The sequence below is a fragment of the Pseudomonas sp. LF-5 genome (assembly GCF_037626295.1).
GTDB lineage: Bacteria > Pseudomonadota > Gammaproteobacteria > Pseudomonadales > Pseudomonadaceae > Aquipseudomonas > Aquipseudomonas monsensis.
Genome location: NZ_JARKMT010000001.1, coordinates 1,251,157 through 1,366,499 on the forward strand (window position 1 = coordinate 1,251,157; position 115,343 = coordinate 1,366,499).

At 57.2% G+C, this 115,343-nt stretch carries 101 protein-coding genes and 2 pseudogenes (2 of these 103 only partly in view); 33 read left to right on the plus strand and 70 right to left on the minus strand.

Annotated elements, in window-relative coordinates:
* The 3 genes in view from PseuLF5_RS05565 to PseuLF5_RS05575 are tightly spaced (at most 8 nt apart) and all read left to right on the plus strand, a layout consistent with a single transcriptional unit that may run on beyond the window.
* On the plus strand, window positions 1-229 hold the end of the coding sequence (locus PseuLF5_RS05565) for an ABC transporter substrate-binding protein (protein ID WP_186748653.1). 785 nt of this gene lie to the left of the window's left edge; the window shows 229 of its 1,014 coding nt (coding positions 786-1,014); the start codon falls outside the window, past its left edge; it ends in the stop codon at window positions 227-229.
* An 8-nt stretch (window positions 230-237) separates the two neighbouring features.
* Entirely contained in the window at window positions 238-1,242 is a 1,005-nt protein-coding gene (locus PseuLF5_RS05570) for a FecCD family ABC transporter permease (protein WP_340133278.1), read from the plus strand.
* Window positions 1,239-2,003, plus strand: a complete 765-nt coding sequence (locus PseuLF5_RS05575) for an ABC transporter ATP-binding protein (protein WP_340133121.1) — start codon at window positions 1,239-1,241, stop codon at window positions 2,001-2,003. The genes PseuLF5_RS05570 and PseuLF5_RS05575 overlap by 4 nt, the downstream gene beginning before the upstream one ends.
* Before the next feature lie 45 nt (window positions 2,004-2,048).
* Here PseuLF5_RS05575 and metE read toward each other — a convergent pair whose 3' ends face one another.
* Window positions 2,049-4,337, minus strand: coding sequence for a 5-methyltetrahydropteroyltriglutamate--homocysteine S-methyltransferase (gene metE, locus PseuLF5_RS05580; protein WP_336348127.1), 2,289 nt, complete (start codon window positions 4,335-4,337; stop codon window positions 2,049-2,051).
* A 244-nt stretch (window positions 4,338-4,581) separates the two neighbouring features.
* On the opposite strand from metE, the gene PseuLF5_RS05585 reads away from it, so the two are divergent.
* Together PseuLF5_RS05585 and PseuLF5_RS05590 are read left to right on the plus strand one after the other, a co-directional pair.
* Window positions 4,582-5,958: a pyridoxal-phosphate dependent enzyme gene (locus tag PseuLF5_RS05585; RefSeq protein WP_340133122.1), complete on the plus strand. Its 1,377-nt coding sequence runs from the start codon at window positions 4,582-4,584 to the stop codon at window positions 5,956-5,958.
* Window positions 5,955-7,127: a cystathionine gamma-synthase gene (locus tag PseuLF5_RS05590; RefSeq protein WP_340133123.1), complete on the plus strand. Its 1,173-nt coding sequence runs from the start codon at window positions 5,955-5,957 to the stop codon at window positions 7,125-7,127. The genes PseuLF5_RS05585 and PseuLF5_RS05590 overlap by 4 nt, the downstream gene beginning before the upstream one ends.
* A 538-nt stretch (window positions 7,128-7,665) precedes the next feature.
* Here the strand turns inward: PseuLF5_RS05590 and PseuLF5_RS05595 are convergent.
* The 6 genes from PseuLF5_RS05595 to PseuLF5_RS05620 form a co-directional block, all read right to left on the minus strand.
* Entirely contained in the window at window positions 7,666-7,830 is a 165-nt protein-coding gene (locus tag PseuLF5_RS05595) for a rubredoxin (RefSeq protein ID WP_123467951.1), read from the minus strand.
* 17 nt (window positions 7,831-7,847) lie between these two features.
* A complete protein-coding gene (locus tag PseuLF5_RS05600) occupies window positions 7,848-8,186 on the minus strand; it encodes a hypothetical protein (RefSeq protein WP_123469155.1) in 339 nt (112 codons plus the stop codon).
* 14 nt (window positions 8,187-8,200) lie between these two features.
* On the minus strand, window positions 8,201-8,914 hold the full coding sequence (locus tag PseuLF5_RS05605; protein ID WP_322374361.1) for a hypothetical protein: 714 nt from the start codon (window positions 8,912-8,914) through the stop codon (window positions 8,201-8,203).
* 27 nt (window positions 8,915-8,941) lie between these two features.
* Window positions 8,942-9,664 carry a hypothetical protein gene (locus PseuLF5_RS05610; protein ID WP_123467947.1) on the minus strand — a complete coding sequence of 241 codons (723 nt, stop codon included), beginning with the start codon at window positions 9,662-9,664 and terminating at the stop codon, window positions 8,942-8,944.
* 40 nt (window positions 9,665-9,704) lie between these two features.
* The gene (locus tag PseuLF5_RS05615) at window positions 9,705-11,042 is read right to left on the minus strand and encodes a saccharopine dehydrogenase C-terminal domain-containing protein (RefSeq protein ID WP_340133124.1); all 1,338 of its coding nucleotides are present in this window, start codon (window positions 11,040-11,042) and stop codon (window positions 9,705-9,707) included.
* A gap of 447 nt (window positions 11,043-11,489) precedes the next feature.
* Window positions 11,490-12,488, minus strand: coding sequence for a bile acid:sodium symporter family protein (locus PseuLF5_RS05620; RefSeq protein WP_340133125.1), 999 nt, complete (start codon window positions 12,486-12,488; stop codon window positions 11,490-11,492).
* 84 nt (window positions 12,489-12,572) lie between these two features.
* On the opposite strand from PseuLF5_RS05620, the gene PseuLF5_RS05625 reads away from it, so the two are divergent.
* On the plus strand, window positions 12,573-13,361 hold the full coding sequence (locus tag PseuLF5_RS05625; protein ID WP_322374359.1) for an AraC family transcriptional regulator: 789 nt from the start codon (window positions 12,573-12,575) through the stop codon (window positions 13,359-13,361).
* On the opposite strand, the pseudogene PseuLF5_RS05630 reads toward PseuLF5_RS05625, so the two are convergent.
* Window positions 13,362-13,786: pseudogene (locus PseuLF5_RS05630) on the minus strand (Dyp-type peroxidase); the annotation flags it as partial.
* A gap of 120 nt (window positions 13,787-13,906) precedes the next feature.
* Here PseuLF5_RS05630 and PseuLF5_RS05635 point away from each other — a divergent pair.
* Window positions 13,907-14,881, plus strand: a complete 975-nt coding sequence (locus PseuLF5_RS05635) for a TerC family protein (protein ID WP_340133126.1) — start codon at window positions 13,907-13,909, stop codon at window positions 14,879-14,881.
* Window positions 14,882-15,007: 126 nt separating this feature from the next.
* Here PseuLF5_RS05635 and PseuLF5_RS05645 read toward each other — a convergent pair whose 3' ends face one another.
* Window positions 15,008-16,108, minus strand: coding sequence for a polyamine ABC transporter substrate-binding protein (locus tag PseuLF5_RS05645; RefSeq protein ID WP_340133127.1), 1,101 nt, complete (start codon window positions 16,106-16,108; stop codon window positions 15,008-15,010).
* A 247-nt stretch (window positions 16,109-16,355) separates the two neighbouring features.
* A complete protein-coding gene (locus PseuLF5_RS05650) occupies window positions 16,356-17,762 on the minus strand; it encodes a purine-cytosine permease family protein (RefSeq protein ID WP_340133128.1) in 1,407 nt (468 codons plus the stop codon).
* Window positions 17,763-18,086: 324 nt separating this feature from the next.
* Here PseuLF5_RS05650 and PseuLF5_RS05655 point away from each other — a divergent pair, with 324 nt between their 5' ends.
* The gene (locus tag PseuLF5_RS05655) at window positions 18,087-18,572 is read left to right on the plus strand and encodes a flavin reductase family protein (RefSeq protein ID WP_003225754.1); all 486 of its coding nucleotides are present in this window, start codon (window positions 18,087-18,089) and stop codon (window positions 18,570-18,572) included.
* 147 nt (window positions 18,573-18,719) lie between these two features.
* Window positions 18,720-19,763 carry an LLM class flavin-dependent oxidoreductase gene (locus PseuLF5_RS05660; RefSeq protein ID WP_340133129.1) on the plus strand — a complete coding sequence of 348 codons (1,044 nt, stop codon included), beginning with the start codon at window positions 18,720-18,722 and terminating at the stop codon, window positions 19,761-19,763.
* Window positions 19,764-19,876: 113 nt separating this feature from the next.
* Here the strand turns inward: PseuLF5_RS05660 and PseuLF5_RS05665 are convergent, their stop codons facing one another.
* The 36 genes from PseuLF5_RS05665 to PseuLF5_RS05835 all read right to left on the minus strand — a co-directional run bounded on the left by PseuLF5_RS05665 (window position 19,877) and on the right by PseuLF5_RS05835 (window position 60,041).
* Complete coding sequence (locus PseuLF5_RS05665; protein WP_340133130.1) at window positions 19,877-20,368, minus strand: hypothetical protein; 492 nt, start codon at window positions 20,366-20,368, stop codon at window positions 19,877-19,879.
* Window positions 20,369-20,533: 165 nt separating this feature from the next.
* Complete coding sequence (locus PseuLF5_RS05670) at window positions 20,534-20,944, minus strand: hypothetical protein (RefSeq protein ID WP_340133131.1); 411 nt, start codon at window positions 20,942-20,944, stop codon at window positions 20,534-20,536.
* 115 nt (window positions 20,945-21,059) lie between these two features.
* Window positions 21,060-21,455, minus strand: a complete 396-nt coding sequence (locus PseuLF5_RS05675; RefSeq protein WP_340133132.1) for a contact-dependent growth inhibition system immunity protein — start codon at window positions 21,453-21,455, stop codon at window positions 21,060-21,062.
* Between the two features lie 132 nt (window positions 21,456-21,587).
* Window positions 21,588-21,851 (minus strand): hypothetical protein, encoded by a 264-nt coding sequence (locus PseuLF5_RS05680; RefSeq protein ID WP_340133133.1) that lies wholly within the window; start codon window positions 21,849-21,851, stop codon window positions 21,588-21,590.
* Window positions 21,852-21,865: 14 nt separating this feature from the next.
* Window positions 21,866-22,171: a hypothetical protein gene (locus PseuLF5_RS05685; protein WP_322374353.1), complete on the minus strand. Its 306-nt coding sequence runs from the start codon at window positions 22,169-22,171 to the stop codon at window positions 21,866-21,868.
* The gene (locus PseuLF5_RS05690; protein WP_340133134.1) at window positions 22,153-22,425 is read right to left on the minus strand and encodes a hypothetical protein; all 273 of its coding nucleotides are present in this window, start codon (window positions 22,423-22,425) and stop codon (window positions 22,153-22,155) included. The genes PseuLF5_RS05685 and PseuLF5_RS05690 overlap by 19 nt, the downstream gene beginning before the upstream one ends.
* A gap of 145 nt (window positions 22,426-22,570) precedes the next feature.
* On the minus strand, window positions 22,571-22,780 hold the full coding sequence (locus tag PseuLF5_RS05695; RefSeq protein ID WP_222833115.1) for a hypothetical protein: 210 nt from the start codon (window positions 22,778-22,780) through the stop codon (window positions 22,571-22,573).
* Window positions 22,781-23,195: 415 nt separating this feature from the next.
* Window positions 23,196-23,513 carry a hypothetical protein gene (locus PseuLF5_RS05700; protein ID WP_340133135.1) on the minus strand — a complete coding sequence of 106 codons (318 nt, stop codon included), beginning with the start codon at window positions 23,511-23,513 and terminating at the stop codon, window positions 23,196-23,198.
* Between the two features lie 4 nt (window positions 23,514-23,517).
* Window positions 23,518-23,760 carry a colicin E5-related ribonuclease gene (locus PseuLF5_RS28135; RefSeq protein ID WP_445262408.1) on the minus strand — a complete coding sequence of 81 codons (243 nt, stop codon included), beginning with the start codon at window positions 23,758-23,760 and terminating at the stop codon, window positions 23,518-23,520.
* Window positions 23,750-24,160: a hypothetical protein gene (locus PseuLF5_RS05705; protein WP_322374355.1), complete on the minus strand. Its 411-nt coding sequence runs from the start codon at window positions 24,158-24,160 to the stop codon at window positions 23,750-23,752. Before PseuLF5_RS05705 ends, PseuLF5_RS28135 begins: the two co-directional genes overlap by 11 nt.
* A 126-nt stretch (window positions 24,161-24,286) precedes the next feature.
* Window positions 24,287-24,814, minus strand: a complete 528-nt coding sequence (locus PseuLF5_RS05710) for a hypothetical protein (protein WP_340133136.1) — start codon at window positions 24,812-24,814, stop codon at window positions 24,287-24,289.
* Window positions 24,815-25,160: 346 nt separating this feature from the next.
* Window positions 25,161-25,358: a hypothetical protein gene (locus tag PseuLF5_RS05715; RefSeq protein ID WP_123467925.1), complete on the minus strand. Its 198-nt coding sequence runs from the start codon at window positions 25,356-25,358 to the stop codon at window positions 25,161-25,163.
* A gap of 150 nt (window positions 25,359-25,508) precedes the next feature.
* Entirely contained in the window at window positions 25,509-25,904 is a 396-nt protein-coding gene (locus tag PseuLF5_RS05720; protein ID WP_340133137.1) for a contact-dependent growth inhibition system immunity protein, read from the minus strand.
* Between the two features lie 112 nt (window positions 25,905-26,016).
* Window positions 26,017-26,424, minus strand: coding sequence for an Imm63 family immunity protein (locus PseuLF5_RS05725; protein WP_340133138.1), 408 nt, complete (start codon window positions 26,422-26,424; stop codon window positions 26,017-26,019).
* Between the two features lie 155 nt (window positions 26,425-26,579).
* Complete coding sequence (locus tag PseuLF5_RS05730; protein ID WP_340133139.1) at window positions 26,580-26,936, minus strand: hypothetical protein; 357 nt, start codon at window positions 26,934-26,936, stop codon at window positions 26,580-26,582.
* A 303-nt stretch (window positions 26,937-27,239) separates the two neighbouring features.
* Window positions 27,240-27,773, minus strand: coding sequence for a hypothetical protein (locus tag PseuLF5_RS05735; RefSeq protein ID WP_340133140.1), 534 nt, complete (start codon window positions 27,771-27,773; stop codon window positions 27,240-27,242).
* Window positions 27,774-27,883: 110 nt separating this feature from the next.
* On the minus strand, window positions 27,884-28,576 hold the full coding sequence (locus tag PseuLF5_RS05740) for a transposase (protein ID WP_340133141.1): 693 nt from the start codon (window positions 28,574-28,576) through the stop codon (window positions 27,884-27,886).
* Between the two features lie 157 nt (window positions 28,577-28,733).
* Window positions 28,734-29,189, minus strand: a complete 456-nt coding sequence (locus PseuLF5_RS05745) for an Imm42 family immunity protein (protein WP_128615622.1) — start codon at window positions 29,187-29,189, stop codon at window positions 28,734-28,736.
* A gap of 556 nt (window positions 29,190-29,745) precedes the next feature.
* Complete coding sequence (locus PseuLF5_RS05750) at window positions 29,746-30,378, minus strand: SMI1/KNR4 family protein (protein WP_340133142.1); 633 nt, start codon at window positions 30,376-30,378, stop codon at window positions 29,746-29,748.
* A 3-nt stretch (window positions 30,379-30,381) separates the two neighbouring features.
* Window positions 30,382-30,519: a hypothetical protein gene (locus tag PseuLF5_RS28140; protein WP_445262414.1), complete on the minus strand. Its 138-nt coding sequence runs from the start codon at window positions 30,517-30,519 to the stop codon at window positions 30,382-30,384.
* Between the two features lie 231 nt (window positions 30,520-30,750).
* Entirely contained in the window at window positions 30,751-31,125 is a 375-nt protein-coding gene (locus tag PseuLF5_RS05760; protein WP_057006049.1) for a hypothetical protein, read from the minus strand.
* Window positions 31,122-31,454, minus strand: a complete 333-nt coding sequence (locus PseuLF5_RS05765; protein WP_340133144.1) for a hypothetical protein — start codon at window positions 31,452-31,454, stop codon at window positions 31,122-31,124. Before PseuLF5_RS05765 ends, PseuLF5_RS05760 begins: the two co-directional genes overlap by 4 nt.
* An 846-nt stretch (window positions 31,455-32,300) precedes the next feature.
* The gene (locus tag PseuLF5_RS05770) at window positions 32,301-32,675 is read right to left on the minus strand and encodes a barstar family protein (protein WP_322374350.1); all 375 of its coding nucleotides are present in this window, start codon (window positions 32,673-32,675) and stop codon (window positions 32,301-32,303) included.
* A gap of 12 nt (window positions 32,676-32,687) precedes the next feature.
* A complete protein-coding gene (locus tag PseuLF5_RS05775; RefSeq protein ID WP_340133279.1) occupies window positions 32,688-33,494 on the minus strand; it encodes a polymorphic toxin-type HINT domain-containing protein in 807 nt (268 codons plus the stop codon).
* Window positions 33,495-33,717: 223 nt separating this feature from the next.
* Window positions 33,718-34,350: an SMI1/KNR4 family protein gene (locus tag PseuLF5_RS05780; RefSeq protein ID WP_340133145.1), complete on the minus strand. Its 633-nt coding sequence runs from the start codon at window positions 34,348-34,350 to the stop codon at window positions 33,718-33,720.
* A gap of 3 nt (window positions 34,351-34,353) precedes the next feature.
* On the minus strand, window positions 34,354-35,037 hold the full coding sequence (locus PseuLF5_RS05785; protein WP_340133146.1) for a NucA/NucB deoxyribonuclease domain-containing protein: 684 nt from the start codon (window positions 35,035-35,037) through the stop codon (window positions 34,354-34,356).
* A gap of 55 nt (window positions 35,038-35,092) precedes the next feature.
* Window positions 35,093-35,398, minus strand: coding sequence for a hypothetical protein (locus PseuLF5_RS05790; RefSeq protein WP_340133147.1), 306 nt, complete (start codon window positions 35,396-35,398; stop codon window positions 35,093-35,095).
* A 432-nt stretch (window positions 35,399-35,830) separates the two neighbouring features.
* Window positions 35,831-36,364, minus strand: coding sequence for a hypothetical protein (locus PseuLF5_RS05795; protein WP_340133148.1), 534 nt, complete (start codon window positions 36,362-36,364; stop codon window positions 35,831-35,833).
* On the minus strand, window positions 36,361-36,753 hold the full coding sequence (locus PseuLF5_RS05800; protein ID WP_340133149.1) for a hypothetical protein: 393 nt from the start codon (window positions 36,751-36,753) through the stop codon (window positions 36,361-36,363). The genes PseuLF5_RS05795 and PseuLF5_RS05800 overlap by 4 nt, the downstream gene beginning before the upstream one ends.
* 172 nt (window positions 36,754-36,925) lie before the next feature.
* On the minus strand, window positions 36,926-37,459 hold the full coding sequence (locus PseuLF5_RS05805; protein WP_340133150.1) for a hypothetical protein: 534 nt from the start codon (window positions 37,457-37,459) through the stop codon (window positions 36,926-36,928).
* A 325-nt stretch (window positions 37,460-37,784) separates the two neighbouring features.
* Entirely contained in the window at window positions 37,785-38,264 is a 480-nt protein-coding gene (locus tag PseuLF5_RS05810) for a pentapeptide repeat-containing protein (RefSeq protein WP_340133151.1), read from the minus strand.
* Between the two features lie 343 nt (window positions 38,265-38,607).
* Window positions 38,608-38,970 carry a hypothetical protein gene (locus PseuLF5_RS05815; protein WP_259194385.1) on the minus strand — a complete coding sequence of 121 codons (363 nt, stop codon included), beginning with the start codon at window positions 38,968-38,970 and terminating at the stop codon, window positions 38,608-38,610.
* A complete protein-coding gene (locus tag PseuLF5_RS05820) occupies window positions 38,967-47,081 on the minus strand; it encodes a two-partner secretion domain-containing protein (RefSeq protein WP_340133152.1) in 8,115 nt (2,704 codons plus the stop codon). Before PseuLF5_RS05820 ends, PseuLF5_RS05815 begins: the two co-directional genes overlap by 4 nt.
* Window positions 47,082-47,579: 498 nt before the next feature.
* Window positions 47,580-47,858, minus strand: coding sequence for a hypothetical protein (locus PseuLF5_RS05825; RefSeq protein WP_222833117.1), 279 nt, complete (start codon window positions 47,856-47,858; stop codon window positions 47,580-47,582).
* Window positions 47,859-47,861: 3 nt separating this feature from the next.
* Complete coding sequence (locus PseuLF5_RS05830) at window positions 47,862-58,310, minus strand: two-partner secretion domain-containing protein (protein WP_445262409.1); 10,449 nt, start codon at window positions 58,308-58,310, stop codon at window positions 47,862-47,864.
* 24 nt (window positions 58,311-58,334) lie between these two features.
* On the minus strand, window positions 58,335-60,041 hold the full coding sequence (locus PseuLF5_RS05835; RefSeq protein ID WP_340133154.1) for a ShlB/FhaC/HecB family hemolysin secretion/activation protein: 1,707 nt from the start codon (window positions 60,039-60,041) through the stop codon (window positions 58,335-58,337).
* A 506-nt stretch (window positions 60,042-60,547) separates the two neighbouring features.
* Between PseuLF5_RS05835 and PseuLF5_RS05840 the strand changes: the two genes are divergently transcribed.
* Window positions 60,548-61,366, plus strand: a complete 819-nt coding sequence (locus PseuLF5_RS05840; protein ID WP_123467908.1) for an alpha/beta fold hydrolase — start codon at window positions 60,548-60,550, stop codon at window positions 61,364-61,366.
* 120 nt (window positions 61,367-61,486) lie between these two features.
* Here PseuLF5_RS05840 and PseuLF5_RS05845 read toward each other — a convergent pair whose 3' ends face one another.
* A complete protein-coding gene (locus PseuLF5_RS05845; RefSeq protein ID WP_340133155.1) occupies window positions 61,487-67,432 on the minus strand; it encodes a peroxidase family protein in 5,946 nt (1,981 codons plus the stop codon).
* 73 nt (window positions 67,433-67,505) lie between these two features.
* Between PseuLF5_RS05845 and PseuLF5_RS05850 the strand changes: the two genes are divergently transcribed.
* The gene (locus PseuLF5_RS05850) at window positions 67,506-68,984 is read left to right on the plus strand and encodes a sensor histidine kinase (RefSeq protein ID WP_340133156.1); all 1,479 of its coding nucleotides are present in this window, start codon (window positions 67,506-67,508) and stop codon (window positions 68,982-68,984) included.
* Here PseuLF5_RS05850 and PseuLF5_RS05855 read toward each other — a convergent pair whose 3' ends face one another.
* Window positions 68,985-69,683, minus strand: a complete 699-nt coding sequence (locus PseuLF5_RS05855) for a response regulator (RefSeq protein ID WP_128615413.1) — start codon at window positions 69,681-69,683, stop codon at window positions 68,985-68,987.
* A gap of 315 nt (window positions 69,684-69,998) precedes the next feature.
* Between PseuLF5_RS05855 and PseuLF5_RS05860 the strand changes: the two genes are divergently transcribed.
* From PseuLF5_RS05860 to argE, 7 genes are all read left to right on the plus strand, one after another.
* The gene (locus tag PseuLF5_RS05860; protein ID WP_267795297.1) at window positions 69,999-71,735 is read left to right on the plus strand and encodes a type I secretion system permease/ATPase; all 1,737 of its coding nucleotides are present in this window, start codon (window positions 69,999-70,001) and stop codon (window positions 71,733-71,735) included.
* Entirely contained in the window at window positions 71,736-73,082 is a 1,347-nt protein-coding gene (locus PseuLF5_RS05865; RefSeq protein WP_128615415.1) for an HlyD family type I secretion periplasmic adaptor subunit, read from the plus strand.
* 10 nt (window positions 73,083-73,092) lie between these two features.
* Window positions 73,093-74,427, plus strand: coding sequence for a TolC family outer membrane protein (locus PseuLF5_RS05870; RefSeq protein ID WP_340133280.1), 1,335 nt, complete (start codon window positions 73,093-73,095; stop codon window positions 74,425-74,427).
* Between the two features lie 186 nt (window positions 74,428-74,613).
* Window positions 74,614-75,933 (plus strand): flavin-containing monooxygenase, encoded by a 1,320-nt coding sequence (locus tag PseuLF5_RS05875; protein ID WP_340133157.1) that lies wholly within the window; start codon window positions 74,614-74,616, stop codon window positions 75,931-75,933.
* Window positions 75,934-75,988: 55 nt separating this feature from the next.
* A complete protein-coding gene (locus tag PseuLF5_RS05880) occupies window positions 75,989-76,405 on the plus strand; it encodes a RidA family protein (protein ID WP_123467902.1) in 417 nt (138 codons plus the stop codon).
* A gap of 154 nt (window positions 76,406-76,559) precedes the next feature.
* Window positions 76,560-77,237 carry a DUF1028 domain-containing protein gene (locus PseuLF5_RS05885; RefSeq protein ID WP_340133158.1) on the plus strand — a complete coding sequence of 226 codons (678 nt, stop codon included), beginning with the start codon at window positions 76,560-76,562 and terminating at the stop codon, window positions 77,235-77,237.
* Window positions 77,234-78,382: an acetylornithine deacetylase gene (gene argE / locus PseuLF5_RS05890; protein ID WP_340133159.1), complete on the plus strand. Its 1,149-nt coding sequence runs from the start codon at window positions 77,234-77,236 to the stop codon at window positions 78,380-78,382. Before PseuLF5_RS05885 ends, argE begins: the two co-directional genes overlap by 4 nt.
* Before the next feature lie 18 nt (window positions 78,383-78,400).
* On the opposite strand, the gene PseuLF5_RS05895 is transcribed toward argE, so the two are convergent.
* The gene (locus PseuLF5_RS05895) at window positions 78,401-79,312 is read right to left on the minus strand and encodes a LysR family transcriptional regulator (protein WP_222833126.1); all 912 of its coding nucleotides are present in this window, start codon (window positions 79,310-79,312) and stop codon (window positions 78,401-78,403) included.
* Between the two features lie 352 nt (window positions 79,313-79,664).
* Here PseuLF5_RS05895 and PseuLF5_RS05900 point away from each other — a divergent pair, with 352 nt between their 5' ends.
* On the plus strand, window positions 79,665-81,080 hold the full coding sequence (locus tag PseuLF5_RS05900; RefSeq protein ID WP_123467893.1) for a purine-cytosine permease family protein: 1,416 nt from the start codon (window positions 79,665-79,667) through the stop codon (window positions 81,078-81,080).
* Window positions 81,081-81,181: 101 nt separating this feature from the next.
* Entirely contained in the window at window positions 81,182-81,805 is a 624-nt protein-coding gene (locus tag PseuLF5_RS05905; RefSeq protein ID WP_340133160.1) for a glutathione S-transferase family protein, read from the plus strand.
* A 13-nt stretch (window positions 81,806-81,818) separates the two neighbouring features.
* Here the strand turns inward: PseuLF5_RS05905 and ptrR are convergent, their stop codons facing one another.
* A complete protein-coding gene (ptrR, locus tag PseuLF5_RS05910) occupies window positions 81,819-82,697 on the minus strand; it encodes a putrescine utilization regulator PtrR (protein WP_128614320.1) in 879 nt (292 codons plus the stop codon).
* A 103-nt stretch (window positions 82,698-82,800) separates the two neighbouring features.
* Here ptrR and PseuLF5_RS05915 point away from each other — a divergent pair, with 103 nt between their 5' ends.
* From PseuLF5_RS05915 to PseuLF5_RS05925, 3 genes are all read left to right on the plus strand, one after another.
* A complete protein-coding gene (locus PseuLF5_RS05915) occupies window positions 82,801-84,192 on the plus strand; it encodes an aldehyde dehydrogenase family protein (protein WP_340133161.1) in 1,392 nt (463 codons plus the stop codon).
* 410 nt (window positions 84,193-84,602) lie between these two features.
* Window positions 84,603-85,199 carry a paraquat-inducible protein A gene (locus PseuLF5_RS05920; protein WP_123467881.1) on the plus strand — a complete coding sequence of 199 codons (597 nt, stop codon included), beginning with the start codon at window positions 84,603-84,605 and terminating at the stop codon, window positions 85,197-85,199.
* Window positions 85,196-85,885: a paraquat-inducible protein A gene (locus PseuLF5_RS05925; RefSeq protein WP_123467879.1), complete on the plus strand. Its 690-nt coding sequence runs from the start codon at window positions 85,196-85,198 to the stop codon at window positions 85,883-85,885. The genes PseuLF5_RS05920 and PseuLF5_RS05925 overlap by 4 nt, the downstream gene beginning before the upstream one ends.
* Here PseuLF5_RS05925 and ydiJ read toward each other — a convergent pair.
* On the minus strand, window positions 85,818-88,844 hold the full coding sequence (ydiJ, locus tag PseuLF5_RS05930; protein WP_340133162.1) for a D-2-hydroxyglutarate dehydrogenase YdiJ: 3,027 nt from the start codon (window positions 88,842-88,844) through the stop codon (window positions 85,818-85,820). The two genes, PseuLF5_RS05925 and ydiJ, sit on opposite strands and share 68 nt — an antisense overlap.
* 158 nt (window positions 88,845-89,002) lie before the next feature.
* Between ydiJ and PseuLF5_RS05935 the strand changes: the two genes are divergently transcribed.
* Complete coding sequence (locus PseuLF5_RS05935; RefSeq protein ID WP_123467875.1) at window positions 89,003-89,887, plus strand: LysR substrate-binding domain-containing protein; 885 nt, start codon at window positions 89,003-89,005, stop codon at window positions 89,885-89,887.
* A gap of 141 nt (window positions 89,888-90,028) precedes the next feature.
* On the opposite strand, the gene PseuLF5_RS05940 is transcribed toward PseuLF5_RS05935, so the two are convergent.
* The 6 genes from PseuLF5_RS05940 to PseuLF5_RS05965 form a co-directional block, all read right to left on the minus strand.
* Entirely contained in the window at window positions 90,029-90,634 is a 606-nt protein-coding gene (locus tag PseuLF5_RS05940; protein ID WP_336348071.1) for a DUF6338 family protein, read from the minus strand.
* A 113-nt stretch (window positions 90,635-90,747) separates the two neighbouring features.
* Complete coding sequence (locus PseuLF5_RS05945) at window positions 90,748-92,367, minus strand: GMC family oxidoreductase (protein WP_340133163.1); 1,620 nt, start codon at window positions 92,365-92,367, stop codon at window positions 90,748-90,750.
* 154 nt (window positions 92,368-92,521) lie between these two features.
* Window positions 92,522-93,739 (minus strand): mandelate racemase/muconate lactonizing enzyme family protein, encoded by a 1,218-nt coding sequence (locus PseuLF5_RS05950; protein ID WP_340133164.1) that lies wholly within the window; start codon window positions 93,737-93,739, stop codon window positions 92,522-92,524.
* A 1-nt stretch (window position 93,740) separates the two neighbouring features.
* Window positions 93,741-95,060 (minus strand): MFS transporter, encoded by a 1,320-nt coding sequence (locus tag PseuLF5_RS05955; protein ID WP_267795327.1) that lies wholly within the window; start codon window positions 95,058-95,060, stop codon window positions 93,741-93,743.
* Window positions 95,061-95,216: 156 nt separating this feature from the next.
* Window positions 95,217-96,641, minus strand: coding sequence for an aldehyde dehydrogenase (aldA, locus tag PseuLF5_RS05960; protein ID WP_340133281.1), 1,425 nt, complete (start codon window positions 96,639-96,641; stop codon window positions 95,217-95,219).
* Window positions 96,642-96,804: 163 nt separating this feature from the next.
* Complete coding sequence (locus tag PseuLF5_RS05965; RefSeq protein WP_123467863.1) at window positions 96,805-97,737, minus strand: LysR substrate-binding domain-containing protein; 933 nt, start codon at window positions 97,735-97,737, stop codon at window positions 96,805-96,807.
* A gap of 186 nt (window positions 97,738-97,923) precedes the next feature.
* On the opposite strand from PseuLF5_RS05965, the gene PseuLF5_RS05970 reads away from it, so the two are divergent.
* Window positions 97,924-99,102 (plus strand): hypothetical protein, encoded by a 1,179-nt coding sequence (locus PseuLF5_RS05970; protein ID WP_186747209.1) that lies wholly within the window; start codon window positions 97,924-97,926, stop codon window positions 99,100-99,102.
* A 213-nt stretch (window positions 99,103-99,315) separates the two neighbouring features.
* Window positions 99,316-100,191 carry a LysR substrate-binding domain-containing protein gene (locus PseuLF5_RS05975; RefSeq protein ID WP_340133165.1) on the plus strand — a complete coding sequence of 292 codons (876 nt, stop codon included), beginning with the start codon at window positions 99,316-99,318 and terminating at the stop codon, window positions 100,189-100,191.
* Window positions 100,192-100,232: 41 nt separating this feature from the next.
* Here PseuLF5_RS05975 and PseuLF5_RS05980 read toward each other — a convergent pair whose 3' ends face one another.
* From PseuLF5_RS05980 to PseuLF5_RS06005, 6 genes are all read right to left on the minus strand, one after another.
* Window positions 100,233-101,774: a hypothetical protein gene (locus PseuLF5_RS05980; RefSeq protein WP_340133166.1), complete on the minus strand. Its 1,542-nt coding sequence runs from the start codon at window positions 101,772-101,774 to the stop codon at window positions 100,233-100,235.
* 256 nt (window positions 101,775-102,030) lie between these two features.
* A complete protein-coding gene (locus PseuLF5_RS05985; RefSeq protein ID WP_322374337.1) occupies window positions 102,031-103,395 on the minus strand; it encodes an MFS transporter in 1,365 nt (454 codons plus the stop codon).
* Window positions 103,396-103,537: 142 nt separating this feature from the next.
* Complete coding sequence (locus PseuLF5_RS05990; protein WP_340133167.1) at window positions 103,538-104,971, minus strand: NAD-dependent succinate-semialdehyde dehydrogenase; 1,434 nt, start codon at window positions 104,969-104,971, stop codon at window positions 103,538-103,540.
* Window positions 104,968-106,002 (minus strand): aldo/keto reductase, encoded by a 1,035-nt coding sequence (locus tag PseuLF5_RS05995; protein WP_128615807.1) that lies wholly within the window; start codon window positions 106,000-106,002, stop codon window positions 104,968-104,970. The genes PseuLF5_RS05990 and PseuLF5_RS05995 overlap by 4 nt, the downstream gene beginning before the upstream one ends.
* Window positions 106,003-106,012: 10 nt before the next feature.
* Window positions 106,013-106,525 carry a formaldehyde-activating enzyme gene (fae, locus tag PseuLF5_RS06000; RefSeq protein WP_340133168.1) on the minus strand — a complete coding sequence of 171 codons (513 nt, stop codon included), beginning with the start codon at window positions 106,523-106,525 and terminating at the stop codon, window positions 106,013-106,015.
* A gap of 305 nt (window positions 106,526-106,830) precedes the next feature.
* Window positions 106,831-107,166 carry a hypothetical protein gene (locus tag PseuLF5_RS06005; RefSeq protein ID WP_336348072.1) on the minus strand — a complete coding sequence of 112 codons (336 nt, stop codon included), beginning with the start codon at window positions 107,164-107,166 and terminating at the stop codon, window positions 106,831-106,833.
* A 184-nt stretch (window positions 107,167-107,350) separates the two neighbouring features.
* Here PseuLF5_RS06005 and PseuLF5_RS06010 point away from each other — a divergent pair, with 184 nt between their 5' ends.
* Window positions 107,351-107,590, plus strand: coding sequence for a hypothetical protein (locus tag PseuLF5_RS06010; protein WP_123467847.1), 240 nt, complete (start codon window positions 107,351-107,353; stop codon window positions 107,588-107,590).
* 64 nt (window positions 107,591-107,654) lie between these two features.
* Here the strand turns inward: PseuLF5_RS06010 and PseuLF5_RS06015 are convergent, their stop codons facing one another.
* Complete coding sequence (locus PseuLF5_RS06015; RefSeq protein WP_186747220.1) at window positions 107,655-107,852, minus strand: DUF2188 domain-containing protein; 198 nt, start codon at window positions 107,850-107,852, stop codon at window positions 107,655-107,657.
* A gap of 224 nt (window positions 107,853-108,076) precedes the next feature.
* Between PseuLF5_RS06015 and PseuLF5_RS06020 the strand changes: the two genes are divergently transcribed.
* Entirely contained in the window at window positions 108,077-108,439 is a 363-nt protein-coding gene (locus PseuLF5_RS06020; RefSeq protein ID WP_340133169.1) for an NUDIX hydrolase, read from the plus strand.
* A gap of 4 nt (window positions 108,440-108,443) precedes the next feature.
* On the opposite strand, the gene PseuLF5_RS06025 is transcribed toward PseuLF5_RS06020, so the two are convergent.
* Together PseuLF5_RS06025 and PseuLF5_RS06030 are read right to left on the minus strand one after the other, a co-directional pair.
* A complete protein-coding gene (locus PseuLF5_RS06025; protein WP_123467841.1) occupies window positions 108,444-108,686 on the minus strand; it encodes a DUF1652 domain-containing protein in 243 nt (80 codons plus the stop codon).
* 185 nt (window positions 108,687-108,871) lie between these two features.
* Window positions 108,872-109,819 carry an ABC transporter substrate-binding protein gene (locus tag PseuLF5_RS06030; RefSeq protein WP_128615803.1) on the minus strand — a complete coding sequence of 316 codons (948 nt, stop codon included), beginning with the start codon at window positions 109,817-109,819 and terminating at the stop codon, window positions 108,872-108,874.
* Window positions 109,820-110,114: 295 nt separating this feature from the next.
* On the opposite strand from PseuLF5_RS06030, the pseudogene PseuLF5_RS06035 reads away from it, so the two are divergent.
* The 4 genes and pseudogenes from PseuLF5_RS06035 (at window position 110,115) to PseuLF5_RS06050 (ending at window position 113,278) form a co-directional block, all read left to right on the plus strand.
* A pseudogene (locus tag PseuLF5_RS06035) lies at window positions 110,115-111,098 on the plus strand (aliphatic sulfonate ABC transporter substrate-binding protein).
* A gap of 60 nt (window positions 111,099-111,158) precedes the next feature.
* On the plus strand, window positions 111,159-112,001 hold the full coding sequence (locus PseuLF5_RS06040) for an ABC transporter permease (RefSeq protein ID WP_123467835.1): 843 nt from the start codon (window positions 111,159-111,161) through the stop codon (window positions 111,999-112,001).
* Window positions 112,002-112,048: 47 nt separating this feature from the next.
* Window positions 112,049-112,729 (plus strand): SOS response-associated peptidase family protein, encoded by a 681-nt coding sequence (locus PseuLF5_RS06045; RefSeq protein ID WP_340133170.1) that lies wholly within the window; start codon window positions 112,049-112,051, stop codon window positions 112,727-112,729.
* Window positions 112,730-113,005: 276 nt separating this feature from the next.
* Window positions 113,006-113,278: a hypothetical protein gene (locus PseuLF5_RS06050; protein WP_340133171.1), complete on the plus strand. Its 273-nt coding sequence runs from the start codon at window positions 113,006-113,008 to the stop codon at window positions 113,276-113,278.
* 55 nt (window positions 113,279-113,333) lie between these two features.
* Here PseuLF5_RS06050 and PseuLF5_RS06055 read toward each other — a convergent pair whose 3' ends face one another.
* From PseuLF5_RS06055 to PseuLF5_RS06065, 3 genes are all read right to left on the minus strand, one after another.
* On the minus strand, window positions 113,334-113,480 hold the full coding sequence (locus PseuLF5_RS06055; RefSeq protein ID WP_177490660.1) for a hypothetical protein: 147 nt from the start codon (window positions 113,478-113,480) through the stop codon (window positions 113,334-113,336).
* 63 nt (window positions 113,481-113,543) lie between these two features.
* Window positions 113,544-113,855 carry an AzlD domain-containing protein gene (locus PseuLF5_RS06060; protein WP_177490661.1) on the minus strand — a complete coding sequence of 104 codons (312 nt, stop codon included), beginning with the start codon at window positions 113,853-113,855 and terminating at the stop codon, window positions 113,544-113,546.
* On the minus strand, window positions 113,855-114,553 hold the full coding sequence (locus PseuLF5_RS06065) for an AzlC family ABC transporter permease (RefSeq protein ID WP_128615799.1): 699 nt from the start codon (window positions 114,551-114,553) through the stop codon (window positions 113,855-113,857). Before PseuLF5_RS06065 ends, PseuLF5_RS06060 begins: the two co-directional genes overlap by 1 nt.
* Before the next feature lie 141 nt (window positions 114,554-114,694).
* Here PseuLF5_RS06065 and PseuLF5_RS06070 point away from each other — a divergent pair, with 141 nt between their 5' ends.
* Window positions 114,695-115,081, plus strand: a complete 387-nt coding sequence (locus PseuLF5_RS06070; RefSeq protein ID WP_340133172.1) for a DUF2784 domain-containing protein — start codon at window positions 114,695-114,697, stop codon at window positions 115,079-115,081.
* On the opposite strand, the gene PseuLF5_RS06075 is transcribed toward PseuLF5_RS06070, so the two are convergent.
* A protein-coding gene (locus PseuLF5_RS06075; protein WP_340133173.1) for a DUF3087 family protein crosses the window boundary here: on the minus strand, window positions 115,078-115,343 show its 3' portion. The gene runs 262 nt beyond the window's last position; the window shows 266 of its 528 coding nt (coding positions 263-528); its start codon lies off the right edge, out of view — the gene reads right to left on this strand; the stop codon is at window positions 115,078-115,080. The two genes, PseuLF5_RS06070 and PseuLF5_RS06075, sit on opposite strands and share 4 nt — an antisense overlap.

The window sequence follows — 115,343 nt, forward strand, 5'->3', positions numbered from 1 at the left end:
CCCGACCTTCATCGTCATCGCACGCATGGATCGCCGGCGCTTCCCCGCTGACGACTATCAGAAGAAACTCGCCTTCCTGCGCAGCGACCCGGTGACCCGCAACATGGACGCGGTGAAAAACAACCGCATCATCATTCTCGACGCCCTGGCCATGCAGGCCAGCCTGCGCACGTTCGATGGCATCGAGCAACTGGCCACGGCCCTCAACGGCTATGACCTGTCGCAATGAATAAAAGCCTGATCCGCGCACTACTGGCCCTGACGACACTGTTGATCGCCGTGCTCGCGGGGGTCGCCATCGGAGAGACCTCGATTGCTCCGGACGTGGTGCTAAAAGTGCTGGCCAACAAGCTGTGGACCGCCGGGCATGCGCTCGATCCGATCGACGAAGGCATTGTCTGGAACTACCGCCTGACCCGCGCCCTGGTCGCCGCCGCGTGCGGTGCCGGTCTGGCGACGTGCGGGGTGATTTTGCAGTCGCTGCTGCGCAATTCGCTGGCCGATCCCTATTTGCTCGGCATCTCCGCCGGGGCCTCGACCGGCGCGGTGATGGTGGCGCTGCTCGGGATTGGGGCCGGGGCGATTTCGCTGTCCGCCGGGGCTTTTGTCGGCGCGGTAACGGCGTTCGTGTTGGTCATTCTGCTGGCCCGTGTCAGCGGTTCGGCCAACGGCACCGGGCAGATCATTCTCGCGGGAATCGCCGGCTCGCAGCTGTTCAATGCGCTCACCGCGTTTCTGATTACCCGTTCGGCGAGTTCCGAGCAGGCGCGCGGCATCATGTTCTGGCTGCTCGGTAATCTCGGCGGCGTGCGCTGGCCGTCGGTGTGGCTGGCGGTGCCGGTGGCCCTGTTCGGCTTGCTGGTGTGCCTGTGGCATCGGCGCGCGCTGGATGCATTTACCTTTGGCGCGGATTCGGCGGCGTCCCTCGGCATACCGGTGCGGCGGGTGCAGATTGTGCTGATCGGTTGCGCGGCGCTGGTAACGGCGGTGATGGTGTCGATTGTCGGTTCGATCGGTTTTGTCGGCCTGGTGATTCCCCATGCGGCGCGTCTGTTGCTCGGCACCGGGCATGCCCGTCTGCTGCCGGCCAGCGCATTGGGGGGCGCGGTGTTTCTGATTGCCGCCGACGTGCTGTCGCGCACCCTGATCAAGGGTCAGGTGATTCCGGTCGGTGTGATTACCGCGCTGGTCGGCGCGCCGGTGTTTGCGCTCATCCTGGTTGGCCGGAGATCGGCTCGATGAACCCGGTGTTGAGTTGTTCCGGGCTGACGTTCAAGGTGCGCGGTGCCGAGTTGCTTAACGGTGTCTGCCTGGAGGTCCAGCGCAGCGAGACCCTCGGCATCGTCGGGCCCAATGGCTCGGGCAAATCCACTCTGTTGAAACTGCTTGCCGGATTGCGCGAGCCGAGCGTTGGCGAGGTTCTGCTCGAAGGCCAGCCCCTCGGGAAAATGCCCCGGCGCAGCATTGCGCAAAAACTGGCGGTGGTCGAACAACAGGCCGACACCGACGACGGCATCCGCGTATTCGACGCCGTTGCACTGGGGCGCACACCGTGGCTGTCAGCGCTGCAGCCGTGGTCGCAGGTGGACGACGCCATCGTTGAACAGGCGTTGATCGACGTCGATGCGCTGCACCTGCGCACGCGTGTCTGGCGTCACTTGTCAGGCGGTGAACGCCAGCGCGTGCACATTGCCCGAGCGTTGGCCCAGCGCCCGCAAATCCTGCTGCTGGACGAACCGGCCAACCACCTCGACATCCAGCATCAATTGACGATCCTCAACGTGGTGCAGGCGTTGCCGGTGACCACACTGATTGCATTGCATGACCTCAATCAGGCGTTGAAATGCGATCGGCTGGCGGTGCTGGAGCGCGGCCGGCTGGTGGCTCTGGGCAAGCCGCTGGAAGTGCTGACGCCGCAGCGGCTACAGGAAACGTTCGGAGTCAAGGCGCACTACCTGACAGACCCGTTCGATGGTGCGCAGATCCTGCGATTTCATTCATAAAACACAGCCCGCTCCACAACGGCTGTGTTTCATGCGGACCAAGCGTTACGCCAGCTCTTTGCGCAACTGCCGCGCCGCCGCGACCATGTGCACCAGCGCCGCTTCGGTCTCCGGCCAGCCGCGGGTTTTCAGGCCGCAGTCCGGGTTGACCCACAGGCGCTCGGCCGGGATGCGACGGGCCGCCTTGCGCAGCAGACCGGCCATTTCCGCGACCTGCGGAATCCGTGGCGAGTGGATATCGTAGACGCCCGGGCCGATGTCGTTCGGGTAGGCGAAGGCTTCGAAGGCGTCGAGCAGTTCCATGTCCGAACGTGACGTCTCGATGGTGATCACATCCGCATCCATCGCCGCGATGGACTCGATCACATCGTTGAACTCGCTGTAGCACATGTGCGTGTGAATCTGGGTTTCGTCGTGCACCCCGCCAGCGCACAGGCGGAACACCTCGCTCGCCCAGTCCAGATACTGCTGCCACTGTGCCTGACGCAACGGCAAGCCTTCGCGGAATGCCGCTTCGTCGATCTGCACGATCCTGATCCCGGCCGCTTGCAGATCGACCACTTCGTCACGGATCGCCAGCGCCAGTTGCCGGGCCTGCACTTCGCGGCTGACATCTTCACGAGGGAACGACCACATCAACATAGTCACAGGCCCGGTCAGCATGCCCTTCATCACTTTGTCGGTCAGACCCTGCGCATAGCGGATCCATTCGACAGTCATGGCGTGCGGACGGCTGAGGTCACCGAAGATCACCGCCGGCTTCACGCAACGCGAGCCGTAACTCTGCACCCAGCCAAAACGGGTGAATACGTAGCCATCCAGTTGCTCGGCAAAGTACTCGACCATGTCATTGCGCTCGGCTTCACCGTGTACCAGCACGTCAAGGCCCAGCCGTTCCTGGATGTCCACTGCATGGCGGATTTCGCTGTGCATGGCTTCGGTGTATTCGGCCGCGCTCAGCTTGCCTTGCTTGAACGACTGCCGCGCCAGACGGATCGACGCAGTCTGCGGGAACGAACCGATGGTGGTAGTCGGGAACAGCGGCAGGTCCAGCCGGGCACGTTGCTTGGCGATACGCTGGGCGAACGGCGACTGACGCTGGCTGTCCTTGGCGGTGATCGCCGCCACCCGGGCCTGCACGGCCGGTTTGTGAATGCGCGGAGACGCGGCGCGACTGGTCTGCACCGAACGGCTTTGCGTCAATGCGCGCAGCACTTTTGGTGCTTCCGGCGCCTTGACCGCGTGCGCCAGTACCGCGACTTCTTCGCACTTTTGCACCGCGAATGCCAGCCAGCTCTTCAGCTCGGCATCAAGACTGTCTTCGCGGCTCAGATCCACCGGGCTGTGCAGCAGCGAGCAGGACGGCGCGACCCATAGACGTTCACCCAGGCGCTCATGGGCGTGTTGCAGGGTCGCCAGGGCGTTTTCCAGATCGCAGCGCCAGACATTGCGGCCATTGACCATCCCCAGCGACAGCACTTTGTAGGCCGGCAGGCGATCGAGAATGGTCGGGTACTGTTCCGGCGCGCGCACCAGGTCAATATGCAGTCCATCGACCGGCAGGTTGGCGGCCAGACCGAGGTTTTCTTCCAGCCCACCGAAATAGGTAGCAACCAGCTTTTTCAGGGGATCGCGCTGAATCTGGTTGTAGGCACGCTCGAACGCGTTCTTCCACGCTTGCGGCAAGTCGAGCACCAGAATCGGTTCGTCGATCTGCACCCATTCGACGCCGAGCGCGGCGAGCCGCGCGAAGATCTGTCCGTACAGCGGAAGCAGGCGATCAAGCAGTTCAAGCTTGTCGAACTCGCTACCCTTGGCCTTGCCCAGCCACAGGTACGTCAACGGGCCGATCACCACAGGCTTGACGTTGTGCCCCAGCGCGCGGGCTTCTTCGACTTCTTCGAACAACTGCTCCCAGCCCAGCTGGAATTGCTGATCGACACTGAATTCCGGGACCAGGTAGTGGTAATTGGTGTCGAACCATTTGGTCATTTCCTCGGCGTGAGCCCCGCCGCAGCACGCGTCGCTGACGCCACGGGCCATGCCGAACAGGGTTTGCAACGTTGCCTTGCCGTCGTGCGGGCGGAAACGCTCAGGGATCACACCGAACATCAACGAGTGAGTCAGGACCTGGTCGTACCAGGCGAAATCGCCGACCGGCAGCAGCTCGATGCCGGCGTTCTTCTGAATCTCCCAATGCGCCTTGCGCAGCTCACGACCAACGTCGCGCAGGCCCGTCTCGTCCAGCTCTCCTTTCCAGAACGCCTCTTGTGCTTTCTTCAGTTCACGGTCGCGGCCGATGCGCGGAAATCCAAGGGAATGGGCCAGTGCCATAACAAACAACTCCAGAATCGTGTCAATGGCGGCTATTGTCGAGGTCAGGCCTTGGTGAGACAAACTCATTCTAATCGTGATCATCACAAGTTTTACTCATGCAGCTGCGGCAGCGTTTACAGGGAAATGTCGTGCGGATCGCGGATTTTTTGGGTTGCGAGCGTGGGCATCCGGGCCTATGTTGCTTGCGAGATGAGCTGTTTGCCTGCGCATGAAGCGCGATGACTCACCGAAGGAATACGAGATGTCAAAAGACTCCCGCCCTGCCGTGCTGGGGCTGATCGGCAATACCCCTCTGGTGCGCGTGACCCGCTTTGATACCGGGCCGTGCACGCTGTTTCTCAAACTCGAATCGCAGAACCCCGGTGGCTCGATCAAGGACCGTATCGGTCTGGCAATGATTGATGCGGCTGAACGTGATGGCCGCCTGCAACCGGGTGGCACCATCGTCGAAGCCACCGCCGGCAACACTGGCCTGGGCCTGGCGCTGGTCGGCCGCGCCAAGGGTTATCGGGTGGTGCTGGTGGTACCCGACAAGATGTCCACCGAGAAAGTCCTGCACTTGAAGGCCATGGGCGCCGAGGTGCACATCACCCGCTCCGATGTCGGCAAGGGCCATCCCGAGTATTACCAGGACGTGGCGGCACGTTTGGCGAAAGACATCCCCGGCGCGTTCTTCGCCGACCAGTTCAACAACCCGGCCAACCCGCTGGCCCACGAATGCAGTACCGCACCGGAGATCTGGGCGCAAACCGAACATGATCTGGACGCCATCGTGGTCGGCGTCGGCTCGGCCGGCACGCTCACCGGGCTGAGCCGCTTTTTCAAGCGTGTGCAGCCGGATCTGGAAATGATCCTCGCCGACCCGGTGGGTTCGGTGATGGCTCAATACAGCCGCGATGGCACCCTGCCGAAGCCCGGTTCCTGGGCGGTGGAAGGCATCGGTGAAGACTTCATCCCGTCGATCACCGACCTCTCCAGCGTGCGCCACGCCTATTCAATCAGCGATGAAGAAAGCTTCGATCACGCCCGCCAGTTGCTCAAGGCCGAAGGCATTCTCGGAGGTTCCTCGACCGGCACCCTCTTCGCGGCCGCATTGCATTATTGCCGCGAACAGACTGAGCCCAAACGCGTGGTCAGTTTCGTCTGCGACACCGGCACGCGCTACCTGTCGAAGGTCTACAACGACCAGTGGATGACCGATCAGGGCCTGTTGCAGCGCAAGGGTTATGGCGACCTGCGCGATCTGATCGCACGGCGTTTCGAGGACGGCCGCGTGATCAGCGTCGGCCCCGGCGACACGCTGCTGACCGCGTTTCAGCGCATGCGTCTGGCGGACGTCTCGCAACTGCCGGTGCTGGTGGAGGGCAAGCAACTGGTCGGCGTCATCGACGAATCGGACATTTTGCTCGGCGTGCACGAAGACGCTGCACGCTTCAGCCAGTCGGTCTCCAGCGTGATGACCGACAAACTGCAAACCCTCGCTCCCGGCGCCACCCTGGCCGAGCTGGAAGCGGTGCTCAGCCGTGGCCTCGTCGCGATCATCGCCGACGCCTCAGGCTTCCACGGCCTGATCACCCGCACCGACATGCTCAACCAATTACGGAGATCCCTCGCATGAGTCAGCACGACGACAAATCCCAAGGCTTCGCGACCCGGGTGATTCACGCCGGGCAGGCGCCGGACCCGACCACCGGCGCGTTGATGCCGCCGATCTACGCCAACTCCACGTACCTGCAAGACAGCCCTGGCGTGCACAAGGGGTTTGACTACGGGCGCTCGCACAACCCGACACGCTTTGCCCTTGAGCGCTGTGTCGCGGATCTGGAGGGTGGCACCCGGGCGTTTGCCTTCGCGTCTGGGCTGGCAACGATTTCCACGGTGCTGGAATTGCTGGAGGCCGGTTCGCACATCATTTCCGGCAATGACTTGTATGGCGGCACCTTCCGTCTGTTCGACAAGGTGCGCCAGCGCAGCGCCGGGCATCGTTTCAGCTATGTCGATCTGGCCGATCTGTCGGCGTTCGAAGCCGCACTGCAGGACGACACCCGCATGGTCATGGTCGAGACCCCGACCAATCCGCTGCTGAGCCTGTCGGACCTGACCGCCATTGCCCGTATCTGCCGCGCACGCGGGATCATCTGCGTGGCCGACAACACCTTTGCCAGCCCGTATATCCAGCGGCCGCTGGAGCTGGGGTTCGACATCGTGCTGCACTCGACCACCAAGTACCTCAATGGTCACTCGGACGTGATCGGGGGCATTGCGGTGGTTGGGCAGAATGCCGAACTTGCGGAAAAACTCGGCTTTCTGCAGAACGCCGTGGGCGCGATTGCCGGGCCATTCGACGCGTTCCTGACCCTGCGCGGGGTAAAGACCCTGGCGTTGCGCATGGAACGCCATTGCAGCAATGCCTTGGCGTTGGCGCAGTGGCTGGAGCAGCAGCCGCAGGTCAAACGTGTCTACTACCCGGGGCTGGCTTCGCACCCGCAGCATGAACTGGCCAAGCGACAGATGCGCGGTTTCGGCGGGATGATTTCCGTGGATCTGAACAGCGATCTGGCCGGTGCGCGGCGCTTCCTCGAGAACGTAAAGATCTTCGCTCTGGCCGAGAGCCTGGGCGGCGTCGAGAGCCTGATCGAGCATCCGGCGATCATGACCCACGCAACCATTCCACCTGAAACCCGGGCCAGACTCGGCATCGGCGATGGACTGGTGCGTTTGTCGGTGGGCGTCGAAGACCTTGAAGACCTGCGCGCCGACCTGGCGTACGCCCTGACGAAAATCTAGTCCTGCCACAACGACAAAGCCCGCGCGATGCGGGCTTTGGTGTTCGAGTAGGTGGCCAGTGCTGGTCTCTGGCTTACAAGGTTTATCGGGCCTCTCACAGTACAAAAGCAACCATGGAAAAAGAGCGGTGCTTTGCTGCCTCACACGGCGTAAGGGCTGGATCTCAGCGCGGAGATCTTTCTAACCGTGTACCCTTCGGAACGCGCCCCACGTCCCCTTGCTATCCGATTGCGCATCAGTCTGCGTCTTCACCTACACCTTTGAGCCTAGCAAAGGCCAGACGCGCCTTCCGGGTGTTTTTAGACTGATTTCAACCTTGCCGAAGCTGCACAGAAAGCGAAACGCCTAACGCCCGTCGAGCGCCCCGCCGCACCAGCTCTGGATGGCGATCCCTGCCAAACCCGGTCGATCCTGCGCAGCCTTGTTGGGCAAGCCCGCTGCCACAGGCTGTCGAGGCCTTCACCAAAACTGCGCCGGACTCATAACCCTCCAACTGTGCCTGAAAAGACTCCCGCGACCTTCGGCGCGCCTTACCGTGTCACTCAAAATCCGTCTTTGGCATCTGGCAGTCCGGGCACAGCCAATCGTCATGAACGTCTTGCCAGGCAGTTCCGGGGGCAATTCCGTTTTCCGGATCACCGATCGCCGGATCATATTCATAACCGCATACCGTGCAGGTTTTGGTCTGCTCTTGAGTCAACATCAACAATCTCCTTTTGCTTAAAGTGCCACGGTTGAAATCAATCCGGCGGCGCCGAGGATGAAGCCGATCAATGCGCCACGCTCCGGCAACTCGCGAAGCATGGCGTAGATCACAATGGGTTCCAGCACCAGCAGCAGGGTCAACGAGGCGACGGTCACCACCCAGATATTCCCGGTCCCCTGATAACCCAGCCAATACGCCATTACCAGGCTGATACCGGCGATGCAGATCAAGAACATCGGCTTGATAAACATGCCGGGGGTCTCCATGACCCTGCCCGGCAGTTTCGAGGCATAGACCTCACTGTAAATGGTCAGAATCTCGCCAAAGACCATCAGCAAAAGAGCCACGACTATGTAATGTTCTTTTTTCACAAAGACCTCTTTTGCAAGATTGAAAGAATTTCGTCAATGACGACGCTGCCCACTTCGTCACTGTCCAGCTGAAAATGCGGGCCGTCGTGATCGAACAGAAACGTGTTCTTGTATTCCCCTCCTTCAAAACCACCGATCCGGCGCAACACGCTTTGCGCCTGATCGAGTTTATCGGCGTGAAAGGTCTTCAGAATTTTCACGGCATTGCCAAAGTGAATGGCTTCATCGGCAATCAGGTTCTTGATCCACACATTGAAACCAGGATGGCCAAAGTCCTGATAGAACGTGTCTTTCTTGTAGGTTTTCACCGAAACGTACTCGTCATAGGCAAACAACAGCAGAAGATTGAACTCGCAGGAGAGAATGTCTTCCAGGCCTGAAAAATCGCCAACGCGGTCCTTCAGGTCATTGATGAGGTCACTTTCGGGCGCGCCAAAAACCAGGCGGTTCAGCTCAAAGAATCCGTCGGCATGGTTACGCTCGTCGGCGTACCAGAAATCCAGGTACTGAACAAAATAAGGGGAGAACTCTTTGCGCCTGGCGTACAGAAAATTATAAAGATTGACCGAATCGTACTCAGACACGAGGTCGGCCATAAAGAACGCTTTAAAGGAAGGATCAATGCCTGGATTGGTCCATCCACTGGCCGCGATATCCTCAAAAATCGCCCTGGAACTCCAATTACGCTTTTTTAAGAAAGCCGCTTCCATGCCATTTTCCTCCCTGTCTCACGGTATTCATTCACTGAATTTTTTTATGATTGCCGGAATAATCATGTCCTTGATTTCCTGTTTGGAAATCGGAAAATCCGGTGCGTTGTGATCCAGAACAAATGTTCCTGTGTAACTGGGCTTCTCGAAGTCCACACGGAAAATGTCCTCCAGTATCCCCGGCACCTCCTGCAGTCTATGCGGGAACAACTCTCTGGCTTTTTTCACGAAGGCAAAGAAGTGCGTCACTTCATCCTTCTTGGTTTTGCGTATCCACGCCGATAGTTGTTGCGAATTGAAGCGGTCGTAACTTTCTATGCTGCGGTGGTAAACGTGGGTGGTGATGATTTCGTCATAGGCCAGAGTCACCAGAAGCTTTAACGGATCGGCGGCGATGGCATCGACAATGCTGAAATCCGGTTTCCTCAATTCGACACTGAGTGACACCTCATCAAAAGGAATAGCGGAATACGACGCGTAAATCAGCGCGAAACCATAGGCGTGATCAATTTCATCTTTCAGCCAGGGGTTGAGCACGTCTTCCATGCAGTTGAAGACTTCCGGGTAATTGCCCTCGAGGTACCAGTACAACCGCCGCGCGTCATATTCGGTGATCACCGAATCGAAAAATATCTCCTTCCATTCCTGACGATCCGACGCCGTCAGATCCACGGCAGGAAAACTGAATCCGGACAAGACCGCAGAAGCATCGGGTGTGGTGCGCGTGATCGCGCCGATTGCCATCGACATACATTCTTCCTTGATAGATTGAACGAGAACCAGAAAACAGTCAGATCAGAAAGCTGCCAAACGACAGCGTGCTATCGCCAGCAACGGGTCGCCAGTCGATCTGCTGAAAAACCATCGGCTGCCAGTATTTCTCAACGATGCCGTAGACGAATTCCCAGTCCAGGCTTTCACTCTCCAGAATCCCGGCGTGAGGATTGGCCTGTGCCCACGCCATACCGGCGACAATGCTGGACACCACCTGCAAACTGGTGGCGCTGTTGTACTTGGCCATTTTCCGTGCCTTGCCAATAGACAGGTTCGAGCCCATCCACACGGACGGATACTGGTCACTGATGAGAAACACACCCAGTTCGTCGATGCCGGAAACAATGCCGTCCTTCAAGACTTCCTTGGTCAATACCCGGTCTTCATTGCCCTCGCTCAGCAGGGCCATGGAAGCCACGGCCTGATCACAAGGGTGATAGGCGTAATAAACCGTGGGGCGATAGCTGGGGTTGCGGCTGTCGCCGAGGGTCAAGTATTCGGCAATCGACAGCGATTCGTTGTGAGTCAACAAGTAACCGGCGAAGTCGAGGTAATTGGGTGACCAGCTTTTGACTTTGACTTCGCGCCCTTGCTCTCGCATGGCAATCGCATAGTCATTGCGAATCGCGCCCTGAGGGAGCCGGGTCTCATGGCTGCCCCAGCCCATTTCCGCCGGTTGCAGGCATTCGGTGATCAGGCCGTCCACCGACCAGGTGCACATGAAGAGCTGTTCGGAGCGTTCCTTGCCGGTGACTTGCGTATCGCGTTCGGAAATCTGGATCACCCTGACACCCAGGCGCTCGGCCAGTCTGGCCCAGTCTTGAGGGTGCGAGATTTCAAAGGCGACGCCATTGACCGCAGCCATTTGCGTCAATGCCTTTTTCAGCAGCACCGAGATAAAGCCGGGATTGGCACCATGGGCGACAACGGCCGTTGCGCGGTCAACCGCTCGCTGTTTGGCAAAGCGCTTGAGTCCTTCGCGCAGGGAAAAGTTGCTCGCCAGATTCGAATCGACATCAGCGCTATATTCCCAGGGCTCAATGCAAGTATCCAGATAGAGCGAGTCGTGGCGCTGAGCAAGGTCGATCAATGCTTCACTGGAAACCGAAACAGCCAGATTCAGCAAAAACACCTGTTCGCCGAGATAAGGACTTATCACGCTTACAAAGTTATGCGGCGTAATCAACTTCTTAATCAATGACGCCGAGTACTCTTGCGCAATGGCCTGCCTTGAGACATCCACTTCTTTGTCAAAGATAACAATGTCGCCCTGATATCGCTCAACCAACAGAGGCAACAAGGCCTGAGCGATACTTCCAAATCCGACTATCACGATTCGATTTATTGTTTTCATACGTAGAATCCTTTACGTAAGTTTGTATCCAATGCAGGCGCAACCCTTCGCAAGTGCGAAGCGCTATCCATCGTAAAGAGGTATTGGCAGAGCGCAGTCAATCTTCGCGGTGTTCGCGAATGACCACTAAGAGAATAGAAAGTTGGGGGCGATAATATCCATATAAATCCCATGCGGCTGAGCTTCCTGCCCAGACTTGTTATATTTGCGAAGATTGGATCCTAAACAGCCACCCGAGTCGTGGCAACCCCTTCCCCCAATTATTTTTTCATAATATTTCAGAAACAAAATGTCTCATGTACCCACAGATGAGTGATAACTCATTGATTAATTTTGAGTTATTTGGAGATATTCAGCAGAGCAACCTGCTCGCGAGGGGACGCTATTTCATAGCAATCCCCTGCTGCAACGCTTTGACACAATGCCTTAGACAAGCGGCGTGGCGAACTAGGGGTCCACCTGCGCCATCAACTCCGGCACCGACTCCGGCCGTTTCGCATAGCGCTGCGCCAGCACCGCACAGACCATCAGCTGAATCTGATGGAACAGCATCAGCGGCAGAATCAGCACGCCGATGGTGCTCCCGGCAAACAGCACCTGAGCCATTGGCACGCCGGTCGCCAGACTCTTTTTCGAACCGCAGAACAGTATGGTGATGCGATCTTCCTGGCTGAAGCCGAACACCTTGCCCAGCAGGGTCGAGGCCAGCAGCACCAACGCCAGCAGGATGCAGCAGACCACCACCAGTCCCAACAGATCGACCAGCGGAATCTGATGCCAGATGCCTTCATTGACCGCTTCGCTGAATGCACCGTAGACCACCAGCAGAATCGAACCCTGATCGACGAATTTCAGCCAGTTCTTGTTGCGGCTGACCCACGCGCCGATCCAGCGCCGGACGATCTGCCCGGCGATGAATGGCAACAGCAGTTGCACGCTGATTTTCAGGATCGCATCGAGGGTCGAACCGCCGTCGCCGTGGACGTCAAGCAACAGCGTCACCAGCAACGGCGTGAGGAAAATCCCGAACAGGCTGGATGCCGCCGCACTGCAAATCGCCGCCGGAATGTTGCCCCGCGCCAACGAGGTGAAAGCGATCGCCGACTGCACTGTGGCGGGCAACGCGCACAGGTAAAGCATGCCCATGTACAGCTTGTCGCCAATCAACGGCGACAACAGCGGTTTTAACGCCAGACCGAGAATCGGGAACAACACAAACGTCAGGCCGAATACCAACAGATGCAGGCGCCAATGCCCGGCACCGGCGATGATCGATTCGCGCGAGAGTTTGGCGCCGTGCAGAAAAAACAGCAGGGCGATGGCGATGTTGGTCAGCCAGCCGAAGCCGACCGCGACCTGACCGCTGGCGGGCAGGAAACTGGCGAGCAGAACTACGCCGATCAATGTCAGGGTGAAGTTGTCGGGCAGGAATCTTGGGCGAGTCATGGTCTGTCTATCCGGGGGTTGCCAGGGCGTGTCGACGACTCTAACGTGACAGCCAATTACCGACTAACGCCGAAGGGCCACAAGATGCCGCCTAAAGGACATGACAAAAGCGTCCGGCGCAGCATTCCCGGGCTGCCCAGCCTGCCGCGTCCACTCTACGGGCGCACCGAATCGCTGCCCAATCGTGCCCTGACCCGGCGCCACAGCCACCCGTGGGTGCAGTTGTCGTACGCGATTCAGGGGGTTCTGGAAATACAGACCAGCGCGGGCCGCTTCGTCGCCCCGCCCGAGCGCGCAGTATGGATTCCGGCGGGTGTGCCGCATCGGGTGTTCAGCTCGCCGCACACGGAAATGCGCAGCCTCTACATCGATTGCAGCGTCGCCGGATGGGCGCTTGAGCGCTGCCATGTGCTGGGCGTCAGCGATCTGCTCAGGGAATTGATTCGTGCGTTCAGCGAAGTCCCGGTGGAATACGAGCAGAGTGGCCCGCATGGACGTCTGGCCCAAGTGATCCTCGATCAACTGGCCGAGGCGCCGCAGATCGACCTGATGCTGCCGTTGCCGCAAGACGCCCGCTTGAAGCAGATCTACCAGAGCCTGGAGCAACACCCGGAACAGCAGACCACGCTGAGTCATTGGAGCGAGAAGTTCGGTGTCACCGAGAAGACCCTCACCCGGCTGTTCCTGCGCGACACCGGCCTGACCTTTCGCGCCTGGCGCCAGCGCCTGCGGTTGCTCGGCGCACTGACACCACTGGAAAAAGGCGAGCGCGTCACCGACGTCGCGCTGGCCTGTGGTTACGACTCGACGTCGGCGTTTATCGCCGCATTTCGCCAACAGTTCGGCGAAACACCGGGGGAATTCTTTCGCTGATCAACGCTCGGCCAGTTCCTCCAGCAAGTCAGCAGACGGCACGAAATACAAACTGCCAGTCACGGCCGTGCTGAAATCCAGCAACTTGTCGTAGTTGCCCGGTGGCTTGCCGACAAACATGTTCCCCAGCATCTGCTCGATCGGCTCGGGCGAACGTGCGTAACCAATGAAGAACGTGCCGAACTCCCCTGCCCCAGGCCGGCCGAACGGCATGTTGTCGCGCAGGATTTTCACTTCCTCGCCGTCTGCCTTGGTGAGGGTGGTCAGCGCACTGGGGGAGTGCTCGGTTTGACCGAGTCGTCCAGTTCGATGTCCGAGAGCTTCTTGCGTCCGATCACCCGTTCCTGCGCCTCGACGCTCAGCGCATTTCAGGCCGTCATGTTGTGCAGGTACTTCTGCACTAGCACGTAACTGCCGCCGCTGAAGCCCCGATACTTCGTTATTAACGAACTGTTGCGCAGAAATAAACGATTTTTCTTTGGCACAAACCCGTCGTTAGCATGGCCACGTCTGACCCCAATCCAAGAATAGACAGGGAGCGCGACATGCCAGCCACAAACATCAATATCGGCGAACCATGGATGTGGGGCGCCTTCATCGTCTTCGTGCTTGCCATGCTGGCATTGGACCTGTTTGTCTTCGGTGGGCGCAAGGCGCATCGGGTGTCGGTTCGCGAAGCCTTGTCCTGGGTCATCGCCTGGTGCCTGCTGGCACTGAGTTTCGCGGCGCTGCTCTGGTGGTACCTGCATGGCGCGTTCGGCGCTGACATCGCCCGACAGAAAACCCTCGAATTCCTCACCGGTTATCTGATCGAACAATCGCTGTCGATCGACAACATGTTCGTCTTCGTGATGATCTTCAGCTACTTCGCCGTGCCACCCGAGTTGCAGCGGCGGGTGCTGTTGTACGGCGTGCTTGGCGCCATTGTGATGCGGGCGGTAATGATTTTTGCCGGGGTGTGGCTGGTGTCGCAGTTCGAGTGGCTGCTGTATGCCTTCGGCGTGTTCCTGATCATTACCGGGATCAAGATGCTGGTGTTTGCCGACCATCAACCCGATCTGGAAAAAAATCCGTTGCTGCGCTGGGTGCGCGGGCATATGCGCATCACCAGCGGCTTTCATGGCGAACGGTTTTTCGTCCTGCAGAACGGCGTGCGCTGGGCTACTCCGATGTTCCTGGTGCTGGTGCTGATCGAGGCCAGTGACCTGATGTTCGCGGTCGACAGCATCCCGGCAATCTTCGCGGTCACCACCGATCCATTCATTGTCTTCACTTCGAACATCTTCGCGATCATGGGTCTGCGGGCGCTGTACTTCCTGCTGGCAGACATGGCCGACCGCTTCCATCTGCTCAAGTACGGACTGGCGATGGTGCTGGTGTTCATCGGCGGCAAGATGGTCTTGATGCCGTGGCTGCACATGCCGGTGGAGTGGTCGCTGGCGGTGGTGGGCGGGGTGATTCTGGGGTCGGTGCTGCTGAGTCTGGTGATGACCAGAGAAACCGAACGCAGCACGGAATGACACGCCATAAAAACCTGTGGGAGCGAGCTTGCTCGCGAAAGCGGTGTGTCATTCAACGATGATGCTGGATGATCCGACGCCTTCGCGAGCAAGCTCGCTCCCACAGGGATTTCGTTCAGTCCATATCTATTTGTCAGACTTGATACTGGTCCACACACGGGTGCGCACGCGCTCGATTTTCTGCGGCAACGGTTGCACGACGTAGAGGTTTTTCAGCGCTTCAGGGCTGGGTGTCAGGTTCGGGTTGCCGGTGATTTCCTTGTTGATCAGCGGCATCGAATCCTTGTTCGCATTCGGGTAACCGAGGAAGTCGCTGATCGGTGCAATCACTTTCGGATCGAGCAGGTTATTGAGGAATTCATGGGCCTCGGCGACGTTCTTCGCGCTCTTCGGAATGGCGAAAGTGTCGAACCAGATCGGCGCACCTTCTTTCGGCAAGCGCCAGTCGACCACCACACCGTTGCCGGCTTCTTTGGCGCGGTTGCCGAACTGGTAGAAGCTGCCGGAATAACCGATGGCCACGCAGATGTCGCCGTTGGCAATGTCGGTCATGTACTTGGCCGAGTTGAAATAGGTCACGTACGGGCGAACCTTGAGCATCAACTCCTTGGCTTTTTCATAGTCGGCGGGGTTCTGGCTGTTCGGATCGAGGCCCAGGTAATGCAGGGCCAGCGGCAGGATTTCTGTCGGCGAATCAAGCATCGCCACGCCGCAGGATTTGAGTTTTTCCATGTTCTCCGGTTTGAACACCAGATCCCAACTGTCCACCGGCGCATTGTCGCCCAGTGCCGCTTTTACCTTGGCCGGGTTGAAGCCGATCAACACGGTGCCGACCATGTAAGGCACGCCGTACTGGTTACCCGGATCGTTCTTGCCCAGCAGTTTCAACAGTTCCGGATCCTGGTGGCTCCAGTTCGGCAGTTTCGATTTATCCAGTTTCTGAAACACGCCAGCCTTGATCTGCGTTTCAAGGAACTGGTTCGACGGCACCACCAGGTCATAACCGGAGTTGCCGGTGAGCAATTTGGCTTCCAGCGACTCGTTGGTGTCGAAGGTGTCCCAGGTCACTTTGATACCGCTTTTCGCGGCGAAATCCTTGGGCACCGACGGCAGGATGTAATCCGCCCAGTTGTACACCCGCAGTTCGCGCTGCTCAGCCTGCACGGCACTGGCCAACAGTGTCAGCCCACACACGGTAGCGCCCAGAATACGTTTCATCGTGACCATGGTTGTTCCCCAAAAGGCAGCGTGAGTTCGATGGTTTTTATGTTCTGTACACGGCAGCGGCTGTAAAGGCAGCCAAGGAATTAAGGTTCAGCGTCTGGTTGTGGCTTTGATTCTTGCTGACAGCGTAGCCGGAGCACAGTGGGGGATAGGCCAAAAGGGGATCGTTGTGGCCAATTTGAATGACCACCGGGATGCGGAAACAACAATGCCCGGCAAATGACCGGGCATTGCGTTGAAGCAGATCAGGTCAGTCGGTGTAACCCAACCTCGCCGCCCTGCTCTGCTGAGTCTGGCCGCGTGTTGCCAGGCAGTAATACATCGGAACGGTGACCACCAGGCCAACCAGCCAGGACAAGTCCGCGCCCTCGACAAGATTGGCGTACGGCCCGACGTACAGCGAGGTGTTGGCGAACGGTAACTGCACGAGGATGCCGATAAAGTACGCAATGATCGCGTGCAGATTGAAGTGCCCGTAAACCCCGCCATCGGCGCGGAAGATCGAGGCGATGTCGTAGCAGCCGCGCTTGATCAGGTAGAAGTCGATCAGGTTGATCGACGCCCACGGCACCAGCACCAGCAGCAACGCCAGAATCAGCCCGATGAACTGGGAGATGAAATCCGCCGAGGCACCGAGCGCGACCACACAGCAGCCCGCCAGCACCACGCTCGACAGCACCACACGCACCTTGATGCTCGGCGTCCACTGGCTGGCGAAGGTCTGGATCGAGGTGATGATCGACAGCACCGCGCCATACAGATTAAGGGCGTTGTGGCTGATGATATTGAGCAGGAACAGCACCATCAGCATTGGCCCCAGCCACCCGGTGGACTGCTTGACCGCCGTCATCGCCTCGGTGCCTTCGGGCGTCGCCAGCACGGCTACCGCACCAAAGGTGAACGACAGAATCGTACCCAGCGTCGCCCCGAGGTACGTTGCCCAGAACGGTTTGGCGATACCGATATCCGCTGGCAGATAACGCGAATAGTCGGACACGTACGGCGAGAAACTGATCTGCCAGATGATCCCCAGCGACACCGTCGCCAGCCAGCCCGACAGGTTGAAACTGCCGCGAGTCAGGAAGTCTGCCGGCAAGTCGTGGGCAAAGATGTAGATGAAGCCGGCGAGCAGCGCACTGCCCATCACCCAAGTGCCGATGCGGTTCAGCGTGTGAATGAAGTTGTAGCCGATCACGCCAATCGCCGTAGCCGCCAGTGCACCGATGAGAATGCTCAACGGCGCCGGCACCGACGGCGCGATGCCGACGATGGATTTGCCGGCGAGCACGATGTTGGAGATAAAGAAACCGATGTAGATCAGCGCGGCGAAGAACACGATCAGCAGCGCGCCGTAACGACCGAACTGGCCGCGACTCTGCACCATCTGCGGAATGCCCATGCGCGGCCCCTGCGCCGAGGCCAGTGCGATCACTACGCCACCGATCAGGTGCCCCAGCGCAATCGCCAGCAGCCCCCAGAACAAGTCGAGATGAAACACCTGAACCACGATGGCGCCGGTGACGATGGGCAGTGGCGCAATGTTGGTGCTGAACCAAAGGGTGAAAAGGTCGCGGGCCTTCCCGTGGCGTTCCGCGAGTGGGACGTAGTCGACCGTATGATTCTCGATCAACGGATCTTGCCGGGACATCTGGGACATATGCATGAACTCGAGTTTGTCTGTTCTTATCGTTGTATGAAGCCAAACCGGGGGGACTCTCTGGCCACCTCTCAGATGCAGACCATATTATGGTATTCCAAACAATTCACAAGACTGATCCGTAGTTTGCGACGCTATCTGATGCGTCATCCTCCCTGATATCACGGCTTTGCGACCAGGCGAAAGCCCAGTAAATGCTGAGTTTCCGACGAACGCGGCACATTTATCGGTTCAGCTTAAAAGCCCTTGCAAAGATTAAATACTGGTATACCATCAGACCAACAAACACATAAAAACAGCGTCACAACACCCGAGGATCGTCCAATGATCGATGCCGCCATCTACAAACAAGTCATGGGCTCGTTCCCGTCCGGCGTAACCGTTATCACCACCCTGGACGATGACGGTCAGATCGTCGGCCTGACTGCCAGTGCGTTCAGCTCGCTGTCGATGGACCCGGCGCTGGTGCTGTTCTGCCCCAACTACAGTTCTGATTCCTACCCGGTGCTGATCAAAAATAAACGCTTTGCCATCCACGTCCTGTCCGGCGGCCAGCAAAGCGAAGCCTACGCCTTCGCCCGCAAAGGCAAAGACAAAGCGCAAGGCATCGAATGGACCTTGAGCGAACTGGGTAACCCGATCCTCGCCAACGCGACGGCTATCATCGAATGTGAGCTGTGGCGCGAATACGAAGGCGGCGACCACGCGATCATGGTCGGCGCGGTGAAGAATCTGATAGTGCCCGAGCAGCACACCGGGCCGCTGGTGTATTGCCACGGCAAGATGGGTGCCCTGCCCGTCCTGGCCTGATAAAAGAACAACGCATAACAACTGTGGGAGCGAGCTTGCTCGCGAAGGCGTCTTGTCAATCGCCATAGATGCCGGCTGTTACACCGCCTTCGCGAGCAAGCTCGCTCCCACATGTAGCCTCAACAACAAAAAATCCGAGGAAGCGTCATGAAATTTTCCCTGTTCATCCACATGGAACGCTGGGACGAAAGCGTCAGCCACCGCCAACTGTTCGAAGACCTCACCGAACTGACCCTGATGGCCGAGGCAGGTGGTTTCAGCACCGTGTGGATCGGCGAACACCACGCGATGGAATACACCATCTCGCCAAGCCCGATGCCATTGCTCGCTTACCTCGCGGCCAAAACCACCACCATCCACCTCGGCGCCGGCACCATCATCGCGCCGTTCTGGCACCCGCTGCGCGTAGCCGGGGAATGCGCGTTGCTCGACGTCATCAGCAACGGCCGCATGGAAGTCGGCCTGGCCCGCGGCGCCTACCAAGTTGAATTCGATCGCATGGCCGGCGGCATGCCCGCCTCCGCCGGTGGCCAGGCCCTGCGCGAGATGGTCCCGGTGGTCCGCGCCCTGTGGCAAGGCGACTACGCCCACGATGGTGACATCTGGAAATTCCCCACCTCCACCAGCGTGCCGAAACCGATCCAGAAGCCGAATCCACCGATGTGGATCGCCGCCCGCGACCCGGATTCGCACAACTTCGCCGTGGCCAACGGCTGCAACGTGATGGTCACGCCGCTGATGAAAGGTGACGAAGAAGTCGTCGACCTGAAGAACAAATTCCAGGCCGCCCTGGATAACAATCCAGACGTACCGCGTCCGCAACTGATGGTGCTGCGCCACACCCACGTGCACACCGCCGATAATCCTGATGGCTGGAAAGTCGGCGCGAAAGCCATCTCACGGTTCTATCGCACCTTCGATGCGTGGTTCGGCAACAAGCAAACCCCGGTCAATGGCTTCCTTGCGCCGAGCCCGGAAGAGAAGTTTGCCGGGCGTCCTGAGTTTGAGCTGGAGAGTTTGCACAAGACGGCGATGATTGGTACGCCGGAGGAGATCATTCCGCGGATCAAGTATTACCAGGAACTGGGGGTGGATGAGTTCAGCTTCTGGTGTGACAACAGCTTGCCGCATGAGGAGAAGAAGAAGTCGCTGGAGTTGTTTATCAGGCATGTGGTGCCGGCGTTTCGGTGAGTCACTGCTGATTGCCTGCACCAATAAAAAGTCCCGAGCAATTCGGGGCTTTTTATTTTAAATGGGGAAAATGCATTTTACGGCCTGGGAACTCAGTCACTTTTAAAGAAACATCACACTCGCGCCAATAAACGGCGTGCACGCTCGGACATTTCAGCGTTATCAACCTCGGCTAGCAATTGCAATTTTTCTCTAGCCTTATCGGTACCAATTTCGTGTAAAGCATAAATGCATTTCACACCCAGAGCATGCTCGGAAGCGATATACGGATAGCAGGTCAGCGCCGTCTTGAATAAATAGTCAACCGCCCCAGGGTATCTGAAAACCTTCAATTCCCTTGCAATATTCTCGTGACTGATATGCCAATCTTCGACGAGTAAACGGCATAACACATCCGCGCAGTCCTGAGTGAAACCGAACACCGCACCGAATATCAGTAAGCATTCCACACTGTCAGCATCTTTAATTTCAAGAGCAGTTTCCAGTTCAGCACGCAGGTAATCTTCGGGGATATCCCTACCCTTAAATAGAGACTCAAGAAAACAGTCTTTTGAAATCCCATGCGACACCAGATCAATCATCAAGTCCTGCTGTTGTTTATTCATAGCCCGCCTCCGAAAAAACTGCTCTTATCGCCAGATTTCTATTCATATCCAGGAAAATCAGACGTGATCTCACAAATGAGAAAACGGGGACAGACCACGTTTTCGAAGTATTTTCCAAACGTGGTCTGCCCCCATTTATCCCAGTTCAAACGTGACCAATTCAAATCACATACCATTATACGGATCAGCGATATTATCACCCAGCTCAGCAATTGACTCTCTAATCTCTGCAGCCACCTCAGGCGAAAGATCACTGGCTTCTCGGCTCGATATAAAGTCGAAAAGCTCAACTAATCCAAGGTGTGCAGCAACGACAATCGAGCCCTCGGCAAAACCGAAATCAAGCCCATCCCACCAATTGATCAGGATTTTTTCAATCTGAGCTTTTAGTGGCTGACGCAACTGTCTGTAGGTATGCCACTGACGATCACTTAGCTCTAGCAAAGCCTCTAAAAAATCATGCTTTAATTTTTCAGCGTCAGGCGCCTCTATTAAAAGTTCATAAAATTCCTTTGCCACATCCTCTTCAGGCATCGAGTCGGGAAGCAAGCGGTAATAAGAAATGGGCGTCATCATTTAAAATCCACTTGGGAAACCGTGTATAGACCACGTTTTTTGAATAAATTGCAAAACCGTGGTCCGCCCCTTGTCTAACCGTGGGCACCATAAGAAACGGCCCCCCTTTTCCCCTTCAAATGATCGCCTTTATAGTTTTTATCAACCTGGATGTGTCGCTTAGACAATCAACATCCTCAGTGACGTCAGATACTAGCACCAAAGCATCAATCGTATCTCTGGCCGCTTGAACATTTACAACCCAATAATCTGCCTTGATATCTGCGAGTGCGGAAATCAATTCACCATCATACCGATCCCCTGTCAGAACATCTTCTGACAAAAAACGCGTAGCGATAGTTAATAGATCAGCAATAAACAAATCCTGCCTCAAAGCTCGACATACATCACCGACCTCAAGATTATCAAAATCCGTATCACGAACAGATAGATACCACTCACTCAAAGAGGACATCGGGTCTTCTGGTGACCAAGCAACCGAATATTTTTTTTCCACCTCTCGAAATGTCATATTCCTGCACCATTCAGGGCCGATTCGATTCGGCTAATAGTATCCAACGCTCGTTGACGGGGGAAAACGGGGACAGACCACGTTTTCGAAGTGCTTTCTAAACGTGGTCTGTCCCCATTTATCACGCATGATTCAGCCATCTACGTACGGGCAAGATTTTAGCACTGCATCAACTTCCTGCCTTGCAAGCTCCGCCCATTCAGGTTTTATTTCACCAAGGGGAGAAAACGGGGACAGACCACGTTTTCGAATTGCTTCTAAACGTGGTCTGTCCCCATTTATCCTCAATCTTTCCTGCAAGCTGACCCATTCGAGGATCGTTGAGCTGGCCAAATACTCGATCAGCAATTGAGAAGTTTTTTGCGGAACCAGCAATTTCGCCTGCGCCTTTTGCACCGACTAATTATCGACTATGGGCAATATTCAACCATATAACCACTCTCTAGTTCTTGTTGTATTGATTTGGCCAGTTGCTTCCCCTCGGCTATATGCCGAAGCTCTGCCTCAGCCGTGGTAAAACCAGAATCGGGCGGATAGTCGCTGTTGAACGTCGCCTGATACTCACCGTCCCACTTATTGATTTTCGCCCTCAGCTCTGGAGACAGGGGCAAATCTTCAATATCAACGTGCCCCATTCTATCCGGATCTGGACAGAATAGCGGCCCGGCTAAATACTCACTCGTTAGTCTTAACCTAATCATGGCAATGGCTTCCAAGAACTGACCGGATTAGCTCGAACAACGAAGCCGTTTGAGCCTACCCCAACTGCAATGTTTTGCTCAACACCATTGTACGTAATGCGGTAAACATTAGCCGAACCATTGGTCCCGACAACTTGCCCACGTTCAAGAGCATTCATTACCACATCACGCGAGATGCCTTTATTGACAATAATCGACTTCGTGTCGCTTGTAGATGTGCTGCAATCCGGCAGCATCAGTGCCCTTTTCCAACCAGACGGTTCGGCCATCTGGCAATCTACGGATATCAACCACATTTCCTGGCGTGATCTTAGTACCTGCCGGCAAGCCCGAGATCAATTCGTCCCTCGTCAGAGTGGAACCTGACACTCCTTTTGCACCGACGGCAAAATAAAAGCCATGCTAATTAATTTATTAAACTATCCACTCCACCTCAAAATCAGCTAGCTGAGCCTGAAGCCCTGCCTCATTCTCGAACCAGTAGTCAAACCCTTCAACATCACTTTTCTTCAAGTAAAGATAATACCCGCCAGTGTCGCCATCACGGTCGTCCGCAACAACAATTTCCCAGCCAGAATATTCGCCAGTGACAACAATACCCTTCCGAGCGATAGACATATCCATATCCTAGTCCGCATAGGGAACATGATTGTTAGAAATATATTTTCCAGTCACAGGGTCTTTAACTCCGAAATGTACATGCGGAACTCCCGGAGCGTGTGCTCCTGATATAGATCCTGAGTCGATACGGAACTCCTTGGTGCCATCAGCGCTGTGAAACACCCCGGAGCCGGGCTTACCGATTTCCCTGTACTCGGGACCGAGATATTTTTGCCCTGCCGATAGAGCCTCATCGGTTGTGAGCGTCATAGAACTCGTGAAATTTTTCTTACCAGATAGAGTTTCATTGATAACTTGATCTACACGCTGCCCAGCACCTGCTTCCAGTTGAATCTGTTTTTCAGCATTAACAAAGGTTTTCCAGCTTTCAGTAGGACCAGCTAGTGGAGTGCGTGGAGTAGCTGTTGCTTTTGTACCATCAAACCCTGACTAAGACAAACTCCAAAAAAGTATCGCGATCTGAAATCAACTCAATGAAATCCCTAGCCGACTTTCTAGACATGGCAGGAAATGCTTCACCGGCAGCCACCGCCAAGGTAGAAAAATCCGCAATACAGTCTAAGTCAGGGATTCTTTTATCCCCTACAATTTTAAACCCTTCAATTCCGAGCACAGCCGCATCGCGTGTATCACAATAATTCAGCAACTCATGACTATCGCTCAAGTTAAATAACGGCACACCGCACCAAAGTCTGGTTGGTTCAGGTCCAAAGCCCAAAAAAACAAACTCCTTCATTGCTCTACTCCCATGGTGCGACCCAGTTTTTATCATTTTTATCTGATACCTGCACGATTGCACCAGTCCGGTCATTCCGAACAACGTACGAACCATCTTTGGCTACATAACCAGTTGCGGGATCATTGAGCCGCGTACCCGAGACTGGGAAAAAACGGGGACAGACCACGTTTTCGAAGTATTTTCCAAACGTGGTCTGCCCCCATTTATCCCAGTTCAAACGTGACCAATTCAAATCACATACCATTATACGGATCAGCGATATTATCACCCAGCTCAGCAATTGACTCTCTAATCTCTGCAGCCACCTCAGGCGAAAGCTCACTGGCTTCTCGGCTCGATATAAAGTCGAAAAGCTCAACTAATCCAAGGTGTGCAGCAACGACAATCGAGCCCTCGGCAAAACTGAAATCACGCGCATCCCACCAATTGATCAGGATTTTTTCAATCTGAGCTTTTAGTGGCTGACGCAACTGTTTGTAGGTATGCCACTGACGATCACTTAGTTCGAGCAAAGCCTCTAAAAAATCATGCTTCAATTTTTCAGAGTCAGGCGCCTCTTTTAAAAGTTCATAAAATTCCTTTGCCACATCCTCTTCAGGCATCGAGTCGGGAAGCAAGCGGTAATAAGAAATGGTCTTCATCATTTAAAATCCACTTGGAAAAACGTGGATAGACCACGTTTTTTGAATAAATTGTAGAAAACGGGGACAGACCACGTTTTCGAAGTGCTTTCTAAACGTGGTCTGTCCCCATTTATTCCTGTTTCATCTTTATCCACAAGAGGTAAAATTTTTCAACAAATCCATTTTATCAACGTCCAGGCATGACACTTCAATTGATAATAATTCACCTCTTGAGGAAACCCCAAAACTCACTGAGCCATTTCTTACTAACTGAACAATTTCCTGCTGCACATCAAAGACGATACAAGCTCTATCGGCATCCACAAACAGATCAAATCCAACACTGAAATCATCTAAAAATCTATTTGAATAACTTTCACGACTCGCCCACCCGTCCACACAAAAAAGCGGAACCCCGACGTCAAACGCGCAACTTTCCACCTGACATTCGTAATGCTGCAATGCCACAGAAGGAATAGTTACAACAGTTACACTTATAATCTTCCCAGTGGAGGCACTTAAACCGACTTCCAAAAGAGAATCCTTACCATTGCCCGCACGCCAATAGAGGGGCGACGCATCGCGGCCCGCCCCAAACCGAACTGTCAAAGGCACGTATTCATCGACTTCGACAACATTGCCTTCACACTCACCAATATCATTAATTTTCAGCATGATTATTTATAAAGTGCATGTTTAACTACCGGAGGCGGCTCTCCGGGAGAAACGGGGACAGACCACGTTTTCGAAGTATTTTCCAAACGTGGTCTGCCCCCATTTATCCCAGTTCAAACGTGACCAATTCAAATCACATACCATTATACGGATCAGCGATATTATCACCCAGCTCAGCAATTGACTCTCTAATCTCTGCAGCCACCTCAGGCGAAAGCTCACTGGCTTCTCGGCTCGATATAAAGTCGAAAAGCTCAACTAATCCAAGGTGTGCAGCAACGACAATCGAGCCCTCGGCAAAACTGAAATCACGCGCATCCCACCAATTGATCAGGATTTTTTCAATCTAAGCTTTTAGTGGCTGACGCAACTGTTTGTAGGTATGCCACTGACGATCACTTAGCTCTAGCAAAGCCTCTAAAAAATCATGCTTCAATTCTTCAGAGTCAGGCGCCTCTTTTAAAAGTTCATAAAATTCCTTTGCCACATTATCTTCAGGCATCGAGTCGGGAAGCAAGCGATAATAAGAAATGGTCTTCATCATTTAAAATCCACTTGGAAAAACGTGGATAGACCACGTTTTTTGAATAAATTGCAAAACCGTGGTCCGCCCCCTTGTCTAAACGTGGTCTGCCCCCATTTATTGCCGTAGTAGAAATGTGGGCACCATAAGAAACGGGCCCCCTTTTCCCCTTCAAATGATCGCCTTTATAGTTTTTATCGACCTGGATGTGTCGCTTAGACAATCAACATCCTCAGTGACATCAGATACTCGCACCAAAGCATCAATCGTATCTCTGGCCGCTTGAACATTTACAACCCAATAATCTGCCTTGATATCTGCGAGTGCGGAAATCAATTCACCATCATACCGATCCCCTGTCAAAACATCTTCTGACAAAAAACGCGTAGCGATAGTTAATAGATCAGCAATAAACAAATCCTGCCTCAAAGCTCGACATACATCACCGACCTCAAGATTATCAAAATCCGTATCACGAACAGACAGATACCACTCACTCAAAGAGGACATCGGGTCTTCTGGTGACCAAGCAACCGAATATTTTTTTTCCAACTCTCGAAATGTCATATTCCTGCACCATTCAGGGCCGATTCGATTGGGCTAATAGGGGAAAACGGGGACAGACCACGTTTTCGAAGTGCTTTCTAAACGTGGTCTGTCCCCATTTATCACGCATGATTCAGCCATCTACGTACGGGCAAGATTTTAGCACTGCATCAACTTCCTGCCTTGCAAGCTCCGCCCATTCAGGTTTTATTTCACCAAGTAGCTGTACCAATCGTGAAAAATAAACTCTTCTCGTATCGCATTTATCCACTCTGTTATCTAGCTCATACTTGACAGCCATCTGGCGCACGGCTCTGTTCACAATCCAATAAAGCAACTCATTCAAGGATTCGGTCGATTTATTATATATTTCAAAACCTCTCTCAGAAGACACGTAGCTATAACCATCGTCGTGAACTTCGACGTAAGGCGCCCCATCATCTGCGGGAGCAGACAAGACGATCAGCGACGACTTCGGCGCATTAATCCTTCCTCCAAGCTCATAAACTATAGATTGTACTTCATGAATAGAGGCAACCATTTTTACCGTACCTCTCTTATAAAGTGATGGAGAAAACGGAGAAAGCGGGGACAGACCACGTTTTCGAAGTGCTTTCTAAACGTGGTCTGTCCCCATTTATCCTCCATTTATCCCTATCTAAACGTGGTCTGCCCCCCATTTACCCTCAAGCCCTCCTAACTGATTGAAACGGGACAGATTCCATGCCGAGTTGTGAGAACATAAGATTCAAGACCATTTTCCTCAGGAATTATCTCAAGCAACTTACGATCATCAAACATTATTACCAACTTCTCTCCTTTTTCTAAACCCGCTTCTTTCACACGACGATTCAATAGTTCAAAAATGACGACAGCACTATGAAGATGTTCGCCGTGCCCATATTTCAACGCCCCCTCATCACCGCAGGCGAAGGGGCACTGAATCAGCACTGACACACTATTATCAAAAATCAGAACAAGCGATCCTATTCCGACAATCACGCCTGTAAGAATTGCTGATTTAAACTCAGCCAAATCTCTCTGTTCAATCATTATTACCACCTCATCTTTTTGGCGGAAAGGTATCAGGTGCCAAAGGCACATATGTATGTCCTCTCGTGCCGGTTCCGCCTGTCGCCGGGTTAATCGGTTGCCCATTTTTCACCGAGATCCAATAACCATTTTCCAACCCTGGAACAGGAGTGGAGCCAGCAGGCATTAATCGGATATACGTACTTCCCGGTGCTGATGGATCCGTACCAAGCGGAAAATAAATAGAGATAAAAAGGGGACAGACCACGTTTTCAGAGTGTTTTCTAAACGTGGCCTGCCCCCATTTATCCCTTTTATTTAAGACTAATAGCGAATCCACTTTCCTGTAGAGATTAATTCCGGACTATCTGGATCAACCAAATAAAGCCACTCTGGATCATGCCCTACGGTTCCAACCAAAACACCTAGTGAATTTGGATGCTCGGGCATCGCACCTGAATGTATGGCGCCTATATAACTGCCTTCCCCATAAGGATTGTGCAACTGAAAACGTAATGCACCATCAACATTGTAGATCGCAGCGTTGTGAGGACACCCGAAGAACCAAGGTGCTTCAGAAGAGTTAAACCTGGATGGCTCTTCATTAAAAACGACCAGCACTCCAGTCCTATCTGGCAATATGCATGGGATGCCCGCAGCAGAAAACAAAACTTCCGAACCGGCATCAGAAACTATGTATTTTCTTATTTCTACAACCTTACTCACACGCACATACTTAACTTGCGTCATTTCAACTTCAAAATCAGTTCTACGCCCCTGCCAATCGTAAAAACTTTCAAAGATCGTTCCATCAGCATGCACCACCTCACTCCTTATACGAGAAACAAGATCAATCATTTCAACAACCTCAAACTATCAATATTAGCATCATAGAACTCAGGATTCGTACGAGGGGTTTTATCCATAAGATTTCTCAGGAAGGAAAAAGGGGACAGACCACGTTTTCACTAAATGATCGATTTTTTTGGCCGTCCCGGGCTCCCTCGCTGCACGCGACGACCGATCATTTCCTCGACATCAACAGCAAACTTTGAACCGCCAAAAACATTATTTCCATTGGTCGCGTCACGAAGCTGGTCAACCAATTCCGACTCTAAGTCATTTTTGAACAGTTCGCGGTAAGCTTCTGCCGGCTGCCCGCCCTGCCCTCCAAGCGCCAAATACTGAGCATGAGGGGTAACAATGTGTGATCGCTCTGATTGTGTGTTAACACGGTAACTTGACCAGCGATATTCTGCCGGATGATTTACCATTTTCGCTCTGACGGGATTCATTTCGATGTATCGATAACAGCACAACAAATATCGTTCACTCTCAACAAGGCATGAACGATACCGGCCTTCCCACAAACTTCCGCTGCGACTATAAGCACGATTTATGTATTGGACGTATCTCTGGCCGACACCTTTCATCAGCAGGCTTGCGCTGTTGGCATAATGAGGACTGACTAACAAGTGAACATGATTGGTCATTAGGCACCACGCATGAATATCACATTCATTTTTAGAAGCCTGTTCGACTAAAAGCTCCAGATAAAAAAGATAGTCTTCGTCGGTAAAAAAACACACAGACCTATTGTTTCCTCGCTGAATCAAGTGCAACGGTACGCCTGGTATCAAAATTCTTGGTCTACGCGGCATCGATGAATCCTTTCAATTGGTCGAACTGAAAGCTTAGCGGGCCGCAAGGCACAAATGACGGCAAATTTTTACGTATTGTTGCAGTCAACTACATTAAACGTGGTCTGACCCCATTTATCTTGTCAGGACATTCTGACCAGCCATGCCGCTGCCAACTCTACAACTCTTCAATACCTTCAATTACGCCACCCACTGCCCCCCGAGGCAGCAACGCCTCATGGACAATGTTGCCAAAGTCCTTACTCCAGACCAGCCTGTCCGCATGCTCTGTTTTTTGAAAATAAATAAACAGACCGGCGTCCCCCAAGAAGGTGCACGTCATATCTTGCACGCCTTCTAGAATGGCGGACTCCCCTTTGAAAAAATAACGATGCGCGGAAGCGAATAATTCTTTTGCAGAAATCGCTGAATCGCCCTCCTCTATATTTTCAAATTCCATTTTTGCGTAGAAGTTCACGGCAGTTTTAAGCTCGGCGACATCCACGACATCAAGGAGCCTTTCCCCACCAACAAACAACGAAAACAAGCCGTTTACCCAGAAACAACTTGAATCAGTCCAATCTCTCACTACATCAAACTGAATTGAGAATATAAACGGATCGCCGTAAATCATTTCAATCTTACTCCTAGCGCCTTTTGCACTGCCGCCGGTATATAACTAGCCAACATGGGTTTCCGGCGTCACCAAATAAAAAGGGGACAGACCATAAAAAGGGCATAAAAAGCATAAAAAGGGGACAGACCACGTTTTCGGAGTACTTTTTAAACGTGGTCTGTCCCCATTTATCCTTTATTAGCTGTTTAGCAAAATCAATATCCCGCTGACTGTAAGGATATTTTCCGGGCGGTTGATTATCGGCATTACGAACTAGATCACTCAGTCTATTGCTAACCTCGATGGCTTTTTGCTCAGGGTAAAAAGGGGCCAAGGGTAAAAAGGGGTCAGACCACGTTTTCAGAGTGCTTTCTAAACGTGGTCTTTCCCCATTTATCCTCAGAGCCTAGAGTAGATTTGAGGGGATCCCTCAGGGTCTGTCCCCATTTACCAATACCCCCAAGACTTGCTTCTTTGACTGGATCGTCATCCTGCACATCAAAGTCATTACTTCTTTTGCGGATAAAACAGACCAAATCTTGTATAAACCTGATCCATTCTCACTCATTCTCTGTCAGTCCAGACTGAATTTAACCTGAGTACCGTCTGGTAAATTTTTAATCTTATCGGCTATATCCGCTCTGAGCCGCATGCCTTCTACAGCATCGGCAACATATAAATTATCCAAGGAAAAATCACCGCCCATTACAAAAGGCACCTTGGGCAGCAAACGCATCCCTGCACGAACTGGACCATTGCGCTTTTGCCACTGATGAGCCAACGGATAGCCTGTCAATACTTCATAGTCGTGCAGAACTACTTCAGCCCAGCTTTCAACATCCGCAGCCAAGTACTCTAAAGAGCCAGTTTCCGGATCAAAAATGTAGATATTGCCATCCTTGATACAGAACTGCCCACCAAAGATATCTTCAGCAAAAAAGACAACGTTATCGGCTAGGCCTTTGTAGCTACTGCGCCACAGGTCAGCGTGATTCCAATCAGATATGCCCATTTCACTTTGACTGGAATCGCTTGGAAAAACATGCAGCGCGCCTTCAAAAGCATAGAAGCCATTGCGCTGACGCAGTACATCAAAAAGTTGTTCCGTCGAAGTCCCTGCCATGTTGCGTATTGGCCCAGACAGTTCTGGTTCACACTCACTCAAGGATGAACTTGCAATCGATAACAACTTATCCAAATTATTCATAATCTAATCTATCACCTCTATTCTAACCTTCGTCCCGTTAGGCAACTCTCTGCATTGAGCGCCAATACAAGCGCCTGCCCCACGGTTATCACCAGCGGTGATATGCCTTACCGAGGCTCCCTGCCCCCCTTCCTGGAACATGGCGGGCGGATATTCATCACGGTCGAGGCCCGGTTTTGTTTCAATTCCGCGCAAAGAATCACGCCTGCGCGTTGCCGCATTATCTCGATCTATGGTCAACGTGTCAGGCTTTCCTGCGCCGATGGCATCTTCAATATGTTGCGCCGACTCTGGGTAGCGATCTTTGCTGATCGTGACGACTTTTTCAGTACCGCCTGCGCCGCCAGCGGCCCCTTTTGCACCAAAGGAAACTCAGACAAACGAAATGTCTAACCTATCGACCCGCCATGAAATCAGCTTCCCCTCAAGGAAACCAAAATCCGCCAGAAAAATCTCATCACAGAAGGTCAATCCACTACAGCACAAGCAGCCATCCCTCAACTCGCCGATAATTCTGTATGAATAGCCTGGACCTTCTCTAAGGACTGAGGGTGTGACATGAGAAATCTCTTGAACAATATACTCACCAAAAACCATGGGTAACAACTCTGCCCGATACACTCGCCCTATCTCAAGCTGATAGGGAAGATAGCTTGCAAAGCAGGTAAGCCGCTGACCACATACAACAATCGAGACTTCCTCTTCTATTTCAGAATTGACGCCATCAACAAGCACCGAATAAATCATGGTATAGGCCTTATAATTTTATCTTTAGGATCACCATTCAACATCTTCCAAAAACTCTTACCACTTTCCACATGGATTGTAGTGATGGCACCATCAGAATTAGTTCCTACAAATCCATACTTCGCATCTCCACGGGACGAATTACCCATAAACTGCACGTAGCCAGTTCGCATTTCGCCCTTGTACAGATACTGATCCTTATCCCCGCCTTGCATAATGTCCTTGCCCACCTGCAAATATTCAGTAGACGACTTTGCCCCAAATTCAGCACCGTGTTTTTCAAAGTGACCAATCAGCTTTGCTTCATCAGCAAAACTAGCCGACCTCACATTTACAGTCGCTTTTGCACCAACTGCCTCTGTTCTTCAACTAAACTCTCATTTTAAGAAGCGAAATCTTACTATCAGAAAATTTAACCATATCATCTACAACTGATAGACACTCATTAGACTCAATCACACTAAGCCCGCAGCCTCCAAAATCCAAATACACTCCAACGCAACCTTCATCGATATCACTAATCCTGTACTCATATACCGACAAAACTTTCAATCCTAGATACTTATCCAACCCACTTAACGACTTAATCGGGTACGCAAACTCATCATTTATTTCAGACAACTCCAGCAATTCCGGATCTGAATCTAACTTTAAAAACCTTGACACGCCCTCGCTAATTGTTAGTGACACCCACCCAGAGCCAGACAACTTAAAAAACAATACCAAAAACTCACAAACCAAATTTCCGCTCATAAAAAATGAGCGAAATCTGACATCGCGCAATACCTCATTGATCAGCACAGCTTTTCGCCCTCCACATTAAAATTTAGATGACTTCTCTGGAATCAATGTATCAAACTCGTACTTCCCATCTGGCAATACTCGCAGACTTACGGTGCTATTAGTATTGGAGCTGTACACATGAATGAGGTCATAATTTCCTCGCACAGTTGAGCTGGGGATCAATGGACTCACAGACGTAACGTTCTCTAAGGTTTCTTTAACCGTCGCTTTAGCCTGCTCTACACCGGCCCTGCTTGTTTCATAGGGCAGGCGACCCTCACCAATTTTTGTTCCCAGTTTTTTGTTGAGGTTAGCCGACTGTGATGCAAAGAAGTCATCTACCTCTCCAAAACCAGGAACATTCTGGATACCTTTTGCACCAGCAGCTTAAGCTATTTTTCTAGCAGATCCTCGACCGTAGGCCTATCAATTTCTCTGAAGACTACTTCTATCTCGTGCCCTTCGTCACCAACCCAATCAAAGACCGCGTCACGTAAAATCTCAAGGTATACCTGTAGATCCTCTCTTGGCAATTCTGGAAGAGTCACATGTACAAGGACGATTTTGTGGCATGGAATCCAGCTAAGATCTCTTAAGCAATCATATAAGGCATCCCAGTTAAATCCAAAATACCCCGGCAACCAAAGTAGGTAATACAGCGATCTTATCAATTCCTCTGCAATCCCAATGGACGGGTCAATCCGCACATAAAAAACCTCGGCCGCGTCATATGAAGGCGGGATGTCCACAAACTTGAATGGCAACATTTTCGACAGGCCTCAATTTTTTATCGGGATGAAGGTTTTGTAGTGGTCGGCTGTGTAATACATTTCGGCGCCTTTTCCTACGACGATTCGCTGAGGTCCTGGCCCTGCAATACCGGGCGTAGGATGGACGTATTCAGTGTAGTAACCGGCTGGTTTCTGCGGCAGATCCGATGCGCGATTCTGGAATATAGAGCCGTCGTTTCGATGAGGGAAAGATCCACCTGACTTTATCCGATCCAAGGTTGGGCCAAGATCAACTGTGCCTTGGAGGACCTGACCAGTTTTTTGATCAACAACCTTGATGCCATCGATGAATCGAGTAGTGTCTTTTGCACCACCCGCAAAATAATCCGGAGGCAAATCACAAGGCCCAGTGTTGTGTACCCAGGTCTTGAGTTCGCCAACGTAGAACGTATGCCCCACATCGACCGTCAGATTGTATGTTTTGCCCTCGGGCAGGTACAGCTCAAGCGATTCGACTTCGGACGAGGTGTTTTCGGTGTCGCCATCAGCCAGTGACTGCAGCAGATCACCCGGTTCCAGATCTTTGACAGGAATGAAATCACGTTTGGCGGGTACATAGAAGGGGTGGCTCGGCGTAACCAGCAGGGTTTCGCCTTCCACTGCGCCAGCGCCACGAACACTTTTGAGCTTGAGGCGGTAGATCGGCTGATCCGAACGCTGATGCGTTGCCAGAATGGCGGCAGCGAACGGCTTGCCCCCTTTCTCAGGCTTGCTCCAGACAACATCTCCCACCTTGAGCGACTCAATAACGCGGTCGCCTTGCGGTGTAGAAACTTTCGGGTAAAAAGGGGTCAGACCACGTTTTCAGAGTGCTTTCTAAACGTGGTCTGTCCCCATTTATCCTCAGAGCCTAGAGTAGATTTGTGGGGATCCCTCAGGGTCTGTCCCCATTTACCAATACCCCCAAGACTTGCTTCTTTGACTGGATCGTCATCCTGCACATCAAAGTCATTACTTCTTTTGCGGATAAAACAGACCAAATCTTGTATAAACCTGATCCATTCTCACTCATTCTCTGTCAGTCCAGACTGAGTTTAACCTGAGTACCGTCTGGTAAATTTTTAATCTTATCGGCTATATCCGCTCTGAGCCGCATGCCTTCTACAGCATCGGCAACATATAAATTATCCAAGGAAAAATCACCGCCCATTACAAAAGGCACCTTGGGCAGCAAACGCATCCCTGCACGAACTGGACCATTGCGCTTTTGCCACTGATGAGCCAACGGATAGCCTGTCAATACTTCATAGTCGTGCAGAACTACTTCAGCCCAGCTTTCAACATCCGCAGCCAAGTACTCTAAAGAGCCAGTTTCCGGATCAAAAATGTAGATATTGCCATCCTTGATACAGAACTGCCCACCAAAGATATCTTCAGCAAAAAAGACAATGTTATCGGCTAGGCCTTTGTAGCTACTGCGCCACAGGTCAGCGTGATTCCAATCAGATATGCCCATTTCACTTTGACTGGAATCGCTTGGAAAAACATGCAGCGCGCCTTCAAAAGCATAGAAGCCATTGCGCTGACGCAGTACATCAAAAAGTTGTTCCGTCGAAGTCCCTGCCATGTTGCGTATTGGCCCAGACAGTTCTGGTTCACACTCACTCAAGGATGAACTTGCAATCGATAACAACTTATCCAAATTATTCATAATCTAATCTATCACCTCTATTCTAACCTTCGTCCCGTTAGGCGACTCTCTGCATTGAGCGCCAATACAAGCGCCTGCCCCACGGTTATCACCAGCGGTGATATGCCTTACCGAGGCTCCCTGCCCCCCTTCCTGGAACATGGCGGGCGGATATTCATCACGGTCGAGGCCCGGTTTTGTTTCAATTCCGCGCAAAGAATCACGCCTGCGCGTTGCCGCATTATCTCGATCTATGGTCAACGTGTCAGGCTTTCCTGCGCCGATGGCATCTTCAATATGTTGCGCCGACTCTGGGTAGCGATCTTTGCTGATCGTGACGACTTTTTCAGTACCGCCTGCGCCGCCAGCGGCCCCTTTTACATCAACAACCTTTTCATCTGCTACATGTATAGCCGTCGTGCCTTTTCCGATAGCCCGCCCCGGAAAAATTCCGGCGCCCATCTCGAAAACCACAGCGCCCAATTTTGCAAAGAAACCACCCTCCTGTGCTTTCACAACGGAAGCCATTGATCCAGCAGAATGTAAATTCCCCCATTGAACAGAGCCTACCCAATAGGCCTCTGCTCCCTTGCCTTCACTTCTCAGTTTCTTTATGAGCTCTGAAAATTTTTCATCATCGTCGGCCAAATCGCGTGAGATCTGACGGCAAGTATCAGCTGTTCCTTTACAAAACTCGTCACGCTCCAACTCTCGTTGCTTGTCGAGCGCTTCGTATTTGTCCCTAACCGCCAGCTTTTCCTCCTCAGTGGGTAAAACGGGGACAGACCACGTTTTCAGAGCGTTTTCTAAACGTGGTCTGTCCCCATTTATCTACTGAGAATTTTTTACGAATATACTCAGTTAACCCAACCAAGTCTTCAAAGGCAATAGAGCCAAACTCAGGTTCATACTTGGCAAGATAGCTTGCAGAAGACTGCCCTAAAGATTTGGCTTTAGCCTCTACTTCCTTAATATATGCAGACTCAATTACCCAATTCATGCCAGAGGACGCATAACGCTCACAACCTATCAGCACCCAAGGAATCAAGCCATTATATGAAGCAATCACCTAATTCAACATAGAGATAATATATTCATTTTCTTTTTAAAATCGAAAAGCTATATATGGAGGAAATCTCGAACGATCCTCTCTTTCAAAATGATCACCCATCCAGACCTCTGGATTACGTTGTCCATACTTTCTCCACTCAAGTGCATTCAAGTCATGAAAAATATTAAGCAACTCACCTTCCGAGTCTAAAATTCTAGTCACGCCCATTACTTCAACCCCTTCAACTTATCAGAGATGGGGGTAACGGGGACAGACCACGTTTTTGGAGTACTTTCTTAACGTGGTCTGTCCCCATTTACACGTTTTCAGCACGAAAAGGGAGCACGAACAGGGGACAGACCACGTTTTCAGAGTGCTATCTACATTTATCCCTATGACACAGGCTCAATTTATCGGATACCTGCTAAATCAATAGAACCAACGCATTGACTAATAGCGAACCCACTTCCCCGTAGGTATCAGTTTCGGACTATTGGGATCAATCGAACAAAGCCATTCTGGCTGATGTCCTAACGAACCGACCAAGACTCCTAAAGATTCAGGATAATTTTGCGATGCGGAGTGGTGTACCGCACCAATATAACTACCTATTCCATACGGACTTTGTAGTTGGAATCGCAATGAACCGTCAGCATTATAGATAGCTGCATTATTAGGACACTCAAAAAACCAAGGAGCAATGGAGCAGCTGAGTTTTGTTGGTTTCTCTTCAAAAATCACCAGTACGCCAGTCCTATCTGAAAGAATATGGGGAATCTCGTCCACTGGGATGCTAATTTCGACGTCATCATCCAGAATCAATAAGCGCTTAAAGCCTTTAAGCGCAAGATTTTTCGTATTCGCCATACTTTTTTTAATTTCATCAAAACTGGTTCGCGTTCCATCCCAGCGGACAAATTGCTCAAAGCCCGCCCCACCCTCGAACTCCCAGATCGTTCTAACCTCTTTAATTAGTTGTTTCATTGCAACGCCCTCACTGACCCCATAACAACTTGGTATAACTCAGGATTAGTTCGAGGTGACTTATCCATAAAATTCACCTGATGCCCGCCACCAGGCAATCGAACACCATTGGTCGCATCCCACATATCGCCGACTGTTCCCTCACGAATTCCTGGTCCTGGCTTAACAGTAAATGTAAATTGATACAATGGGCCTTCTTTGAACTCCTCGGACACCGCGAGTTTATTTCTAACGTCTGCTACAGAATTTATGGGCGTATCCGTGGCCCATCCGCCTAGAGAGGCGGCCGGATTCCTGCCAAACGCCTCACTTTCTAGCATTTCCGCATACTGATCTTCATTTATAGTCATCGTCATAGTGCGCGGCTGATCCACTACCTTATCTCTCACGATCGTCCCTTCCTTCCAAGCCGGACGCTGTGTTCCCCAGGGGTAAAAAGGGGACAGACCACCTTTTCGGAATGTTTTCTAAACGTGGTCTGTCCCCATTTATCCCGCTCTTTTTGAGCTCAATTGGGCAGCTGTTAAGTAAACACCGTTCAGATCCGACTTTTTTATAAAACTAATAGCGAATCCATTTCCCTGTAGGTATCAATTCCGGGCTATTAGGATCAACCAAATAGAGCCATTCCGGATCATGCCCTAATGTACCTACCAAAACACCTAACGCATTTGGGTTCGCTGGTGTATCCGCGTAGTGCACTATTCCAATATAGCTTCCTATACCGTAGGAACTTTGCAATTGAAAACGCAAAGAGCCATCAGCATTGTAAATCGCCGCATTATTAGGACAGTCAAAAAACCAAGGAAATCCAGGCGTACTAAATTTTGAAGGTTTCTCATTAAAAACCACCAAAACCCCTCTTCTGTCTTCAAGGATATAGGGCGTCTCACCGATTTGAAGGCGTATTTCAACGCCATTTTCAAGAACCAGATATTGTTCTAAACGTACGACTGGGTGCTCTTGCGCATATAGCATATTTTTTTTTGTGTCTTCGAAGCTGGTAGAGGTTCCGTTCCAGCTGACAAACGACTCGAAGAGCGCTCCATCATCGCACTCCCACCTCGTTCTAATTTCGCTGATCAACTGATTCACTGCAATGTCCTCACCGACTTCATATTAACTTCATAAAACTCTGGATTAGTTCGGGGCGCTTTATCCATGAAATTCACTTGATGGCCGCCACCAGGCAAGCGACTGTTATTTTTCGGAAAAAATGGGGAAAAAATGAAAGAAAAAGGGACAGACCACGTTTTCAGAGCGCTTTCTAAACGTGGTCTGTCCCCATTTATCCCTGTTGATAATGCGTAATAGTGTCCGACCCAAAATTTCGTCTGCCAGCCCAGCACGGGCGATTGCAGAACTCGCCGACACGTCAGCTGCACCAGTTGCCTTTGCACGGTCGCTTTTTAGCAATATTTCAGATCTTTATTGCTCCATGTATAACGGGATTGAATCCGCTTGGCCAAACAGTTTCGCTGTCATACTTAGCGCCAGACAAATCAGACTCTTCTATATGCTCGACTACGAAATAAGCACCGCATAGATTAGCTCCTTTAAAACATGCACCTCGCACACCTACGCTCTTTAGATTAGACATTGCAAGATTTGCACCAGCAAAAATTGCACCAACAGCATTAGCGCCCGAAAGGTCTACACCTTCCATTTCTGCACAAGTCAATGCAGCATTCATTAATGCTGCATTGCTCATTTTGGAGCCATTCAGGATAGCAAAGTCAAAAATAGCGTTTCTTAGATTTGCGTTGGCAAAGTTCGCATTACTGACATCCAATCCTTGAAATATAGCACGATGCAAGTTAGCCGCACTAAAATCCAGACCGACAAAACTATCGCAAGCGTACTGCAAAGTTTCACCGCTTTCAAAATACAAAGTTATCATTTATTACCCCAGTCAGTCGGATCAACTTTGACATCAAATATAGATTTAGTAACGCCAACTTTGTTGGGTGGTAGAACCCAAGGTACCACGTCAGGCTGTAGCCCCAGTATTTTGGCAGCAATATATCGATGATTCCCATCAACAATTACATTACCATCCATTTTGATTGCCGGAGCTTTATCTCCAGCAAGAATTCGATCAACGTATCTCTGAATGGCAGGTAGCGATACAAAATTTTGTGCACTAATAGTCGAATCGCCCTGCAAAGCTTTTTGGATAATTTCAGGAGTAACGTCCGGTCCCTTGGAAACCAGCGGCGCTGAAACTGTAGCTTTTGGACCAACTAACTCATGCTGTAGTACTGATAAATGTCCGCATCGGGCCAAAATTCGTCATATGCAGTCAATACGCTTCGCAGAGCCTCACTACGAGGATCTTGTGAAGGGTTCATCTTTGAAATCACAAATTCTTTAATTTCGGGCCATTGAAGCTCTCGCATGCAAAATGCCACAGCCTCGAATGGTGAATTATTAGACATTAATATCATTTTAAATCCACCTACAAAATCATCTTTATATTCTGGATTATTTTTCACGAACTCTAAAATATTCAACAAAGACATTTCATAGGAAATCTCTAACTCTTCACCAAAAGCAGCCATAGCCACATCGCAAAGCATGTCAAATTGCTTAATTACTTCACTCATTTCGGCACCCACGCACCTGTTCTCGGATTGCTCGGGTTTGGAACCCAGACTTTTTCTATGTATTTACCTGCCACATCAAACCCTTTTTGAGAGAATGCATTTTCTGCTGCGGCCTGAGCAGCGTGACCAGAAGGCTCATAGTGTCCAGAGGTATTGTCAATATATTTAACTTTCCCGCTCAAAACCTTCACCTCTCCCGCCGCAATAACGGGTTTGCCATTTGCAAGGTCAATATGGCCACCACCCACATCGTTAAATTTTCGCCCGATTACTAACTGGCCATCCTCAAGAACAACATAGTTATATTTTCCTGCACCTTGGGCCAATTTTGTATCTGAGATAAGAGTTGGAACACCTGTTGGGTGATCCGGGAATTGATTTGGAAAACTAGGCGTCGCTTGAACTTTTACAGAACCTGCTGTCACTTTTGCACCAACAGACGGAATTTTTACGCCAAGAATTCCACCTGCAATAACTGGACTGATACCCGGATCGATCGGAATCGTAACATCACCCATCGCTTCCTGCTCTTGGAGTGGAATATGCTCCCCGAGCGTGTGCCTCAACTCTTCATCCACTTCCTGTACGGAGTTGTGACCCTGCATTTCGTCTATATGTGAGTGACCCTGCGCGTTGTATATCGTTGCGTTTTTCGCAATTTCTGAACCTAACGAGAGATCCCCACCCACAGCCGCAGCGCCAACCAACCCGGTAAGTTGAGAAAGGGATTTTTGAAGCTCTTGGTTGCCATCAGCCATGAAAATTAGCGCATTCATCGCCGCTTCGTTAAGCCCTGCCGCCGCCGCCCCGGTCGCAAAATCTTCCCCCATCGCCTGAGAAATCAAACCGCCCATCAGAGCATGTGCAACAACCTTCTCAATGCTCCCATTCGGGAACTTGATTGTTTTGTCACCAACCCAGTTGAATCCGGTCGCCATGGCGACATTGCCCGCTTCTCCCAGCAACGCAGATCCGAAGTTATCAGCAAAGCTACCGCCGCCGATGGTCGTGGAGATGCCACTGGAAATGGCAGCACGTCCTGTAGTGCGGATCGCGACGTCGGTAAAATTGCTGCTGGTTAAGATGCTCGCCGTTTTGCTGTTTCCAGCCGCAAACCAGTTGGCATCCGCGTAATCGAGCATGCCCGCCGTGAATCCGGCGATGGCTGCACCCTTCAGGCTGTCGGCACTGAATGTTTCTTTGAAGGCAGCACCCAGATTGCCTTTGTTACTGATGGTGCTGGTTACAGCCGTCGTCGCCAGACTGGTAGCAACGACACCGGTGAAGCCTCCGCTGACCAGAGCCAACCCACCCGGTCCCATTACGAACGACATCATGATCGCGATAGCGATTTGTGCCGCCGGACCAACCCCCGAATTCTCATACTTGAACGACTCGTGAATCTCCTTCACGCGCCGCCAATCCACATCGCCCCGCGCCTCGGCGTCCTTCAACCACGCCAGTTGCGGATCGGCCTTGACCATCGTGTCGATCGTCTGGCTCACGGACTCCTGATTGACATCCTTGATATCGATCTTCAGCCCATCGACCGCTTTGATGATGATGTTGCCCTTGGCAATCATCTGCGTCTGACGCAGGGTTTCGTCGGTGTTGCCGCGACCCTTCGCCGAGACCCACGCGGCGTTGTTGTTGGTTTTGGTGTGGCTCTCATCATGCAGATCCTTCACCCCTTCGAAGGTGATGGAACCACCGCTGTCGAGGACGATGTCTTTCCCGCTGTCGAGCTTGGCGACCTGGTAGCGCTGGTCGCCCTTGCTGACCAGTGAGAGGTTGCCGCCGGTCTTGATTTCGCTGCCGACGTAGGTGGTGTCGGTGACTTCGTCGCGTTGCAGTTTCAGGTTGCCAAAACCACCCTTCTCTTTCATGTCATAGAGGGAATAGTCCTTGTTCTGCGCGGCCAGCAGGTTCAGATCATTGCCGGCGTAGACGTAGGCTTCATTGCCTGCGCTGATCTTGCTCGCAACCAGTGTGGTGTCGCGGCCGGAACTGGTTTTTACGTCGCCTCCAGCGATGAATTCAGCGGTTTTCTGAACGGTGTGGTTGTCTTCTTCGTGGACGCGTTTCTTGCCGTCTTTGCTGTGGGTTTCGACATTGTTTTCGTCGCCGGCCGAGGACATGTAAATGTCGCGCTTGGCGTCGGCGTTGAGGTTGCCTTTGGCTTCGGCGGTGCTGGCGACGACGTTGATGTCACGGCCGGCGTCGAGCTTCAAGTTGCCACCGCTTTTCACCGTCGACGCAAGGTTTTCCACGGTGGTGGTGATGACGGAGCGATGGCCGCCATTGAACACTTCGTGCAGTTCGTTTTCGTTGCGCGTCGCCAGCAGGTTGATGTCGCGGGTGGCGCTCAGGCTGGCGTCGCCGCCGCTGCTGATTGAGGACGAATTGACCAGATCGTTGCCGGACTTAATGGTCAGGCTGTCGCGCGCAGTGATGTTGCCGCCCTCATCGACGAGGGTGCGCATGCCGTTGCCGTCGCGCACGGCAATGGCGGTGCGATCGTTGACGATGTCGCCCTTGAGGCTGGTCAGTTCGACCTGGTTGCCACGGATTTCGCCGGCCAGTGCGTTGCGAATGCTGTCGGTGGCCATCAGCTTGATGCGCTCATTGGCTTCGACCAGACCGCCCTGATAGAGGCTGCCCTTGACGTCGACGGAGACGTCTTTGCTGGCGCTCAAGGTTCCGACGTTGACCAGATCATTGCCGGCGAGCAGTTCCAGATCACGGCCCTGAATCAGGCTGCCGCCGCGCACGTTGCGCGATTCGGCCTGGGCCAGATACAGCACCGGCACCAGCACTTTCTGGCCGTCGACGATGCGCTCTTCCATCCAGACGATGTCGTGGGTCAGTGCAGCGACCTGTTCAGAAGTCAGGCTGACGCCGACCGACAGGTTCAGTTCGTTCTTGCTGGCGAGCGCGTTATCCATCAGGTAACGGAACTGCTCGTAGTCATTCTCCAGGCCGCCAGCAAGGAAACGCTGACCGGTCTGGGCCATGACGGCGTCGCTGATCAGGCGCGATTCATAGCGGCCATCGCCGAGGCGGCGCGCGGTTTCATCGGCGCTGAAATTGAGTTTGCCGAGCAGGTAGTCGGAACTCATGAACGCCGTGGTCTGGGTCAGCTCCGGGTTGGTCTCGATCAGGTAACGGCTCTGTGGATTGCTGCTCTGCACGAACATGCCGTATGGGCCTTTCGGCAGACGGAACGTCGAAGACGCCGTCGGATCAACCGCCGCAAACGGCACACCTTTGAAGTCGACCGGAACAAAGCTGATCTGCTTCACGCCGTCGGCATCGACATGCTCGATGCGAGTCACGGCGGTCGGTGCCTGGACATTGGCATCGGTGCTGCGCTTGCCCAGATTGATGTTGATGCCACCGACCGCATCGGTCTGGTCGCTGGACAACGAGCCGGTCAGTTGGCCATAAGTGTTCTCGTACAACGTGCCGTTCTGAATGCTGTTGGTCACATCCAGCTTGACCTTGCCCCCGGCCTGGAGCACCGCCGCGTAAACGTTGTTGCCGTTGTCATTCCATGTGGTGACGTCGCTGGTTTGAGCAAAGCGCGAATCGCTGGAGCGGCTGACCAGTTCTTCGAAACGAGCTTCATCGAAATTGCCCGCCGCAGTCGCCGCGTTGAAGGCCGGGATATCGATGAACTCCATCTGATCCCACAGGCTGTTGTCGATGTGCCCCGGCGTGCCGATCTGCACCACGCGATGGCCCGAACGCGACACCGCGCCTTTGTTCAGCAGGCTGTCGGCCGTAATGCTCAGATCACCATTTGCTGCCAGCAGGCTGTAACGGTTTTCCACCTGATTGGCGTGAATGGTGAAGTTCTTGCCGGCGACGAAACGCGCCGCACGGGAGTCTTTGAGGACCCGGTCGTCGAAGTCGGTGGTGATGGTGATGTAGCCGCGTTTCCAGCCGTCACCGCCGCCGCAATGCTGACCGCAGACCCAGCTGAGGCTGCCGGACGACTGCCCTGAGGTCATCTCGAATTCCGCTTTGGCGTTTTCCACCGAGACCGAGTTGATGTCGATATCACCCTCGCCTTCGACGGTGCCCGACAGGTTGCTGAAGACTGCAGCACGACCACCACCGACCGCATCGAATGTCAGGTTGCCGCGGCTGTAGATGTCGCCATAGAAGTTGTTCAGGCTGTTGCCGTGCAGCTTCATGGTGCCGCCGCTGAACAGCAGCGTATCGGCGCCGTTGTAAATGCCGTTGGAAGCGGTGAATTCGAGGTTGCCTTGGGCACCGAGGGTGCCTTTGTTATTGATCTGCGCCGCCGTCACCGTGAGGTTCTGGTTGGCGATCAAGCGGCCGAGGTTATCCAGCGTGCCGCGCAGGGTCATGACGGTATCGCCACCGCTGACCAGTCGACCGTCCTGTTGAATCACGTCGTTGGCGTTGATCGTGAGTTTCTGCTGCGCCGAGACTTTACCGCTGTTGAGCAGATTGCCGCCCAGGTTCAGGGTCAGGTCACCGTCGCTCGCCAATTGCCCGGCGTTGTTCAGGTTGGCGACATTCAGATTCAGTGTCGAAGCACTGGCGATCCGGTCGCCGGCGTTGAGCGTCAGGTCCTGCGCGCTGGTGTAAGTCAGCCCGCCGTTGAGCTGCCAAGTGCCGACGCCATTGACCGCGCCGACATCCCACACGCCCTTGCCCAGACCGGTGAGGCTGCCTTGGGTGCCGGTCAGTTGGCTCAGATCCAGATCGAACAGACCCTGCGCCGCGTGGCGCACGTTGCCGCTGAGGTTATTCAGTTGCGCGCCGGACAGCACCAAGTCCTGGCTGCCGATTTCGATCACGCCGCTCTGATTGTTCAGGTTCCCGGTCAGTTTGATCTGACTTGCGGCGCCACCTAGCGCACGGATCTGGCCGCCAGCGCTGTTATCCAAGCCGCCGGCAGTGAGTTTGAGGCTGGTGGTCGATTCGATCAGGCCGCCCTGATTGAGAATCTGCCCGACCGCTTCGAGGCCCAGTTGATTGCCACTGATCTCGCCGCCGGTGTTGTCCAGGCTGGTGCCGGTGATGATCAGCTGATCCTTGCCGAACAGTTTGCCGGCGCGGTTGGTCAGACGGGTTACGGTCAGCGTCAGGTCATCGATCAGGCTGGAAATCAGCCCGGCCTTACCGTTGACTGCGCTGTTGTCGAGGTCGGCGCTGGTGATATTCAGCGAGTCGGCTTGCAGGGTGCCGCCCTGGTTCTGCAGACTGCCGGTACCCAGCGCCAGTTCGGCGTGGCTGCCGTTGGCGAGGATGATGCCCTGCTGATTGAGCAGGGTCTTGCCGGTGATTTTCAGGCCGTCGCTGCCAGCGATGATTTGTCCGACCGCGCTGTTATTGATCGCCGCGCTGGTGATGTCCAGACGCTTGCCTTGCAGGGTGCCGCCACGGTTGTCCAGCGAAGTGAGCTGATCGAGCAGCAGACGCTGATCACCGGCATCGACCACACCGGTCAGGTTGCTGAACACACCGGCAATGTTGAGGACAACATCACCGCCGTTGCCGACGATGCCGCCCTTTTCATTGTTGCTAAGTTGCGTGGCGTTGATGTCGATGGTTTTGCCGAGCAGGACACCGGCGCGGTTATCGACGACATCGCTTTCGATGTGCAGGTCGGCCTCGCTCTGGATCCGGCCCTTGTGGTTGAGCAGTTGCGATTGGCCCGGCGCGGTTTGCGTGAGGAGCAATCGCGCGCCATCGGCACCCGCCGCCAAAAGGCCGCTGTCACTGTTATCGAGGCTGGCGGCGTGCAGCTCCAGACCGTCGGCGATCATGCGCCCGCCACGGTTGTCGATGTGGCCGTCTTTCGCCACCATCAACAGTTGTTTTGCGGTAACGATACCGCCACGGTTATCGACCGAGCCGGCCTGAATGTCGATGTCAGCCTGACTGGATTGCAAGCGACCCAAGGCGCTGTTCAGGTGTTGCTGGACGACTAGCGTAAGCTGGCCGGTTTCGGCGCTGATCGTGCCGTCATTGTTGCCAGTGAGATTGCGCAGGTTGGCATCGACCACGCCACCGAGCAGTTTGCCGCTGGCGTTTTGCAGATCCTGCGCGGTCAGGTTGAGGCGGTCGGTGCCTTGAATCAGACCCTGGCTGTTGTCCAGGTCTGCGCTGGTGATCAAAGTGTCAGCGGAGGAAATCGTGCCTTGGGCGTTGTCGAGCGCGCCAACGCTGGTCACCTCAAGGGTCTTGCCGGTCAGGCTGGCGTTGCGGTTGTTGATGCTCTGCGCGGCGACCGTCAGGCGTTCCGACGCCTGCACTTTGCCGTCGTGGTTATCCAGATCCTGCGTCAGCGTCAGTTCGGCTGTACCGTTTTCGGCACTGATGACACCTTTGTCGCTGTTATCGAGGCGCGCCGCGGTGACCTTGACCTGGTCAGCCGCCAGCGTACCGCCCTGATTGAGCAATTCGCCGCCAGACACTGCCAGTGTGGTTTTCGCCTGAAGCTTGCCTTTGCCGTTGTCCAGACGCTCACGGGCGACCACTTTGGCGTCGCTCTGGCTGGCGCCGATCAGGCCGCTGCTGTTGTCGAGTTGGCGGGCATCGATGTCCAGGCGCCCGGCAATGATTTTGCCGTCGGTGTTTTTCACATCTCGGGCATTGAGCTTGAGACTGCCACCAGCGATTTCAATACGCCCGTGACGGTTGTCCAGGCTGTCGACCACCAAGGTCGCCGCTTGCCCATCGGCAAAACGGATCAGGCCGTTGAGGTTGACGATGGCCGGAGCGCTCAAGGCCAGGCGGGTCTCACCGTAAATGCGTGCATTGACTCCTTGGTTGACCAGACGCGCAGCGTTGAGGATGACGGTTTTTGCCTGGACGATGCCGTTCTGGTTGTCCAACACAGTCGCTGCCGTGGCATTCAGGGTGCGGCTGGCCAAGACACTGCCAGTGTTGCTCACGGCGGCGCTGTTGATGGCCAGATCACCGGTGGCATTGCGACTGTTGTCGGCATTCACCCCGGCTTCGATCACGCCATTGTTGGTCAGCTTGCCGCCGCTGCTCAGGCTGACGCTGTCGCGGGCGGCCAGGCTTTGGCGGTTGATCAGTTGCTCGGCGGTTTGCACGTTCAGTTGCGTGCCGGCGTACACCGGCCCTTGAGCATCGAGGCTTTTCGCTTTGATGGCGACGGCGTTGCTCGCCGTGACCTTGGCCATGCTCAACTGGCCACTGGCGTCGATCTGGATATCACCGGCACTGGCCGCGAGATCGCCCGCCAGTTTCACGCCGACGCCCTGCTCGGTGCCTACCAGTTTGATCGCACCGGCATACATGCCGCCGAGCGCCGAGGAGTCGATGGCCAGTTGTGGTTTGGCGCTGCCGTCGTCGGCGCGCGCGGTGGCAGCGAGAGTGTCAGCGTTGACGTCGTTGCGGCCGGTGGTGATGTTGAGGTTCTTGGCGTGGATCTGCGCGTTGATCTGCGCACTGCGGGTGATGATTTCGAAGCTGTCGACGCTGTTCGCATCGAGGCCGACACCATCGATGGAGATGCTGCCCTGATCCACCTGAAAATGATCCAGCCGACCGTTGTCGAGCACCGGTTTACCGGTGGTCAGCGTCACGCGCGGGGTGTTGATGAAACCGCACCCGTTGCAACTGATGCCGTAAGGGTTGGCGACGATGACCCGCGCCGACTGCCCCGCCACTTCGGTGTAACCGCGCAACTGGCTCGGGCTGCCGCCGTTGACTTCGTTGAGGATGGCTTGCGCCGCCGCTCCACGCAGATTCTGGTTGCCGAGAATGATCCCGCCCAGTTGCGTCAGTTGCGTGCGCGCGGTGGCGTTGTTGAGGATGACGCCCTGCGCGCCGACGTTGTAATCGTGAAACTGATTGTGCGACAGCCCGCTGGCGTTGGGCGCGGCGATGTTGACGATCGGCACGCCATTGCCCGCGCGATCCAGGCTGGTGCCCGGCGCATTGACCACGATGCCATCCGCCTGCGCCCACATCGGTTGCCAGAACATGACGTTCGCCAGCAGGAACGCGAGTCCGCGTTTAGGCATGCCCAGGAAACGTTCGTGGTTTTTTTCGGCAGCAGAAGGCTGACTGGCCAGAAGAGCCAGTTGAAGGACGTCCATATCAGAATCTCGGGGCGGGCAACGGTCGGGGGAGGAAATCCACGCAAAAACCGACCGGCAAGGCAGACGATGTCAGCGGATGCGATCGTTAAGGAAATTAGCGAATGTCACGTCGACGGCAGGCGGGCTAGGCGCGACGAAGAAGCGATATCAATATAGTGGCACTATTGTAGAGAGGCATAATTCTGGCGTCAAACAATGGATGAGGCTTGTTTTTCGCGATGCCTGATCCGAATGGGCTGCCTGCCGAACGTTGCGTTCGGCTCAATAAATTCTGGAAAAATGGGGGCAGGCCACATTTTTAAACGTGGTCTGTCACCATTTTTTTCCTTGTGGCGACTGGGCCTCGAGTATTGGCGTAGATGCACAGAGTTTGGAGGCAGCGGAGACCGGGAAACATTGGAGAAAGCTCTGCGTGATGAGGTGCATCATCAGGCGCAGAGCCTGGAGTAGATTTGTGGGGATCCCTCAGGGACAAACCACCTATTCGCTTTGTCTTTAGAAGAGAAAAAAAACAAGCACATATAAAAACATCGCTACTCCCGCCAACACCGCGCGGTGCATTGGATTATCTTCGGGAGCCATTCCTCCCGGTCCAATAGTGACCCAACCATCGCGTAAGTAATTGTAGACCGCTTGACCAAACCATATCTGCCCCAAGACCATCGCAAAGAAACGCTCCCGGTCCCCATTGAACCGTAAAAAGCCAGCAACCAATGCAACCACCAATAATGTCAGGCCAATTGCGTGTTTGTAGCGTTTTAGTTCACTCAACATTCACTAGTCCTTAAAAAAGCCGAGCGTCTTGTCTGCAAGCCTGTCCCACGCACCGGTCATACCAATAGTATTCGATGCCTTGCTGGCTACCTCTTTCGATAAACCACTGGCGACAGCAAATTTTTCGAAACCGGCACTCAACCCGGCACTAGTCAACGACTTATTAAAATCCTCTGGCCCCTTTAAATAGCCTGATAACAATCCTACCAGAGTCGATCCGTTAGACAGCAGCGTGGCCGTCAAACCTGCCGCCGGGACTGACGCAGCGCCCATGAACCAGCCGGCATTGCTCAATGCGTCGATATTGGCGGCGCGTATCCACTGAAGGGTTGCTGCATCTCCAAAGTCGAGGTTCGCCCCCGCCGTAAGGCAATCGGTACTTGCACAGGAATAATAGCGCGGGGTGTAGGCGTTGCCGTCTATTACAATAGGTACTCTATATCCGCCTTTTTCATCCATTGGGTAACCTGTCAATGGATCTCTTTTACCCGGTCCGTTAGGCGTCTTCGTCCAATCATGCTTGTCGTTCAAAGAGCCGAATCCTGTCTCGGCCGTCAGTGCCCAACTGTACGCACCAGTACTTTCTTTGATAAAGGCAATAATGTCTCTATCAGCAGGTGCAAAGTTCTGCAAATACATGCCATTGCCCAAATCAACCCAATTGCCACCGGTATCGTAGATCCCCGAACTTGGCACAACGATGTCTGTTCCACCAGTGATATTCGTACCATTGACGGAAGACAGTCGCAGTTGTGCTTCAATCTGCTCAACCGTGTATTTGCCACCACTACGCGCGGCCAATTGTGCGGCAAGGTCCTTGTCTTCCTTGTGTAATTGACGGTTGAACTGCGTAGCAAACTTTGTGACCCAGGCGGCATTCGCCAATGTGTTTGCAGTGACATTCTCTTGAACCGAGCCGGCCAGAACTCCAATGATTTGAGAACTCATCGTCAGGAGATTCGGATCGCCTTTAACCAGATTATCCAGGTAACCAATCAATGCTTCGTTTGCACCGGCGGCAAGCGCACCCGTCGCAAAATCACCTCCGGTCGCCTCGGCAAGGAGCCCTCCTACCATTGCGTGAATGACAACCTTTGTCGCAGATCCGTCATCGATGACATCTTTGGTGAGATCACCTACAAGATTGAAACTGACTGCCGCCAATGTATTGAACAACGCAGTTTTCAGTACATCGCTGACATTTGCATCGCCACCCAGAGCCTTGGTTATCAGTGCAGACGTACCGCCCTGCAATACTTGACTTCCAGCGAATTGCCCCACACCCGTCCAAGTGGTCAATGGCGGTGATATCACTTTGTTGGTAACTGGATCGACTTTTATGCCTGTCAGGTCATTCAAATAGGCAGAGGTCAACCCTGCGGTGAGACCGGAAATAACGTATCCCTGCAGAGCGTCGGAGGAAGTAACGTCAGCAAATACCGCTCCAAGATTGCCACCATTATTGATAAAGCTGACCGACGCATTTGTTGCCGCACCGGAAGCAACGGCAGCAATACCAGCTGCCCAAGCCGTTCCAACTGTTCCGCTCAAGGCACCGAGAACCGCCGGTCCAACCACTGCGGCCATGACGATCGCGATGATCATTTGCGAAGCCGGACCGAGACCTGAATTGTCGTATTTGAACGACTCGTGAATTTCTTTGACCAGCCGCCAGTCGACGTCACCCCGTGCTTCAGCATCTTTCAACCAGGCCAGTTGCGGATCAGCCTTGACCATTGTGTCGATGGTTTGACTAACGGATTGCTGGTTGACGTCCTTGATATCGATCTTCAGTCCTTCAACTGCTTTGATCGTGATTATCCCGCCTGCCGTCATATGGGTCTGACGCAGCGTTTCATCGGTATTACCCTTACCTTTCGATGACACCCATGCCGCGTTATTGTTGGTTTTCTCGTGGCTTTCCTGATGCAGGTCTTTCACACCTTCAAATGTAATGGAGCCACCGCTGTCCAGAATGATGTTCTTGCCACTTTCAAGTTCCGCCACTTGATACAGCTGGTCGCCCTTGCTTTTCAGGGTCAGGTCACCTCCAGCCGAGATTTCGCTGCCAATATGAGTATTCTTGGTCACTTCGTCACGTTTGGTTTGAAGCTTGCCGAAACTACCCTTTTTCTTCTTGTCATAGAGCGAATAGTCAGAGTCTTGCAATGCAAGTATTTCGAGTTTGTCGCCTGCTGCCAAATAGGCTTCGTCACCTGCGGTAACCCGACTGGAGATCACACTGAGGTCATTGCCTGCGTCCAGCTTGACGTCGCCACCTGCCGAAATCCCGGACATGACCTGGCTGACATGATCCTCCTGACGGGTGACCTTTTTGTTTTTGGACAGTGAGTGTTCTTCATCCGCAGCCGACGTGATGACGATATCGCCGACTGCCTTCATCGTCACATCACGTTTGGCATCGATTTGACTGGCAATGACATTGATATCGCGTTTGGCATCAGCTTTGAAATCGCCTCCAGCATCAATTTCAGCGCCCAATTGGGTCACATCGCTGCTGTTGTGCTTCGCGTCCTGGTAAACACTATTGGATACTTGCACCGAGGATATATTCAAGTCACGAGCGGCATTCAGCACCATGTCGCGACCACTTTGCATGACACCACCAAGAGTGTTGATGTCCTGAGCAGCTTTAACAGTAAGGTTATTCGAGGCTTCGATTCTTGCAGCGTTATCGGCATAGTCATGCATCTGAATGCCAAATCGGGTGGCATTGGCAGAAGTCGTTATCGTCCGGGTGTTAAGCACGTCCCCTTTGAGGGTGGTCAGGCTGACATCGCGACCTGTAATAATCCCTCCAGACTTGTTGACGATGTCATTGGTCGCCAATAGATCCAGACGATTACCTGCCTCAATCAACCCGCTGTTGACCAGATCCTTACCCGCCGTCGCCAACAGATTATTCGTCGCCTTCAACGTACCGACGTTATCGAGGTTTTCACCCGCGATCAGCGTCACATCATTACCGGCAATCAACGCCCCGGTCGGGCCGAGACGGCCATTGGCCTGGGCCAGATATACCACCGGCACCAGCACTTTTTCGCCATTCACTTCGTGCTCTTCGAGCCAGACGATGTCGTGGGTCAGTGCCGCGACTTGCTGCGACGTGAGGCCGACGCCGACCGACAGATTGAGCGCGTCCTTGCTGGCGATGGCGTTGTTCATCAGGTACTTGAACATGCCCTCGTTGGAGGTCTGGCCATCAAGGAAAGCCTGGCCGGTGCGGGCGGTGACGGCTTGCTGAATCAGGCGCTGTTCGTAGAGACCGTCGCCCAGGCGTTTGGCGCTCTGGTCGGGGTCATAGCCGAGTTTTTCCAGTAGGTAGTCGGAGCTCATGAACGACTTGAGGTCGGTCAGCACCGGGTTGGTTTCGATCAGGTATTTGTGCGCGTTGGACGGCGCCTTGGTGTCCGGCAGACCGTTGACGCGGGTCACCGGGCGGTTGTCGATCGAGTCTTTGGCGTCGCTGCCAACGCTCGGCGTGCGACGGAATGTATCGACTGCGCGGGTGCTGTCGGAGACCTGAGCCGGCGCGTCAATAAACAGATTGCGCGGGCCGCCAGTGGTCGCGACGGCCACATGGTCCTGAGCACTGATCGCGCCACCGCCGACAGTCCAGGTCGGCGCTGGGCCGTTGCCGGACGAGGCGGTGCTGCTGCCCTGCCCGCTCAAACGAAACAGGCCGTTTTCACCGGTGGGCAGGGAGAAGCCCGGCAAACTCAGCGGATTGACTTGCTGCTGCGCGAGGTCTGGTGGCAGCTGGCTATTGATACGGATAACCGTGGTGCCACTGCTGCCGACTTTGGTGTCGGCAACTTTGTTGGTTCCGCCAGTTGAGCCGTAGTCCTCATGGATAACGGCGTTTTCAATGGTCCGAGTGGCCGTGATCGCGACTTTGCCGCCTGCCTGGATAACCGCATTGCGACCGGCAGCAGTGTTCGCGCCGTCCAAGGGACGCTCTTTATCATCGGTCAGCGTGAACCCCTGCAATCTGGTGGGCATTTCCACGAGGTTGTTGGGGTCGTATTGGGATTGAGGACTGGTGTTTCCCCACGAATATCCGGACAGGGTCAAGGAGGAGACGGACTTGTTGGTTACCGTATCCTTGATTTCGACGACATAGGTCGTGCCGCCATCATGGCCAGGCTCTCGCCCTTTCGCCGATGAAACGACACCTTGGGCAAAATTCCCGCTGCCGTCGATGTAATAGACGTTCGGAAAGTCCGGGTTATTGCGCTGGTTGTAGCCAATCACCTCAGGCATGAAGACATTGAAAGAGCCAGAGTCAATTGCACCAGTACGGTAGGTACGGGTGCGCTCGATGCTGCCGCTGACCGCGCCAACGTTCCTCAGGTTATTGGCATTGATGGTGATGTTGCCGGAAGCGCTGAGCGTACTTTTGCTGTTGAGGAACTCACCGCCGTTGAAGACGAAATCGCCACCGGCAGTCAGCAAGGAAGAGGCCGTGGTGTCGTTGTCCTGACCACCCTCGAAGACTTCACGAGCAATGAGATTGACGTCGTAAGTGCCGCCCGAACAATCGCCACACTGAACGGCGATAAACCCGGAAACCAGCTTGCGATTCAGGGCAAAGTTTTGGGTACCGTCGTCACCTGACGTGCGGTTGGCGAAGTTGGCAGCGTCGATCTTGAAGGTTTTGCCGCTCTCCATCGAACCTGACAGGTTCAACACCTGGCTGGCTTGCGCGGTGCCGTAACCCTTTATGGTCACGTTTCCCAGCCCGTAGAAATCACCGTTCTGGTTAGTGAGATTGCCGACGCTGAGGGTCATGTCATTGCCACTGAAAATCAGCCCGCGATCGTTGAGCAACGATGGCGTGCTGATGGACAGGTTCTGCGCTGCACCCAGGCTGCCGTAGTTGACAACGCTGCCGGCGTTGACGGTCAGGTCTTCGCTAGAGGATATGCGTCCCGAGTTGAGCAATTGCCCGCCGACGCGGAGGGTCGATGTCGCGCCTGCAGCGAAACTGCCGCCTGCACCAATGTTCATCTGTGCGACGGTCAGTTCGCTGCCACGCAGGCTGGTCAAGCGGCCGGTGCCCGCATAAACACCGCCCAACTGCATATCGATGGAGCCATCACTGGCGATGAGTCCGTTGTTGGTCCAGTTGCCGCCCCGGGCCTGCAAAGACTCCGAAGCCAGCAGTTTGCCGCTGGCGCTCTGGCTGAATTCGCGCACGTTCACGTTCAGGCGACCGGCCTGAATCGCGCTGGTGTTGTTCCAGCTATCGGCATTGAGTTCCAGCAGCCCACCGGTGACGATGCTGCCACCCGCGCCCAGCACATTGGCTGTGGAGATATCGAACTTGCCGCGCCCAACGTGGTTGAGCTGCCCGCCGCTGTTGAGGAAGCTACCGACCGCCAGGGTCATGTCAGTGTTGGCGGTTTCCAGTACGCCATTGCGGTTGTCGAGCAAGCCGCCGAGCTGAAACTCGGTCTTGCCGGTGGTGCCCAGCGAGCGCAGGCGACCGTTCTGGTTTTCAACCGCGCTGGCTTTGACACTCAGTTGGCTGTTGCTTTCGATGACGCCCGCGCCGTTGCGCAGCGCACCACTGAGGCCGAAGTCGATACGCTCGGCGGCAATCTGTCCGCCACTGTTGTCCAGGCTCGCGCCGGTAACACCCAGCAGCCCTTTCGCGTAAAGCACACCAGCGCTGTTATCCAGCGCTGCCGTGGTGATGCTGCTGTCTGCCGCTTGCGCCGAGATCCGCCCGCCGCTGTTGTTGAGGCCCGCCAATGCCGACAGCGTCAGGCTCTGCGCCTGAATGATGCCACCCTGACGGTTGTTGTTCAGGTCGAAACCATTGCGCAGGACGCCAACCGTGCGCGCTTCCAGTGCACCCTTGATGCTGGCGAGCGTACCGCCACGGTTATCAATGTTGGCTGCCTTGATCAGCACATCACCGGTCTGGGCGATGACTTTGCCGCTATGGTTGTCGAAATCGCCGCTGATTTCCAGAGTCAGCGCGCTGTCGCTCTGGATCGAGCCTTTGCCGTTAAGCAGCCTGGCCGCGTGCAGTTGCACATCGGCACTTTTACTGTAGATCAGGCCGTCGGCATTGTTGCTGACGGCGCCCGAGGCGGTGATCAGTAATTGGTTATTGGCGGCGACGGTGCCCTTGTTGCTGTTGTCCAGCGAGCCGGTACGCAGGTCCAGATTTTTCTGGCTGGCGAGCTGACCGTTCTGGTTATGCAGATCGGTTACACCCTTGATCAGCAGCGGGCCGGCAGCCGCGAGTTTACCGGTGTTGTTGTTCAGCTCACCGCTCAGGTTGAGGGTGATTGCATCGTTGCTGGCGATCTGTCCACCACGGTTGTCGAGGCTCGATGCGGTGGCGTTGAAGACCTGCTCTGCATTGATCACGCCGCCGATATTGCTGAACGCGGTGCTGACGATATCCAGCGCCGCACCACTGGCAATCAGGCCGCCCTGATTGTTATTAAGCGCACCGGCCAGCGTCAGGGTCTGCCCTGCTCCACTGCTAAGGTTGCCCTTGTCGCTGTTATCGACGCTGCCAGCATTGACGCTCAGATTGCCCTGAGCGACCACGGCACCCGCGCCGCTGTTGAGTAGCGCCCCCTTGAGATCAACAGTGACATCGGCGAACTTGCTGGATAGCGTGCCGCTGTCGCGGTTATCGAGGCTGTCGCCGCTGACCGTGAGCCCTTGCCAGCCGGAGAGCAGGCCTTTCTGGTTGATCAGTCCGGTGCCCCGTACCAGCAGCTTTTCACCGCTGATGATTTTACCGGCGCTGTTGTTTATCGTTCGGGCGATGAGGTCAAAACCGAGGTTGCTGGAGACTTCGCCGTTCTGGTTACTCAGATCGCGCAGGCGCTTGAGGGTCAGCGGGCCTTTGGCGGTGAGCAGACCGTTCTGGTTGTCGAGGTCGCCGTTGGCCAGATCCACGGTGAGCGATTTGTCACTCAGCAGTCGCCCACCGTTCTGGGTCAACGAGGTCAGTGTCAGATCAACGTCACCGTTGGCGGAGACTTCGCCATCGTTGCTGGAGTCAAGACCGGTCGCCTTCAGCGTCAGGTTGCCTTTGCTGTTGATCAAACCACTGTTGCGGTTATTGAGCTCGGCACTGTCGATGTGCAGCGTTTGTGCAGCGCTGATCAACCCTCTGGCGTCGTTATGCAGTTGGCCGTCGACGGTGATGTCCAGATCGCCTCGACTGACCAGGCCACCACCGCCGTTGTTCACGCTTCCCGCGCGGACATCAATGGAAGCGGCGCCGATCATGCCCTTGACGTTATCCAGTGCTGCGGCAATGCGCAGAGTCAGGCCCTGATTGCTCAAAAGATTGCCGTTGCCGTTATCCAGACTTTGCGCGGTCAGCGTGAAGGCTTCCGCGCTGGAAATCGTCCCGCCCTGGTTGTTGACGCCGTTGAGTTGTTTGAGCAGCAGCGCGCCGGGGGCGTTGATCAAACCGCCGTTGTTCAACTGACCGTGATTCAAATCCAGGCTAAGACGCGTGTTGCTGAACAGCTTGCCGCCCTGTTGATCGAGACCTGTGACCGAAGCTGTCAGAGCGCCTTGACTACCGATAATGCCGTTACCGGCATTGGTGACCTGAGCGGCGATGAGGTTCAGGGTGTCGGCACTGCTGAGCAGTCCATTGCTGTTATCGAATGCGCCGGTGGTAACGGTGACTGCACCTTTACCGCTGAGCGTGCCCTGCTGACGGTTGTCGAGGCTGCCGCTTTCAATGACGAGTGCACCATCAGTAACAACCTTGCCGCCCTGGTTATCGATGCCACGACGGCTGACCAGTTTCAAATCGGCGGCACTGGAAAGACTGCCCTGAACGTTGTTCATCTGTGCAGTGTCGACCGTCAACGTCGATTCACTGCTGACCTTGCCCTGAGTGTTATCGAAGGCGTCGTCGGCGGTCAGGTGCATGGTTTGCTGACTGCGCAATTCACCGCCGTTGTTGGCCAGAGTACGCGCTTGCACAGTCAAGAGCGTGCCCGCATCGATCAGGCCTTTGTTGCGGTTGAGCACTTCATCGATGGTCAGCTTCAGCGCCTTGCCGGAGAACAGCTTGCCGCCATCGCTGTTGTCGAGTTTTTTACCGGTGAGCAGCAGATCGCTGTTGGTGCTGATTTCGCCGCCACGGTTATCCATTTCACCCACGGTCAGGGTCATGGCTTTGGTTGAACCCAACAGACCGTTTTGACGATTATCAAGTTGACCGGCGTTGAGTTTGAGCACACCGGCGGCGATCAACTTACCGTTCTGGTTGTCGGCGTGCTCTGCCAGCACGCTGACGTCCGATTTGCCGGCGACGTTGCCGCCACGGTTGTCCAGAATACCCGCCGTAAGCGAGAGCTGACCGTCGGCAATCACCGTGCCCGACTGATTATCCAACGTCTTGTCGGTGGTCAACAGCAACACGCCGCGACTGCTGATCAGGCCTTCGTGGTTATCGAGACTGGCGCTGTGGCTGTCCACAGAGGCGCCGGAAATCACACCTTTGACGTTGTTCAATGCTTGCGCCATGCGTAGCGTCAAGCCTTGTTGTCCGAGGAGTTGACCATTGCTGTTGTTGAACAGGCCAGTATCAATCCGGCTGTTTTGTTTACTGATGATCAGGCCTTTTTGACTGTTGTCCAGGCTTGCACTGTTGACGGCCAATAGGCTATCGGTGCTGATCGAACCTGCCCGATTCAGCAATACTCCCGCGCTGGTGATCGTGAGCTTGCCGGCACTGCTCAGGTTGCCGGTGCTGTTATCGATACGCCCGGCGTTGAGGGTCAGCGTACCTTCACTGCTGATGACGCCGCCAGCATTGGTCAGCGCATCATCAAGCGTAATCACCAAGCCATTGAGACTGCTGAAATTGCCGCCGCTGTTGTCCAGCCTTTGGCCGGTCAGGGTCGTCGCGCCTTTGGCGGTGATCTCGCCCTTGTTGCGATTGTCGAGCAAGCCACTGACGCGCAGCGTCAGACCACCATCGCTGACCACCGAGCCGGCATCGCGGTTATCGACACTGGAGGCTTTGAGGTCTACCGCCCGCCCGGAACCGAGCACGCCATCACGGTTGTCCAGCGCTGCGCTCAGATCAATATTCAACCCGAGATCGCCAAGAATCTGACCGCTGCGGTTGTCCAGAGACCCGCCGGTGAGGGCGATGTTTTTTGCACTGAGCAAACCGTTCTGGTTGTTCAGGATGGCAGCGTTGACCGTCAGATTGCGGCTGGCGAGCAAGCTCTTGCCGGTGTTGTCCAGATGCTGAGCGGTCAGGCTCAGATCGCCGCTGGCATTACGGCTGCCGTCGGCGTTAACGCCCGCTTCGATGGTGCCGGCGTTGGTCAGTTGCCCGCCAGAGCTGAGGCTGATGCTGTCGCGGGCGGCGAGGGTCTGGCGGTTGGTCAGGTTGCCTTGAGTCTGCACATTGAGCGCGGTGCCTGCATAGATCGCGCTTTGGGTATCGAGGCTGGCAGCCTTGACGTTGACGGCGCCAGTGGCCGAGGTTTCTGCGAGGCTCAACTGGCCGTTGGCGTCGAGCTGGATGTCGCCGCCGCTGGCAATCAGTTTGCCGTCGAGTTTCACCCCGACCCCGGCCTCGGTGCCGACCAGTTTGATCGCGCCGGCATACATGCCGCCGAGTGCCGAGGAGTCGATCGCCAGTTGCGGTTTGGCGCTACCGTCATCGGCGCGGGCGGTGGCATTCAGAGTTTGTGCGTTGACGTCGTTGCGACCGGCAACAATCGTCAGGTTCTGCGCCTGAATTTCGGCATTGATCTTCGCGCTGCGCGTGATGATTTCAAAACGATCGACGTTGGTCGCGTTAAGCCCCGCCCCCTCGATGGCCACAGTTCCCTGATCGACCTGAAAACGATCCAGACGACCGTTGTCGAGCACTGGTTTGCCGGTGGTCAAGGTCACACGCGGCGAGTTGATAAAACCGCAACCATTACAGGTAATGCCATAAGGGTTGGCGACGATCACCCGCGCCGACTGCCCCGCCACTTCGGTGTAACCGCGCAACTGGCTCGGGTTGCCACTGATGACTTCGTTGAGAATCGCCTGCGCCGAACCGCTGTTCTTCAGGTTCGGGTTGTCGATGATGTGGCCGCCCAGCTGGGTCAGATTATTCTGCGTCGAGCCGTTGTTGAGGATCAGCCCCTGCGCACCGACGTTGTAGTCGTGGAACTGGTTATGCGACAGACCGCTGGCATTGGGCGTGGCGATGTTGATGATCGGCACACCGTTGCCGGCGCGGTCCAGCGAGGTATTCGGGTTGGCGACGACAATACCGTCAGCCTGCGCCCACATCGGTTGCCAGAACATGACATTGGCCAGCAGAAACGCCACCCCACGTTTGGGCATGCCCAAAAAACGTTCGCGGTCTTTTACAGCCGCAGAAGGTTGGAGCGCAAGAAATGTAAACTGGCGAACGTCCATGTCGGTGTTCTCGGAAAGTTGTTATTAGAGGAAGAAATCCAAGCGGAAGTAGATCGGTGCTTCACGCTCGGTCAGCGCATCCGGGCGCTCCAGGGAATGAGCAAACGTCACCCCGGCGGACAGGTATTTGCCACGGGCAAACAGGTTCAGCGAGTTGCTCGACATGCGCCCGTGCTGATCGCCGTTGTAGCGACCGTTCTGGATCACACCCTGGTCGTAACCCAGGCTAGTGCCGTATTCGGAGAACACCGGTTGCAGCCATTCGATGGTCACCGGGCGCGACCAACGCAGATCGTTGCGCCAGTAACCGCCACTGTCACCGGACAGCGACTGGTCCTTGTAACCACGAATCGACGACGAGCCACCAAGGCTGGTGCGTTGCGGGCTGAACAACACATCTTCACTACGCTGGCCGGTCATCAGGCTGCTGAAGCTGAACGACTCGCCCCACAACTTGAACGGCTGCAAGTAGCTCAGGGTGGCGGTGTATTTGCGGTAGCGCGCATTCGGCTCACCCGGACCCGGATCATGACTGCCTTGAGCGTCGAATGCGCCAATGCCTTCCTGCATACCGGCGTCAAAGTTGACGAAGGCACTGCCGACGCGGCGACCATGGTTGAAGCCGAACTGCGCTTCGCTGATGCGGTTGCTGCTCAACTTGAGCTTGCTGTCTTCGATGAAGTTATTGGTGCGCAGGTACGACAGGCCGGCGCTGAGCGAGGTTTTGCTGACGGCGTCGCGGTGGATCACCCGCTCGGCGCGCAACTGATGGTTTTCGCTGTCGCCGGTCTGCTTGAAGTTGTAGCCGTTGGCGGCGATCTGCGAGCGGTATTCGCTCTGGCTGTAGGTGTAGCTGAAGGTCCACCAGCCCCACGGCAAGCTGTAGTTGAGCATGGCGTTACGCGAGGTGTGCTGATGATCGGTCATCGCATCGTGACCGCCGCGCAGGCTCAACTGATCAGCCAGGCCGAGCGGGCTGTCCCAGTCAAACGTGGTGCCCCACTGCTGCTCACCGGTGCTGCGCTGGCCGTCATTGTTGCGCGACAGCCCTACTCGCCATGGTTTCTGCGGGTTGTTGGTAACCAGCACTTCGCTGCCACCGACGTTCTGGCCGGGCGCCAGCTCCATTTTTGCCTGGTTCGAAGGCAGACGGTTGAGCTGATCGACCATTTGCTCGATCTCGCGCAGGTTGACCAGGTCACCGGTTTTGCCGGGAAAGGCCATGGCCAGTTCGCGCTCCGAGAGCTGGCTGTTTTCCGCACCCTTCATGCCTTCGAGCTTGCCTTCGACCACCAGCACTTGCAGGTGGCCGGTGGACAGATCCTGCTGCGGCAGGTAGGCGCGGCTGGTGACCAGACCTTTCTCGATGTAGTGATCGGTGATGACCTTTAGCAGCTCGTTGAGCTGCGGCACGCCCAGGCATTCGCCGATGTAGGGTTTGAGCAGGCGAGTCTTGTCGCGCTCGGAAAGGCTGTCGGCGCCCTTGAGCTCGATGTCTTTGATCGGGAAGCAGCGGGTATCGGTGGGGGCTGCCGGTTGCGCAGGCCTGGCGTCTTTGCCGGGCAGATCCTTGAGTTCTTCGAGGCGCCGCTGCTGCTCTTCGAGCAGGCGGTTCTGGCGATCACGGATGAGGTCGGTGTCGCCGGGTGTAGGGGCGGCAACGGCAATCTGGAGTGGAGACAGGCACAGCAACGCTACGCACAACCTCGCCACGAGGGCGGGTGAGGACATGTTCGATCCCTCGAGACGAAAGTGATATCAAAATAATGGCGCGATATTAGATGGCCATCATTTTGACGTCAAACTTAAGTTTCTACCGTCTGTCGGGGATTCGTGCGGGTTTTCCTCAGTGTTCTATAGCAAGCCGGGTGGCCACCTCATCGGGCGCCAATAAGCGACCCTCTGCAGACCTGAGTTCCCGTTTGCGAATCGGCTGTCGATGTTATGCATCGACCATCACCGAACCCGGCTCACCTGGCGCGTACATGACAACGCGACGATCACGGTTTGCAGGGCCCGGCCAGCGGACAGGCATCGCCCTGCAGGCTTTTGCGTTTCACGCCTTCATACTCCCTCGAATAATCGCTCGAAGTTGCACCATAGAACCTGGCGATCAATCAGACGTCATTGCAACCCAGCACCTGCATACAAGTCGCCCGCCTGCTTTGCGCAGATAGTGAAGGCTGCCATTCCGGCATCTGCACGCCCATCAGCGAACCCTGACGCAAGGAGTTTTCATGAGCACGTTCTTCACTCACGACGGCATCGAAATCTATTACAAGGACTGGGGCAGCGGTAAGCCCGTGTTGTTCAGCCACGGCTGGCCGCTGGATGCGGACATGTGGGAATACCAGATGGAATACCTGAGCAGCCGCGGTTACCGCACCATTGCCTTCGACCGTCGCGGCTTCGGCCGTTCCGAACAGCCTTGGCACGGTTACGACTACGACACCTTCGCCGATGACATCGCGCAGCTGATCAAGCATCTGGACCTGCGTGAAGTCACCCTGGTGGGCTTCTCCATGGGCGGCGGCGACGTCAGCCGCTACATCGCCCGGCACGGCAGCGAGCGGGTGGCTGGCCTGGTGCTGCTGGGCGCGGTGACGCCGTTGTTCGGCCAGAAAGCCGACTTCCCGCAAGGCGTCGACAAGTCGGTGTTCGACGGCATCAAGGCGGGCCTGCTGAAAGATCGCGCACAGTTCATTGCTGATTTTGCCGCACCGTTCTATGGCACCAACCAAGGCCAGAAAGTCTCCGATGGCGTGCTCACGCAAACCCTGAACATCGCGCTGATGGCCTCGCTCAAAGGCACAGTGGATTGCGTCACCGCGTTCTCGGAAACCGACTTCCGCCCGGACATGAGCAAAATCGACGTGCCGACCCTGGTGATCCACGGCGACGGCGACCAGATCGTCCCGTTCGAAACCACCGGCAAACAGGCGGCGGCACAGATCAAGGGCGCTGAACTGAAGGTCTACGCCGGTGCGCCGCACGGGTTTGCAGTGACGCATGCGCAGGCGTTGAATGAGGATCTGTTGGCGTTCCTCAACCGCTGAGCGGCCTTGCGTGAGGATTTGATTCAGCCTGTGCCGAACTCAATTCCCTGACCGCCAAGTGCCGTTCACGAAAAAGGCGCCCCTTTCCTGAGGTGGGCGCCTTTTTTACCGGTTGCCGATTCAAACCACGCCAACAAAGTCACTCGCTGTCAGCGCAACATGCCCAACCAGATCTATTTGAATATCCGCTCCAGATCCCGAATTTACATTGCCCTCCACATAGGTGTGATCCACGCCGCCAACGTTCACGAAGTGGTACTTCAGTTGTGACTGATTGCTGAACTCGGTACCCACGCCATTCCATTCGCCGAGGAACGTGAAATCCTGATTACCGGCCGAACCGGCGCCGGAAGTTCGCGAGTCAATCAGCGACAGATCAATATGGTCCTGCCCTTGAGTGAAATCATTGATGACATCGCGCGTGAGAACCGTCGTTCCCGAGTCGCCTGTGGCAGAGAACACGAACACATCATTGCCTGTGCCGCCGGACAAGGTGTCGCGATTGCCGCCGCCCTCGAGCGTGTCATTGCCACCTCCGCCAGCGAGTGTGTCGCTGCTGCCCTGCCCCGTCAGGACGTTGTTGCCAGCATCACCGGTCAAGGTGTTGGCGCCGCTGCTGCCGATCACATTTTCAACGTTGATCAGCGTGTCGTTGCCAGTCTGCGAACTGCTCGCCAGACCGGTCGTCAGGTTGACCGTGGCACTGGCCGACGTACCCGACAAGTCGTATGTGTCATTGTCACCACCACCGTCGTAGCTGTCGTTGCCGTCGTTGACCGAGGCGCGCAAAGCGTCATTCCCCAGGCCGCCAAACACGCTGTCCAGGCCTTGCCCACCCACCAGCGTATCGTTGCCGCTGCCACCGTCCAGCCAGTCATTGCCGCCCTGACCTTGCAGCACGTTGCTGGTGCTGTCGCCCAGGATATGATCGTTGCCAGAGCCACCGTTGACGTTTTCAATGCCGGTCAGGGTGTCACTGCCGGTCTGAGTGCTGGTTGAGGTGCCTGCCTGCAAATCCACCGTGGCCGCCGCCGAGGTGGCGGAGAGGTCATAGGTGTCGGTCCCGGCGCCGCCGTCATAATGGTCGTTACCATCGTTGAGCGACGCCAGCATTGTGTCGTTGCCACCGCCCCCCGACAGCGTGTCATTGCCGGCCAGCCCGGTGAGCTGGTTGTTGCCACTATTGCCGGTGATGACGTTGTCCAGAGCGTTACCCGTGCCATTGATATTGGCCGAGCCGAGCAAGGTCAGGTTTTCGACGTTGGCCCCCAGGGTGTAACTGATCGACGACATCACAGTGTCGGTGCCCTCATTGAGGTTTTCCTGCACCACATCGCCATTGGCGTCGACCATATAGACGTCGTTACCGGCATTGCCACGCATCGTGTCGTTGCCGCTACTGCCATCCAGCAGATCCGAGCCGAGACCGCCATTGAGCACGTCGTTACCCGAATAGCCCATCAGGATGTCCTGATAGTTGGTGCCGTTGAGGGTATTGCTGAAGAAGTTGGTGCCCTCGATGAAGCGTCCGACCGCTTCCGTCGGATCTGAAGTCAATTGCTCCACGGTGCCGTTATTGTCGGTGTAGGTGGTCAGCACTCGCACCTGCTGACCAAACTGCGCCGAGGTCGGGGCAAAGGTCGAAGCATTGGCGCCTGCGATGTTCAGCCACGCGGCGCCCACCAGTGCTTGCCATTGATAGGAGAAGCCGCTTGGGCCCGGCAAGCCGTCGGCATCTTGAATCGCCGACGTGTTGGCGGTCAGCCGATACTGCGTTGGCACTGGCCGGCTCGGCGTGGCGGGCGCGGTGGCAAATCCCGACACTGCAACATTGCCGGTGGGCAAATGGTTGGTGATGCTCAGATTGACCGTGCGATCGGCGAAGCGCAGTTTCTCGACACCGATCACGATGTCGGTGCCGTCGACATTCGCAGCCCCCACGCGCAGATCCACCACTTTGAACGCGGTGATCAACTCGCCCCCCGGACGGGTGTCGGTGAACTTGGTGATGCTGTAGTCGGCGAAGTTGCCACTGAGGATCGCGGTATCGGCTGCGCCATCGGCCGTACCGGGCGCAGCATGGTTATCACCCAGGATGAAATCCGGACGACTGGCTTGCAGGCCGGTGAAATGCTCGGCAAAGCCCTGACTGGCGAGCAAGTGATTGAGGTCGGCAAGTTTGATCGAGTCGCCGACGATTACATCATTACCGCCGTTGCCTTGGGCGACGTCGTCGCCGCTGCCGCCAATCAGCCAGTTCTCGGTGGCGCTGCCGATCAGGCCGGCCGTCGGATTGGCCGGCACGGCACTGTTGGGCCGACTGTCACTGAAGCGCGAACCGATCAGTCCTTCAATGTCGGTGAGCAACGCGTTGAACGGCTGGAACAGCACGCCAGTACCCGGCGCGGCGACGATGTTCTGGTTGTTCAGATCCGCCGCCGCATCCAGCGCAATGTTCACATCGCTGAATGCGGCAATGTCGAAGCCGACATCACCAATGGCCTCATCGCCATCGCCCTGACCTGGAGCACCACCGAGGCCCGGCAAGAGAATATCGTCGCCGGCACCGCCGAACTCCTGGTCACCGGTCGAGCCGCCGGAAATGATGTCGTCGCCGTCTTCGCCGAACAGGATGTCCGGGCCGTCACCACCATAGATTTCATCGTTGCCGTCGCCGCCATGCACCAGGTCGGTGTCGCCACCGGCATCAATGTAATCGTCACCGGCACCACCGTAGAGCTCGTCGATACCGGCTTCACCGTAGAGATGGTCGTTGCCGTTGCCGCCGATCACCACATCCAGGGCGCCGGCACTGGTCCCGGCATAAATGGTGTCGTCACCCTCGCCGCCATCCAGGAAGTCTTCGATGTCGCCACCGTAGATCACGTCATTGCCGTCGCCGCCGTAAATATGGTCGGCGCCGGCCTTGCCATCGAGGATGTCGTCGCCGCCTTCGCCGTAGATCGTATCGTCGCCGTCACCGGCATCGAGCCAATCGTTGTAGTCGGTGCCGACCAGCACTTCGTGGGAGTTATAACCCACGGCTGCGGTGCCATCCGGGTTCTGGCCCTGATCCGGCCGGTAGTCACGGATATAGGTTTGTGAGGCGTGGGTTTCTGGATTGCTCAGGCTCACCAGCAAGCCGTTGCCGCCAATGCCACCAACGCCGCCGGTGGAGTAGACACCCATGTGGTTGGCTTCAATGAGCGTGCCGTACTTGTGCTCGCTCTTGTACGCGGTCGGACTGGCACCGGAGTCGGTGTAGCTCAACTCGATGTAGCTATCGGCATAGCCAAACACATCACCGGCCAGGTGCCGTGCGTCGGTGGTGCGCTCAATGATGTCCTTGAACTGCTCGGTGACCACCTGCTCGTTGAGGTTGGTCATCGCCGGCAAGCCGAGGTCGAGGCGGAACAGGTAGTAGAAGCGGTCGCCGTCCATCAACCGTTCCATCTGATCCTCGAAGATCGCATTGAAGGTGGTCCCCAGTTGCCCGGTATAGACGTGCTTTTCCGCCAGACCGCCGATCCATAGATCGATCGCGTTGTAACCGTCATAACCGGCCACGTGATTGCCGGCAGGATCGGCTGCGCCGGAGAGGAAATAGGCCGCTTGCTCTGCCGTCACACTGCCACCGGCGTAGTTGGTGGTCACGCCCGTCGCATCGGCATCGATGATCGCTTGGGCGTGCGCCACATCACCGTCGAACGAATAGGCCGCGATGAAGTTCACCAGCGACTCGGGGTGAATCATGTTGTTGGCGAAGTCACTCCAGCTGGTATAGGGCGTCAGGCCGTCGACGATCAGGTTAGTGTGGTGCTGCGCACCGGCCGGCGAGGCCCGTTCCGCGATCAGCGCATCGTGGATCTGCTGCCGTGCCTGGTTCAGGGTTGGCAACCCCAGATCCCGACCACGCGCCAGGTTGATGGTCGCCAGGTCCAGTGGCTGGCCAAGCAAGCCTTGTTGCAACGCCGGGGTGACGAACTCATCGATTTCGTTGCTGATCTGCCGGGTCATCCCCAGCGCAATTGCGGTGGGTCCCACTTCGGCAAAACCGCCCGGATTGAGAAACGCCTGCTCCAGCGCATAGTGGGTGATCGCGCCGGTCAGGTCGTAGCCACCACTGGCGTTTTTTTCCAGCGCATCAATGGTCTCGCGCAGTTGCGAGTGGCCGAAGCGGAATGCGGCCTGACCGTACTCCAGCGAGATATTGGTGTTGATCCCCGAGTCATAGGTGACGAATTCGGGCAGATCCGGCGTGATCAGCCGGGCGTACTGGTCGATCGCCACGTGCTGGTATTCCATCTCCACGGTGAGTTTGGCGGCGTAGAACAATTTGTCCTGATCCCAAGACACCGTGACGCCGTCGGCCAGGGTGAAGTTGCCATTGGCGTCGCTGTAAAAACCGCCGCTGCCATTGCTGATCTGCACTTGCCAGTTGTGCCGGACATTGACGTCAGTCTGGCTCAGCACTTCGTTCTGCAGGTTGATCAGCTGCACGTTGTGATCTTCGTGGAACACGTGATGGATCGCCGTGAGACCGAAGTTTTCGTTCACCCGTCCGTCGCCGGCAATGTAGTGATCGCCCACCGATTGCAGCAACAGTTCGTTGGCCACTGCGTAATCGGCACTGCCCGCTGCCGCGCTGATGGTGAAATCAGCAAAGTTGACGAAGTTGAACAGATTCTTCGGCCCGGCATTATCGTAATTGACGACCATGCCGTAAGGGTTGTTGGCATCGAAGGTGATGCTGGTGATGTGCGCGTCCAGCGACATCAGTCGGGCCTGGTCGATGTGCGCATCATCGAAGTGCGGGTTCATGTCCAGCAACAACGCCTCACGGGTGTACACCGCCTGCACGCCAGCGGTGTTGGGATCGGCATCGAGCACATGACCATGGGCATCGCGCACGCGGAAGTTGGCTATGTCGTCCCAGGTCAGATCATCACGACCGGTGGCCAGCACATGGGCGCGCAATTCGCTCAAGGTCGGCAGGGTCTGGTGGGTCAGTACGCCGTTGAGTGTCCAGGCGGCTTCATCGCTCAGGGTCGTGCCATCGAACAGCGCCGCGCCGGCAATGAATTGCCCCGGGTGATTGGGATCGGCCACCCACTGGCGCAACAACTGCGTGACCGCGTCATTGGAGCCGTAGGTCTGGTTCTGATCGATGTAGGGCGAGTCGAGGTTGACGTACTGCGCCTGCCCCTGCCCGTCCACTTCAGCCACGGAGGCCCGGTGGACCTTGATCGAATACACCGGCTGCCCATCCGGACCGATAGTGCCGTAGAGCGGATCGTCCGGCGCCAGCGGAATGGTGATCGTCGCGTTCTGGTTGGGCTTGTTGATGAAGTCCAGGCCGTGGTCGAAGAATTGCCCGAACAGGGTGAACCAGCCGGTGGTCGACGGATCGCCTGACACGGTGTTCTGGTTGCGGATGTAGTACTGGCCGGAGTCCGGCGCACTGGTGTCGACTTCACCGATGGTGCCGAGAATGCCCGGATCGGTGACGATCGCCACGCCCGTGGCGGTGTGCTGGATATGGCCATTGGCGTCGGTGGCGAAGGTGACCCCGCCGCTGACGATGGTCTGGCTGATCATCCGCGGGGTGTAGTCCACCAGCGATGCTGTCGGATCGCTATAGAGTGAACTACTGTCAGTCATGGGCGTGGCGCCTGCCGGAACGCCGGCGCCGGCCAAGGCGTCGTTACTCAGATTTTGCTGGACGTAGTGGTTGTAGTCCGAATGGGTCAAACGGATGAAGTTCTGCCCGAAACTGCCCCAGCTTTGCCCGTCCTGAGTCAGGTTGTTGAAATGGCCGGAGACGTTGCGCAGACCGATCGGATCGCGGGCGCCGTTGTACCAGACGGTCTCACCGGGCGGTGTGTCGAGTGGGTTGAAGCTACCAAGCAAGCCGAGCACATGGACATTGCCATCGGAACCGTCATAGCCGTATAGCGGCTGACCGGCGCTGTCGTAGCCAACGATATGGATGGTCGGAAACGTCACCTGTTGCTCGAGGAACGAAATATCGTTGCTGTTGAGGGTGAAGCGCTTTAGCTGGTACATGGCAAACTCCGGATATCCGTTGGCTCGCAAGGTTTTTCAACCGACTTACCACGATCATCAGGAAATCGACGCGATGGCAAAAGATGCAAAAGTCCAATCAAAAATCGAGACTTTTGTCGCCGATGAGTCTGAGACTTTGGTCGAACCCAGACCTGTCCACAGAAGACTCTGGCGCTGGCGCTTCAAGCAGCGCACCCGCCATCTGAGCCGCTCCACCCAGTTTGTGCTGGCCGCTGCACTGATCCTCGGGCTGACGATGTTTTTCGTCGGCAAACTGGTAAGTGCACGCATCGAGCGTGCAGCCGTGCAGAGCGCTGCCGAAGCGGGCGCGCATTACATGGAAGCGTTTCTGGAGCCGTACGTGCAGGAGATGAGTCGCGATAACGGCCTGTCCCCGACCAGCGTCAAATCCCTGGATCGGCTCATGGATAGCCGCTCGCTGAAGCGACACATCGTCTCGATCAAAATCTGGCGTGGCGATGGCACGGTGGTCTACAGCACAGACAAATCCATCACCAACCGCCAGTTCCCGATGGATGAAATTGCCGAGGCGCTCAAAGGCAATGTGGTCACCGACCTTGAAGACCTGGATCAGGAAGAGAACGAATTCGAGCGCAAGCTCAACGTACCGCTGTACGAAATCTACGCGCCACTGCGCGAATTCAGCACCCGGAAAATCATCGCCGTGGGCGAGTTCTACGAAAAAGCCGAAAGCCTGGAACAGGAAATCAACCGCGTCCGTCAACAAGTGTGGATGGTGGTCGGCACGGCCACGCTGGCGATGTTGACGCTGCTGTTTTTCATTGTCCGGCGTGGCGACCAGATCATCCAGCGTCAACAGGTGACCCTGCGAATGCGGCTGTTGGAGCAGACCCGCCTGCACATCAGCAACGCCGCCCTGCATCGCAAAATCAACACCGCGACCCAGGAGTTCTCGCGCATCAACGAATTGACCCTGCGCCGCATTGGTGCCGATCTGCATGACGGGCCGGCCCAACTGCTGACACTGATTCTGATCCGGCTGGATGACTTGGCCGAGCACTGCACAACACTGGATCAGGAGTCGCTGGAAACCATCCGCGGCGCCGCTACCGACGCCTTGCGTGAGGTGCGCGACCTTTCGCGAGGCCTGGCCCTTCCGGAAATCAACGACCTGACCCTGACGCAGGAACTGCAGCTGGTGGCCCAGCGGCATGAACAACGCACCGGCAGCAAAGTGCAGTTGAATATCGAAAATTTGCCAGACGCGGCACCACTACCGGTGAAGCTGTGCCTTTACCGGTTTGTGCAAGAGGCACTGAACAATGCCTACCGACATGCGCAGGGCAAAGGCCAGAGGATCATCGCGCATCACCAGGAAGGAACACTGACCATCACCGTCAAAGACGACGGGCCGGGCATGGCGGCCGACGCTTTAGTGGTCGATGGCCACGGACGAAACCGGCTGGGGCTGGCCGGTTTGCGCTATCGCGTGGAGTCACTGGGCGGCGTGTTCAGTATCGAGTCCTCACCGGGCGTCGGCACCGCCATCAGTGCACAGTTGCAGTGGTAATCAGGACCCCCCGTGAACATCCAGAGGCGTTGGCGCCGGGCTGATGTGCAATCGCCCGACAGCCTCGCGCTCCCAGTGGCGCCTGAGCGCCGTGACCGCTTCCACCCGGTTGCGTGCATGCAACTTTTGCATCACGCAGGTCATGTAGTACTTGACGGTTTTTTCGCTGATGAACAGCTTGGAGGCCACCTCTTTGTTGGTCAGGCCCTTCGAGACTTCGCGGATAATCTGCTCTTCCCGATGAGTGAGGTCGATCTTGCGGACTTCGGCTTCATGTTTCTTGAAATTGCTCAACAGTTTGTTGGCGAACTCTGGGGTGATAAAGGTTTCGCCCCTGGCAATCGAACGGATCGCCAGCACCAGATCCGGTCCGCTGACGCCCTTCAACACATATCCGCGCGCACCCGCTTCCAGGGCTGAATAGGCGTCATCCTCAGACTCTGACACCGTCAGCATCAGCACTTTCACCTGCGGTAATTGCGTGGAGATGAACTTCACTGCGGCAAATACGTCGCCCGGCATATTGACGTCCATCAGCATCACGTCCGGTCTCATCCGCTGAGCAATATCCCGTGCCTCGTCGGCATTGCCGCCTTGTTCCACGACTTGCAGATCTGCCCTTTTTCTCAACGTGTTGGCAACACCTTCACGCAGTAGAGGGTGATCATCGGCAATACCGATGCGGATAAACGGATTCATAACGCGCTCCTGAAAAGGCCATGCGTATTGACGCCCATTGATTAATAGCAGCTAACCCGCCCGGCCGCAGGGCTCCGACCCATTGCAGACCGGGTCGCCAGCGCAAAAATTAGACTTAGGTCGGGCGATTTTTCGCCGTCAACAAGTCATCCGCTTAACAAGCGGCGACAAAATAGACGGGCAAGCCATTGTTTTTGAATAAACAAAAAACCGTCAGAAATATAACGCCAGTGAAAACCCGGACCTGAAGGTCATCCGACCAACAGTCGCTCTCCTACGCTGAGGTACATCAGGCCACGGCACTGGAACCTTGCGATGAACAAGAAAAAACACCCGCGATCCGAGTTTGCCGACGTGTTTTTTCGGCTGCGCCACACGCTTTATTCACTGGCCGGATTCAGTGGCGTGATCAACGTGCTGATGCTCTCTCCTGCCATCTACATGTTGCAGGTGTACGACCGGGCGCTGGTCAGCAGCAACCTCACCACCCTGATGATGCTGACCTTGCTGATGATCGGCCTCTACACCCTGCTGGCAATGCTCGAAGTCGTGCGCACCCGTGTGATGATCCGGGTCGGCAACCGACTCGACATGGCCCTCAACCGTCGAGTGTTCACCGCCGCGTTCGAGCGCAACCTGCAACGTGCCGGCGGCAACCCCGCCCAGGCGCTGCAAGACCTTGCCCAGGTGCGCCAGTTTCTGACCGGCAACGGGCTGTTCGCCTTTTTCGATGCGCCGTGGACGCCAATCTACCTGTTCGTCGCCTATCTGATTCATCCGTTGCTGGGTATCGTCACCTTGTGCGGCTCGCTGATTCTGGTGGCACTGACCTGGCTCACCGAAATCGCCACGAAAAAGCCCCTGGCCGAAGCCAACATGGCCGCCCAGGTTTCAGGTACATTCGCCAACAACAATCTGCGCAACGCCGAAGTCATTGAAGCGATGGGCATGCTGCCGGCTATCACCGGGCGCTGGTTCGGCAGCCACCTGCGGATTCTGCAGATGCAGACTATGGCCTCGGATCGAGCGGCCTACATCAGCGGCCTCGGGCGTTTCGTGCGTATCACCCTGCAATCACTGATCCTCGGTACCGGTGCGTTGCTGGCCATCGAGGGCTCGATCACCCCGGGCATGATGATCGCCTGTTCGATCCTCAGTGGCCGGGCACTGGCACCCGTGGAGCAATTGATAGGTGCCTGGAAACAACTGCTGACCAGTCGCCGTGCGTGGTCGCGCCTGCGCGACCTGTTGCAGGATTTCCCCGCCCGCGCCGATGCGATGAAACTGCAAAAACCGTTGGGCATGATCTCGGTGGAACACCTGCACGCCGGTGCACCGGGCATGACGCAAGCCATCCTTCACGGGCCCAACTTCAACCTGTCACCCGGTGAATCACTGGGCATCATCGGTCCTTCTGCGTCGGGAAAATCGACACTGGCGCGTTTGCTGGTGGGCATCTGGCCCGCACTCAGCGGCAAGGTGCGACTCGACGGTGCCGACGTCTACCTGTGGAACAAACAGGAACTGGGCCCGTGGATCGGTTATCTGCCGCAGGACGTGGAATTGTTCGAAGGGACCATCGCCGACAACATCGCGCGCTTCGGCAATGTCGACAGTGAAGCAGTGATCATCGCCGCCAGGCGCGCCGGCGTACACGACATGATCCTGCGCTTTGCCCGAGGTTACGACACCACGCTGGACGTCGATGGCAACCCGTTGTCCGGCGGCCAGCGCCAACGCATCGGCCTGGCCCGCGCACTGTATGGCGAACCTTCTCTGATTGTGCTCGACGAACCCAACGCCAACCTCGACGACGCCGGCGAGAAAGCACTGATCGAAGTGCTGGAGGATCTGAAGCAGCGGCGCTGCACCACGGTGTTGATCAGCCATCGGCCGAGCATCCTCGGCACTGTCGATAAAGTCCTGATGCTGCGCGAAGGCAGCACCCAGTTGTTCGGCCCACGGGAAGAGGTGTTCGCGGCGTTGCGTCAAACCAGCGTGCTACCGACCGTGGGCTCACCCACCCTGTCAGCCGTGCGCGGGAGAGAGTAAATGGGGGCCTTGAGTGTTGACCCGCATGGCCAGGAACTGCTGCGTGCAGTGGCCGAGATCGACGTCGACGACCGACGCCCGGCGCGTTGGGGTGTGCTGTTGGTGATCGTCGGCTTCGGCAGTTTTTTACTCTGGTCATGGCTCGCGCCGCTAGACGCGGGGATCGTTGCCACCGCCACGGTCAAGGTCACCAGTAACCGCAAGGCCATTCAGCACCAGACCGGCGGCACCATCGACGCGATTCTGGTGCGTGAAGGCGACAACGTCAGAAAGGATCAGGAACTGGTCAGGCTCGATGCCACTCAGGCGCTCTCCGAGCAAGGGGTGGTCAACGCCCAATTCATCGCCACGAAAACCATGGAAAATCGTCTGCAAGCCGAGCGCGACGGTTTATCGGAGGTGGTCTTCGACCCGCTCATGCTGCAGCGCTACGCCGACAATGAGCACCTGAGCGAGGCGATCCGCCTGCAGCGTCATCTGTTCGAAACGCGCCGCGCCAGTCTGGCCGGCGAGCTCGACATCCTGCGCGAATCGCTCAACTCGGCGGACGCGCAAATCAAGGGGCTGCAGCGCGTCTACAACGCCCGCTCATCACAGATTGGCTTCCTCAATCAGGAACTGACCGGCGTGCGCCAACTCGCCGCCGAAGGCTACGTGCCGCGCAACCGCATGCTGGAACTGGAGCGCACCGGTTCCGACCTGAATGCCTCTCAGGCCGATAACCTGAACAACATCGCCCGCGCCCGGGGGCAGGCGGCCGACATCAAGTTGCGCATCATCCAGCGCGAATACGACTACCGCAAGGAAGTGCAGTCGCTGCTGGCCGATGTGCAAAAGGAAAACAGCGCCCTCACCGATCGCTTGCAAGCGCTGGACTATCAGGTGCGGCACACGGTAATCCGCTCGCCCATCGACGGCATGGTGCAGGGCTTGAGCGTGTCGACGGTCGGCGGGGTCATCGCCCCCGGTTTCAAGATCATGGAAATCGTCCCCGCCCATGAGCCTTTGCAAATCGACGCGATGATTCCGGTGCAGGCCATCGACCGTATGAACCCCGGGCTGCCGGTGATGATTTCGTTCCCCGCGTTCAACCATGTGCAGACGCCCAACATTCCCGGCAAGGTGCTGACCATCTCTGCCGACCGCCTGATGAGTGAGGACAACAAGCAGCCCTATTACCTGGCCCAGATCGAAGTGACCCGGGCCGGCATGGCCATGCTCGGCGACAATCACATACGTGCCGGCATGCCCGCCTCGGTCACCATCAAGACCGGGGAGCGCAACCTGCTCAGCTACCTGTTGAAACCTCTGCTCGACCGCGTCAACAGCGCGTTCAAGGAGCAATGAAGTGCATGGCCTGCGACGAGTGATCGGGGCTGCCACGCTGTTGGGGCTGGCACAATCGGCCGCAGCACTGGACCTGCGCGAGTCGTGGAACCTGATGCAATTTCAGGGTCCCACCTTGCTGTCAGCCGGGTACGAGCGTGATGCCGCTCTGGAAAACCGCGCCATCGGCAAATCCGGCCTGCTGCCGAAAATCGGGATCACCGCGTTCGACAACCACATCAACGGCACGCAGCAACAGCCGGACTTCTACGGTAACAATCACACCAACGACCTGAACTACGCCTCGCGCGGTGCCACCCTGCAACTGCGCCAGCCATTATTCAACAAGCAGAAAATGGCCGAGTATCGGCAAGGCCAGTATCAGGCCGAGTACGGTAACGCGGTGTACGACGGCAAGGCCCAGGACTCGGCGGTGCGCCTGGCCGGGCGTTACTTCGACGTGCTGCTGGCCCATGAAACGGTCAAGCTTTCAACGGCCAAACTCAACGCACTGAATGAACAGGTGGCCTCAACTCAGCGCCGTCGGGAGCTGGGCGACGGCACCGTCACCGATGTCGACGAAGCCGTAGCGAGACGCGATCTCGCTCAGGCTGAACTGATCGAGGCACAAGACAGCCTTGTTGTCGCCAGACGCCAGTTGCAAGAGTACGTCGGTGAAGCACCCGAGCAGATTGCGACGTTGCAGGAAGCCTTCCCTACCCCGCCGTTGCGACCCGATAACCTGCAGGAATGGATCATCCGCGCGGGCGCCGATAATCCGTCGGTCCGCGCCCGTCGCTTGAATGTCAACACCGCCGATGAAGAAGTGGCCAAAGCCAAGGCAGGCCACTGGCCGACGCTTGATCTGGTGTTGGGCTACACCGCCGCCGACAGCGAGACCCTGTCGACGCAGAATCAACGCAACCGTTACACCTCGGCGGGAGTGGAGCTGAACATCCCGCTGTACAGCGGTGGCTACGTGAGTGCCCGCGCCCGGCAAAGCGTGGCCACCCGGGACCAGGCTGAAGAAGATCTGAATGCCACTCGCGAAGAAATCATCTCGGGGACCACTCGCGAGTTTCGCGCCGTACAAAGTGGTGAAGCGCGCATTCATGCGCTGGAAAAAGCCGTCAGTTCCAGCGAGCGCTCGCTGTTGTCGTCCAGAAAAGGCTTTCTGGCAGGCAGCAGCACCAATATCGACATCCTCAACGCCCAGGAACAGATCTTCAACGCGCGCCGCGACCTGTTCGAAGCCAAACTCCGCTACCTGCTGGCGAGGCTGCGGCTGGCGGCCGACGTCGGCGCACTGGGCGACGACGACATCGAAAGCGCCAATGCCTATCTGGGGCCCCGGCTGTCGTTCTGAGCCTGGCCGGGCAGCCGTGCAGCCCTTGATATACGCGGACTCCGGGCCTCTGCATCAGAATTTTATCTTCACATCCCAGCTTAATAATATTTTACCGATCCCCCCCTCCTCCCTAGTCTGACCGCAAGCAAAACGGACAAGCCAACAGCGCCCGAATCCCACTGCCTTGCTAGGAAGGATGTAGAGATGACCACTGAAATAATAAAAACAGACACGCTGATCGTGGGTGCCGGCCAGGCGGGCGTAGCCATGAGCGAGCACCTGAGCAAACTCGGTGTGCCGCACCTGGTGCTGGAGCGCAATCGCATTGCCGAACGCTGGCGCACCGGGCGTTGGGATTCGCTGGTGGCCAACGGTCCGGCGTGGCACGACCGCTTCCCGGGGCTGGAATTCGATGACGTCGATCCCGACGGTTTCGCCCACAAAGAGCGCGTAGCCGATTACTTTGAAGCCTACGCGAAGAAATTCAACGCGCCGATCCGCACCGGTGTGGAGGTAAAAAGCGTGGTGCGCAATGTCGGTCGTCCGGGCTTCACCGTCCAGACCTCTGAAGGCGTCATCGAAGCCTGCCGTGTTGTCGCCGCAACCGGCCCGTTTCAGACGCCAGTGATCCCGGCGATTGCGCCCAAAGACGCGCGTCTGCTGCAGATTCACTCCGCGGATTACCGCAATCCAGAGCAATTGCCGGCAGGCGCCGTGCTGGTGGTCGGCGCCGGTTCGTCGGGCGTGCAGATCGCTGATGAACTGCAACGCTCCGGCAAGCAGGTATACCTCTCGGTCGGCGCCCACGACCGCCCGCCTCGCGCCTACCGCAACCGTGATTTTTGCTGGTGGCTGGGCGTGCTCGGCGAGTGGGATCAGGCGGCAATGAAACCGGGGCGCGAGCACGTGACCATCGCGGTCAGTGGCGCTCATGGCGGGCGCACCATCGACTTCCGTGGCCTGGCCCATCGCGGCATGACGCTGGTCGGCGTCACTGAGTCGTTCAACAACGGCGTGGTGAGCTTCAAGCAGGACCTGATCGACAACCTCAAGCGCGGCGACGAAAACTATCTGGCGCTGCTCGACGCGGCCGACGCCTACATCGAGCGCAATGGCCTGGACCTGCCGGAAGAACCCGAGGCGCGGGAAACCTTTGCGGACCCCGAGTGCGTGAAACACCCACTGGCCGATCTGGACCTGGTCAAGGCCGGGGTCACGTCGATCATCTGGGCCACCGGGTTCGCCGTGGATTATTCGTGGCTGCAAGTCGCGGCGTTCGATGACAAAGGCAAGCCCGTGCATCAGCGCGGTGTGTCCAGCGAGCCGGGGGTGTATTTCCTTGGTCTGCCGTGGCAGTCACGGCGTGGTTCCTCGTTCATCTGGGGCGTGTGGCACGACGCCAAACACGTCGCCGATCACATCGCCACCCAGCGCAAGTACCTGGACTATCGCGATGCCGAGCAGCGTGAAGCCGCCCTGCATTCGAATGCACACAGCAAAGCCGCCGACACCGTCGACGCCTGATTCCCCTTTTCCACCGGCGCCAGTGCGCCGGGCCTTTATTCGTCAGGAGCCTTACATGAGCCAGCCCACTCACACCCGCATTCGCATGTTCAACACCAAAGACACCTACCCAAATCAGACGCTCGACAACGACCTGTGTCAGGCCGTGCGTGCCGGCAACACCGTGTATGTGCGCGGTCAGGTCGGTACTGATTTCGATGGCAACCTGGTCGGCCTGGGTGATCCCCGTGCACAGGCCGAACAAGCCATGCGCAACGTCAAGCAACTGCTGGAAGAAGCCGGCAGCGACATGAGCCATATCGTCAAGACCACCACCTACCTGATCGACCCGCGTTATCGCGAGCCGGTGTATCAGGAGGTCGGCAAGTGGCTCAAAGGTGTGTTCCCGATTTCCACCGGGCTGGTGGTGTCGGCGCTGGGTCAACCGCAGTGGTTGATGGAGATTGATGTGGTTGCAGTGATTCCTGAGTAAGGCATCACACCGAGTCGCGGCTATCGCTGGCGAGCCAGCTCCCACAGGGTTTGGGGTTGTTTGAAAGCTTCCTGATCGACCCGATACCTGTGGGCGCTGGCAAGCCTGCGATGAGGCCTTCAAGGACAACATCTTCCTGGAAAGGAGCAAGCAAATGACCTTCTCTATTGCCGCCCGCTGCCCCGAAACCGGCCAGTTCGGCGTCGCCATCAGTTCCTCCAGCATCGCCGTCGGCGCGCGCTGCCCGTGGCTGTTGCCCGGTGTGGGCGCGGTGTCGAGCCAGAACATCACCCTGCCCTCCCTCGGTCCGGAGGTGCTCGCGCTGATGGAGCAAGGCCTGGCCCCTGACGCAGCACTGGACCAGGTGCTCACGCGCAACGGCTACAGCCAGTACCGCCAGATCACCGCCATCAACCACCTCGGCCAGACCGCGTATTTCAGCGGTTCGCAGACCCTTGGTGTACATAACGCAGTGGTCGGCGAGCAATGCGTGGCCGCCGGCAACATGCTCGCCGGGCGCTCGGTGATCGAAGCGATGGTCAGCGCCTTCGAAGACAGCGAAGGCCAACTGGCCGACCGCCTGCTCAGAGCCCTGCACGCCGCCCAGGCCCTCGGTGGCGAAGCCGGTCCCGTGCACTCCGCCGCCGTGGTAGTGGTCGGCGAACAGACCTGGCCGATCGTCAACCTGCGCGTCGACTGGGCCGATGAAAATCCGATCGGTCAGTTGCAAACGCTGTGGGACGCCTACCGCCCGCAGTTGCAGGACTACATCGACCGCGCCCTCGATCCGGCCAAGGCACCGGGCTACGGCGTTGCCGGTGACGACCGATGAACAGCGTCGAGTTGCTCGAAGTGCTGGTGGGGTTCGACACCACCAGCCGTGAATCCAACTTGCAACTGATCGAGTTCGTGCGCGATTACCTCGCCCGATTCGATGTGCCCTGCGCGCTGATCTACAACGACGAACGCAGCAAGGCCAATCTGTTCGCCACGATCGGCCCGGTGGATCAACCGGGCATCGTGCTGTCCGGGCATACCGATGTGGTGCCGGTCGATGGCCAGCCGTGGACACTGCCACCGTTCGAACTCACTGAGCGCGACGGCAAGCTGTTCGGGCGCGGCACCGCCGACATGAAGGGCTACATTGCCTGCGTACTGGCCCTGGTGCCGGCGCTGGTGAACGCGTCATTGCGCAGGCCGGTGCACATCGCCCTGTCCTACGATGAAGAAGTCGGCTGCCTCGGCGTGCGCTCGCTGCTCAAGGTGCTGCAACAGCGCCCGATCAAACCGCTGCTGTGCATCATCGGCGAACCCACCGAACTGAAACCGGTGCTCGGCCACAAGGGCAAACTGGCGATGCGTTGCGAGGTGCACGGCCATCCGTGCCATTCGGCCTATGCGCCGCTCGGGGTCAACGCCATCGAATACGCCGCCGAACTGATCGGCGAACTGGGTCGCCTCGGCCAGCAACTGAAAGCGCCGGCGCATCACGACCCGCGTTTCGACCCGCCCTACAGCACCGTGCAAACCGGGGTGATCAGCGGCGGCAAGGCCCTGAACATCGTGCCCGCCGATTGCCGCTTCGATTTCGAGATCCGCGCCCTGCCCTCGCAGGATCCGGCCTTGGTCGCCGCGGCACTGAAAACCTACGCCGAACGCGAAGTGCTGCCGCGCATGCGGGCGGTCAGCGCGCAGAGTGATATCCGCTTCAGCGAGTTGTCGGCATATCCGGGCCTGGCCACCGCTGCGCAGAGCCAGGCAGCCGAGTTGATTGCGTCATTCTGCGGCTCTGCGGCGTTCGGCACCGTGGCGTTCGGCACCGAAGGGGGCTTGTTCGATGCGGCGGGGATACCCACGGTGGTCTGCGGCCCCGGCAGCATGGATCAGGGCCATAAACCGGACGAGTTCGTCAGCCTCGATCAGTTGCAGGCTTGCGATGACATGCTGCAACGGATGCTTGCCTCGATCAGCATCTGAAAACCGGCTCGGCGGCCCTCACGGGTACAGCCGGGCCAACTCTTCGCGGCAATGATCGACAAACAACTGCACCGGTTTGGTCAGTTGCACCCGCCGCAGCCACGCGGCCGACAGCCCCGAGCCGGTCACGGTTTCCGCCAGCGGCACACACACCACTTGCTGGCCGTCATAGGTGTAGTCGCTGAACGGCTTGGTCACCAGAATCGAGAAGCCGAATCCATTGCCGACCATGCCGCGCACCATCTCGATCGACGGTGAGCTGAAGACGATATTCGGCGTCAGTCCGCGTTCTTCGAAAATGCTCACGAAGTAGGTTCGGCTCGGCACCACATCGAGCAAGATCATCGGTTCCAGCACCAGATCGTGCAGCGAGACTTTCGCCTGTTGCGCAAAGCGATGGCTGGCCGGCAACAAGGCGTAAGGCTGTTGCGGCGGCATCAGCGGCGTGGTGTCGATGGTGCTGTCGAGATCGTGTTCGAACATCATCGCCACGTCGATACTGCCGGCAGTCAATGCCTGCACCAGCTCCTGCTGCTCGCCATCGCGTATGCGGATTTCCACTCCCGGCCAGCGTGCCTTGAAACCGGCGATCAGGCGCGGCAGGTAGAGCGGTGCGACGGTTTCGAAACAGCCGATATCAATCTGCCCCGCCACCACATCGTTATCGGCCAGGGCGTTCTGCTCGAACTCATGGGCCACCCGCAACAGCTCCAGCGCCTTGCGATAGAACCGTGAGCCGCTGGGCGTCAGGGAAACACCCTGGGCGTGATGGCGGATGAACAGCTGCACACCGAAACTTTCTTCCAGGTGTTTGATCGCGGTCGAGACCGACGGTTGCGCGATGTAGAGCTTGCGCGAAGCTTCGGCAACGCTGCCGCAATCGGCGGTGGTGACGAAGTATTTGAGCTGGCGCAGGTTGTAGGCAGCCATGAGCACCTCCGGTGAAATAAGTCTGGCAGTACTTTTGTGGCGAGGGCTTCATCCCCCCTTTGACGGCGCAGCAGTCTCCCGCTTTCTTAGATCAAAAGAGGGGCCGCTTCGCAGCCCAACGGGGAGGAATCCCCTCGCCACAGGCCCCGGCAAATCCTGATATGAAAACAGGGTTGACCATACCGGAGCCCCCCACTAGCCGAAGCATATTTTTTTTAAGGTCTGTAGCAACAAACTTACTAATTTATCTATTCCGGGGCTTTGCACATGATCGCTTCAACAAGAATTGCGCCGCCCGTGCCGGCGCTTACCGAAGTACGTCCACGTACTCATCCTTGCCTTGGAGTCCGTCATGGCTACCGTTGCATCCACCTCCGCTCCGCTGATTGAAAAACACACGATAGGATACGTGCCCCCGGAAGATCGCCACGGAAAGGTCAGGGATTTGTTCACGCTCTGGTTCGGCGGCAATATCGCGCCGTTACCCATCGTCACCGGGGCGCTGGGCGTGCAGTTGTTTCACTTGAATCTGGTCTGGGGCATCGTTGCCATCCTCGTCGGCCATCTGGTCGGCGGCGTGCTGATGGCGCTGCACTCGGCGCAGGGCCCGCAAATGGGCATTCCACAGATGATCCAGAGTCGCGCGCAGTTCGGCTCGCTCGGCGCCTTGCTGGTGGTGTTGATCGCCGGCGTGATGTACATCGGTTTCTTCGCCTCCAACATCGTGCTGGCCGGCAAGTCATTACACGGTGTGGTCGACAGCGTGCCGGTGCCGGTCGGCATCGTCATCGGCGCGTTCGGTTCGGGGATCATCGGCATCATCGGCTACCGCTTCATTCACGTGCTCAACCGCATTGGCACCTGGGTGCTGGGGATCGGCATCGTCGTCGGTTTCGGCTACATCTTCACCCATATCCAGACCGATGACTTCCTGACCCGTGGCAGCTTCAACCTCTCCGGCTGGTTGGCCACCGTGTCGCTGGCGGCGCTGTGGCAGATCGCGTTTGCGCCGTACGTGTCCGACTATTCGCGGTACTTGCCGGCCGACGTGAAAGTCTCGTCGACGTTCTGGACGACCTATCTGGGTTCGGCGCTGGGCTCGAGCCTGGCGTTCATCTTCGGTGCCGTTGCCGTACTGGCCACACCGGTGGGCATGGACACCATGGATGCGGTCAAACTCGCCACCGGCTCGATTGGCCCGCTGATGCTGGTGCTGTTCCTGCTCAGCGTGATCAGCCATAACGCGCTCAACCTGTATGGCGCGGTGCTGTCGCTGATTACCCTGGTGCAAACCTTCGCCTACCGCTGGATCCCGACCGCCAAGAGCCGGGCAGTGATTTCGATCATCGTGTTGCTGGCCTGCTGCTTCGCCGCCGTCGGCGCGTCGAAGGACTTTATCGGGCACTTCGTCGACATGGTCCTGGTGTTGCTGGTGGTGTTGGTGCCGTGGACGGCGATCAACCTGATCGACTTCTACGCCATCCACAAAGGCCAGTACGACATCCAGTCGATCTTCCAGGTCGATGGCGGTATCTACGGCCGCTACAACCCGCAGGCATTGCTGGCATACGCGATCGGCATCGCCGTGCAGATCCCGTTCATGAACACGCCGCTGTACGTCGGCCCGGTGTCGGCGCATATCAACGGCGCAGACCTGTCATGGCTGGTGGGCTTGCTGGTGACGTCACCGCTGTATTTCTGGCTGGCCAATCGCGACACGTCTTACCGTCGGCGGATGATGGGCGGCAAACTGGCGAGCAGTCTGTGAGATTGTCCCGATAGCCTAAAAAAAGGCCCGCCTCGTGCGGGCCTTCTGCATGGCGCTGTGGTATTTCTTTGAGTCCGACGATGACGGAACAAGGACAGCCAATGCTGCGAATACTCGGCAAAGCCTCATCAATCAACGTGCGCAAAGTGCTGTGGACCTGTGCTGAACTGCAATTGCCGTTCGATCGTGAAGACTGGGGTTCGGGATTCCAGGCGACCCACACACCTGAGTTTCTTGCGCTGAATCCATGCGCCATGGTACCGGTGATTCAGGACGGTGATTTCACGTTGTGGGAATCGAACACGATCATTCGTTATCTGGTGGCCAATTACCCCGACGCAGACCTCTACCCCACCGAGCCACGCGCCCGCGCGCGCGTCGATCAGTGGATCGACTGGCAGGCCTCGGAGCTGAACCGCTCATGGTCGCACGCCTTCACTTCCCTGGTGCGCCGCTCGCCGGATTATCAGGACAGCGCCGCATTGGCCCGCGGAATCGAACAGTGGTCGAAGAACATGGAGATCCTCAACCGGCAACTGGAGAAAACCGGCGCGTATGTCAGCGGCGAGCGTTTTTCGCTGGCGGATATTCCCATCGGGCTGTCGGTGAATCGCTGGTTTGAAACGCCACTCGGACACCCGGACTATCCTGCCGTCAGGACGTATTACGAACGTCTGAGCCAACGCGAAGGCTTCCGTCTCTACGGCAGAAACGGCACGCCGTGACACAAAGTGTCAATTACCCTTCTGCGCGCACCACCCCACGCTCTTCCAGCAAGCGCACAAACATGCTCAAGCTACGCGACACCGTGCCCCGGCGCCACACCAGCCACGTCGTCAGGTAACGAAAATCCGCCGCCAGCGGCCAGACACTGACCGTGGCGCTGCCGGGCATGCTCTGCAACATTTTGCGTGGCATCAGCGCCAGCCCGGCACCGGCGCTGACACAGGCGAGCATGCCGTGGTAGGACTCCATCTCGAAAATCTTGCCTGGCACGGCAGCGTCGGTGCTGAACCATTTTTCGAAGTGGTGCCGATAGGAGCAGTTGGAACGGAAGGCATAGATATTCTCGCCGTTCACATCTGCCGCACGCTGCACCGGTGCGTGATTGAGCGGTGCAATGACGACCATTTCTTCCTCGAACGCCGGCACGCCTTCCAGCGCCGGGTGCAGCACCGGGCCATCGACGAACGCGGCCGCCAGGCGCCCGGAGAGCACGCCGTCAATCATCGTCCCGGACGGACCGGTCGACAGGTCCAGATCAACCTTGGGATGCAACTGGTTGTACGCCGCCAGCAGCTGCGGGATGCGCACCGCCGCCGTACTTTCCAGCGACCCCAGCGGAAACGCGCCCTGCGGTTCTTCACCCGCAACGGTGGCCCGCGCTTCCTGCACCAGGTCGAGTATGCGCCGCGCGTACTCGAGAAAACTCCAGCCGGCCGGTGACAGGCGCAATCGGCTTTTCTCGCGAATAAACAGATCGACGCCCAGATCCTGCTCCAGCTGTTTGATTCGTGTGGTCAGGTTCGACGGCACGCGATGGATCTGCGCCGCGGCGGCGCTGATGCTGCCGTGCTCGGCAACGGCCTTGAAGATTTCCAGCTGCACCAGATCCACAGTCATTCTCCAATCGTGAAAGAAACGATCTTTATTATTCAGTTTCCAGAAAACAAACGCCAGCCTACTCTGGGCCCATCCACTGAACTCGCAGGAGCCAGCCATGAGCCAGATTTCCAGCCAGACCCACGCCATCTCGATCAACCCCGCCACCGGCGAGCAGATCGGTCACTACGCCTTTGAATCAGCCGAGGCCCTCGACGCTGCGCTGACCCGCGCCGCGTTCGGTTTCTCGAAGTGGAAACGCAAGCCGCTGCAAGACCGCTCCCGCGCCCTGAGCGCATTGGCCGGCGCCCTGCGTGACAGCGCCGAAGCCATGGCCACCATGATCACCCTGGAAATGGGCAAGCCCATTGCCCAGGCCCGTGGCGAAATCGAAAAATGCGCCAGGCTCTGCGAGTGGTACGCCGAACACGGCCCGGCCATGCTCGACGCCGAGCCGACCCAGGTGGAAGGCGGCAAAGCGCGAATCGAGTACCGCCCGCTCGGCCCGATTCTCGCCGTGATGCCGTGGAACTTCCCGATCTGGCAAGTGCTGCGCGGCGCAGTACCGGCGCTGATCGCCGGCAACACCTACGTGCTCAAGCATGCGCCGAACGTGATGGGCAGCGCTTACCTGCTGCGCGATGCTTTCAACAACGCCGGCTTCGCTGATGGCGTATTCGAAGTGCTCAACGTCACCCCGGAAGGCGTTTCGACCGCCATCGCCGACCCGCGCATCGCCGCCGTGACCCTGACCGGCAGCGTCCGTGCCGGCATGGCCATCGGTGCTCAGGCCGGTGCTGCGCTGAAAAAATGCGTGCTGGAGCTGGGCGGTTCCGACCCGTTCATCGTGCTCAATGACGCCGATCTCGACGAAGCCGTTCAAGCTGCCGTCATCGGTCGTTACCAGAACTCCGGTCAGGTGTGCGCTGCGGCCAAGCGCCTGATCATCGAAGAAGGTGTGGTCGAGGAATTCACCCGCAAATTCGTCGAAGCGACGCGCAAGCTGAAGGTCGGCGATCCGTTGTCCGCCGACACCTACATCGGCCCGATGGCACGTTTCGACCTGCGTGACGAACTCGATCAGCAAGTGCGCGACACCCTCGAAGAAGGCGCCACCCTCCTGCTCGGCGGCAGCAAGGCCGAAGGCCCGGGCAACTATTACGAGCCGACCGTGCTGGCCGATGTCACCGACCGCATGACCTCGTTCAAACAGGAACTGTTCGGCCCGGTGGCGTCGATCATCACCGCCCGCGATTGCGCGCATGCCGTGGCCCTGGCCAACGACAGCGAGTTCGGCCTGACCGCGACGATCTACACTGCTAACGTACAACTGGCCCAGCAACTGACCAGCGAGCTGGAGACCGGCGGCGTGTTCATCAACGGCTACTCCGCCAGCGACCCGCGCGTAACCTTCGGCGGTGTGAAAAAAAGCGGTTTCGGCCGCGAACTGTCGCACTTCGGCGTACGCGAATTCTGCAACGCGCAAACCGTGTGGCTGGATCGCAAATAACCGCTGATCCCAGGCGTTACCCATCCCCCTGCAGGCCTCCGCCTGCACGGGTTTTGCGGGAGCGACCGCAGCCAAAAGCGTTGGCTGTCATGTCGCGACCTGCTGCGCTTCCGTGACAGTCCGCCCCTTGCTCAACAACCCCAGCACCACCGCCGCCGAGACCAGAGTCATCAACGTGAGGATGTGCAACAGCATCCGGCCGGCTGATTGAAGTGCTGGCTGACTGGTGCCCCTATTACCCGGGGCTGCACCTGTATTACCCAAGCCGCCGGCACGTACCGGCGCCGCTCAAGGCCTTTATCGACTTCGTCCGCGACACCCCGCTCCTGCAGGGGCATGGGGCAAGCGTTCGATGACCGGGGGATCAGCGTCTATAGTCAACGGGTTCCTGCCCTGAAGGCCCGTTGTCCATGGTCAACACCGAACAGCTGATCATCTGCGAGCACTGCGACTGCGTGTACGAGAAAGTCGCCCTCGCCAAACACCAGAAAACCCTGTGCGTGCGCTGCGGTGGCGTGTTGCAGCGCTATAACGGTCTGACCGTCGAACAGCGTCTGGCGCTGTCGTTCACCGCGTCGATGCTGTGGCTATTCGCCAATTTCTATCCGGTGATGAGCATCAGCATGAAGGGCCTGAAAAACAGCGCAACGTTGTGGGACTCGGTCCTCGCGTTGAGTCAGGGGCCGATCACGTTCATGGCGATGGTGGCGGCGATTTCGATCATCATTGCCCCGGCGTTTCAACTGGTGCTGTTGATCTGGGTGTTGAGTTTCGCCCTGTCCTCCCGACGCGCGCCGGGGTTCAAGGTGTGCATGCGCTGGCTGGAAACGCTGCGCCCGTGGAGCATGCTTGAAGTGTGTCTGCTGGGGGCAATGGTCGCAGTATTCAAACTGGCCGGGCTACTCGATGTGCTGCCCGGCATCGGTCTGTTCGCGCTGGCCGTGCTGAGCCTGATGATGATCCGCATCGCCGGCCGCGACATTCGTGATCTATGGGACATCCTGTGAAGCGACCACCGACCGCCAGCGAACTCAACCTGTGTCTGTGCCACAGCTGCGGCCTGGCCTGCGACATGACCGACGAGCCGCACGAATGCCCGCGCTGCGAGGCCCCCCTGCATCGACGCAAGAGCAACTCGCTGAACCGCACCTGGGCGTACATGTTCGCCGCGCTGGCGTTTTACGTACCAGCCAACCTGCTGCCGGTGATGAACACGGTGATGCTCGGCAACGGCGCCGACAGCACGATCATGAGTGGCGTGCTGGAGTTCTGGGAAGGGGGCGCGTGGGACATCGCCCTGATCATCTTTATCGCCAGTATCGCAGTGCCGGGGATCAAGTTCGTCGCCCTGACGCTGCTGCTGATCACCGTGCAACGCGACAGTGGCTGGGCGCGCCGTGAGCGCTCGAAGCTGTTCCGTTTCGTCGAGCTGATCGGCTATTGGTCGATGCTCGACGTGCTGGTGGTCGCCCTGGTCGCGGCGCTGGTGAAGTTTCAGGCGCTGGGTGATATCGAGCCACGACCGGGCATCCTGTTTTTCGGCCTGGTCGTGGTGTTCACCATGCTCTCGGCAATGAGCTTCGATCCACGGCTGATCTGGGACAACACCCCGGACGACGAGCCGCTCAGCGACGCAGCACCTCCAGCAACACCTGCAACGGATGGCGCAGCGCCTGATCCGACTGGCGCTTGACCTGGCTGCGGCATGAGTAACCGGTGGCCAGCGCTTCGCCCTTTTGCGCCGGCTCAGCGATCTGCCGTGCCCACGACTGTTCATAAATCACTGCCGACGTTTGCCGGTTGCGCGCCTCATGTCCGTACGTCCCGGACATGCCGCAGCAACCGGTGGCCTGGGTCGCCAGGCTCAAACCCACGCGCTCGAAAACCTGCTCCCACTGCCGGGTCGCCGCCGGCGCATTGGTCTTTTCCGTGCAATGGGCCAGCAAACGGAAGGCACCGGTGTTGGCCTGAGGCGTTTGCTGCGGCATGACCTTGAGCAGCCACTCCTGCACCAGCGCCACTTCGGGACAGTGCTCCATGCCCGGCACCTTGAGGTATTCCTGGCGATAGACCAGGGTCATCGCCGGATCCAGGCCCAGCAGCGGCACACCGATATCCGCCAGTTCACGCAATTGACGAGCATTGCGCAGCGCGGCCCGATTGAACGCCGAGAGGAACCCCTGCACATGCAGCGGCTTGCCATTGGCGCTGAACGGCGCCAGGTAAACCTGATAGCCGAGGCGTGATATCAGCTCGACCAGATCCGCCAGCAACGGTGCCTCGAAGTAACGGGTGAAGGCATCCTGCACCAACACCACGCTGCGTTCGCGTTGTGCCGGCGTCAGCGCCGACAACGTCGCCGCCGTCGCCGGCTGCACCTGCCAGCGACGCATCGCCGCATGGAAATCGAAGCGGCTGAGCAACGGCACATCGACCATTCCCCCCAGGCGTTCCAGCAGACCGCGAACCAGCGCGGCGCCCATCACACCGTTGTACAGCGCCGGAATCCGCGCCATGTAAGGGATGCTGTATTCCAGCGAGGCGATCAGATAGTCCCGTACCGGGCGCAGATAACGGCTGTGGTACAGCTCCAGAAACCGCGAACGAAACTCCGGCACATTGACCTTCACCGGGCACTGGCCCGCGCAGGACTTGCACGCCAGGCAACCGGCCATGGCGTCGTACACCTCATGGGAAAAATCGGCATCCTGGCTGCGGCTGTTGCGCCAGCGTGTCCACAGGCTGCTGAAAAATGCCGGACGACGGATCGTATCGCAAAGCACATCCACTCCCGCCTCGCCCTGCAAACGCAGCCATTCGCGAATCAGCGATGCACGCCCCTTGGGCGACTGCGCACGTTCACGAGTGGCCTTCCACGACGGGCACATGGCATCGTCGGGGTCGAAGTTGTAGCAGGCGCCGTTGCCGTTGCAGTGCATCGCCGCACCGTAGTCCTGCCAGACTTTTTCGTCGATCTGCCGATCGAGCTCGCCACGCAACGTGACTTCATCGATTTTCAACAACGCCGCGTCGGTGTTGGCCGGGGTAGCGATCTTGCCCGGGTTGAACTGGTTGAACGGGTCGAATGCCGCCTTCAGCGCCTGCAGGGCCGGATACAGTTCACCGAAGAACGCCGGTGCGTACTCCGAACGCAGGCCCTTGCCGTGCTCGCCCCAGAGCAAGCCGCCATAACGCTGGGTCAGCGCGGCGACGCCATCGGACACCGGGCGCACCCGCGCCGCTTGCTGCGGATCCTTCATGTCGAGGATCGGCCGCACGTGCAGCACGCCGGCATCGACATGGCCGAACATGCCGTACTGCAAACCGTGACTGTCGAGCAGCTCGCGCAGCTCGGCGATGTACTCGGCCAGGTGCTGCGGCGGCACGGCGGTGTCTTCGACAAAGGGTTGCGGGCGTGCCTCACCGGCCACGTTGCCCAGCAGGCCTACCGCACGTTTGCGCATGCCGTAAACCTTGTTCACCGCGGCATGACCGACGGCCAGCGTGTGCCCCAGACGTTCGACGGTGCGGTCGCTGCCCAAGTGCGCGACAAACGCCTCGACTCGGCCCTGCAGCTCATCGGCATCATCGCCGCAAAACTCGACGAGGTTGATCCCCAGCGTCGGCCGCGCGGCGCTTTCCGGGAAGTATTCGGCGACGCCGTGCCAGACGATGTCCTGCATCGCCAGCAGCAACACTTTCGAGTCGACGGTTTCGATCGACAGCGGCTTGAGCGCCATCAGTGCCCGTGCATCGCGCAGGGCATCCATGAAACCGGCGTAGCGAATGTTCACCAGCATGGTGTGTTTGGGGATCGGCAACACATTGAGCCTGGCCTCGACCACAAACCCCAGCGAGCCTTCAGCGCCGCACAGCACACTGTTGAGGTTGAAGCGGTTGTCCGCCTCACGCAGGTGCGCCAGGTCGTAACCGGTGAGGCAGCGGTTGAGATCGGGGAAGCGTTCCTTGATCAGCGCGCCCTGTTCATCAATGATCTGCCGCGCGCAGCGATAGACTTCACCGACGCGATCTTCGCGGGCGCACTGGGCGAGCAACTCGCGCTCGTCAAGCGGCTGACCGTGTAAATGCTCGCCACCGCGCAGGATCATGTCGAGCTCAAGCACGTGGTCGCGGGTTTTGCCGTAAGTGCAACTGCCCTGGCCGCTGGCGTCGGTGTTAATCATGCCGCCGACGGTGGCGCGGTTGGAGGTCGACAGTTCCGGAGCGAAAAACAGTCCGGCGGACTTCAGCGCCGCGTTGAGCTGATCCTTGACCACCCCGGCCTGTACGCGCACCCAGCGCTCTTCAACGTTGATTTCCAGAATACGGTTCATATGCCGCGACAGGTCGACGACGATGCCGTCGGTCAGTGACTGACCGTTGGTGCCGGTGCCGCCGCCACGCGGGGTGATCACCACTTTCCGGTAAGCCGGTTCGGCGATCAGTCGCGCGACCCGCGCCACATCCTCGGCGTCCATCGGAAACACCGCCGCTTGCGGCAGGCGCTGATAGATCGAGTTATCAGTGGCGAGCACTACGCGACTGGCGTAATCGGCGCTGATTTCACCGCGAAAGCCGCTGGCTTTCAGGGCGTTGAGGAACTGCTGGTAATCGGCGGTCAATGCAGTGGCGGGCGACAGCTGGGCAATCATCGGTCAGGAATCTCGGTCAAAATCGGGCCGTGTGGCGGTGAACAGTTGTGCGCAATGAATGATTGCGTCACGCTCCCGCCATCTCATGGTGCTTATGTTCATTGCTTGGCGCCATCGGGACAAACGTAAAATCGACCCACAATCCATGACTAAAACGAATGAATCCGCGAACACTCACGCCTTCCATGTCGTTGTTGCTGGCCTTCGAGGCCGCCGCACGACATGAAAGCTACACCCGCGCCGCCCATGAACTGTCGCTGACGCAAAGCGCGGTCAGCCGTCAGGTGCAGATTCTCGAGAAGATGCTCGGCATGCGCCTGTTCAGCCGCGAAGGCCGGCAAGTGGTGCTGACCGATGTCGGCCGCATGTATCAGCGCGAGCTGGCCGAAGCGCTCGGGCAGATCCGCAGTGCGACGCTTCAAGCCATGGCGTTTGGTTCCGGCATTCACAGCCTGCGTCTGGCGACGCTGCCTACCTTCGGTTCGAAATGGCTGCTGCCACGGCTCAAGGACTTCTACACCGCACACCCCGGGATGACCGTGCACTTGCATTCGCGCATCGAAGCGATCGACTTCGACACCAGCGAGATCGACGCGGCGATCTGTGTCGGTGGCGGTGAATGGCCGGGGCTGAGCGCCCTGCCCCTGCACACCGAAGAACTGGTAGTGATCGCCAGCGCGCAATTAACGGCAGCCGAACGTCAGGACGCCGAACAACAGATTGCCGGACAACTGCTGCTCAACGTCAGCAGCAATGCCCAGGCCTGGGCGGAATGGTTCACTCATCACGGCTTGCCGCACCGCAGCATGCGTATCGGACCGAGCTTTGAAATGACCTCGCACCTGATTCAGGCCGTGCGAGCGAATATCGGCGTGGGGCTGGTGCCGCGGATTCTGGTTGACGATGAATTGCTTAACGGCGAGCTGCTGCAACTGGGGGAACCGATCACCAGTCGGCGCAGCTATTACCTGGTGTATCCGCCGCGTAACGAGGCGTTGCCGTCGTTGAAGGCGTTTCGGGACTGGCTGGTGCGATCGCTATGAATTATCGCCTCACCCGAGTGAGCAATCACCGTTTTGGCGGAGGCGGAGCACTAGGACCGCGAGCAGTTTGTGGCGAGTTTCTGTCGTTCGAACCAAGGTAGCGGGCCACTTCTGGCGGCATGGGTCTCGGTGCTTCGGCGGTCATGACTGGCCCTCTTTTATGGTGGTGAATTCAACCCACTGAACTTTCGACGAATCTATCACCAACAGATCTGCTTCAAAAGGCTGGGCAATGCCATCGTCGCCCAACCATTTCGGGCTCTGCATCACAAACTGTCCATTCGCAGGTTCGGAAGGCCATTCACAAGGCCAGCCGAACAGGCGCCGTTCGTCGTTCAAATGCAGCGTAATGAGCCGATCATGTCGCGCAAAGGTGCTGTACCACTGACTGGGATACGAGGTTTTTCTGGTTACATTTCGAAATCGTAACCAAACATGCAGCTTGTCATTTGACGCAAGATTGCAGGATAGAAACCCGAGCATCACTGAAACAACAAATGCCCAGATTGCCTGCGCTTTGCCATCCCATATTCCTACAGAAACCCCCTTCGTCCCCACCCATAAACAGATTGCCTCGCCCCCCAACACCAGCCCATGAATCACAAACGTAAAAATCAACGCCTGCACAATCTGCCCAAACGTGTCAGGTCGCTTGAATGCGGTGAGCGTGTAAAAAATCCAGGTCGAAACAAACCCGGGGATGAGGTACTGCAACAACGGAATAACTTCTTTGACCAGATCGTCCATGATCCGTGGCTCCTTGAAAGACTTGCCGGCCCGATAAGTGACCGGCAATCAAAGCCTAGTGCACGCTGAAAAAGTCCCTCGCCGCGATCTGTCACAGCGCATTACGCCAGCCGCTAAACCTGCGCATCCTGCAGAATCAGATCCGCGCCCTTCTCCGCGACCATCAGCACCGCCGCATGGGTATTGCCCGATGTCACATTCGGGAAAATCGACGCATCGACGACCCGCAACCCTGCGAAACCATGCACTTTCAGGCGCTTGTCGACCACCGACGTCTGCTCGTCCGTTCCCATCGCACAGGACCCGCACAGGTGATAGATCGAGCCACAGTTGTCGCGAAAGTACTGCAACATCTGCTCATCGGTTTCCACCGCTGGCCCCGGCAAGACTTCATCGACGGTGATGCTCCTGAGCGCCGGGGCGTTCATGATCTTGCGCATCAGGCGACTGCCCTGGATCACCTCATCAATGTCCTTTTGTGTGCTCAGGTAGTTCGGGTCGATCAACGCCGCATCCCGTGGATTTTTCGAGGCGATTTCGACGTGCCCGCGACTGGTAGGCCGGCACGGATTGAAGCACAGCAGGAAGCCTGAATACGGCTCCGGCTTGAGGCTGGCCTTGTTGTTTTTCGGGATCTGGTACGACAGCGGGTTGAAGTACAACTGCAGATTGGGATGCGCCTGCTGCTGGTCGCCACGGAAAAATCCGCCGGCCTGATTGACGCTCATCGCCAGCGCGCCCTTGCGGGTAAACAGGTATTTGAGGCCGAGCTTTAGCTGGCCGAACAGCGAACTCAGCTCATCGTTCAACGTCGGGATATTGGCCTTGTAGTAGTAGCTGACGCACAGGTGATCCTGCAGGTTGCGGCCCACCGCCGGCAGGTGTTTGACCAGCGGAATCTGGTGCCTGGCGAGCAGCTCGCGATCGGCCACGCCGGACAACTGCAGGATCTTCGGCGTATCGACCGCACCCGCACAGAGGATCACTTCCTTGCGCGCAGTAAACGTGCGCACCACCCCGTGCTGGGTAATCGAGATACCGCTGGCACGCTGCTGTGCTGCGTCAAACAGCACACGATCCACCAGTGCGTAATGCTCGACTGTCAGGTTCGGCCGGCTCAGTGCCGGATGCAGATGAGCGAAGCTGCTGGAACAGCGCTGGCCGTTTTTGGTGTTGACGTCGTAAAGACCTGCACCCTCGAATTTCGCCCCGTTGAAATCGTCGCTGCGCGGATAGCCGAGCTGCGAGCAGCCTTCAAGAAACACATCGCAGATCGGGTGGGTCTGGCCCTTCATCGGGGTGATGCTGATCGGACCGCTGCCGCCGTGGTATTCGCTATCGCCCAGCGGGTGATTTTCCAGTTTGCGGAAGTACGGCAGCACGTCCTTGAAGGCCCAGCCGTCGTTGCCGTTGGCCGCCCAATCGTCGAAATCGTGGGCCTGGCCACGCACGTAGATCATCGCGTTGATCGAGCCGGAACCACCCTGCACCTTGCCGCGCGGGGCGTAGATTTCGCGATTGCCCAGTTGCTTCTGCGGCTGGCTGTAGTACATCCAGTTGAAGGTCGGGTTGTAATACATTTTGGCGAAGCCGACCGGGATCCTGAACCACAGCGAGCTGTCTTTGCCGCCCGCTTCCAGCAGCAGCACCGTGTATTGCCCGGAGGCCGAGAGCCGATTGGCCAACACGCAGCCAGCGGCGCCTGCGCCAGCGATGATGTAGTCGTATGTCATGCACGGTTACCGCGTAAGTCGTTGTACAAAAATCGGAATAGACACTGCGATCGCCAGTAGGCGCGAGCCTGCTCGCGATGGCGTCGTATCAGTCACCACTTTCAGAGGATGACCCACCGCTATCGCGAGCAGGCCCACTCCTAAAGGGACGGTGTCAGCCACGCGCAGGCGATGTGTCTTTCACGTCAACTGGCACAGGTGCCATTTGCAGGTGCAGGCGCTCGCCGGTGTACGGCGAGTGCTTGCGCACCACCTCCATGTTCAGCTCGACGCCCAGGCCCGGCTCGGTGGACGGAATGATGTAGCCGTCCTCCCACTGCAACGGTTTGGTCAGTACCTCGGCGTGGAAGCCGCCCCAGGTCTCGATGCTTTCCTGAATCAGGAAGTTCGGGGTGCAGGTCGCCAGCTGGAAACTCGCCGCTGCGCCAATCGGCCCGTTGTACAAATGCGGGGCGATCTGCGCGTAGTAGGCCTCGGCCATGCTGGCGATTTTCTTGGCTTCGAGCAGACCACCGCAGCGCGCCACGTTCATCTGCAGAATCGACGCACCGCCGGCCTGCAACAGCTTGAAGAATTCGTACTTGGTGGTCAGGCGCTCACCGGTCGCAATCGGGATGCTGGTCTTCACCGCGACTTGCGCCATGGCTTCTTCCTGGCCTGGCGGCACTGGTTCTTCGAACCACAGCGGGTCGTACTTCTCCAGGCGCTTGGCCAGACGAATCGCCGACGACGGCACCATCTGCCCGTGAGTCCCGAACAGCAGGTCGCACTTATTGCCCACTGCTTCGCGGATCTTGCGGCAGAAGATTTCGCAGCGCTCCAGCACTTCCAGCGAAATCTGATGCCCGGAGTACGCGGTGTACGGGCCGGCCGGATCGAACTTCAGCGCGGTGAAGCCTTTGTTCATGTTTTCGACGGCGCACTCGGCCGCCAGGTCCGGGTCGTCGTAGTCGTATTCGCCACGGCTGTTGACCGGGTACAGGTAGGTGTAGGAGCGCAGACGCTCGTTGACCTTGCCGCCGAGCAACTCGTAAACCGGCTTGTTCGCCGCTTTGCCGATGATGTCCCAGCAGGCCATTTCCAGACCACTGACCACCCCCATCATGGTCAAGTCGGGACGCTGGGTGAAACCGCTGGAATAGGCCTGACGGAAGAAGCGTTCGATATGGTGCGGATCCTGGTTGAGCAGATAGCGTTCGAACACGTCTTCGATGATCGGCAGCATGGCTTTCGGGCCGAAGGTTGCGGCGTAGATCTCGCCCACGCCTTCGATGCCGCAGTCGGTCTTGAGCTTGACGAACAGCCAGTACATGCCACCAACGTGCGGTGGCGGTACGGCGACGATATGGGTTTCAAGGGCGATGATTTTCATGTCAGGCACCTGCTTTATTTGAAGTTTTGCGATTGATTCGGGCGCGCAGGGCCACGGCAGCCAGGGTGCCGATCAGACCGATGGCGGCGATGTAGCCGAAGTACAGCTGGTAGCCGAGGGCGCCGGGGAAGTGCTCGGTGAGGTAGCCGTTGATCAACGGAATGAAGGCATCCGGCATGTAGCCGACCACCGAGACAATGCCGATGGCCAGGCCGGTGATGCGCAGCGGAATGTTGCAGCTGTCGAGGATCGCCCAGTACAGACCGCGAATCGCGTAGGTCATCAGGCCGATGAAAATCACCGTGGCGATCAGCAGCCCCATGCTGTTGAGTGCTGGAAAAACGATCAGGCCGACGATCGCCAGACTCGCCAGCAACAGCGCGACGATCAGCACCGAGATGTTCGAGAACTTGTCCCCCAGCCAGCCGCCACCGATGCCGCCGATGGGCCGCATCCACAGCTTGATGGTGGTGATGGTGCCCGCCATGACGGCGGTCAGGCCGCTGCCTTGCAGGTAGTCCGAGAAACTGTAGGTGGCCCAGAAGATGTGATAGCCGCAGAACACAATTGCAGTGACCAGCCACAGCTCGGGAATCTTCACCAGCGTCGCCAGATCCGTGAGCAGATTGAACTTGCCCTTCTCCACCGGCGGCGTGTCCGCCATCGACTTCGGATCCTTGATCAGCACCAGCACACAACCGATGGCGATACAGGTGAAGGCGTAGAGATAGACCACGTGCCTGAAGCCTTCGGCAGTCGACTCACCGCGGGTTTCGGTGGCGAAGGCGAACAGCGCCAGCGCAACCGTCGCCAGCAGCGCCTCGACCAGACCGCGACCACCATCAAGGATGCCGAAGAAGCGCCCTTGCTCGGTATGGTGCGCAATCATCTTCACCCGCTTGAGCACCGAGGCCCAGAAGGTCAAACCGGTGGTCAGGCCCCAGCAACCGAAGATGATCATCAGCCCGGTCAGCGAAGGCGCCGTCGAGTACCACAGGCCCAGTGCCCCGGTCGCCACCAGCGAGAAGAAAATCAGAAAGCGCGGTGCAATGCGATCCGCCAGCCAGCCGCTGGGCAAATAACTGAGGAGAAAAATCGTGCCGAGCATCGAGTACAGATAGCCCAGTTCACTGTGGCTGATCTGGAACACTTCGAGCATCGTGGTCTGGTAGACCTGACGCAGGTACAGAATCGGGTAGATCGCGCCGGCGGCCAGCACCAGCAACATCAATTGGAAATAGCGACTTCCCTTGTCGCTCTGGCTTTTCACAGCCGAGTTGGAACCCTGAACAGCGGCAGCAGAGGATGCATGCTTGGACATTGAAGTGACCTCGGGCAACCCGTGCTCCGGGCGCCCCTGATAATTGTTTTTATTAGATAAAATCAGCTGCGAGTTTCAAGCTACAAGCGGCAAGCCAAAGCCCGTCACCGTTTGCCCTTACTGGCAGCTTGAAGCTCGCAGCTAGCAGCTGCTTTTCTAGTACTTCATGACCACGAGTCGGGTCTGGGTGAATTCGAGCATCCCGTGCTTGCCGTCATCGCCGCCCAGGCCCGAGCGTTTCCAGCCGGCGTGATAGCCCTGATACGGGTCAGCCGGGGTGCGATTGACGTACAACTCGCCCGCCTCGATGGCGTTGGCGACTTTCTGCGCGGTGCGGTAGTTCTCGGTGTAGAGCACCGACGCCAGGCCGAACTGGTGATCGTTGGCCAGGGCCAGCGCTTCGTCGATGTCGCGGTATTTGAGCACCGGCAGCACTGGGCCAAAGATTTCTTCCTGAACGATTTCCATGTCTTGGCGGCACCCGCTGAGCAGGGTCGGCGGATAGAAATGTCCGGGGCCTTGCGGCAGCACGCCGCCGCTTTCGAGCACGGCGCCGGCGGTGATGGCGCGCTCAACCATGGCGTGGATGTTCTGCTGCGAACTGGCGTTGACCAGCGGTCCCATCAGGCTGGCATCCGTGGCGCGATCACCGAACTTGACCTCGGCGATTTTGGCCTTGAGCAGCGCGAGGAATCGGTCGTGGACACTTTCCTGCACGTAGACCCGCTCCACCGCCGTGCATAACTGCCCACAGTGGGTGGTCTTGGAGGCGATGATCGCGCTGGCGGCGGCTTCGAGGTCAGCATCGGCTTCGATGATGGCCGGGGTCTTTCCGCCCAATTCCAGCGACGGCTTGGCGATGTTGGCCTTGCAGTAGTCGAGGACAATGCGCCCGGCGTTGACGCTGCCGGTCAAGGTGATCAGGCCAACAGCTTTATGCGTGCACACCGTGGCAGCGGTGGCGTGATCCATGGTCAGGATATTGATCACACCGGCCGGCATGCCCGACTGCTGCACGGCTCGGGCGATTTCGAATGCCGAGGTCGGGGTGTTGTTGCTCGGGCGCACGACCACCGTGTTGCCGGCAATCAGCGCCGGGGCAATCTTGCGCAGCAAGGTGTAGACCGGGTAGTTGAACGGAATCAGGCACGCGACGACGCCGATCGGCTCGCGGTGCAGAAACAGGTTTTCGTCGGGGCTGTCACTGGGAATGATCTCGCCTTCGATGCGCCGGGCCCACTCGGCGTGGTAACGGGTGATTTGCGCGGCATAGCGCGCTTCGTTGCTCGCGTCGCTGAGACTTTTACCGGATTCAGCGGCCAGGGCGGCGCCGATGGATTCGGCACGCTCCTCAAGCGCGGCGGCGAAGGCGCGCAAGTGTTCGGCGCGCTCGATACTGGTCAGTTTGCCCCAGACTTTTTGTGCGCTAGCCGCAGCATCGACGGCTGCGGTGGCTTCTTCGGTGGTTGCCGCCGACACATGGCCGAGCAACGCTTCGGTGGCCGGGTTGTAGACCGCGATCAACGCCGCGCTGGCAGGCTCGACAAACTGGCCGTTAACAAAATTTCGCTCGATTCGCATGTGCATCGCCCATCGTTTGTTTTTATCAGTGCCACCAGTCTTGTCATCGGTGGCGGGTTGAACAAACGATTTAAAGGGCGGGCAAACATTCGAAAAATGCAGGTTACCCTCGCATCAGCACAAATCCCCTGCAGGCTCACGCCTACAAAAGGCCTGTGGTGTGTCAGGAAGCCGCGGTCGACGGCTCTAATTGGCGCTGCGCCAGCCAGATTTCCGCTTGCAGCCATTGCGCAAACACCTGCAACTGAGGCATCTCGGTCTGCTCCGGCCGGGTCACCAACCAGTAAGACTGATGCCCTTCCACGTGCACATTCAGCACCTGGGTCAACTGCCCGCTGGCCAGTTCCGCCGCGACCATGTGCCAGTCGGCAATGGTGATGCCCAGCCCGTCGGTGGCAGCCTGAATCGCCAGGTCCAGCAGGTCGAACTCGTAGCCGCCCTGGGTATCGACGCCACTGATGCGCGCCGCGTCCAGCCAATGCTTCCAGGTCAGGTAACGCTGATCTTCCTTGGCCAGCACATGCAGCAGCGTCAGGCGATTGAGGTCGATGCCCTGCTCGCCGCCCTCGCGGGCATACAGCGACGGTGCGCACACCGCGATGTGCCGCTCCTGAATCAGCAGCGAACTGTCGAGGCCGTCCCACTCACCGTCGCCAAAACGGATCGCGCAATCGAGGGTGCTGGTTTCCGCCAGGCTGTCCTGCAAACGCGTGGTGATGCTCAGTTCCAGCTCCGGGTGCTGCTCGCGCAAGCGCCCCAGACGCGGCATCAGCCAGCGACTGGTGAAGGTCGGAGGTGCGTTGATGTGCAGCCGGTTGGAATGGGTTTTCTGCTGAATGCTGCGCACCGTCAGTTCGATCTTGTCGAACGACTGGTGCAACGCCCGCAGCAGGACCTTGCCGGCGGCTGTCAGCTCCAGATGATGGTGGCGGCGTTCCAGCAGGCTTTCGCCGAGCTGTTCCTCCAGCTGCCGCACCTGACGGCTGACCGCACTCTGGGTGACGTTAAGCAACTCGGCGGCGCGGGTGAAGCTGCCGGTGCTGCCGGCCACTTCGAACGCCTTTAGCGCGTTCAGACCGGGCATTTTGCGTTTCATATCAAGGCACTCGAAAACCACTGACAAGGCGCAAAGCATCCCACGACTGTGCCGGACTGTCCTACAGGATTTTCTGAGTAACATGCATTCGATGCAGGTTTGCGCATCGTTTTTATCGTTTGTTCAACCTCCGGCGGAGGGCAAAACTGCGCGACATCTCTAATAAAAACAATCGAGAGCCGCTCCATGCCCTTCCCTGTCTCTTTGCGCCTGCGCACCACCTCCATCGTTCTGTTCTGCAGCGTTGCCGCTCCGGCGATGGCGGTACAAGTCACCGACAACCTTGATCTTGGCGGCGCCGTTCGCGCGCGCTGGGACGTGGACCCGGATCGCGACATTCAGAAGTTCGGCCTAGACACCGTATTCCTCAGCGCCAAATACAATTCCGACAGCTGGATCGGTGAGGCGCAGTACCGCTTCTACGGTCGCTCCTACCCTTACCAGTACACGAAAAACTACGGTGATATTCAGTTCGCCAAGTTCGCCTGGGCTGGCTACAAGTTCAACCCGGACCAACAAGTGCAGGTCGGCCTGAACACCGTGCCGTTCGGCTTGCAGCCGTACTTCGGCAGCACCTTCTACGAAACCCTGGGCAACGTCATCGGCCTGGAAGACGTGCAACAGATCGGCGCCAAATACATCCAGCAAAGCGGTGACTGGAACATCCAGGGCGGTTACTACCTGCGCCCGGCGTGGCAAGGCAAAGGCACCAGCAAGGGCGTCACCTATTCCAGCGTGGTGTCCGGGGCCGACAGCTACGTCGCCGACGGCAGCGACAACCAGGAACGCAACACGGTGGTGCTGCGCGTGGCAAAAGCACTGGATCTGGGCCCATGGAAATCAGAAGTGGGGATTTCCGGCCTGACCTCGACCCTGGAAAACAAGGACACCGACAACGATGGCCGGCGCAACGCCGTGGCCATTCACTATCTGGGCAAGAACGGCCCGTGGGGCGTGCAGTTGCAGGCGGCGCGCCAGCAGATGTCGCCGCGCAATCCCGGCAGCGATGAAGTGGTGACCCTCGGCGGCTACGACGGCACCTACAACGTCGCCAGTCGCGGCAATCTGTACGTCGCCGATCTGAGCTATGACGTGGGTGGTAAATACCTGTTCGATCAGGTCAGCGGGATCAAGCTCTACGCCAACTACAGCGCCTTCGACAAATCTGCCAGCGGCTTCAAGACCTCTGAGCGGATGATCCTCGGCAGCTCGTTTTCAGTGAGCAAATTGTGGGTGGCGACCGAGTGGTTGTTCGGCCGAAACGATCCGTACATCGGTGGCAGCAGTTACACCCAAAGCCTGGGCGCGGGGGGTCTGGATCAGTGGGAAAACCAGTTGTATGTGAACGTCGGTTACTACTTCTGATCCTGATGCGTTGGTGTTCATGACATAGCTGTCGCGAGCAGGCTCACGCCTACAGTGGTCCGTGCACGGATCCAGATGCAGGCGTGAGCTTGCTCGCGATGGCGTCCGTGTAAACAATACTTGCATCCGCCCTCCACCAATAGTCAGATACGCCCAAAGGAAGAACCTGCAAAACAACAATAAACCGGGCCACCGGATCGGAGTTCCACCTCCATGCGTCAACTGCCCTCGCTCAACACCCTGCGCGTGTTCGAAGAAGTCGCGCGGCATCGCAGTTTCAGTCAGGCCGCGCTGAGCCTGAACGTCACCCAAGGCGCCGTCAGCCGCCAAATCAAACAGCTTGAAGACTATCTCGGCGTCGCGCTGTTCGTGCGCACCCCGCAAGGGCTGTCGCTGACCGAAGCTGGCAGCAATCTCTCCCCGCATCTGGCCGAAGCCTTCGACCACATCGAACGTTCTCTGCAAGCGGTGCGCGTGCCGAATCTGCGCCAACGTTTGAAAGTGCTCGCGCCGCCGACCTGGGCCACCCGCTGGCTGTCGCCGCACCTGCGCGCGTTCTGTCAGCGCTACCCGGACATCAACCTCAGCGTGACCAACCAGATCGGCCACGACAGCCTCACGGAAGTCGATTGCCACATCCGCTTCGGCCTCGCGGCAGCGCCTCACTGCGTCAGTCAGTTGCTGGTGATGGAACGGCACATCGCAGTGGCGAGCCCGGAGCTGTTCAACGGCGATCAGCCGCCGGATCTGCGGGAATATCCATTGCTGCACATCCTCCACGACGGCAAACGCTTGAAGGTCTGGGAAAACTGGCTGGCAGCCATGGGCCGCGATGACATTGATGCCGCACAGGGACTGGAATTCAGCACTCTGGACCAAGTGATTCACACCGCGCTGGCCGGCGGTGGACTGGCGGTGATCGACCGCCAGATGATCGAAAAGGAACTGGCCAACGGCAGCCTGTTGCCGATCACCCCGATTGAGGTGGTCGGCCCTTATGGTTATTGGCTGGATGTGGCGAATGACAAGCAAGGCTTGTCGAAAGTGAAGCTGTTTACCGAGTGGCTGAGCCTGGTCAGTAATCCTTGAAACATCAACCACTGAACCACGAAATTCCTAGGCTGCTGGCCTTACTTATCGTCAGGTAGTTCGAGTTGAAGGTATTCCAACCTCAATTGAAAATCTTCATTCAGTCGCTGCAGAAATTTTTCAGTGACCACGTCAAGCACAGGCTCAGCCACTATGACTAGTTTTTCTGGTTCAAACCCACCAGAACGAAAAGCGTATTCGAGTAGTTGTCCCATCGCGTCTCGGACAGCACCGGCAGCAGTCACCGCGACTTTGATTTCGTAAAGAATGCAGCGACTGTCACTCAGTCTGACCAAAGCATCTGCATATCCTCCCGATCCCGTTGGCTGCTCCGTTTTAACGAATTCGCTTCCAAATTGCGCAGACAACAAACCGTACAAATGTGTCTGGAGTCGATTGTGGCGCAACATTACCTGGCGGGAAGTTGCAGGTAGATCAACTATTGTCGATTCAGGACGCTTTCGATGCCCCGGGGTGAATGGGACTCGCTGATTCGCATCACGCAGTTGCTCATGGACAAACCACGGAAACATGCTGCGAAAAACGTTTTCGCCGTCAAATGCATCGATCAGGTTCATATGGGACATCAATCCCTGCGCTTTTGACGCCCAGTTACCATTCGGAATGGAGAATCCGGTATGAACACTGAACCATCCAAGCACCTTCTCCAACTTTTCCTCGACAACCAAAGTGGGATAACGCTTCGGGTGAATGGCAGCAAATGCCCGAGCAATCAGCAACATCGGCAACTTGGGAATCAATTTTTCATCACGCCACTCCTCCATTTTCGACACTACCCTGCTGTAACTCTCGGGACTGCCATCCCGGGCAATGTCATGAGTCAGTGTTTCAAATTGCGCTCGCAATGCCTGAATCACTGGCAACCCAAGAACACCCTGCGCCGCGTTGCTAACACCGTTGTCGCACTCAGCCCAGATCAGATCGACAACGTCTGCAACTTGATCTTTCAACAGCGCCTTCTCAATCGTAGTAATCGTCTCTGCGTAATGCGGTCGCCAAACACTCTGGAATCTGTTTGCGGGGTCTCTGAACCCCTCAATCAGCAAGAACGCTTCGGCATCGGGAGCGGGAGCGGGAGTAATAACATTATTACCGATCGTCTTTCCCTTCGAACTGCGCCGATTAAGAATGACGCCGGCAAGCCGATCTCTTGCCGCCATAACAGCTTGATCAGAGAACTCTTCTGGATATCGATCAATAATCGCCTCGAAACTGTGATCAGCGAGCCCCGCCTCCTCAAGTACGATATATCCGATAGAAGGGTTCGGAGCGACTACCATACGCTCGGCAGCTCGCAGCGCTCCGTGATCGCGCATCATCTTCCGCGTCCGGCTCGCCCGAAATACTTTTCTGCTCGCCTTCCCTTGCTGATCTTCATAAGCGTAAAGGGCTCGGGCAATGGCAATTTCCGCCGGAGTAGAAAACCCCTCCTCTCGCGCCTGCAGCTCCAACGCTCTGTCGAGTGCTTTGGCTTCAGAAACGAGATCGCCGAGACGCTTGGCATTTGCGGCAAAGACTCTTGCATCCCTTGATGTATTGATTCGAGCGATGGTTCCGTCCAAAACATGACTCCAGTGAATGGCGAGGCGTTGAGATATGACGATGCCAACGTTACGCTTTTCTCGGCAGCCAATGCAGTTGAATTTCGTATAAAACTACTCACCGAGTGGCTGAGCCTGGCCAGTAACCCCTGCCCCACCAAAGATCCAATGTGGGAGCGGGCCTGCTCGCGAAGGCAGTGGGTCAGCCGACATTGCGTTCGACTGACCTGACGCTTTCGCGAGCAAGCCCGCTCCCACAGCTTTTTGTGGCAGACCGTCAGATCGGGGTGGCCACTTTGGCCACTGCGATGGCACTCCCCTCCACCGGACTCTGCGCCTTGCACGCCTGACTCAGCGTCAGCGACTTGGTCTCCGGTGCCCACGCCCATGACAGCCACGCGCCAAGCGCCAGGATCGCCGCAAGAATACCCATGGTCGGGCTCAGGCCGATCCCCGCCACGCTCACCGGTAGCAGAAAGGTGCTGACCGCCGAGCCCAGGCGACTGACCGCCGTCGCCAGGCCAATGCCACTGGCGCGTACTTCGGTCGGGAAGCTTTCTGCCGGGAACACCCCGACCAGATTACTCACCGCCGACAGCACCAGGGTGAACACGCCGAACACCAGCACCATCAGCCATGCCGCACTGCCCGGCAGCACCGCCAGCAGAAACAGCGCCACCGCGAGGATGATGAACGAATTGATCAGGAAGCCGCGCCGGCTGAATTTGATCGTGCACCAGATGCCGATCAGCGCGCCGAGGATCAGCAGCATGTTCAACATCAGCTCAGTACCGAAGCCTTCGGCCAGGCCCATCTTCTGCAGGATCGAAGGCAGAAAGGTGTAGATCGCGAAGTACGGCATCACGATGCAGACGAAGAACAGGCAGTTGAACGCCGTGCGTTTGCGGTACTCACGGCTGAACAGCACCGCGTAGCCGGAACGGGTTTGCGTGGTGCGCGTTTCGTCCAGTTCGACATTGTCGCCCAGATGCTTTTTGACAATCGCCCGCGCCTCGGCAATGCGCCCCTGATTGACCAGCCAGCGCGGCGATTCCGGCGTGCCGATGCGCGCAATCAAAATCAGTGCCGCCGGGATCGCTGACGACGCGAGCATCCAGCGCCAGGCGTCATCGCCAAGGCTGAGCATCGCCGTGCCAACGAACGTGGCGGCGACATAACCGAAGGTCCAGATCACACTGAACGAGCCAAGCAACACACCGCGATGTTTCTTCGGCGAGAACTCGGCGAGCATGGCGTGGCCGACGCTGAAATCACCGCCCAGACCAATGCCGATCAACACCCGACAAAGGAACAAACTCATGGCGGATTCGACGTAGAACTGCATCACCGAAGCGATGGTAATGAGCACGAAGCTGACGAGAAAAATCTTCTGCCGGCCGACCTTGTCCGAAATCCAGCCGAAAAACAGACTGCCGAGAAACAGCCCGATCAACGCCGACGCGCCGATCAGGCCCTGCCAGAACGCATCCAGCTGCATCTGCGGGCTGAGCAAGGTGAACGCGATGCCGATCAGGCCAAGGATGTAGCCGTCGGTGAAGTGCGCGCCGAAGGTCAGCCCGGCGATCTTGATATGAAACCGGCCGATGGGCAGGTCGTCGATTTTTACCGATTGAGCGGACATGTTCGTCTCCAATTGTTGTTATTGACGGAGAAACGGATTGCGCTTGCTTTATCTGTAGGAGTGAGCCTGCTCGCGATGTTGGCTCACTGACCCACCGCTATCGTCGGAACAGGCTCACTCCTACAGAGGTTTTGCGTTGGGGTCAGAGGCCACCCATCAACAGGTATTTGATCTCCAGATAGTCATCCAGACCGTACTTCGAACCCTCGCGTCCAAGGCCCGATTCCTTGATGCCGCCGAATGGCGCGACTTCCGTGGAAATGATCCCTTCGTTGATCCCGACCATCCCGGCTTCCAGGCCTTCGGCCATGCGCCAGACCCGGCCGATATCGCGGCTGTAGAAGTACGCCGACAAACCGAATGGCGTGTCGTTGGCCCGCGCCAGCACCTCGGCCTCATCCTTGAAGCGGAAGCACGCAGCCACCGGGCCGAAGGTTTCGTCCTGGGCGATAAGCATGTCGCCGCTGACCTCAGTGAGGATGGTCGGCTCATAGAAGGTGCCGCCGAGTGCATGACGACGACCGCCGCACAGCAGTGTGGCGCCCTTCTCCAGCGCATCGCTGACATGGCTTTCGACCTTGGCCAGCGCGGCGGTGTTGATCAGCGGGCCTTGCTCGGTTTCACCATCCAGCGCACTGCCGACGCGCATCGCCGCAACCGCTTCGGCAAGCTTGCCGGTGAAGGCTTCGTAGACGCTGTCCTGAATGAAGAAGCGATTCACGCACACACAAGTCTGCCCGGTGTTGCGGAATTTCGAGGCCATCGCGCCTTTGACCGCGGCGTCCAGATCGGCATCGTCGAAGACAATGAACGGCGCGTTGCCACCCAGCTCCAGCGAGACTTTTTTCAGGGTGTCGGCAGCCTGACGCATCAGCAGTTTGCCGGTGCGTGTCGAGCCAGTGAACGACAGTTTGCGCACGATGCTCGAGGCTTGCAGCGCACCGCCAATCGCCACCGCATCGCCGGACACGATGTTGAACACGCCCGCCGGAATCCCCGCCTGTTCGGCCAGCACCGCGAGGGCAAACGCCGACAGCGGCGTCTCTTCCGACGGTTTGAGAATCATCGTGCAACCCGCCGCCAACGCCGGGCCGACCTTGCGGGTGACCATCGCCAGGGGGAAATTCCACGGGGTGATCGCGGCGACCACACCGATGGCTTCCTTGACCACGATGATCCGCGCATCCGCCTTGTGGCTCGGGATCACGTCGCCGTAGGCACGCTTGGCTTCCTCGCCGAACCACTCGAGAAAACTCGCCGCGTAGACCACTTCGCCCATCGCCTCGGCCAGCGGCTTGCCTTGTTCGCGACTGAGCAGCGTGGCCAGGTCCTTCTGGTGGGCGAGCATCAGATCGCTCCAGCGTTTGAGCCGTTGACTGCGTTCCTTGGCAGTGAGTCCGCGCCACATCGGCAATGCACGGTTGGCGGCTTCGATGGCCAGATCGGTCTCCTCGGCGCCAGCTTTCTGCACATCGGCAATCAGCTCGCCGTTGGCCGGGTTGCGCACCGCATAGGTCTCCCCGCCCTGCCCCCACTGGCCAGCGATAAAGTTGCCGTGACGAATCAACGCGCTCATGCCACCGCCCCCTGCAAAGTGAAACGCTCAAGGCCCGGACGCGCCGTGCGCAGGATGCGTTTACCGGCGGTGTAATCGTTGATCACGTCGCACGGGGTGTAATTGCGCTCCAGTTCGTGCAGCTCATCGGCATCCAGTCTGGTCTCCAACGCAGCCAAAGCACTGTCGAATTGCGCCGTGGTGTCGGCACCGACCAGCATGCAATCGACCCCCGGATGACTGGCCACCCATGCCTGGGCAATCTGCGCATTCGACACGCCACGGGCGCGTGCCACGCGCTGTACCGAATGGGCGATTTCAAACGAGGCTTCGTCGCTGTACATCTGCTGAGTGAAGAAGTCGGTCTGGTTACGGGTCGATTGCACGTCGCCGGTCAGCAGGCCACGTGCCAACGGGCTGAACACCGAGACGCCGATGCCCTGGTCGCGACAGAACGGAATCATCTCGCGCTCTTCTTCGCGGTAGGCGCAGTTCAGCTGCAACTGCATGTTGATCGGCTTGACCCAGCCGTTGCGTTCGCAGGCCATGAGGATCTTCGCCAGTTGCCCGGTGAGCATGGTCGACACGCCGATGTAACGCGCCTTGCCGGAACGCACGATGTCGTTCAGTGCGCCCATGGTCTCTTCGACCGGGGTGTTGACATCGAAATAATGCAGCATGAACACGTCAACGTAATCCATGTCCAGACGCTTCAGCGAGGCGTCGATGCTGTCCATGATGTGTTTGCGCGAATGGCCGCTGGCGTTGATCCCGCTGCGGGTGCCGTAGCCGACCTTGGTGGTGATTACCAGGTCCTCGCGGCGGGCCAGGCGCTTGACGATGCGCCCGACCACTTCTTCGCCGACCCCGGCGGAATAGAAATCTGCCAGGTCGATGAAGTTGACGCCGTTGTCCAGCGCATGGGCAACGATCGGTTCGCTCTGTTTTTCATTGAAGATCCATGGCTTCCAGTCCGGCGTGCCCATGTTCATGGTGCCCAGGCACAGACGGGAAACTTGCAGGCCGGAGTTGCCCAAACGAATGTATTGCATGGCGCGGACCTCAGGCTTTTGGCGTGTAGAAAGGATTGCTGATGTGGTTGACCACATCGGCCAGTTGCGCAGTTTCCGGCTTGCCGGTCAGGGCGGCGCGGATCGCGGTGCGGCAGGCGTTGTAGTTGTTCAAATAGACCGCATCGAGGTCGTCGCAGGCCGGATTGACCCAGTTGGCGGTAACGATCGCCCACTCGTCTTCGGCTTCCGGCGGCAAGGTGCCGTCGAGCAGCGCTTCGAGCACGGCTTTGGCAATCCCGGCCTGCGACGCGCCCCAGGTGGCGTTGCCGTGCAAGTCGCTGCTGATTGCAGCCTTGTTCACATACAGAGTCATCGGCTTGACCGGGATGTTCGGCTGGGCGATCACCATGAACGGGCAATGGCCCTGGCTCGGCGACGCGAGGCTGTTGGTAAACGCCTGCCCGGCCGGGCCATTGCGCGGGCCGATCAGGATATTGATGTGCGCGGCGTTCACGCCCGGGCCTTCGAAACCTTCACCGATGTACAGGTCGAGTTCTTTCATCAGTCATTACTCTTTTGCGCTACGAGGGATGGTCGATCGCTCACACGGGCCGAATGGCCGGTGCGCTCAATAACAGGCGTGGGGAGGTGCGGCGGGAGAAAAGGGGCATGGCTGCAAACGCTCTCTGGTTGTTATTGATGAGCTGTGTTTGCGATTTTTTAACACCGGGGCTGGCGGTGCCTGTAACCATTAAAAATCATGGGGCCATGAGTTTTGGTCATAGCCTTGGATACGCATTCCGACAGGCGAAAAAAAAAGCAGAAACCGTTGATACGGTTTCTGCTTTTTTTGCACCCGACATGCCCTTAAAGGCAATCGCGCACCGATTTGCGCAACGATCCGGACTTGGCCCACGGCGGCCCCTGATACAACGAAACCCGGCTGCCGTCCTTGTACTTGACGATATCGAGAATCTCGTCGGCCGTGATCACGCTGGGCGCGGTGATGCGATAACCATTGGATATCGAAGTCTGCGCGGTCTTGGCAACATCCTGTTGCCACAACGGTAATACGCACGCGGCATAGTCCTTGGGGGTCTTGGCACTGGTCTTGCTGATATTCGGCTCTCCCGGCACCAGCGATGCCGGCAACGAACAACCCGCCAACATGGCCAACGCCAACCCCCCGATCCATATCCGCATGGTGTATCCCTGTTCTGAAAAAAGTGAATGTAACGTGTAACCGGGTACACATCCATCGTGGCACTGCGCCCGCGATGGCGTTTGGACAATTTTTTACATCCATCAGTCCAATGGCAGACGGGCCTTGCCCCACAGACAAGAAATGCGACTACTCTATTTTACCGAGAATGTTCTGGAGGTGATCATGCGGCTCAATGAATACGAACACGAACTTCAGCGCGACCTGCAAAGCGTTGCATCGGATCTGCGCTGGTCGGCAGTTGACCTCAAGCGCATCGCTGAACTGTTGCGCAAATCCGGCAACGAGGCGGACGCGCAAACGGTACTGAGATCCTGCGAGGTCCTGCAAAGCGATGAGGAGCGGTTGCAACTGTATGCCAAGGAAGTGAAGGCCCGCGCCATCAGCCGAACCAAAGTGCACTGACACCGCTCGTCTGCCCCCGCAAACAAAAGCCCCGGCAAACCGGGGCTCTTTCATTACACAGGCTTCAACTGCCCGTGTGACTCTGCACACGCATCGCGCGTTTTTTGTAGCCGGGCAGTGCAGCGGCATACGCCAGCGCTTCCTCTTTGCTGCCAAATGACGCCAGCCGATCGCCTTGCGTGCACACCCGCCACGGACCGTTGTTCACGCTGAGCACGTCGTAACCGTTCATGTGCATCCTGTTCAACATTGGAGTGCTCATGGGGTACCTCCCTTTTCGCTAACAGTGGATCCAGCTTCACCGGCTCACCTTACACCCTGATCCGTACGAGAGACCGACCGGGCGTCGCGACATTTGCCTGTCAAGGTACAGGCACTTTTCGCGCAAAACGTATCTCCAACGTCCGACGGAACCTTTAAAACCGGGCCCGGCTCAAATATTGCAGTTTGGTTTCATTTTTATGTCAGCCCCAAAACAGGTAACAGATGAAAGTACGCGCGACCGTCATTTGCGAACAGGACCGCCATGTGCTCCTGGTACGCAAGCCCCGCTGCCGCTGGACATTGCCCGGGGGTAAAGTCGAGCCAGGGGAAACCTGGGCAGAAGCTGCCACGCGCGAATTGCAGGAAGAAACCGGACTGGATGCTGACGACATGTTGTATGTCATGGAACTGCACAGCGGCAGCACCCAGCATCACGTCTACGAAGCGTCAGTGACGAATATCGAACGGTTGCGCCCGCAAAACGAAATCATCGATTGCATCTGGCATCCGCTCGACGCCGTGCAGCACCTCAGCACCAGTGACGCGACGCTGCGCATCGTGCAGGCATTTCAACGGCGTTTATGAAGGTTTAACCGGCGAACGCCCGGCGCCCGGCGCTCATTTCCGTGCGCAACTCGCCGATGAAGTTGGACAGGTCGCGGATCGTCACGAGATGTTCCGGGGACACACCATTGAGTAGCAGTTCGACACGGCCGCTGTCCGGTTCATACACCTTGATCTGCAGCAGGCCCTGCGCAGTGGGCACGCAATCGCACTTCAACGCAGGAAAGCCGGATTCGACAATCCGGCAAATATCGGCGATGGCCAGCATGGGAGGACGCCTCGCAGGCGATGAGTCAGTCGACCCGTTCAGCATAGATGAGCCCTGTGTGTCGCGCCCGATACAAAATGCCAACCGGGTCACATCTTCCAGTCACATCCTCAGTGGGCGTCATGATCCCCGATCCAGCCCGAAATACCCGGCAGTGCGAGCCGGGTTTGGTCGCGCTGCTCGTTTCAATGCGTCAGCGCCTGCTGAAAGGACGTGTCGATGATCCCGGCAGTGGCCAGCGGTGCCGGCAGCGCCTTGACCTTGAACAGAAAGTCCGCGGTGCTTTGCAGATCGGCGGCTGCCTGCTGATCGACCGGACCGACGCTCATGTGCGCCTGACGCAACCAGTGCCGTGAAACCGCCTGATCGAGATTGGCTTTCTTCGCCCACAGATCGGCGTACTCATCGGTGTGGCTGTCGACCCAGGCCCGCGCCTGCTTCAAACGCCCGAGAAAATCGGCGATCGCTTCGCGCTTGCTGTCGATTGAAGGGGCAGACGCGGCGATGGCACTCAAGCCCGGCATCAGGTTTTTCGCGGTCAGAATCGGCCGCGCACCGGAGAATACAATCTGTTGCGAAATGTACGGTTCCCACACCGGGAAGGCGTCGATGCTGCCCTGTGGCAAAGCGGCAGCGGCATCAATGGGCATCAGTTTGACGAAATCGACGTAGTTTTCCGGCAAGCCGCCCTGCTCCAGCGCACGCAGGGTCAATTGCTGGCTCCAGGCGCCAGGCCAATAGGCGACCTTCTTGCCTTTTAGATCAGCGATGGTGTGCACCGGTGAATCCTTTGGCACGAGCAGCGCAATGGTGTCGGGGTTCTGCCGCGAAACGCCGATCAGCTTCACCGGCGCCTGTTTCGCGGCCAGGAACAGAAAGCCCGAATCCCCCAGAAACCCGAGATCCAGCGACCCGGTCTGCAAGGCCTCGGCGAGCGGCGCGGCGGCCTGGAAATGTTTCCAGTCAACGCTGTAAGGCGCACCTTTCAACACGCCGGACGCTTCTATCGAGGCGCGGATGTTGTAGTAATTCTGGTCGCCGACATGCAGGACCAGAGGTTCGGCAGCGTAAGACAGTGGTGAGACGAACAGCGCAGCAGTCAGCGCGGTGCGTAGGAAACGGGAAAGCTTCATGACGAGTCCTGCAAAGGGGATTTGCATAGACCATAACGCTCTTAATAAAAGCTTTTGAAATTCGATTAGTGCATAAGCTCATCACCGTTGATCTGGACTGTTGGCCGCGCAACAGTGCCGCGCCACACTGTTCTTCAGGCAACACTTCCAACCTTGCAAAGCGCCGAAAAACCCTTGTAATCCGGGCAGTCCGCACACATGGCACAGAGCCTGCAATATTCCATTGATGCAGGAAGCATTCGATAAAAATATCTTTTTGGACATAAGCAACTTGTGCCTTTGCCGGAGCGCTCCCATGAAATCGTTGTTGCCGTTTCCCCGCCTTAAAACGTTGCTCGTCGCCGGCGCCCTGGTTCTGGGCCTGCAACCGCTGGCTCAAGCCGAAACCGCGCCGGCGCAAGTCCATCTCGACTACGCCTATTACTCGCCCGTCAGCCTGGTGCTGAAACACTTCGGCTTCCTCGAAAAAGCCCTGCCGGACACCCAAGTCAGCTGGGTGCTGAGCCAGGGCAGCAACCGCTCGCTGGAATACCTCAATAGCGGTGGCGTCGATTTCGCGTCCAGCGCCAGCCTCGCCGCCGTGCTGAGTCGCGCCAATGGCAGTCCGATCAAATCGGTGTACGTTTACAGCCGTGCGGAATGGACCGCGCTGGTGGTGCGCAAAGACTCGCCTTACCAATCCATCGCCGACCTCAAAGGCAAGTAAATTGCCGCGACCAAAGGCACCGACCCGTACCTGTTTACCCTGCGCAGCCTGCAACAGGCCGGGCTGAACAAGGACGATGTGGAACTGGTGCATCTGCAACATCCGGACGGTCGGACCGCCCTGGAAAAAGGCGACGTCGATGCCTGGGCCGGCCTCGATCCGCACATGGCCGCCAGTCAGGTGCAGGCCGGTTCGCGCCTGCTGTACCGCAACCCGGCGTTCAACAGCTATGGCGTGGTCAGTGTCACTGAGGCATATGCCAAGGACCATCCGCAGACCATCGCCACGGTGATCAAGGCTTACGAGCAGGCGCGCGACTGGGCACTGAAAAATCCTGACGAGTTCGCCGCCCTCCTCGCCAAAGAGTCCGGTCTATCGCTGGATGTGGCCAGACTGCAGCTGTCGCGCACTGACCTGAGCAGCCCGCAACTGACCGCCAACGATGTGCTCGCCTCCAAGTCCGCCGCACCGATTCTGGTGTCCGAAGAACTGGTGCGACGTGGCGTCAACGTCGATCAGGTCATCGACGAGTTACTCGACAGTGGTGTGCAGCAAGCCGTCGCCCGCCAGTAATCGACCAGACTCACGGCCAATCCGCGCGCGTCGCGGATTGGCCGTGTGCGGAGCCAAACCATGTCCCGTTACAGCAAAGCGTTGTCCGCGCCACTCACCGTGGCGCGCAAACGCACGCCTGCCATCCATCCTGCATGGCAACGCCGACTCAAAGGCCTGACCTTGCCGCTGCTGATCATCGTCGCCCTGGAAATCATCGTGCGTAGCGGCTGGTTGCCGTCCCACCAGATGCCAGCGCCGAGCGAGATCGCCCTGACCCTCACCGACCTCGCCGAGGGCGCCTTGTGGAAACACATCGCTGCGAGCCTGATTCGCGTGCTGCTGGGTTTCGCCATCGGCGCCAGCCTGGCGCTGGTGTTTGCCGCGTGGGTCGGTTTGAGCCGCGAGGCCGAGGCGTATCTGGAACCGACCTTCGCCGCGCTCCGCGCCATTCCAAGCCTGGCCTGGGTGCCGTTGTTGCTGCTGTGGCTGGGCATCGACGAGACGTCGAAAATTGTCTTGATCGCCATCGGCGCGTTCTTTCCGGTATACGCCAATGGCGTCGCGGCCATCCGCAACATTGATCGCAAATGGGTCGAGGTCGGGCGCATCTATGGTTTCAGCCGCTGGCAACTGGTGCGACGGATTCTGCTGCCCGCCGCCCTGCCCGGGCTGTTCACCGGGTTGCGCAGCGGCATGAGTCTGGCGTGGATGTTTCTGGTCGCCGCCGAATTGATTGCGGCGACCAAAGGCCTGGGTTATCTGCTCAGTGACGGGCGCGAAACCTCGCGCCCGGACATCGTGCTGGCGGCCATCATCGTCCTGGCGTCGCTCGGTAAACTCAGCGATGGCGTGCTCGCCGTCATCGAACGACGCTGGCTGATCTGGCGCGACACGTTCACCGGTCAGGACGCCAGGGATTGAGTCCGCAACAGCGACTAAGCTGACAGCTCCAGCCGGAGATTCAGCCGATGTGCGGACGACTCTCGCAGTACCGCGGTATCCACGATTTCGTGGCGGTGTTGAGCATTCCCGATGCGCTGCTCAATCATGTTGGCGACGCACCATTGAATCGCTACAACGCCGCGCCGACCACGTCGCTGGCCGTGCTGCATCAGCATGAACGACGGTTATATGCCGACAATCTGCGCTGGGGCTGGCGCCCGCACTGGGCCAGGGATCGCGCCGCGCCGATCAATGCGCGGGTGGAGAAAGTCGCGCACGGCCCGTTCTTCCGGGCGATCTGGCGCCATCGGCTGATCGTACCGGTGGACAACTGGTTTGAATGGGTCGACGCAGCGGACAACACCCGACAACCATGGCTGATCCGTCGGGCAGACCGCTCAGCGGTATTCTGCGCGGCCATCGGTCAGTTTCCGACAGCGGATCGCGAGCCGCGAGACGACGATGGTTTCGTGATCATCACCGCCGACAGCAAGGGCGGTATGCTCGATATTCACGACCGCCGCCCGGTGGTATTCAGCGCAGCACTGGCAAACGAATGGCTCGACCCTGCCACACCTGGCGAACGCGCCGAACAGATGCTGCTGTTCGAAGGCGAAGGCAGCGAAATGTTCGAATGGCACAAGGTCGACAAGGCCGTCGGCAACGCGCGCAACCAGGGCGCCAGCCTCATCACCGCACTCCCGTAAACATCCGCCGCCTCCACCCGTTATCTATGACGCTGCCGAAGGCTGCGCCTTCGGGTGACGCAGGATCGTTACAGAGGGTGTTTCATCAATGAAACAGGGCGAAAAACAGACGTTTGAGCGAACTAACCGCCTGTCTGACATTTCACTCGTCATACATACATTTAGAGGCACTACGGATAGCATGCGCGCCGCATTTCCGATTGGCATACCAGTTGACTAAATAGTCAACAAATCAGGAATTCCCTACAACTTTTACAAACCTTGCAGAGAAATAAGTTGCGCGACGATTTTGCAATCAAACAGGTCAGCGGCCTGGAGTGTATTTATCTGTCGATGACAGAACGCTTTGAACTCGACTGTTTTATCGGCCACTACATCAAGACCCGAAACCTGCGTGCCGTGCCCGACATCGAACGCCTCCTGCGCACCACCCTCGAAAGGTATCCCGGCCATCCGCCGGTGATGGTCAACGAGCTCAATGCGTGGATCGACCGAACCTTGGGCTATCGGGCTTCACACCCCGATTTCATGCAGGTGGACGATCTCTGAAACAACGAAAAAGCCCCGCGTGTACGCTTGTGCGGGGCTTTTTCGGGGCAAACGATCAGAACTTGCGGTCGGGGTCCGACAGCTCTCTGCCATCGTCGTGTTTCCAGGTTTGTTCCTTGTGTTTTTCCCGCTCGATTTCTTCTTGCGTGGGCTCGTCGGTATCTTCTTCATCCGCTTCCGGATGCTTTTGCTCAGTCGCCATGCGCACCTCCTGCCACAAGTAAAGGGTCATCCTGAAAGCGTAGAACAGTTTTCATCCGGCAACTTACAGCCACCAACGCAACAGAAAAAAGAACGCCATGCTCAATAGCATGCTCAGTAAAGTATTGCGGGTGTAGATGACCAAGGCGATCGCCACCAGCGAACTAAGCAAATACGGATTATCCCACTGCAGATTCAGCTGTTTTTCCGGCATGAACACGATCGGCCCGCAGATCGCCGTGAGCATCCCCGGCACCGCAAAACCGAGAAACTGCCGGGCATTGCTGCTCAAGCGCAAGGGCAACCGCGGCTCAAGAAACACATAGCGATTGAGAAACACCAGAATCCCCATGCCGACAATCACTGCCCAAACCATCATGTGCGCCCCCGATACAGCTTGTTGCAGATAAACCCCGCGGTCATGCCCGCCAACCCCGACAACACCAGCGCCGAGCCCCATTGCCAGTAGCTGAACAACACCGAGCAGAACAACGAGACCGCCACGCACACCACTGTCGGGACATTGCGCACCACCGGGGTGATCAAGGCGATGAAGGTCGCAGCAATCGAGAAGTCCAGGCCCAGATGTTCAAGGCCCGGAATGCTGCTGCCCAGAACGATACCGGCCAGCGTGAACAGGTTCCACGCGAGGTAAAACGTCAGGCCGACACCGAGTGCATACCAGCGATTGAACTGCTGCCGGTCATGCTGACTGGTCAGGGCAAAGAGTTCGTCGGTGAGCAAGAAGCCCAGGCCGATGCGCCAGCGCCCCGGCAGCGGCGCAATCACCGAACGCATGCTCATGCCGTACAACAAATGTTGCGACGTGAGCAGCAGCGTGGTCAGCAGAATCGAGAACATCCCGGCACCGCCCTTGAGCATGCCGATCGCCACCAATTGCGCGGCACCGGCGAACACGATGCTCGACAGGCCCTGCCCTTGCAGCGGCGTGAGATTGGCTTCGATCGCCATGGAGCCGGCCAGCAGCCCCCACGGTGCGGTCGCCAGCGATAACGGCATGATCGCCGCCGCGCCGCGAAGAAAGGCACTGCGCGGCATGAGTGAGTCAGACATAACGCTCTTCATCCGGAAAACAGCCGCTGACTCTGCCAGCGAAGCGGTGTTAGTGGCTTGAACAATCTTGCGCACTTACCGCCGATTTTCACCCTGAGCGGCGTAACATATGGCCATTCGCAAACGCGTCAGGGAGACGACATGCTGTATCGAATCGCAGCCGACGGGCTGGTGCTGTTTCATTTGTCCTTCATTCTGTTCGTGCTGTTCGGCGGGCTGCTGGTGCTCAAGTGGCCACGCTTGATGTGGCTGCATCTGCCGGCCGCGGCCTGGGGCGTGGCGGTCGAAGTGTTGCACCTGACCTGTCCGCTGACCTACTGGGAAAACCTGATGCGCCACGCCGCCGGGCAAACCGAATACGCCGGCGGCTTCATCGAGCATTACATCTGGCCGATCATTTACCCGGCCGGGCTGACGCCGCAGATCCAGCTGGCACTCGGCAGCGTGGTGCTGGTGGTCAATCTGTTCGTTTACGGACGCGCGATCCGTCAGTGGAAACTGCGCCGCACCAGCCGGATACCGTTTTAGCGGGAGGCGGGTTTCAACGCTTCGAGCCAGGCTGGATCCAGGCGCTTCTGGTCAAGATCCAGACCCAGCGCCTGCATCCGTTCCTTGTGTGCTTCGACTTCCCGCTGCAACTGCGCATGATCGCTGGAGTTACCGTCCAGTTCGTGCATCTGGGTCAACCCCAGATGATAGAAACGCAGCACCTTCATCGCCGCCGGATCATTCTGCGCCGCCGCCGCCGTCACCTGGTGCATCACGTTGGTCACGCTCATCAGACTGCGCT

Bases quoted from the DNA above. Each gene is read 5' to 3' on its own strand.
- PseuLF5_RS05575 (WP_340133121.1), top strand. From the start codon at position 1,239: ATGAACCCGGTGTTGAGTTGTTCCGGGCTGACGTTCAAGGTGCGCGGT.
- metE (WP_336348127.1), bottom strand. From the start codon at position 4,337: ATGGCACTGGCCCATTCCCTTGGATTTCCGCGCATCGGCCGCGACCGT.
- PseuLF5_RS05585 (WP_340133122.1), top strand. From the start codon at position 4,582: ATGTCAAAAGACTCCCGCCCTGCCGTGCTGGGGCTGATCGGCAATACC.
- PseuLF5_RS05590 (WP_340133123.1), top strand. From the start codon at position 5,955: ATGAGTCAGCACGACGACAAATCCCAAGGCTTCGCGACCCGGGTGATT.
- PseuLF5_RS05595 (WP_123467951.1), bottom strand. From the start codon at position 7,830: ATGTTGACTCAAGAGCAGACCAAAACCTGCACGGTATGCGGTTATGAA.
- PseuLF5_RS05605 (WP_322374361.1), bottom strand. From the start codon at position 8,914: ATGGAAGCGGCTTTCTTAAAAAAGCGTAATTGGAGTTCCAGGGCGATT.
- PseuLF5_RS05610 (WP_123467947.1), bottom strand. From the start codon at position 9,664: ATGTCGATGGCAATCGGCGCGATCACGCGCACCACACCCGATGCTTCT.
- PseuLF5_RS05615 (WP_340133124.1), bottom strand. From the start codon at position 11,042: ATGAAAACAATAAATCGAATCGTGATAGTCGGATTTGGAAGTATCGCT.
- PseuLF5_RS05620 (WP_340133125.1), bottom strand. From the start codon at position 12,488: ATGACTCGCCCAAGATTCCTGCCCGACAACTTCACCCTGACATTGATC.
- PseuLF5_RS05625 (WP_322374359.1), top strand. From the start codon at position 12,573: ATGCCGCCTAAAGGACATGACAAAAGCGTCCGGCGCAGCATTCCCGGG.
- PseuLF5_RS05635 (WP_340133126.1), top strand. From the start codon at position 13,907: ATGCCAGCCACAAACATCAATATCGGCGAACCATGGATGTGGGGCGCC.
- PseuLF5_RS05645 (WP_340133127.1), bottom strand. From the start codon at position 16,108: ATGGTCACGATGAAACGTATTCTGGGCGCTACCGTGTGTGGGCTGACA.
- PseuLF5_RS05650 (WP_340133128.1), bottom strand. From the start codon at position 17,762: ATGTCCCAGATGTCCCGGCAAGATCCGTTGATCGAGAATCATACGGTC.
- PseuLF5_RS05655 (WP_003225754.1), top strand. From the start codon at position 18,087: ATGATCGATGCCGCCATCTACAAACAAGTCATGGGCTCGTTCCCGTCC.
- PseuLF5_RS05660 (WP_340133129.1), top strand. From the start codon at position 18,720: ATGAAATTTTCCCTGTTCATCCACATGGAACGCTGGGACGAAAGCGTC.
- PseuLF5_RS05665 (WP_340133130.1), bottom strand. From the start codon at position 20,368: ATGAATAAACAACAGCAGGACTTGATGATTGATCTGGTGTCGCATGGG.
- PseuLF5_RS05670 (WP_340133131.1), bottom strand. From the start codon at position 20,944: ATGATGACGCCCATTTCTTATTACCGCTTGCTTCCCGACTCGATGCCT.
- PseuLF5_RS05675 (WP_340133132.1), bottom strand. From the start codon at position 21,455: ATGACATTTCGAGAGGTGGAAAAAAAATATTCGGTTGCTTGGTCACCA.
- PseuLF5_RS05690 (WP_340133134.1), bottom strand. From the start codon at position 22,425: ATGGCCGAACCGTCTGGTTGGAAAAGGGCACTGATGCTGCCGGATTGC.
- PseuLF5_RS05695 (WP_222833115.1), bottom strand. From the start codon at position 22,780: ATGGATATGTCTATCGCTCGGAAGGGTATTGTTGTCACTGGCGAATAT.
- PseuLF5_RS05700 (WP_340133135.1), bottom strand. From the start codon at position 23,513: ATGAAGGAGTTTGTTTTTTTGGGCTTTGGACCTGAACCAACCAGACTT.
- PseuLF5_RS28135 (WP_445262408.1), bottom strand. From the start codon at position 23,760: ATGGTATGTGATTTGAATTGGTCACGTTTGAACTGGGATAAATGGGGG.
- PseuLF5_RS05705 (WP_322374355.1), bottom strand. From the start codon at position 24,160: ATGATGAAGACCATTTCTTATTACCGCTTGCTTCCCGACTCGATGCCT.
- PseuLF5_RS05710 (WP_340133136.1), bottom strand. From the start codon at position 24,814: ATGCTGAAAATTAATGATATTGGTGAGTGTGAAGGCAATGTTGTCGAA.
- PseuLF5_RS05715 (WP_123467925.1), bottom strand. From the start codon at position 25,358: ATGATGAAGACCATTTCTTATTATCGCTTGCTTCCCGACTCGATGCCT.
- PseuLF5_RS05720 (WP_340133137.1), bottom strand. From the start codon at position 25,904: ATGACATTTCGAGAGTTGGAAAAAAAATATTCGGTTGCTTGGTCACCA.
- PseuLF5_RS05725 (WP_340133138.1), bottom strand. From the start codon at position 26,424: ATGGTTGCCTCTATTCATGAAGTACAATCTATAGTTTATGAGCTTGGA.
- PseuLF5_RS05730 (WP_340133139.1), bottom strand. From the start codon at position 26,936: ATGATTGAACAGAGAGATTTGGCTGAGTTTAAATCAGCAATTCTTACA.
- PseuLF5_RS05735 (WP_340133140.1), bottom strand. From the start codon at position 27,773: ATGATTGATCTTGTTTCTCGTATAAGGAGTGAGGTGGTGCATGCTGAT.
- PseuLF5_RS05740 (WP_340133141.1), bottom strand. From the start codon at position 28,576: ATGCCGCGTAGACCAAGAATTTTGATACCAGGCGTACCGTTGCACTTG.
- PseuLF5_RS05745 (WP_128615622.1), bottom strand. From the start codon at position 29,189: ATGATTTACGGCGATCCGTTTATATTCTCAATTCAGTTTGATGTAGTG.
- PseuLF5_RS05750 (WP_340133142.1), bottom strand. From the start codon at position 30,378: ATGAATAATTTGGATAAGTTGTTATCGATTGCAAGTTCATCCTTGAGT.
- PseuLF5_RS28140 (WP_445262414.1), bottom strand. From the start codon at position 30,519: ATGTTCCAGGAAGGGGGGCAGGGAGCCTCGGTAAGGCATATCACCGCT.
- PseuLF5_RS05760 (WP_057006049.1), bottom strand. From the start codon at position 31,125: ATGATTTATTCGGTGCTTGTTGATGGCGTCAATTCTGAAATAGAAGAG.
- PseuLF5_RS05770 (WP_322374350.1), bottom strand. From the start codon at position 32,675: ATGTTGCCATTCAAGTTTGTGGACATCCCGCCTTCATATGACGCGGCC.
- PseuLF5_RS05780 (WP_340133145.1), bottom strand. From the start codon at position 34,350: ATGAATAATTTGGATAAGTTGTTATCGATTGCAAGTTCATCCTTGAGT.
- PseuLF5_RS05795 (WP_340133148.1), bottom strand. From the start codon at position 36,364: ATGAAACAACTAATTAAAGAGGTTAGAACGATCTGGGAGTTCGAGGGT.
- PseuLF5_RS05810 (WP_340133151.1), bottom strand. From the start codon at position 38,264: ATGATAACTTTGTATTTTGAAAGCGGTGAAACTTTGCAGTACGCTTGC.
- PseuLF5_RS05815 (WP_259194385.1), bottom strand. From the start codon at position 38,970: ATGAGTGAAGTAATTAAGCAATTTGACATGCTTTGCGATGTGGCTATG.
- PseuLF5_RS05820 (WP_340133152.1), bottom strand. From the start codon at position 47,081: ATGGACGTCCTTCAACTGGCTCTTCTGGCCAGTCAGCCTTCTGCTGCC.
- PseuLF5_RS05825 (WP_222833117.1), bottom strand. From the start codon at position 47,858: ATGTTGAGTGAACTAAAACGCTACAAACACGCAATTGGCCTGACATTA.
- PseuLF5_RS05830 (WP_445262409.1), bottom strand. From the start codon at position 58,310: ATGGACGTTCGCCAGTTTACATTTCTTGCGCTCCAACCTTCTGCGGCT.
- PseuLF5_RS05835 (WP_340133154.1), bottom strand. From the start codon at position 60,041: ATGTCCTCACCCGCCCTCGTGGCGAGGTTGTGCGTAGCGTTGCTGTGC.
- PseuLF5_RS05840 (WP_123467908.1), top strand. From the start codon at position 60,548: ATGAGCACGTTCTTCACTCACGACGGCATCGAAATCTATTACAAGGAC.
- PseuLF5_RS05845 (WP_340133155.1), bottom strand. From the start codon at position 67,432: ATGTACCAGCTAAAGCGCTTCACCCTCAACAGCAACGATATTTCGTTC.
- PseuLF5_RS05850 (WP_340133156.1), top strand. From the start codon at position 67,506: ATGGCAAAAGATGCAAAAGTCCAATCAAAAATCGAGACTTTTGTCGCC.
- PseuLF5_RS05855 (WP_128615413.1), bottom strand. From the start codon at position 69,683: ATGAATCCGTTTATCCGCATCGGTATTGCCGATGATCACCCTCTACTG.
- PseuLF5_RS05860 (WP_267795297.1), top strand. From the start codon at position 69,999: ATGAACAAGAAAAAACACCCGCGATCCGAGTTTGCCGACGTGTTTTTT.
- PseuLF5_RS05865 (WP_128615415.1), top strand. From the start codon at position 71,736: ATGGGGGCCTTGAGTGTTGACCCGCATGGCCAGGAACTGCTGCGTGCA.
- PseuLF5_RS05875 (WP_340133157.1), top strand. From the start codon at position 74,614: ATGACCACTGAAATAATAAAAACAGACACGCTGATCGTGGGTGCCGGC.
- PseuLF5_RS05880 (WP_123467902.1), top strand. From the start codon at position 75,989: ATGAGCCAGCCCACTCACACCCGCATTCGCATGTTCAACACCAAAGAC.
- PseuLF5_RS05885 (WP_340133158.1), top strand. From the start codon at position 76,560: ATGACCTTCTCTATTGCCGCCCGCTGCCCCGAAACCGGCCAGTTCGGC.
- argE (WP_340133159.1), top strand. From the start codon at position 77,234: ATGAACAGCGTCGAGTTGCTCGAAGTGCTGGTGGGGTTCGACACCACC.
- PseuLF5_RS05895 (WP_222833126.1), bottom strand. From the start codon at position 79,312: ATGGCTGCCTACAACCTGCGCCAGCTCAAATACTTCGTCACCACCGCC.
- PseuLF5_RS05900 (WP_123467893.1), top strand. From the start codon at position 79,665: ATGGCTACCGTTGCATCCACCTCCGCTCCGCTGATTGAAAAACACACG.
- PseuLF5_RS05905 (WP_340133160.1), top strand. From the start codon at position 81,182: ATGCTGCGAATACTCGGCAAAGCCTCATCAATCAACGTGCGCAAAGTG.
- PseuLF5_RS05915 (WP_340133161.1), top strand. From the start codon at position 82,801: ATGAGCCAGATTTCCAGCCAGACCCACGCCATCTCGATCAACCCCGCC.
- PseuLF5_RS05920 (WP_123467881.1), top strand. From the start codon at position 84,603: ATGGTCAACACCGAACAGCTGATCATCTGCGAGCACTGCGACTGCGTG.
- ydiJ (WP_340133162.1), bottom strand. From the start codon at position 88,844: ATGATTGCCCAGCTGTCGCCCGCCACTGCATTGACCGCCGATTACCAG.
- PseuLF5_RS05935 (WP_123467875.1), top strand. From the start codon at position 89,003: ATGAATCCGCGAACACTCACGCCTTCCATGTCGTTGTTGCTGGCCTTC.
- PseuLF5_RS05940 (WP_336348071.1), bottom strand. From the start codon at position 90,634: ATGGACGATCTGGTCAAAGAAGTTATTCCGTTGTTGCAGTACCTCATC.
- PseuLF5_RS05945 (WP_340133163.1), bottom strand. From the start codon at position 92,367: ATGACATACGACTACATCATCGCTGGCGCAGGCGCCGCTGGCTGCGTG.
- PseuLF5_RS05950 (WP_340133164.1), bottom strand. From the start codon at position 93,739: ATGAAAATCATCGCCCTTGAAACCCATATCGTCGCCGTACCGCCACCG.
- PseuLF5_RS05955 (WP_267795327.1), bottom strand. From the start codon at position 95,060: ATGTCCAAGCATGCATCCTCTGCTGCCGCTGTTCAGGGTTCCAACTCG.
- aldA (WP_340133281.1), bottom strand. From the start codon at position 96,641: ATGCGAATCGAGCGAAATTTTGTTAACGGCCAGTTTGTCGAGCCTGCC.
- PseuLF5_RS05965 (WP_123467863.1), bottom strand. From the start codon at position 97,737: ATGAAACGCAAAATGCCCGGTCTGAACGCGCTAAAGGCGTTCGAAGTG.
- PseuLF5_RS05970 (WP_186747209.1), top strand. From the start codon at position 97,924: ATGCCCTTCCCTGTCTCTTTGCGCCTGCGCACCACCTCCATCGTTCTG.
- PseuLF5_RS05975 (WP_340133165.1), top strand. From the start codon at position 99,316: ATGCGTCAACTGCCCTCGCTCAACACCCTGCGCGTGTTCGAAGAAGTC.
- PseuLF5_RS05985 (WP_322374337.1), bottom strand. From the start codon at position 103,395: ATGTCCGCTCAATCGGTAAAAATCGACGACCTGCCCATCGGCCGGTTT.
- PseuLF5_RS05990 (WP_340133167.1), bottom strand. From the start codon at position 104,971: ATGAGCGCGTTGATTCGTCACGGCAACTTTATCGCTGGCCAGTGGGGG.
- PseuLF5_RS05995 (WP_128615807.1), bottom strand. From the start codon at position 106,002: ATGCAATACATTCGTTTGGGCAACTCCGGCCTGCAAGTTTCCCGTCTG.
- fae (WP_340133168.1), bottom strand. From the start codon at position 106,525: ATGAAAGAACTCGACCTGTACATCGGTGAAGGTTTCGAAGGCCCGGGC.
- PseuLF5_RS06005 (WP_336348072.1), bottom strand. From the start codon at position 107,166: ATGCGGATATGGATCGGGGGGTTGGCGTTGGCCATGTTGGCGGGTTGT.
- PseuLF5_RS06010 (WP_123467847.1), top strand. From the start codon at position 107,351: ATGCGGCTCAATGAATACGAACACGAACTTCAGCGCGACCTGCAAAGC.
- PseuLF5_RS06015 (WP_186747220.1), bottom strand. From the start codon at position 107,852: ATGAGCACTCCAATGTTGAACAGGATGCACATGAACGGTTACGACGTG.
- PseuLF5_RS06020 (WP_340133169.1), top strand. From the start codon at position 108,077: ATGAAAGTACGCGCGACCGTCATTTGCGAACAGGACCGCCATGTGCTC.
- PseuLF5_RS06025 (WP_123467841.1), bottom strand. From the start codon at position 108,686: ATGCTGGCCATCGCCGATATTTGCCGGATTGTCGAATCCGGCTTTCCT.
- PseuLF5_RS06030 (WP_128615803.1), bottom strand. From the start codon at position 109,819: ATGAAGCTTTCCCGTTTCCTACGCACCGCGCTGACTGCTGCGCTGTTC.
- PseuLF5_RS06040 (WP_123467835.1), top strand. From the start codon at position 111,159: ATGTCCCGTTACAGCAAAGCGTTGTCCGCGCCACTCACCGTGGCGCGC.
- PseuLF5_RS06045 (WP_340133170.1), top strand. From the start codon at position 112,049: ATGTGCGGACGACTCTCGCAGTACCGCGGTATCCACGATTTCGTGGCG.
- PseuLF5_RS06055 (WP_177490660.1), bottom strand. From the start codon at position 113,480: ATGGCGACTGAGCAAAAGCATCCGGAAGCGGATGAAGAAGATACCGAC.
- PseuLF5_RS06060 (WP_177490661.1), bottom strand. From the start codon at position 113,855: ATGGTTTGGGCAGTGATTGTCGGCATGGGGATTCTGGTGTTTCTCAAT.
- PseuLF5_RS06065 (WP_128615799.1), bottom strand. From the start codon at position 114,553: ATGTCTGACTCACTCATGCCGCGCAGTGCCTTTCTTCGCGGCGCGGCG.
- PseuLF5_RS06070 (WP_340133172.1), top strand. From the start codon at position 114,695: ATGCTGTATCGAATCGCAGCCGACGGGCTGGTGCTGTTTCATTTGTCC.